Origin of the sequence: Desulforhopalus sp. IMCC35007 (assembly GCF_005116575.1) — a bacterium.
Taxonomy (GTDB): Bacteria; Desulfobacterota; Desulfobulbia; order Desulfobulbales; family Desulfocapsaceae; genus Desulforhopalus_A.
Genome location: NZ_SWCN01000014.1, coordinates 57,672 through 153,211 on the forward strand (window position 1 = coordinate 57,672; position 95,540 = coordinate 153,211).

Annotated in this window: 77 protein-coding genes and 1 tRNA gene (1 of these 78 only partly in view); 27 read left to right on the forward strand and 51 right to left on the reverse strand. The window is 45.7% G+C overall.

Going from position 1 to position 95,540, the window contains the following annotated elements; translation table 11 throughout:
* From FCL48_RS15095 to FCL48_RS15155, 14 genes are all read right to left on the reverse strand, one after another.
* Positions 1-603: the start of a methyl-accepting chemotaxis protein gene (locus tag FCL48_RS15095; protein WP_136873127.1), read on the reverse strand. The gene continues 1,116 nt to the left of window position 1, outside the view; 603 of the gene's 1,719 nt are visible here — the first part of the coding sequence; the start codon lies at positions 601-603; its stop codon lies beyond the left edge, outside the window.
* Between the two features lie 269 nt (positions 604-872).
* Positions 873-1,049 (reverse strand): hypothetical protein, encoded by a 177-nt coding sequence (locus FCL48_RS15100; protein WP_136873128.1) that lies wholly within the window; start codon positions 1,047-1,049, stop codon positions 873-875.
* 135 nt (positions 1,050-1,184) lie between these two features.
* The gene (locus tag FCL48_RS15105) at positions 1,185-1,805 is read right to left on the reverse strand and encodes a DUF3786 domain-containing protein (protein WP_136873129.1); all 621 of its coding nucleotides are present in this window, start codon (positions 1,803-1,805) and stop codon (positions 1,185-1,187) included.
* Positions 1,802-1,975, reverse strand: coding sequence for a hypothetical protein (locus tag FCL48_RS25020; protein ID WP_169309241.1), 174 nt, complete (start codon positions 1,973-1,975; stop codon positions 1,802-1,804). The genes FCL48_RS15105 and FCL48_RS25020 overlap by 4 nt, the downstream gene beginning before the upstream one ends.
* A 28-nt stretch (positions 1,976-2,003) precedes the next feature.
* Positions 2,004-2,447 (reverse strand): hypothetical protein, encoded by a 444-nt coding sequence (locus tag FCL48_RS15110; protein WP_136873130.1) that lies wholly within the window; start codon positions 2,445-2,447, stop codon positions 2,004-2,006.
* Between the two features lie 81 nt (positions 2,448-2,528).
* Positions 2,529-4,490, reverse strand: coding sequence for an anaerobic carbon-monoxide dehydrogenase catalytic subunit (cooS, locus tag FCL48_RS15115; RefSeq protein WP_136873131.1), 1,962 nt, complete (start codon positions 4,488-4,490; stop codon positions 2,529-2,531).
* Positions 4,491-4,802: 312 nt separating this feature from the next.
* Positions 4,803-5,582, reverse strand: a complete 780-nt coding sequence (locus FCL48_RS15120) for an AAA family ATPase (protein WP_136873132.1) — start codon at positions 5,580-5,582, stop codon at positions 4,803-4,805.
* A 75-nt stretch (positions 5,583-5,657) separates the two neighbouring features.
* A complete protein-coding gene (locus FCL48_RS15125; RefSeq protein ID WP_136873133.1) occupies positions 5,658-5,942 on the reverse strand; it encodes a hypothetical protein in 285 nt (94 codons plus the stop codon).
* A 113-nt stretch (positions 5,943-6,055) separates the two neighbouring features.
* Positions 6,056-6,946 (reverse strand): dihydropteroate synthase, encoded by an 891-nt coding sequence (locus tag FCL48_RS15130; protein ID WP_136873134.1) that lies wholly within the window; start codon positions 6,944-6,946, stop codon positions 6,056-6,058.
* 111 nt (positions 6,947-7,057) lie between these two features.
* Complete coding sequence (acsC, locus tag FCL48_RS15135; RefSeq protein WP_136873135.1) at positions 7,058-8,398, reverse strand: acetyl-CoA decarbonylase/synthase complex subunit gamma; 1,341 nt, start codon at positions 8,396-8,398, stop codon at positions 7,058-7,060.
* Between the two features lie 81 nt (positions 8,399-8,479).
* A complete protein-coding gene (acsB, locus tag FCL48_RS15140; RefSeq protein ID WP_136873136.1) occupies positions 8,480-10,693 on the reverse strand; it encodes an acetyl-CoA decarbonylase/synthase complex subunit alpha/beta in 2,214 nt (737 codons plus the stop codon).
* A 50-nt stretch (positions 10,694-10,743) separates the two neighbouring features.
* Positions 10,744-12,771, reverse strand: a complete 2,028-nt coding sequence (gene cooS / locus FCL48_RS15145) for an anaerobic carbon-monoxide dehydrogenase catalytic subunit (protein WP_136873137.1) — start codon at positions 12,769-12,771, stop codon at positions 10,744-10,746.
* Positions 12,772-12,838: 67 nt separating this feature from the next.
* Positions 12,839-14,410, reverse strand: coding sequence for an acetyl-CoA decarbonylase/synthase complex subunit delta (locus FCL48_RS15150; RefSeq protein WP_136873138.1), 1,572 nt, complete (start codon positions 14,408-14,410; stop codon positions 12,839-12,841).
* Positions 14,411-14,578: 168 nt separating this feature from the next.
* Complete coding sequence (locus FCL48_RS15155; RefSeq protein ID WP_136873139.1) at positions 14,579-16,531, reverse strand: ASKHA domain-containing protein; 1,953 nt, start codon at positions 16,529-16,531, stop codon at positions 14,579-14,581.
* Positions 16,532-17,472: 941 nt separating this feature from the next.
* Here FCL48_RS15155 and FCL48_RS15160 point away from each other — a divergent pair.
* From FCL48_RS15160 to FCL48_RS15170, 3 genes are all read left to right on the forward strand, one after another.
* Complete coding sequence (locus FCL48_RS15160) at positions 17,473-18,867, forward strand: FAD-binding oxidoreductase (RefSeq protein ID WP_136873140.1); 1,395 nt, start codon at positions 17,473-17,475, stop codon at positions 18,865-18,867.
* A 15-nt stretch (positions 18,868-18,882) separates the two neighbouring features.
* The gene (locus tag FCL48_RS15165; RefSeq protein WP_136873141.1) at positions 18,883-20,187 is read left to right on the forward strand and encodes a (Fe-S)-binding protein; all 1,305 of its coding nucleotides are present in this window, start codon (positions 18,883-18,885) and stop codon (positions 20,185-20,187) included.
* A gap of 245 nt (positions 20,188-20,432) precedes the next feature.
* Positions 20,433-22,238 carry a YcaO-like family protein gene (locus tag FCL48_RS15170; protein WP_169309242.1) on the forward strand — a complete coding sequence of 602 codons (1,806 nt, stop codon included), beginning with the start codon at positions 20,433-20,435 and terminating at the stop codon, positions 22,236-22,238.
* Between the two features lie 118 nt (positions 22,239-22,356).
* On the opposite strand, the gene FCL48_RS15175 is transcribed toward FCL48_RS15170, so the two are convergent.
* From FCL48_RS15175 to FCL48_RS15190, 4 genes are all read right to left on the reverse strand, one after another.
* Entirely contained in the window at positions 22,357-23,565 is a 1,209-nt protein-coding gene (locus tag FCL48_RS15175; protein ID WP_136873143.1) for an acetate kinase, read from the reverse strand.
* A gap of 471 nt (positions 23,566-24,036) precedes the next feature.
* Complete coding sequence (locus tag FCL48_RS15180; RefSeq protein ID WP_169309243.1) at positions 24,037-26,514, reverse strand: PAS domain S-box protein; 2,478 nt, start codon at positions 26,512-26,514, stop codon at positions 24,037-24,039.
* Between the two features lie 17 nt (positions 26,515-26,531).
* Entirely contained in the window at positions 26,532-28,049 is a 1,518-nt protein-coding gene (locus FCL48_RS15185) for a sensor domain-containing diguanylate cyclase (protein WP_136873145.1), read from the reverse strand.
* A 26-nt stretch (positions 28,050-28,075) separates the two neighbouring features.
* Positions 28,076-28,288: a hypothetical protein gene (locus FCL48_RS15190; RefSeq protein ID WP_136873146.1), complete on the reverse strand. Its 213-nt coding sequence runs from the start codon at positions 28,286-28,288 to the stop codon at positions 28,076-28,078.
* Between the two features lie 564 nt (positions 28,289-28,852).
* On the opposite strand from FCL48_RS15190, the gene FCL48_RS15195 reads away from it, so the two are divergent.
* The gene (locus FCL48_RS15195; protein WP_136873147.1) at positions 28,853-32,494 is read left to right on the forward strand and encodes a DUF3683 domain-containing protein; all 3,642 of its coding nucleotides are present in this window, start codon (positions 28,853-28,855) and stop codon (positions 32,492-32,494) included.
* 60 nt (positions 32,495-32,554) lie between these two features.
* Here FCL48_RS15195 and FCL48_RS15200 read toward each other — a convergent pair whose 3' ends face one another.
* From FCL48_RS15200 to FCL48_RS15245, 10 genes are all read right to left on the reverse strand, one after another.
* Positions 32,555-33,892: a TAXI family TRAP transporter solute-binding subunit gene (locus tag FCL48_RS15200; protein WP_136873149.1), complete on the reverse strand. Its 1,338-nt coding sequence runs from the start codon at positions 33,890-33,892 to the stop codon at positions 32,555-32,557.
* A 101-nt stretch (positions 33,893-33,993) separates the two neighbouring features.
* Positions 33,994-35,340: a dynamin family protein gene (locus FCL48_RS15205; protein ID WP_136873151.1), complete on the reverse strand. Its 1,347-nt coding sequence runs from the start codon at positions 35,338-35,340 to the stop codon at positions 33,994-33,996.
* A 412-nt stretch (positions 35,341-35,752) separates the two neighbouring features.
* On the reverse strand, positions 35,753-36,583 hold the full coding sequence (locus tag FCL48_RS15210) for an MBL fold metallo-hydrolase (protein WP_136873153.1): 831 nt from the start codon (positions 36,581-36,583) through the stop codon (positions 35,753-35,755).
* Positions 36,584-36,695: 112 nt separating this feature from the next.
* Positions 36,696-37,436, reverse strand: a complete 741-nt coding sequence (locus tag FCL48_RS15215; RefSeq protein WP_136873155.1) for a metallophosphoesterase — start codon at positions 37,434-37,436, stop codon at positions 36,696-36,698.
* Between the two features lie 31 nt (positions 37,437-37,467).
* The gene (locus tag FCL48_RS15220; protein WP_136873157.1) at positions 37,468-38,073 is read right to left on the reverse strand and encodes a methyltransferase domain-containing protein; all 606 of its coding nucleotides are present in this window, start codon (positions 38,071-38,073) and stop codon (positions 37,468-37,470) included.
* Positions 38,074-38,189: 116 nt separating this feature from the next.
* Positions 38,190-38,732, reverse strand: coding sequence for a cysteine hydrolase family protein (locus FCL48_RS15225; protein ID WP_136873159.1), 543 nt, complete (start codon positions 38,730-38,732; stop codon positions 38,190-38,192).
* Positions 38,733-38,813: 81 nt separating this feature from the next.
* Positions 38,814-39,629, reverse strand: a complete 816-nt coding sequence (locus FCL48_RS15230) for a ZIP family metal transporter (protein ID WP_136873161.1) — start codon at positions 39,627-39,629, stop codon at positions 38,814-38,816.
* A 99-nt stretch (positions 39,630-39,728) separates the two neighbouring features.
* Positions 39,729-40,313 carry a DUF2284 domain-containing protein gene (locus FCL48_RS15235; protein WP_136873163.1) on the reverse strand — a complete coding sequence of 195 codons (585 nt, stop codon included), beginning with the start codon at positions 40,311-40,313 and terminating at the stop codon, positions 39,729-39,731.
* 46 nt (positions 40,314-40,359) lie between these two features.
* The gene (locus FCL48_RS15240) at positions 40,360-41,082 is read right to left on the reverse strand and encodes an SIMPL domain-containing protein (RefSeq protein WP_136873165.1); all 723 of its coding nucleotides are present in this window, start codon (positions 41,080-41,082) and stop codon (positions 40,360-40,362) included.
* Positions 41,083-41,100: 18 nt separating this feature from the next.
* Positions 41,101-41,460, reverse strand: a complete 360-nt coding sequence (locus FCL48_RS15245) for a VOC family protein (protein ID WP_136873167.1) — start codon at positions 41,458-41,460, stop codon at positions 41,101-41,103.
* A 409-nt stretch (positions 41,461-41,869) separates the two neighbouring features.
* Here FCL48_RS15245 and FCL48_RS15250 point away from each other — a divergent pair, with 409 nt between their 5' ends.
* Positions 41,870-42,877, forward strand: coding sequence for a DctP family TRAP transporter solute-binding subunit (locus tag FCL48_RS15250; RefSeq protein ID WP_136873169.1), 1,008 nt, complete (start codon positions 41,870-41,872; stop codon positions 42,875-42,877).
* Between the two features lie 114 nt (positions 42,878-42,991).
* Here FCL48_RS15250 and FCL48_RS15255 read toward each other — a convergent pair whose 3' ends face one another.
* The 7 genes from FCL48_RS15255 to FCL48_RS15285 all read right to left on the reverse strand — a co-directional run bounded on the left by FCL48_RS15255 (position 42,992) and on the right by FCL48_RS15285 (position 58,594).
* Positions 42,992-43,348, reverse strand: a complete 357-nt coding sequence (locus FCL48_RS15255) for a TusE/DsrC/DsvC family sulfur relay protein (protein WP_136873171.1) — start codon at positions 43,346-43,348, stop codon at positions 42,992-42,994.
* Positions 43,349-43,610: 262 nt separating this feature from the next.
* The gene (locus FCL48_RS15260) at positions 43,611-47,090 is read right to left on the reverse strand and encodes a PAS domain S-box protein (protein ID WP_136873173.1); all 3,480 of its coding nucleotides are present in this window, start codon (positions 47,088-47,090) and stop codon (positions 43,611-43,613) included.
* Positions 47,091-47,250: 160 nt separating this feature from the next.
* Entirely contained in the window at positions 47,251-49,428 is a 2,178-nt protein-coding gene (locus tag FCL48_RS15265; RefSeq protein ID WP_136873175.1) for a PAS domain S-box protein, read from the reverse strand.
* Positions 49,429-49,820: 392 nt separating this feature from the next.
* Positions 49,821-51,479: an exodeoxyribonuclease V subunit alpha gene (gene recD, locus FCL48_RS15270; protein WP_136873177.1), complete on the reverse strand. Its 1,659-nt coding sequence runs from the start codon at positions 51,477-51,479 to the stop codon at positions 49,821-49,823.
* Entirely contained in the window at positions 51,466-55,035 is a 3,570-nt protein-coding gene (gene recB, locus FCL48_RS15275; protein ID WP_169309244.1) for an exodeoxyribonuclease V subunit beta, read from the reverse strand. Before recB ends, recD begins: the two co-directional genes overlap by 14 nt.
* Positions 55,028-58,222 (reverse strand): exodeoxyribonuclease V subunit gamma, encoded by a 3,195-nt coding sequence (gene recC / locus FCL48_RS15280; protein WP_136873181.1) that lies wholly within the window; start codon positions 58,220-58,222, stop codon positions 55,028-55,030. The genes recB and recC overlap by 8 nt, the downstream gene beginning before the upstream one ends.
* A gap of 69 nt (positions 58,223-58,291) precedes the next feature.
* Complete coding sequence (locus tag FCL48_RS15285; protein ID WP_136873183.1) at positions 58,292-58,594, reverse strand: hypothetical protein; 303 nt, start codon at positions 58,592-58,594, stop codon at positions 58,292-58,294.
* Between FCL48_RS15285 and FCL48_RS15290 the strand changes: the two genes are divergently transcribed.
* A complete protein-coding gene (locus tag FCL48_RS15290; RefSeq protein WP_136873184.1) occupies positions 58,595-59,695 on the forward strand; it encodes a hypothetical protein in 1,101 nt (366 codons plus the stop codon). It abuts the gene before it with no gap.
* Between the two features lie 86 nt (positions 59,696-59,781).
* Here the strand turns inward: FCL48_RS15290 and FCL48_RS15295 are convergent, their stop codons facing one another.
* Positions 59,782-60,261, reverse strand: a complete 480-nt coding sequence (locus tag FCL48_RS15295) for a universal stress protein (RefSeq protein WP_136873186.1) — start codon at positions 60,259-60,261, stop codon at positions 59,782-59,784.
* Positions 60,262-60,500: 239 nt separating this feature from the next.
* Between FCL48_RS15295 and FCL48_RS15300 the strand changes: the two genes are divergently transcribed.
* Positions 60,501-61,280 (forward strand): MOSC domain-containing protein, encoded by a 780-nt coding sequence (locus FCL48_RS15300; RefSeq protein ID WP_136873188.1) that lies wholly within the window; start codon positions 60,501-60,503, stop codon positions 61,278-61,280.
* 13 nt (positions 61,281-61,293) lie between these two features.
* Here the strand turns inward: FCL48_RS15300 and FCL48_RS15305 are convergent, their stop codons facing one another.
* The 13 genes from FCL48_RS15305 to hisB form a co-directional block, all read right to left on the reverse strand.
* Positions 61,294-61,683 (reverse strand): response regulator, encoded by a 390-nt coding sequence (locus tag FCL48_RS15305; protein ID WP_136873190.1) that lies wholly within the window; start codon positions 61,681-61,683, stop codon positions 61,294-61,296.
* Positions 61,676-64,282, reverse strand: a complete 2,607-nt coding sequence (locus FCL48_RS15310) for a PEP/pyruvate-binding domain-containing protein (protein ID WP_136873192.1) — start codon at positions 64,280-64,282, stop codon at positions 61,676-61,678. The genes FCL48_RS15305 and FCL48_RS15310 overlap by 8 nt, the downstream gene beginning before the upstream one ends.
* An 86-nt stretch (positions 64,283-64,368) precedes the next feature.
* The gene (locus FCL48_RS15315; RefSeq protein ID WP_136873194.1) at positions 64,369-65,058 is read right to left on the reverse strand and encodes a hypothetical protein; all 690 of its coding nucleotides are present in this window, start codon (positions 65,056-65,058) and stop codon (positions 64,369-64,371) included.
* A gap of 1 nt (position 65,059) precedes the next feature.
* Entirely contained in the window at positions 65,060-66,397 is a 1,338-nt protein-coding gene (locus tag FCL48_RS15320; RefSeq protein ID WP_136873196.1) for a sulfite exporter TauE/SafE family protein, read from the reverse strand.
* 69 nt (positions 66,398-66,466) lie between these two features.
* The gene (locus FCL48_RS15325) at positions 66,467-66,895 is read right to left on the reverse strand and encodes a response regulator (protein WP_136873198.1); all 429 of its coding nucleotides are present in this window, start codon (positions 66,893-66,895) and stop codon (positions 66,467-66,469) included.
* A gap of 51 nt (positions 66,896-66,946) precedes the next feature.
* The gene (locus tag FCL48_RS15330; protein ID WP_169309245.1) at positions 66,947-68,602 is read right to left on the reverse strand and encodes a PAS domain-containing sensor histidine kinase; all 1,656 of its coding nucleotides are present in this window, start codon (positions 68,600-68,602) and stop codon (positions 66,947-66,949) included.
* An 869-nt stretch (positions 68,603-69,471) separates the two neighbouring features.
* On the reverse strand, positions 69,472-71,403 hold the full coding sequence (locus FCL48_RS15335; RefSeq protein ID WP_205747728.1) for a long-chain fatty acid--CoA ligase: 1,932 nt from the start codon (positions 71,401-71,403) through the stop codon (positions 69,472-69,474).
* Positions 71,403-72,059, reverse strand: coding sequence for a bifunctional demethylmenaquinone methyltransferase/2-methoxy-6-polyprenyl-1,4-benzoquinol methylase UbiE (gene ubiE / locus FCL48_RS15340; RefSeq protein ID WP_136873202.1), 657 nt, complete (start codon positions 72,057-72,059; stop codon positions 71,403-71,405). Before ubiE ends, FCL48_RS15335 begins: the two co-directional genes overlap by 1 nt.
* 162 nt (positions 72,060-72,221) lie before the next feature.
* Positions 72,222-73,580: an asparagine--tRNA ligase gene (gene asnS / locus FCL48_RS15345; RefSeq protein WP_136873204.1), complete on the reverse strand. Its 1,359-nt coding sequence runs from the start codon at positions 73,578-73,580 to the stop codon at positions 72,222-72,224.
* Between the two features lie 12 nt (positions 73,581-73,592).
* Positions 73,593-74,498, reverse strand: a complete 906-nt coding sequence (locus FCL48_RS15350; protein WP_136873206.1) for a DUF89 domain-containing protein — start codon at positions 74,496-74,498, stop codon at positions 73,593-73,595.
* The gene (locus FCL48_RS15355) at positions 74,495-75,220 is read right to left on the reverse strand and encodes a tRNA 2-thiocytidine biosynthesis TtcA family protein (RefSeq protein ID WP_136873208.1); all 726 of its coding nucleotides are present in this window, start codon (positions 75,218-75,220) and stop codon (positions 74,495-74,497) included. The genes FCL48_RS15350 and FCL48_RS15355 overlap by 4 nt, the downstream gene beginning before the upstream one ends.
* Before the next feature lie 106 nt (positions 75,221-75,326).
* Positions 75,327-75,953 (reverse strand): hypothetical protein, encoded by a 627-nt coding sequence (locus FCL48_RS15360; protein WP_136873210.1) that lies wholly within the window; start codon positions 75,951-75,953, stop codon positions 75,327-75,329.
* Between the two features lie 51 nt (positions 75,954-76,004).
* Positions 76,005-76,604, reverse strand: a complete 600-nt coding sequence (gene hisB / locus FCL48_RS15365; protein ID WP_136873212.1) for an imidazoleglycerol-phosphate dehydratase HisB — start codon at positions 76,602-76,604, stop codon at positions 76,005-76,007.
* A 241-nt stretch (positions 76,605-76,845) separates the two neighbouring features.
* On the opposite strand from hisB, the gene FCL48_RS15370 reads away from it, so the two are divergent.
* The 5 genes from FCL48_RS15370 (at position 76,846) to truA (ending at position 79,897) form a co-directional block, all read left to right on the forward strand.
* Positions 76,846-76,920 (forward strand) — tRNA-Gly (locus FCL48_RS15370).
* A 71-nt stretch (positions 76,921-76,991) separates the two neighbouring features.
* Positions 76,992-77,420 (forward strand): 50S ribosomal protein L13, encoded by a 429-nt coding sequence (gene rplM, locus FCL48_RS15375; RefSeq protein WP_136873214.1) that lies wholly within the window; start codon positions 76,992-76,994, stop codon positions 77,418-77,420.
* A 17-nt stretch (positions 77,421-77,437) separates the two neighbouring features.
* On the forward strand, positions 77,438-77,830 hold the full coding sequence (rpsI, locus tag FCL48_RS15380; protein WP_136873217.1) for a 30S ribosomal protein S9: 393 nt from the start codon (positions 77,438-77,440) through the stop codon (positions 77,828-77,830).
* A 243-nt stretch (positions 77,831-78,073) separates the two neighbouring features.
* The gene (gene argC / locus FCL48_RS15385; RefSeq protein ID WP_136873220.1) at positions 78,074-79,114 is read left to right on the forward strand and encodes an N-acetyl-gamma-glutamyl-phosphate reductase; all 1,041 of its coding nucleotides are present in this window, start codon (positions 78,074-78,076) and stop codon (positions 79,112-79,114) included.
* A gap of 12 nt (positions 79,115-79,126) precedes the next feature.
* Positions 79,127-79,897 carry a tRNA pseudouridine(38-40) synthase TruA gene (gene truA / locus FCL48_RS15390; RefSeq protein WP_136873222.1) on the forward strand — a complete coding sequence of 257 codons (771 nt, stop codon included), beginning with the start codon at positions 79,127-79,129 and terminating at the stop codon, positions 79,895-79,897.
* A 7-nt stretch (positions 79,898-79,904) separates the two neighbouring features.
* On the opposite strand, the gene FCL48_RS15395 is transcribed toward truA, so the two are convergent.
* Entirely contained in the window at positions 79,905-80,879 is a 975-nt protein-coding gene (locus FCL48_RS15395) for a LysR substrate-binding domain-containing protein (RefSeq protein ID WP_136873224.1), read from the reverse strand.
* A 297-nt stretch (positions 80,880-81,176) separates the two neighbouring features.
* On the opposite strand from FCL48_RS15395, the gene FCL48_RS15400 reads away from it, so the two are divergent.
* From FCL48_RS15400 to FCL48_RS15470, 15 genes are all read left to right on the forward strand, one after another.
* A complete protein-coding gene (locus FCL48_RS15400; protein ID WP_136873226.1) occupies positions 81,177-81,602 on the forward strand; it encodes an NADH-quinone oxidoreductase subunit A in 426 nt (141 codons plus the stop codon).
* Entirely contained in the window at positions 81,572-82,069 is a 498-nt protein-coding gene (locus tag FCL48_RS15405) for an NADH-quinone oxidoreductase subunit B (RefSeq protein ID WP_136873228.1), read from the forward strand. The genes FCL48_RS15400 and FCL48_RS15405 overlap by 31 nt, the downstream gene beginning before the upstream one ends.
* Before the next feature lie 62 nt (positions 82,070-82,131).
* Positions 82,132-82,656 carry an NADH-quinone oxidoreductase subunit C gene (locus tag FCL48_RS15410; protein ID WP_136873230.1) on the forward strand — a complete coding sequence of 175 codons (525 nt, stop codon included), beginning with the start codon at positions 82,132-82,134 and terminating at the stop codon, positions 82,654-82,656.
* Positions 82,653-83,771, forward strand: coding sequence for an NADH-quinone oxidoreductase subunit D (locus tag FCL48_RS15415; protein ID WP_136873232.1), 1,119 nt, complete (start codon positions 82,653-82,655; stop codon positions 83,769-83,771). Before FCL48_RS15410 ends, FCL48_RS15415 begins: the two co-directional genes overlap by 4 nt.
* Before the next feature lie 12 nt (positions 83,772-83,783).
* Complete coding sequence (gene nuoH, locus FCL48_RS15420; protein WP_136873234.1) at positions 83,784-84,779, forward strand: NADH-quinone oxidoreductase subunit NuoH; 996 nt, start codon at positions 83,784-83,786, stop codon at positions 84,777-84,779.
* On the forward strand, positions 84,780-85,220 hold the full coding sequence (locus tag FCL48_RS15425) for an NADH-quinone oxidoreductase subunit I (RefSeq protein ID WP_136873236.1): 441 nt from the start codon (positions 84,780-84,782) through the stop codon (positions 85,218-85,220).
* Complete coding sequence (locus FCL48_RS15430) at positions 85,217-85,753, forward strand: NADH-quinone oxidoreductase subunit J (RefSeq protein WP_240744858.1); 537 nt, start codon at positions 85,217-85,219, stop codon at positions 85,751-85,753. The genes FCL48_RS15425 and FCL48_RS15430 overlap by 4 nt, the downstream gene beginning before the upstream one ends.
* A gap of 6 nt (positions 85,754-85,759) precedes the next feature.
* Complete coding sequence (gene nuoK / locus FCL48_RS15435; protein ID WP_136873238.1) at positions 85,760-86,086, forward strand: NADH-quinone oxidoreductase subunit NuoK; 327 nt, start codon at positions 85,760-85,762, stop codon at positions 86,084-86,086.
* 17 nt (positions 86,087-86,103) lie between these two features.
* Positions 86,104-87,567, forward strand: a complete 1,464-nt coding sequence (locus tag FCL48_RS15440) for a monovalent cation/H+ antiporter subunit D family protein (RefSeq protein WP_136873240.1) — start codon at positions 86,104-86,106, stop codon at positions 87,565-87,567.
* The gene (locus FCL48_RS15445; protein ID WP_136873242.1) at positions 87,564-87,818 is read left to right on the forward strand and encodes a hypothetical protein; all 255 of its coding nucleotides are present in this window, start codon (positions 87,564-87,566) and stop codon (positions 87,816-87,818) included. The genes FCL48_RS15440 and FCL48_RS15445 overlap by 4 nt, the downstream gene beginning before the upstream one ends.
* Entirely contained in the window at positions 87,808-89,601 is a 1,794-nt protein-coding gene (locus FCL48_RS15450) for a Na(+)/H(+) antiporter subunit D (RefSeq protein WP_136873244.1), read from the forward strand. The genes FCL48_RS15445 and FCL48_RS15450 overlap by 11 nt, the downstream gene beginning before the upstream one ends.
* A 26-nt stretch (positions 89,602-89,627) precedes the next feature.
* Complete coding sequence (locus FCL48_RS15455; protein WP_136873246.1) at positions 89,628-91,169, forward strand: NADH-quinone oxidoreductase subunit M; 1,542 nt, start codon at positions 89,628-89,630, stop codon at positions 91,167-91,169.
* 36 nt (positions 91,170-91,205) lie between these two features.
* Positions 91,206-92,618 carry an NADH-quinone oxidoreductase subunit N gene (locus FCL48_RS15460; RefSeq protein ID WP_136873248.1) on the forward strand — a complete coding sequence of 471 codons (1,413 nt, stop codon included), beginning with the start codon at positions 91,206-91,208 and terminating at the stop codon, positions 92,616-92,618.
* Between the two features lie 102 nt (positions 92,619-92,720).
* Positions 92,721-93,962, forward strand: coding sequence for a M48 family metallopeptidase (locus tag FCL48_RS15465; protein WP_136873250.1), 1,242 nt, complete (start codon positions 92,721-92,723; stop codon positions 93,960-93,962).
* 158 nt (positions 93,963-94,120) lie between these two features.
* A complete protein-coding gene (locus tag FCL48_RS15470; protein ID WP_136873252.1) occupies positions 94,121-94,885 on the forward strand; it encodes a hypothetical protein in 765 nt (254 codons plus the stop codon).
* A 22-nt stretch (positions 94,886-94,907) separates the two neighbouring features.
* Here FCL48_RS15470 and FCL48_RS15475 read toward each other — a convergent pair whose 3' ends face one another.
* On the reverse strand, positions 94,908-95,120 hold the full coding sequence (locus FCL48_RS15475) for a hypothetical protein (RefSeq protein ID WP_136873253.1): 213 nt from the start codon (positions 95,118-95,120) through the stop codon (positions 94,908-94,910).
* Positions 95,121-95,540: the final 420 nt, after the last annotated feature.

Below are 95,540 nucleotides of genomic sequence, written 5' to 3' on the forward strand. Positions count from 1 at the left end.
GACCTTTTTGTTCACTGCATCCAGGGAGCTGATGATTTCAAAGGCACCATGAATTTCCCCAACCTTCCATCCTTCCAAAGTTCCTCCTGTTGGATCTATCTGCCCCTTCGGGTCGCCATGACAGAACAAGCACTCCTCTGTCAGTTTGATAGGTTTAAAATACCTGATTTCATCTTTACTTATCACCACTTTGTCTTCGAGGTTATTCTTTTTTATCTCATTTAAGATGGTCAACTCAAAAGGGGTTGGAGTGTTGCTGGAATTGCGGGGATTAACCTTTGGTACCCTAAAGGTATATCCCGATTTTTGTGCGTTGACAGCGGCTGTTTGCATAGCCGTTACAATGGGAACCGCTTCGATAACTTTATCAGGAGCTATTTGATCGAATGGCTTGATGATGCCAATTTGCAATTTTTTCGACATTTGATTGCGCGTGGCCTCTGCCATCAGTACTATTGCTCTGCTCTTATCAATCACAGAATTCTCAGCATTTGTGCGTAGATCCTGAATTCGCAGAACAGCAAATATGACGGCAATGACCACTGGCCCAGACAGCGCCAGGATCATCATTTTCCATTTGATTGATATATTTCCAAACCACATAACCCGTTCTCCTCAAATATATTGATGATGATAGATCAAATATGAAATCACTTGCTCTATCTAATCACGAATGACAGGAGAAGGTCAAATTTCCAAGAGAAAAAAATCTACTTTTCTCTAAACAATAATATGCTGTAAGTCATTATAAAGACAGATATACTACGTTGTAACGCTACTCTGGAAAATTACGGAAAGGAGTGTTAAAAGTGGACAGACATGCGGGTAATATCTTCGCCTGCAATGCGCAGACGAAGATATTTGCAAATTTTTCAGGACTTCATTTTACATTTTTCGGCGTCTACCATAGAACCACAGGAACGGCATTTAACAGTTTTACCAAGTTCATCTGAAAAAACTTCCCACTCGTGACCACAATCAGGGCATTTCAGCTTCACTTCTTTAAGACTCTTGTTACTTTCAAAGCCTGGACAATGAGTATCCGTCATAACACGCCTCCTCTTTGATGTTTTATCTGCACAACATTGCCTAACAAAATAATTATAAGACGTAAGTGTAATGTTTGCCAACAGGATAATCGAGATAGTCCTGTGAAAGAGGTACTAATTCAAAAATAAAAACCGTTAATCAACAATTTTGTGGCACAACAGATCGGCTAACAAAGTGCCCGTCATTGAGAGACACTCCATATCAAGATAACGAGCCGCAGATAAATGAAATAATATTGAACAGTTTGCTGGAAACAGCTCATCACGGTCGTTGTAGTTCAAGAGTAGCGGAATTCTGGGAAGGGCATAAAAAAGACAAGAGAGATCATAGACCTCCGAGTCCTGAATCTCCCCGCCTATATTATGGCATCTTTGTCGCAACTCCTCAACTCTGCCGGAAAAGGTGCATTCCAAAAGCCGAGTGGTAGTATTGGTGAAATGAGACACAAGGGGGGCCGCATTCTTAAAGTCACGAAACGGCTGAAGTTTATGAGGGACAGGTCCAGGGTCGAGAGGACAGGTGAGCAGATATTTGCAGATAATGACCTGTACAGGTATAGAGATTTCCTGACCGTCTCCTCTCTTTAGCTGGCTGTGACTGAAGATATACTCCGAATTATAGACAGGAATAACGAGAGAAGAGTTCCTCCTCTCCAGGCCTAGAATGTCTGCTTTTGCAAATACATCTATCTTTTGGATCTGTTGAAGATACCCTTCATATGTCCGGGCAAAAACTTCGGATCGGGGAGGAATCATTGCAGAACCTTGAGTTGCTTCAATATATTTTCCCTCTCCTCTTCAAGTTGAAACAGATCAATCATAATTGGTTGTTGAACAGAATGCGCTGGCATGCGCCGTTCTGTCTCTTCAATCTTTTTTTCCAGCTCTTCTAATATTGCTTTCAATCGTTGTTTTTCAGGGATCATTGTAAAGTACAGGATCGACAATAACCATTTAGAAACTTGAAAGACATTGCAGTTCATCCTCGAGCTGGCGTATTTCGGACTCCTTTGCCAGCCTTTTAGCTGATTTATACAAAACTGTCTTGCCGATTTTTGCAGTTCTTGAAAACTGTACAATTTCATATCTGTGTTGCCCGTCGAGTAAATCTTCCACCCAGACAACACGCTCAATGTTCAAACCAAAATCATGACAAATATGCTGGGCAAACTTTTCTGGCTGAGCCGAAATAGATTGCCCGATACCTGTTTTGGAATAGACGCAGACATAAGGTTTGAGCAATTCAACTCTGCCTCTGGAAGACGGTCGCTCATAGATTTTAACATCATAGGCCCCTCCCGACCAGGCAATGGGATCCCTGCCGTCTCTCTTTATACCATCCCAGCTGTATCTACCGACATAGATGGCCATATCAGCAAGCAAAAGACAATGAGACATAATAACTATCCATATGCTATTCATATTGCAGAAAGGAGCAATGCTCCTTTCTGCATTACGATTTTATACTACAAAAGAAGTTTACGCCGTAGCATCAAGAGAACGTCGATCGGCCATATCCGTCAACACCCTTTCTCTGGACTTATCTATACCAAGTGCAGCTCTTTTCTTATCAATATGAGCAATCAATAAACGCGCCATTTCTTTTGGATCACTGGCAAAACCCCATTTACCAAACCCTAAGTTTTCCAGATCTTCAAATAGGTGCTTTTCAAAGCGGGTTCCTTTGGTCATTGGAAAGGTGTGACCAAAAACAACATACACACCCGATGCCACAAAATATTGACCGATAGCTATGGCTTTCTCACTCATCCACTCAGGTGCACAGCCCACGGCAGGGAGATCAGCTATACAATCCCCAAGACCACCAACTTTCACCATTTCAGCGGCAGCTATAAGAATTCGACTATTATCTACGCAGGAACCAAGACCAAGAACTGGTGGCATGCCCACGGTTTCGCAAACTTCAGCAAGGCCCGGGCCAGCAAGGGCTGCCGCGCCAGGACCAGTCAGACCAGCCTTGGCCAACGCCATCTGGGAGCAACCTGTTTGCAGTACAAGTACATCATTTTTAATGAGTTCCTTGACCAGTTCCACATGAGAATAATCCTGCTTGGAACGGGGGTTGGTACATCCAACAATTCCCGCTACCCCGCGTATTCTACCATTGATAATATTATCGTTGAGGGGTTTATAACTTCCTCTGAATGAACCTCCCAGCATGTAATTAATATATTCATAGGAGAAGCCATGTACACCCTTTGCAGTAATCTGAGGAATCTGTACAGGCTTTTTCCTGTTTTTGAACCTGGTAATAGCTTTAATTACTATTTCATCTGTACATGATCTTGGATCATTTTCTTCAAGATGAATATGAATTGCCCCTTCAATTTTAGCTCGATAATTTGTAGTTATGAACGGAGTCTCATAAAAATCTGCAACTTTTTTCAATCCCTGTTTAATACATTGAATATCCACAGTCATACAATCGACTGCTCCGGTGACAAGAACAGCCTCGGTGCTTGAAAAATTTCCAGCATGGGGTAATCCGTGACGAGACATGGCTTCCAGCCCTGAACAGCACATCCCTACAAGATTAATACCAGATGCCCCAGCGGCTTTTGCCGCATCTACAAGTACGGGGTCCGCGGCTGACACAACAATAGATTCCAGCAAATTAGGCTCATGTCCGTGAATAATGATGTTAACCTTGTCTTTTTGCAAAACCCCCATATCGACTTCAACTTCCACTGGAGATGGTGTTCCAAACAGGATATCTGAAATATCAGTGGAGACCATTGACCCGCCCCAACCGTCGGCCAGAGCTGTCCTAGAAATCTGTTTGGTGATATTTTCGTAGTCCTGATCTACACCCATTGCTGTACGATGCATCATCTCCATGATTTCCCGCATAGCCCCGCGTGGCACAACACCGGCAGCTCGCCAGTGCTCAAGCGTTTGGCGTGGTACCCGTTTCATCATTGGAATTTCACCATCAACCTGGGTATAGGTTAGTTCCAGTTCATGGTACAGATCCATCGCTACATCTTTAAGTTCCCTGCCTTCAGTGGCAATCTCCAAAGACTCGGCAATCTCCACCAGTTTTATGGGATCTTTAATTGAATACTCTTTCGTCTTTCCTTGAATGACATCGCGAAACAGTTCCAGCATTGCCATACCATGATCAGTATGTGCAGCGGTCCCCGCAGCAACCATACGCCCGAAATTTCTGGCAACAATGGTATCAACAGTGGCTCCGCATACCCCGACCCTGTCGTAAGGGCTATTCACATTCATACGACAAGGCCCCATGGCGCAATGCTTGCAACATGCTGCCTGTTCACCTATTGGGCACGCCTTCATAGAGTTGGCACGATCAAAGAATAACTCCACGCCATCTTGTCTTGCCTTGGTAATCATCTGAGCTGTGCTTTCACAGGTTGTGATATCCTCTACCTTAATGAGCTCGAGTGGTTTTGCCATGGTTCCTCCAAAGAGAGCAATTATTTGAATTGAAAAGAAGAGGTGTATGTCTTTTTGTGAATCAAAAGATGAACCACCACAAAATGACAAGCCCTCACACGATAAAAGAATAATAAACAACCTCAACAGGGAAAGAGAAACATTCTCTTTTGAGATTAATTCCTATTTATTCACAATGCCACTACAATGTGTCATTGTCAAGTGGTTATTGTCTGAAAATTACACTAACTTAAGAGGATAGAAGTTGAAGAAAAAAAGCTAAAAAGAAGCAGCCCGCACAGATTTCATGATCTATGCGAGCAGGTTATGGAATTACTTATTGAGGTTTTCCAACTGTTTGACAATTGCAAAGAGTTCTTTGGGAGCGTCGTTTATATCTTCAAAAGGACGTCGTCCTTCGCGATCCGAGGCAACAACCTCAGGATGCTCTGGCAGAAAACCTAATATTTCAAAGTCTGGAAGTGTCTTTCTGATAAGCTCTTCATCTTCCGGGCCTTTCACCCTGTTACCAAGGACGAGAACTTTCTGGATACCGATATCTTTCCCAAGCTTTCTGATTTTTTCTGCGGCAACTCTACTGCGAGCCCCGGGATTTACCACAATGATCAGTGCATCAACGGACCCGGAAGTTGCCCGGCCGAGATGCTCCACCCCTGCCTCCATATCCATGACCACAATGTCATCACGAAAAAGAACAAGATGGTTCATCAGTGCTTTAAGAATGGTGCTCTCCGGACAGATACAGCCAGAACCACCACTTTGCACTGTTCCCATGACAAGGAGTCGAACATTGTCTCTTGTGAGAGAAAAACGATCTGGAATATCATCGACTTTTGGATTAAGGCTAAAAAAACCACCCATTGTCCCAGCCTTGGCCCCGGTTCTCTCTTCAATCAGTTCGGTGAGCCCAGAAATCGGAACAATGGGCTCTTCTTCTGAAATACCAAGTCCTGCGGCGAGGTTGGCAACAGGATCTGCATCAATTGCAATAACCTTATTCTTTTCATTTGCAGCTAAACAACGAGCAATTAATGAGGTGACCGTCGTCTTCCCAACACCTCCTTTACCGCCAATAGCAATTTTCAGACTCACGTTATTCAGTCTCCTTTAACTGGAACATCTTTATCATCAACAAAAGCATCTTTTTCAAGGGTATCACAGCATGTACTACTCGGTGATAATTTTGCCGTCACTGTCTACAAGAGTAACCACAAATCCATGTTTTGCAGCGGCTTCATTAATTTCTTCGATATGAACCGCCTGACATTCGTGTTTTACACCTTTTTTTCTTGGAAGCTCAAGAAAGCAGTCATTCGCCACATCTCTTGACCTGAATACAGGAATAAAATTAATATCCTTTTCTTCGTTATACAATCCAAAATATGTCTCGCCCGGACCCGGATCGCAGACAAAAACATAGACCCACTCATCTGAGTTTTTAATATCTTCCATGGTTTAACCCTGTTGTTGTAAACTACTATTTGCAAAAGTGTCTGGCAGAAAATACGACAAAAAAAGCCTCACCCTGATTCAGGATGAGGCTTTTTTTAAAAACCATCAAAAAATTAAATTTCCAGATAGGAATCAGAAAAAAGATTCTCGCCGGTAATAACCTTAACGGTCTTGACGTAATCACCTAGCTCCTTGGAAAGAGTAGAAATATCAGGTGCATTGCCGTCCATGGTCTGATGAACAACCTCAACGATGTCTGGTCTTTTTCCTTTTGCAACAGCCGTGAGGTTGGTGTCAAGAGGATCAGAGATAACTGACTTCATTCCATGTCTCTCAAGCATGATCATGTAGGTCGTGTTGAGGATGGGACGAAGATGAACAGGAGGACCATTGGAAATATTGGAAAGTCCACAGGTAGACATTACCCCGGGCGCGATATCTTCTACCATTGCCTGAAAATCCATAAGGGCGACACATTGCGCCTGTTGAATATTTACAGGAGTTACAATGCCGTCTACCCAGATTTTTTCATTTGGGATCCCTGCTTCGTTCGCTGCATAGAGTAACTCAACAGCCAGAGCTGCCCTCTCATTTTCATCACGTGGTAAACCATCTGGTCCCCACATAAGGGCTACAATATCAGCCTCATACTTTGCAGCTATCGGGAGCATCACGGTATATCGCTCTGGGCGAGCCATAATCGAGTTGACAATGTGCGGCTTTGAAGCAGGCTTAATGACTTTCAACCCTTCTTCGATGGCGGCAATATTGGAAGTATCTAAAAGAAGCGGCATATCAGGCACAACTTCCTGAACAACCTGAACGACCCATGGCATCAGTTCGTGACCATCTTTTTTGGCAGGACCAAGATTAATATCTATGTAGTCCATTCCTAGCTTCTGCTGCTCCAGACATTCTTCCTGAATCGGTTTTGGGTCGCGTTCTCTATATGCCTTTCCAATTACATTGGAAATAACATTGAGGCTTTCACCAAAAAGAATCATATTTTTCTCCTTTGTCAAAAAAATAGTAGTAACGAACGCTTCGATAGAACTATGAAATTATGTGATGTCAGAGCAGTAGAGGTGCCGGCACCGGCACCTCTTTCTACACTCTTATCTGTTTTTCAGAAAACCTGCGATATGTGCAGCTTCACGTGGCCCAACGGTAACGGTCCAACCCGGAAGCTCTTCTTCCACATCACCTGCAATTGCTGCTGCATAACCCGGAATAATAACTTCAGTGTGCTTGACCTTATCCATGATACCGGATTTTTTAACAAACATACCGACATCATCCCCACCAAATTTTCCAGCAGCCCATGCAGTCAGAACGGACAGTCCTTCTGCATCTTTAATGAGCAGCCATGAAGACACTTTACTTGCCTCGATCTCACCTGAAACAATAAAATAGGTAAGAGCAAAGTTAGTGGTCACAAGTACTGGAGAGTTCTCATCTGGAGTACCAATCTCAAAAATACCTTCCTCAACGGTCATTGGCCGTTGTGGATCAGTAAAGATATTGAGGCGCTCAAGTAGCAGCGGGAAGATGACTTCAGTGGTCAGATCAGACATAACCACAATCCCACCATATTTTGCAACAAACATACTGGCGATAAGACCCTCTGTCGCAATATTTGATGCCATTTCACATGGAAAAGTGATCGTTGGAAAACCAAGGGACCTGTTACCTTCTTTCAGTGCCGCACGACGAATCGCAACCTGGTCTTGAAGCGCCTGCTTGACTTCTCTTGCGCCGGAATCAATGACGAGATCCTTCAAACCCATTCCCGTCAACTTGTCTGAAAGTGCGATAAGGCCGTCAATACTGTCGGCTTTCATTGCAAGAGGCAGATTGTTGTCAAGAGCCAGCTTACCATAAGTATCGGCATTTTCAGCAGTGGCAGCATAGAGTAGAGGACGCTTAAAACCCGCCGTTTTAATTGCGCCTTCCATTACCTCTGCTTTATCACTCATCAAGATGAGATTAAATTCAGATGTTTCCGCGATAATTTTTGCAAGAGAAGCAAAGGCGACCCCGTCACCATTAACATCTTTTAAGGCAACAAGTTCAGGCCTGAGATTTAAACCTACGCGCTCGTACTGCAGTGCGTTCCAGACCTTTAATTTTGCAGTAACATCAGCTTCCGCCGTGTCAGAGGTTATAATCCCTGCAAACATTGACGGGTTGAAAAATGTTTTTTCATGTCTGTGCAAAACCGTTTCACCACCAGTCTTCGCCGCACGGACACCTTTCCCCAGTAATACAGGTCGAATCGGAGGTGCAGATGCTTCGGCCAACTGGGCTCTTGCGTCATCGGATACGTAAGGACAGGCATCTAATTCAGCTTTACCAGATGCTAAATTCATAGCAAACGCAAGACATGTTGGCACCCCACACTCCTTGCAGTTTGTTTTTGGCAGGAGTTTGAAGATTTGTATTCCTGTTAACGCCATTTTTGTTGTCTCCTTAATAATATTTCACAGCAAGAACTGCGTGGTCGAACCGAGGCAAGACCACGCAACCTGCTTCAACAATCAGCCAATAAGAGGATCCATCTTAAGTGCAGGATGTCCTTTTTCCTCGAGCCATGGCAAGATCTCCTCTTCAGTGACACCAACAGTTTCATCGGCGATCATATCAGCGAAGTTTTCTACACCCATTTCAGCACCACGGATATTGAGTTTATCACGGATTTCATCTTTGACGATCTTCGGCATCCATACCATCCTGAGGAGGCCACCATCACCGAGAATAAACTTCTTCTGGGTGATATTGAACTTGGAGTGACCAACAAATCCAGGTGAAGAAGCACCGCCACCCATGACACCTGCCAGGGTGGTAAACTTCATACCAGAAGGAGTTTCACCGGTATAGTCACGACCAACAGTCATGACTCCATTACAACTTGGAAGCATGGCAGCAATACATTCGCAACAACCACAGGTGGTCATTGGAGCGTTAACCATTGAATAGAAATTATAGGTTTCAATAGCACCTTTTGAGGCGACCTTAATAAACTCATCAACGCCTTCAAAGCGGCCAAGTACCGGATCAAGAACCTTACCTTTCTGGATTGGTTGATTTGGTCCTGTAGGATTGATTTCATAAGCAGCCTTACAATCCATCCAGTTATAGGCACCACAAAGACCGGTTCTCTCTGGGCTTACGGAACAAACATGGCTTGGTGCAAACGATTGACAGAGACTACAGGAGTAAAATACTTCCACATCTTCATCTGTCATATTATCAACACGGGAATCACGAGTCTTGTACTCCTCTCTTGCCTGTGCTGTGATTTTGTCCACATCTTCTTTTTTGGTATACAGTGTGACCTGAACCTTATCCACAATTTTCTGGAAATCCTGATGGAACTTCGCGTGGAGCGCAACACCAATATCCTTCAGAGTGAAACCTTTTTCTACAGCGGCCTTGCTCACACGGACCCAGGAAATATCCCGCTGACCAATATGCATAATACCCTGGATATAGTTGACCAGATGGTGGATCTGGCGCTCCATGATGGGTTCGAAGTCTGTCTGGAACTCTCGGCCGGCTATCTGGACGAAAATGCCTAATGGAAGGACATCACCTTCTTTCATATCAGGAATGTCTGGTCCAACGACGGTAACTTTACCATCTTCAATTTCACTCATCTCTGCCATCTTGACAAGCTCGGTACATTGGGTCTTACCACCACCCATCTGACCGAAAAGATCTCCACCACGTACACGCTCGCCCTCAAACGCAGGACCAAAAGCAAGTGGAATGTCAATTTCAGTAACGTTGATCTTCAGACCGCGAACCTCAACGGACTTCTGACAGATTTCTTTGTGGGGAACATTTGCAACAACATGCTCATAGGTACAGATACCCGTTGGAAGAATCTCAGGAATATCAGTATCAGCAAGTGTTGGAAAGCCCCAGTTAACACAACCGGCCGCTGCAACAGCCCACTCGGTTCCGACATCACCAAGTGCGTTAACAAAGGCAAAGATACGGTTTTTGTTGTACATGAGCATCTTGCGATAATCACCTGGCTGCACACCACCAAAGGCCATGGCAGCACGGTTTGCAAAACCGAGCGCAAATACAGCAGAAGAGATATCTGGACCAAAAGGTACGATACGGGTATTCCAACCGATCTGCATACCGGCCTCAAGACATTGCTCGATAACAGTCTTGCCATAGTGATTCGCTGCACAGAAGATATAGAGATTTTTCTTCTGATAATCTTCGACGATCATTTTGGCAATCTCAGCATTTGGTGCGGCACCAACGATTGCCGCAAAGCCTGGAGCGGACCCATCGACGAATTCGACACCACGCTTTCGAAGAATAATGTCACTGGCGGGACCAACCCAGAGTTTTCCTGCATCGATATCAGGATCTTCTGCATCTATGTAAAAATCTGGCTCTCTGAGGATGCGAAGAGCTTCTTTTACTTCATAGGCAAAGATACCAGCCATACCAGCATCAAGGAGTGGTCCAAGATACGGTAAATGGTTAGCACCTTTTAAGTGAGGTGGTAAAAGACCACGGGCAAATTCCATGGGCTTTTTCAAGTCCTCAAGAGTCTCACATTTCATACCTGTGAGAGAATAAATAACGGGAAGATAATATGCGGTATTAGGAAATCCGATTGGTGTGCTGGCGTCATAGCTTCGAAGAGCTTTTTCCAGTTCACCCTCCACCTGGGACACAACCTTATAACCGCCCTGTATGGCTGCAAATGCTACTAATCGTGACATGCTTAACTCCTTTCTAGAGATTCGTAGTTACGAAGATAGTTTCAGATATATTATTCTATTCCGAGGGCCTGTCTATCAGCCATATCCATAAGAACCCTGTCACGGGCCTTATCAATCCCTAATTCTTTACGCTTCTTATCAATGTGGGCGATCATCTTACGAGCATGCTTTATCGGATCTGGTTCACAATCCCACATACCCCCGTACATCTTCTCCATATCTTTATAGAGATAATCTTTAAAGACAGGAGCACCTTCCAGTGGCAGACTATAACCAAAAACCGTATAGACACCTGAGGCAACAAAGTAATGACCAATAGAAATCGCCTTCTCACTCATCCACTCAGGGGCACTACCGGCAGCAGGTAAATCACAAATATCCTTACCGAGACCACCTGCCTTCACGACTTCAGTTGCAGCGAGAAGGATACGACTGTTGTCAACGCATGAGCCTAGGTGTAATACAGGTGGGATACCTACGGTTTCACAAACTTCGGCAAGGCCTGGTCCACAATGAACAGCAGCTGATTCTGGAGTACAGAGACCATGAATACCTGCAGCTATTGCACTACAACCGGTGGTGAGAACAATTACGTCATTTTTGATCAGTTCCTTCATGATAACGATGTGTTCCTCGTTATGCTTGGTACGGGCGTTGTTACAACCAACAACACCAGCAATACCACGGATACGACCATTGATGATATTGTCATTCAAAGTGAAATAATCGCCACGGAAGCTACCGCCAAGGTGATACTTAATAGACTCAACACCAAAGCCTGCGATCTGCGATGACTTATGGCGTGGGATCATGACTTCAGCTCCACGCTTTTCATAGTTATCAATGGCAATTTTAACGATGCGGATTGCATCTTCCATCGCATGATGTTCATCAAATTCTATATGAAGCACATTGTCCTGCTCCATCTTGGCGATGGGATGAGTGGTGATCAGCTTGGTGTGGAAGCACTTGGCAACGTTGGCAAGGTTCTGGAAAATACATTGAACATCGACAACCATTGCATCACAGGCGCCGGTAATTATAGCAAGCTCCTGCTGCAGGAAGGTTCCTGCTGGTGGAATGCCGTGGCGTTGCAGAACCTCATTGGCGGTACAGCAGATACCGCTGAGCATAATCCCCTTAGCGCCTTTTCCCTTAGCATAATCGACAAGTTCCTGCGACTGGCAGGCTGCAACGATCATCTCGGAAAGCAGGGGCTCATGGCCGTGAACGATGATATTTACATGGTCTTCTTTCATGACACCAAGATTTGCTTCTGCCTGGAGAGGACTCGGAGCCCCAAACAGTACATCCTGAAGATCTGTACCGATCATGGAACCACCCCAGCCATCGGCCAGAGCTGCACGGGTTCCCTGTTTCATCAGATTTTTATAATCCTGATCAACCCCCATGTGGGTGCGGTGCATGATTTCAACAATTTCCCTGTCTACGTTGCGTGGGATAACACCCTGCTCTTCCCATTTATCCTGAAGAGCCTGCGGTGCCCTTTTGATCATGGCCAGGCTGCCCGTTGGCTTACCCCATTCCCGTACGGCAACTTCACCCACAGCAATGGCTATTTCCTGGATATCACGATCTTTGACAACCCCATTTTCTTCGACAGTTGTCGCCACACCGTAATATGGCGCGATCAGGAGAAGTTTCTGCGGATCTTTAATTTTGTAATCATCAACTTCGCCTTTAGCGGCTGCGAGAAAGGTAATGGCAACGTTACGACCATGGTCGGAATGAGCAGCGGCACCACCGGCGATCATACGGATGAAGTTTCTGGCACAGATAGTGTTTGCTGTCGCACCACACAGCCCTTTCCGGGTATCTTCGCCCTGAATGCCATCTTTTGGCAGTGGCAGACGACATGGCCCCATGGCACAGTTTTTACAGCAGATTCCCTGCATACCAATGGCACAGGGTTTCATGGTTACAGCACGGTCGAATACAGTCTCAACACCCAACTGTTGCGCCCGAGCTATCATTTCCTGGGTTGACGGTTCGATAGATGATTCCATCGCATCTGCGAGCTTCACAGTCTTTTGCACTTGTCCTTTTACTTCTGTCATATCAAGGTTCCTCCACCTAGAGTTTATGAGATTATAAAGTATCCCATGAGCCTTACATTACATAGTATTACAGAGCGGTGTCCGATTTTTTCCTTTTATGGAATCTGTCGAGCATGTCCAGAATTTTTTCTTGATCAGTTTTCTGAACAGCGGCAGCAGTCATCGTAACCTTAGCTCCCGGACTTGCGGCTGCAGCTTCATCGTGAGCCTTCTTGGCCTGTGCACGCAAGCGCCTCAGAGCACTTTCTTCTTCCTCTCGCTGCCGAACTTCAGCCTTACGGGCATCCTCTTCAGCTTTTGCTTTAGCTTCTGCATCCGCTTTGGCTTTTGCTTCTGCGTCAGCTTTAGCTTTTGCTTCTGCATCAGCCTTGGCTTTTTGATCCGCTTCGGCTTTTGCCTTGGCGTCTGCTTCAGCTTTGGCTTTTGCTTCCGCTTCAAGTTTTGCCTGCTCGGCAGGATCAACTGCAGGAGCGGCTGCCTGCTTCACAGCTTCCGGCTTAGCCGCAGGGGCGGCAGCAGCTTTTGGAGCAGCGGCTGCCTTAGGGGCCGCAGCAGCAGGGGCTTCTTTCTTTGCAGGTGCTGCTTTCTTTTCCTCTTCAGCGATGGTGAGATCTGGAGCTGGGGCAAGCGAGGCAAAATCAATTTTCGTTTCTTCCAATATTTTTGCTATTGGTTTTGCATCTTTGAGAGAACCACCGTCTGCAAGAACATCAATGAATTCTTTGACCATTCTTATTGCTTCAGGATGACGCATAATGAGAATATTTGAGCCGGCCATCAAATAAGAAACAGCACCAATGGACTCCATCATGATTCCGCGGGTCTCTGGATCGCCAAGAAGAGGATTTCCCTTTACTGTCTCTTTAGCTTCCTTACATTTCCAAACCTCGTTGCCAAGATTATTTATCATTGGAAACTGCAGCTTTTCATCACCCTGTACCATGGCCGCCATATTCAGACGCTCCATAACAGAGTAGGAATACTCCATACCGTACCCCAGACCACCTGTCGTAGGATCAACCAGGAGACGGTCCATTGGCATACCGAGATTTTCAAGGAGAATGTTTACCTGTTTTGCCAGGTTTACATCAATGGGGGAAGAGGCGATTACCGCATGGCCATAGCCCATTGCTGCGGCACCAATGCCTTTATAGTTCTTTTCTTCGACAGGCCCCAGTACGAGATTATAGTCCTGGCATTTTTCAGCGACGACCTTTAACACCGCCTCATCTTTGGCCGGATTTGCACAACCCCAAACAATAACCGGAACAGATACCGCCTCCAAAACTTTCTTCACAGTCTCAGCAGCCGACTCGGGACTGGCGTCCATATCATTTGGGTCAATACTTTTCAGCTGGACAACAATTGCGTCTGCACCATAATCATCAACGCATTTTTTTGCCCAGGCAGCAGGGTCAGAGAGAACATCTTTGAAAGGGGCCACAACAGGCTCAGGCCAGTCTTCAGGTTTGATGTCCCAGATTTCCATTGCAACGACGGGCTTATTGGGCATGTTACCTTCAAAAGTATAGAATGGATAACATGATTCACCTCCAACGGTAATCGCTGAGCTGCCACTACCGATAGAAATTGCCTTAATGCCGCCGCTATAGGATTCCTTCTTCAATTCAAATCCCACGTTTGCCTCCTTACTGGTGAGTAATTATTCTCCTGAAGATTGTCGTCCCAAGAACCGACGGCAACCTTCCCTTATCAACACAAGTACAATGTATAGAGGTACAAATGCCTGCACAACACTTTATGTGACACAGCAACCGGTGCTGTGATAAAAACCCTTACTGTCAATCTATACTGATGTCTGCGCCCTCCTTAGTTCCATGCGGGCTTTGAGCCGTGGAAATTTTTCTATTTCAGTATGGGGAAGAAACATCGCCGCTATATAATTATCCATATAAGACGGGGTCTCTGAGAGCTCAAAATTGGTCATTTTTTGGGTCACTGAAAAAACATCCTGGCGGATCCTATTGGTCAAGGAACTCATCCTTGCGCCCATAAGTGAGCCGTTTCCAATAAAGACCACCTTTTCCGCATCAACCTCCGGAAGAAGACCGATGATCATCGCCTTTTCAAGGTCGATATAACTGCCAAAACCGCCAGCTAAAATTATCTTTTCAACAGAATCAACGGTTAAGCCGACCTCTTCAAGCAGGGTCATACAGCCGCTGTAGATAGCACCTTTGGCCCGGATCAGATTATCAAGGTCCGGTTCGGTGATGGCAATATCACGGCCCAGCTGAGTTTCATCTTTCCAGGCAACAACATATTCCCAGATGTCGTTTCTCATCCGAATTCTGGGAGTATCGAGATCACGATTAAATTTTCCGCGATTGTTAATCACTCCGGTCTCAAATAAAACGGCGGCCATGGTGATAAGACCGGAGCCACAAATCCCCTTTGGCCTCACATCACCTATGGTGAAAATCATCGGTTCAAAGCTATAGGGGTCTATTGAAAAATCTTCAATCGCACCTTTAGCTGCACGCATACCGAATTCTATTCCCCCACCTTCAAACGCGGGTCCGGCCGAACAGGCAGTGCAGGCAAGCCACTCTTTATTCCCAATAACAAGTTCTGCATTGGTGCCAATATCGAGAAAGAGAGTCAACTCCTCATTCTCATACATCCCTGAACCCATCACCCCGGCGACGATGTCGCCACCGACAAAGCTTGAAACCTGGGGGTACAGGAGGGCTGTGGCATGGTCGTTGATGTGAAGTCCGATCTCCTTTGCTGAAAAAGGTGGATAGAGAGACGCTGTGGGTACGTAAGGTGCCCGCCGTATATTGCTGGGATCCACTTTTAAAAACAACTGCGTCATTGTGGTATTTCCTGCAATAGTAATGCTAGAGACGTCTTCCCGGTCCACCTTAGACTTTTTGAATATTTTTTCTAAAACATTGTTGATAGTGTCGAGCACGACCTGCTGAAGTTGCTCAAGCCCTGCTCCTTTTTCGGCATAGACAATACGAGAAATTACATCCTCTCCATAACTGATCTGTCCGTTAAAATCGCCTGCCTCACCGATGCAGGCAGCAGTAGACAGATCTACAAGCTGGCCATAAATAGTCGTCGTCCCGATATCCATAGCTATGGCATAATTGGCGTCGGTGCGATCACCGGACTGAACATTAAGTATTATATTTTTACCGCTTTCTCGCACTGAACGTTCTAGCGTTACGGTGACTTGAAAATTATCTTCTCGTAATACTTTTGAAATTTTACGTATAACGGGAAGAGTAACTTCAAGACGATGTTCGCCCGCATCAAGCTTAAGATGCTCGACGAGACGGGTCACATCGGGAAGATTATTTTGGGCATCGGGGGGAGTGAGCTTGAGAAATATTTTTTCGACAGGAGGGGTGAAATGACCTTCTTCTTTCAACCTTTCGAAATCCATGGCCTGGATTCGGGCGGTCCTCCTCGGAGTGGCCTGAAGATTCATGACACTTTTATCTATGGAAGACTCCACAGGAATGCGAACAACAATGTCGTCAATAACTTTTACAAGACACGCAAGGCGATAGCCTTTTGCGATATCTTCTTTCGATAACCGCTCTGAGATGCCACCTTCCACCGTTCCTTCTTCTATCAGGACACGACATTTACCACAGACACCTTCACCGCCACAGGAAGCATTGATATGCACACCAGCGCTCAAGGCAGCACGAATCAATCGCTCCCCTGAAGGAACGTTAATTTTCTGCTGATACGGGAGAAACGTAACACTACATTCTTTCATGAAAATACCTTGACCGTCGGGATACAGATGGATTTAAGTGTTTTCTTTAATGCGGGGACCAAGAATACTTCACCACACACCGTGTAAGATGAAACACTATCCATACCATGCAAACAAAATTAACACTACTACACTACCCTTGAGCAAGCCTTCATACACCCGCCAAATATATCATATATTTTCACAGTTACAACTTGTAATTACTAATTTTCCCTTAAAAGTCCATGAATTCTGTCACAAGCTAAATCATTTTAAAGTATTGTTTTTATCAATATTATTGATAACAGAGGTCCGCATCTATGTAAGGTATTAATAAAATAGAATATCAGATCTGCCGCATATTCCCTATATCCCGGTATCTTTTGGCCAATACGAATAAAGATCTACTGAACCTTTGGCATAATGGTCATTATTTTTACCAACAGAACACAAGGCCATTGGTATGAAGATTAATTACAACAATTTTGCTTTTGATCTTCTATAATTTTTTTTCACCAGTGAAATAAAGTACCTCTCTACTGTAGAGTATTTTTCTACTCCCCCGTACTCCACCACACCTGCCTCTATTTACTCGGCGGTACTTACTTTATTATTAGGCAAGATTTTGAAATCAATTATAATTATACCCTGATAACATCGACTACCATCAAAACTCTGGATTTAGGACTATTGGTAGGACCAATTTTACAAATCCTCAAAAAAACCACCATATTTTATATATAATACTGTTTTTAATGCTTTTTTTCCGAAAATCTTTTTTCCTTGACAATACCAGTGGTATCCTCCTATATTGGTACTACCTTTAAAAAGGACCAAATCATACGTCTTTAGTACTTATCTGTAGCTGCAATTCAAACTTCCGGCAGAGATAGGCATTAATAGATCAACCCCAGAGGGAGCTGCTCGCGCGCCCTGTTTCTCACTTGACGGAGTAAAACAAAATGAACAAAAGCCAAATCGAGGAATTAAAAGCTATTTTCGGAGAATCAGACGTGTTGACTGATGTCGAAGATATGGTTGCATACAGCTATGACGCTTCCCATGCTGAGATTCGGCCTGAGGCCGTTGTCTTTGCCAGAACTACCGAGCAGGTAAGTCAACTTATGAAATTTGCTTACAGGCAAAAAATCTGCGTCACGCCTAGGGGTCAGGGAAGCGGTCTTTCCGGAGGCTCAGTTCCATTGCAAAAGGGTATTGTTCTCAGCATGGACAAAATGAACAAGGTTTTAGATTTTGACCCAGCCAACCGCCTCATCACCGTTGAAGCAGGCCTTACCACCTCTGAAATTGATCTCGTTGCAGTTGAAGCCAATCTTTTTTACCCACCAGACCCAGGCAGCGTTGCCTTCTCTACCATCGGTGGAAATGTCGCGGAAAATGCAGGTGGTCTCCGAGGACTGAAGTACGGGGTTACCAAAGACTATGTCAAAATGATGAAGGTCGTACTGCCCCAGGGAGATATCGTCACTCTCGGCAATAAATGTGTAAAGCACGTAGCCGGGTTCAACATGGAAGGTATCTTTGTCGGCAGCGAGGGCCTTCTCGGTATCATGACCGAAGTAACTCTTGCACTTTTGCCTATCCCAGAGCACCGCGAGTCAGCACTTGCTATTTTCACCACTCTTGACAGTGCGGCACAGGCTGTTGCTGATATCATTGCAGCGGGCGTCACTCCATCAACCATGGAGTTCATGGACAACGCGACCATTAATGCCATTCAGAATTTCAAGGACTGCGGACTTCCCCGTGATGCTGCAGCTGTACTCCTGATTGAAACCGATGGGGACGAAAACGCAGCAAAAGCGGAAATTGCAAAGGTTGAAATAGAGGTCAAGAAAAATAACTGCCGTGAATTCGCCAGAGCCAAAACCAGTGCCGAACGAGACACTCTTTTTGCCGGACGAAGAGTGGCTCTCAACGCTCTTGCCAGTGTTAAGCCAAACCTTATCTTAGAAGATGCCACCGTCATGCGCTCACGTTTGCCCGAGATGGTTCGAGGAATTACCGATATTGCAACCAAATACGATATTCAGGTGGGAATTTTTGGCCATGCAGGCGATGGTAACCTCCACCCCACATTTCTTATAGACATGCAGGACAAAGATGAAATGGCCCGTACTGAGAAGGCTGTCGCTGCCCTCTTCCAGCTCGCAATCGACCTTGATGGAACCATCTCTGGAGAACATGGAATCGGCCTTGAAAAGAAACCATTTCTGCAAAATCAGATTGGCGGGGAAGGAATTGCTCTCCTGCAGAATATTAAAAGAACGTTTGACCCGCTCAACCTGTTAAATCCCGGGAAAATGTTCGATATGCCCGCAGAACAAGCGGCATAACAGGAGAGTTTATATATGAATACTCAAGTCTCAATTAAAAAACTTGCTGAAACGCATCTCATGGAAGCCGCGCAGGAATTCCAGAAATGCATGCAATGCGGTAAATGCCGGAGTGTCTGTCCTGTTTTTAAGGAAATCGGCAATGAGCTGTATGTTGCCCGCGGTAAAAACAAGCTTGCGGAAAAACTTGTAAGCGGTGATCTGCAGATCACTGAAAAAGTAAAACACGCAATAAACGAATGTCTCAACTGTAAAACCTGTTCGGCGAACTGCCCTGCAGGCGTAAGTCCTGAACATGTTGTGCTGCGATTACGCTGGTATGTCACCACCCAGGAAGGACTCGGCTTTTTCAAGGCACTCATCTTCCGCCAGCTTGTCTGGAGAAAATGGCCTATCACCATCGGCGCCATGCTGATTGGTGTTGCACAGCGGGCGCTCTTTGGCATTGGTCCTAAAAATCCAGTACGATATCTCTTCCCACTCTTTGGCTTCTCCAAGCGCAGGTATTTTCCGACCATGGCTCTTCGAAGCGCCCAGAGCCAGTACCCTGAAGTGATACCCGCCAAAAACGGTCCGACCAAAAAACGTATTGGCTATTTCACTGGTTGCGCAGGTAACCTTATTTACACCAATGTTGCAAAATCGGTCGTCGATATTCTCACCGGCTACGGCTATGAGGTTGTTATCCCTAAAAAGCAGAAGTGTAATGGCACACCTGTTCTGGCTAATGGTGATTACGATGGCGCCAAGATGCTGATGGAACACAACTTCAATCTCTTTCAGCAGTACGATCTCGATGCGATTGTCGTCGCCTGTTCATCCTGCGGAATGGCCTTGAAAAAAGAGATTAAGGTTTTTATTGAAGATAGCCCCGAACTGAAGAAATTCACCGAAAAGGTGTATGACATCCATGAGTTCATAGAAAATAATATCGAGATAAAGCCAGAAGAACTCGGCACCCTGCCCTACAAGGTCTCCTATCATGACCCCTGTCACATGGTTCGCGGTCAAGGCATTGCAGAGCAGCCAAGAAAGCTTTTGAAAATGATCCCAGGAGTTGATTTTCATGAAATGAAAGATTCTGCCGTATGTTGCGGTAGTGCAGGAAGTTATTGCATAACTCACTACGATACCGCCATTAAGATCAACAACCACAAAGTGAAAAACATTCAGGCCGCTGATGTTGACTATGTTGCCACAGGGTGCCCTACCTGCGTAATGCATATACAGGACAACCTGCTTCAGCAGGAATCACCTGAAAAGATGCGTTTTGTCGTCGAGATGCTTGCAGATTCTCTGAGAGCTGCCAAAACCATCTAAATCTGTTGTAATCATATAAAGGGCAGGCCCTCGGTCCTGCCAGTAAAGCCGGTTCCTCCCCTGCTCCTGTTGCCCCACGGTCTCCTCCCCAATTGACCAGATGACAGGAGCAGGTTTTTTTATTCGCTTCTTCCACTCTTCGTAGTTTTTCTCTTTCCCTTCAACTCCACCTGTATTACATGGTAGCTGGTATCTTTGTTACAACGTTAAACTCTCACAGCTCCCCCCTCAGCTCCTTCATACTCATGGAAAACAAAACGACCCTGCCAGGAAAAGACTCACCACTGGAAAATACCATAGATCTTATCCGTACCTCACTTGCTCAACTGGGCATAGAGCTCACTGAAACAAGCTGGTTAAATCCGGTTCCACACTGCTGGTCGGTGCATCTACAGGCGACGGACTGCAAGGCACTCTATACCAACGGAAAAGGCACGAGCACGCTTGCCTGTCTTGCAAGTGGGCTTGGCGAATTTACCGAACGACTGGCCACTGATTTCTTTTTCAGCGAGTACTTTCTCGGGGGAGAGAGTGAAGAAACCAGCATGCAGGCTTTTCAATTTTATCCAGATGAACTATGGTTCAGCGCTGAAGCATCATCGACTGTGATTGGCGACTACATCCATATCCCCTCACAAAAACGCCTCCTGACCCCAGAACTCCTCCATTTTTACGATCAGGAAAATGAACTGCAACCAAAAGATTTACTCGACAACAATTTAGATAGTCCAGGCCGGGGGATCTGTGCCCTCCCCTTCATTAATACCCAGACATCAACTCCCTGCTATTTCCCTGTCAGCCTGCTCAATAACCTCTATGTCAGTAACGGGATGGCGGCGGGAAATTCTCCAAGTGAGTGCACGGCTCAGGCACTTTCGGAGATTCTTGAACGATACGTGAAAAGCAGGGTGATTGGTAAAGGTCTCAGTCTTCCCAAAATTCCTGACCGCTCTTTAACTCCATTCCCACATCTTTTGGCTATCCGTGACAACATCGAAGATCATGGCTTTACTCTAACGCTGCATGACAGTTCCCTAGGAGGTAAATTCCCTGTCATCTGCGCCATGTTAACTGACCGGACAAATGGTGGAGTTTTTGCCGCATTCGGTGCAAATTGCAGATTTGAAATAGCGATTGAACGAACCTTAACCGAATTGCTCCAGGGCAGAAATCTCAAGCAGTTGCATAACTTCAAGCCACCGATTCACAATGTTGATCTTGTGGCTGAGCCGTATAATCTGGAAAACCACTTCATCGACTCCGACGGCCTTCTCTGCTGGACAATGTTTAGAGACCAGCCTGATTTTCCTTTCTCCCCCTGGAGTTTTAATGGATCGACCGAAGATGAAGTCAATCACCTGAAAAACCTTATTGGTCAGCAGGGTTTTGATATCTACCTCAGGGAATACCTCCACTGTGGTTTATACAGCTGCAGAATAATCATACCCGGGATGTCAGAGATCTACCCTGTAGACGATCTTATCTGGAACAACAGAAATAAAGGCGCTGGAATCCGTCCCATCATTCTCGAACTGCCCCAAATGAATCCCGAGCAGCTCAATGATTTCTTGGACATCCTCGATCAACTTGAACAAGACGATCAGCAATTACTCTCCCATCTGATAGGGATAATTTTTGACGAAAACAGCGGCTGGGATACCTTACGCATCGGCGAACTCAGGGCGCACCTCCACCTGGCAGCGGGTAATATTGAGGAGGCGGGACAATGGTGTGACTGGGTTGTGAACTATGTCGATCTCCCGGATAAGCGTCATCGCCTCTTTCGACTCCTGGCAACACTTTGCAATATACAGATCAGTGAAGGAGAGCTTGGTGATCTCACCCTTTACATGGAAGGACTCCATCGTTTCTACACCGACGCAGAAATAAAGACTGCCCTGCCCTTTTACAGGGGAGAACAAACCTTTATGGGACTTCAATTCGATACAAGCTGGACGAGGATCTCCTGCGAACACCAGAAACTTTTATCGATTTACAAAAGTTTGAACGAGGCAAAAGCGAATTCTGCCTCCATGCTTTTAAATTTATAACCCACAGCAGGCAAACAAAAAAGGGGGGAGAGAGCGTGTTACGCTCTCTCCCCCCTATACCTTTAGCTCAAGCCCCCAGAAAAATCAGGAACGGCTAATCTGGGCCGCATTGCTCAGCTTAGGCACAAACAAGCGACTGTGCTTCTCTTGCAATGGCGAGCTCTTCGTTGGTGGGAATTCCCCAGATCTGAACACGACTCTCAGGAGCACTGAGAAGAGTAGGCTTTTTGACCCGCTGACCATTCGCCTGAGCATCCATTACAATGCCAAAAGGCTCAAGTCCTTCAACGGACTTGGCTCGGACGATCTCGTCGTTCTCACCTATTCCTGCGGTGAAAATTATCGCATCCACATGTCCAAGCACAGCCATATAGGCGCCTATATATTTTTTATTACGGTAGGTTTGCACATCAAGCGCCAGTTTGGCCCGTTCGTTCCCTGCTCCAATAGCATCATGGATATCGCGCATATCATTGAGACCACAAAGCCCCTTGAGCCCAGACTCCTTGTTCAGCATTGTATCAATTTCGTCGATGGACATACCGCGATTACGGGCAAGAAAAGCGTGTATCGCAGGATCGACATCTCCACTTCTTGTCCCCATAACCAGTCCTTCAAGAGGGGTCAGACCAAGAGTGGTATCAACACTTTTACCATTTTTAACAGCAGTCATGGAGCAGCCGTTACCAAGGTGAACTGAGATGATATTCAAATCTTCGATTGGTTTACCCATCAGTTTTGCACACTCATTGGCAACAAATTTGTGGGATGTTCCATGAAATCCGTAACGTCTGATACGGTCTTTTTCATACAGTTCATATGGCAATGCATAATGATAGGCGTGTGGGGGGATGCTCTGGTGGAAGGCCGTATCAAATACTGCGACCTGAGGAACCCCAGGAAAGAGCTCCTGAGCCACGCGGATGCCATCAATATTTGCTGGATTGTGTAATGGCGCAAGAGGAATATTCTTCTTGATAGCATCCATTATTTCTGCGGTAATGACAGCGGGCTGATGAAAATCTTCCCCGCCGTGAACCACACGGTGTCCAACAGCCGCAATATCACTTTTATCAGCCAGGACCCCATGTTCAGGATTGGTGAGTAAATTAACCGCAAGCAACATTCCCTTATTATGATCTGCAATAGGCTCTGCAATTTTCACGACATTTTCACTTGCAGTTCCCGGCATGAAGGTACACTTCAGCTGGCCTTCTTCTTCACCTATTCGCTCGACCAATCCAGAAGCCAAAACGGCTTCATTATCCATTTCAAGAAGTTGAAATTTTATCGAAGAACTCCCCGAGTTAATAACGAGTATTTTCATTTTCCCTTCATCCCATCTCAAGCTTTTCTAGTTCACTCAAACATATCGTTTTGATGACTGTTGCGTCCCAACACATTCGAACATTTATATCACACGAGTATAGCTTCATACCCCGTGGAAAAAAAGAGAGCAAGGAATAATTTACTTCCATGCTCCGGCCTTGCATTGGTATTTTTCCGAACCTTTAGAACAGAAACCTGTAACCCGTACATTTTACATTATATCCCCGGCACGCCCCTATTATCTCAACGTAATTACCGGAACATATTCTTTTTAGTGATACAATATGATACTTTTTCTGCATCGGATTTTTCTCACTCGCAATTGGTCCTACCAATAGTGACAATACTGTCAGGTAAATTTATACCATTCACGACAGCTTTCTCAAAAATGGGAATGCAGGCAGACATTTCAGGACCATCTTCATGAAAGAAGACGGCCCGGAAATCTTAAGGGAAAAGAGACTTTTCTTTAATTTTTCAAAGGATTGAGTTTGAGTCGATTCAAGACTTCGACCAGATGCTCAACCTCAACGGGCTTTGAAAGATAATCGTTCATTCCGGCAGCCATAAACTGCTCCCGGTCACCCTTCATTGCATGGGCGGTCAAGGCAACAATCGGTATTGCAACATTACTATTTTCCAGCGAATGTCGGATCTCTCTGGTTGTCTCAACGCCATCCATTTCTGGCATTTGGATATCCATCAACACACAATCAAAGTTTTTTTCCTTCAAAATCTCTATCGCCCTGACACCATCGGCTGCGTGTACGACTTCAAGCCCCAGGGACTTCAGCATGGCAGAGATAACCATGGCGTTTATCTGTTCATCTTCAACCACCAAAACCTTCGCAACTTCTCCTGAAACAATTTCAGGGCATGTGGCGTCCACTCCTTCCTCATCGATAGCTGTCAATTCAGGCTCTAAAACATCAGCCAGAACCGTAAAGCTCACCACGGTACCAACACCTCTTTCACTCTCCAGATGAACCTTACCACCCATCATCTCAACGAGATTCTTCACAATGCTCAGGCCCAGACCAGTCCCACCATATTTCCTGCGAAAACTGCCATCTTCCTGACTAAAGGGCTCAAACAGCTGCTCCTGTAGATTTTTTGTAATACCAATCCCCGTGTCTTTTACAGAAAACTTAAGTAATAACTGCCTTGCGTCCTGTCGGGGAACAAGAGAAATATCAAGGTCGATACTGCCATTTGCCGTAAATTTCACCGCATTGCCGACAAGGTTAAAAAGTATCTGTTTTAACCGTGGACCACAGGCAAATATACAGTCAGGAATAGAAGGATCTATTGCACACCTCAACTTTACCTGTCGAGGATCCAGCATCGTTTCAAAAGAAGCCATGACCGAAGCGACAAGGGGGCGAAGGGAAACCACCCCTTTGGTACATTCAACTTTACCGGCCTCAATCTTGGAAAAATCCAGAATATCACTGATAATTTTTAACAGACTTTTACCTGCCCCAAGAGCCGTATCCACATATTTTTTCTGCAGAGGGGTAAGTTCTGTTCCCTGCAGGAGTTGCAGGAGGCCGAGAACTCCATTCATTGGGGTGCGGATTTCATGACTCATATTGGCAAGAAATTCCGACTTGGTCTGGCTGGCGGCAATCGCTATCTTCTTTGCATGTTTCAGTTCGAGCTGCTCCTGAACACGTTTGGTAGAATCCCTGATCATGCCGGTGAATCCTTGAAGCTGACCGGTCGGACCCCACATGGCGCTGGTGGCAATTTCCACCCAGACAATGGTTCCATTTTTTCGTTTACACTCAAACTCAAAAAAGCTGGAAGAAAGCTCTTCCCGATTGTCTATCGCCAGAAGCATTCTCTTAAAGAGGCCGCCAAAACGCCTTTGATATTTGGGCGTCATGTGCGAGATAAAAGGCATACGAACGAATTCTTCTGCTGTGTAACCGGAAAAAGCCTCGACCGATGGTGTCACATATACAGGTGTGAGATTGGCATCGGCAATCCAGAGCACATCTCTGATATTGTTTGCCAAAAGACGAAACCGCCTCTCACTTTCTTCTAAAGCCTTCTGGATTTTGATATCAGCCGTTACATCCCTTCCAGCACCTACAGTACCAACAAGCTCGCCATTATCATCAAACATAGGAGCCTTATGTACATCAAGCGCGAGATATTGTCCCCGGACCAGCCCATCTTCTAAGAAACGTCCTTTTTTTCTTGTTGCTTTAACTATCTCATCGGAATTAAGGCAAATCTCACCGAAGGTATGACGATGCCCCTCATTTCGCTCCCGTATCGCAAAAAAGAGATCATTTTTTCCTATAAGTGTTTCATCAGGCCTGCATTTTAGCAGTTTTTCTCTGATAGCACTGTTGGCAAAGAGATAGTTATCATCAAGATCCTTGGCCCAGATAAGATCTGGCAAGGTATTTGCCATCAGATTTACCATTCGATACATGCTGTGGTATCGATTCTCACTCTGCGTATATGCTGTCTGCACCCGGACACGTTCGGTAATATCAGAGAAAACAGTATAGATAGCCGCTTTATTCTGGTATTCAATGGTTTTTGATGACAATAGCACATGTTTTTCCTTGCCCTGTGCGGTGAGCAGGACGGCCTGGAATTTATCCACCTGTCCTTTACTGCGTAATTCTTGAAGAAAATTCTGTCGGCATTTGCTATCAACCCAGAATTGATCAGCAGACTTCAACGTCGTTGTCTCTTTTTTTAAGCCAAAATAGCTGTAGGCATTTTTATTGGCGTACAAAATCGCGTCATTTTCAATGGAGACAATAACAACAGGAAAAATTGCCTGATCGATAAGATGTGCAAAGACAGACTCTGTCTCCTTTTGTGCAAAAGAAGCCTGACGCATTGCCTGAAGCTCTGCCTTTAATCGCTGGTTTTCTTCCAGCAGTTCTGTTTTTGACAGGTTATGAGAAGAATTGTTATCCATGGTATCACACATTAAAATTAACACATTCTATTGCGCCCTTCTTCTTTTGCTCGATACAGGGCCTTATCCGCTAAACCGACAAGATCCGTCCAGCTATTTGTATTGTCTGGGCGAAGTGCCGCAATCCCTAGACTCACGGTGACAACAGAGCTGGCCGATGACCTTTCATGGGGGATCTGAAGACCCTCTATTTTGTTGTTCATCATCTGGCCTATTTTGATACAACCCTGGTAATCCGTATAGGGCAATACGATGCCAAACTCTTCTCCACCATACCTGGCAACGAGATCTCCAGGGCGGTGGATCACAGAGCTCAACTCCGTTGCAATTGCCAACAGACAGTCATCACCCGCCTGGTGCCCATACAGGTCATTAAATTGCTTAAAGAAATCCACATCAACCAAAATCAGACCGAGCATCTTCTGTTCACGGTGCATACGGTTCCACTCAGCGTCCAGAACCTTATCAAACTGCCTCCTGTTGGCAACATGGGTCAATCCATCAATATGGGCAAGCCTGTCCAGTACCTTATTGGCCCTTTCGAGAGCCATTTCAGCAACTTTACGTTCCGTGATGTCTCTGTAGAGGAGAATGATCAGGTTATCTCTTAGTTTTTTACCGTTCTCCTCGCAAAGAAGATAAACACCACTCACTGTTTGTACCCTTCGTTCAAGTAAAATAGTCTCCCCTGCGTGGAGTTTGTCGAGTTGGAGGGGCACAGCGCTATAATCTTCCGGGTGGATAAATGTGGAGACATTTTCTCCAAGGAGATCTTTTTCCTCATAACCAAGCATTGATAATATCTGAGGGTTACATTCAACAATTTTTCCAAAATTATCAATGAGCAAAATACCTTCTATTGCCTGAAAATATATGGCTTTATAGCGTAATTCACGATCAACGAGAGAACGCTGGACATGTTCCCTCTCTCTTATTTCTCTTGCAAGCTGCAGATTTTGTTCTTCGAGGTGGGTCTTGTATTGCTCTCGAAATTTTTCATAGGAGAAGGTGGCAATGGATAATATACAGAGGGTGATGAGAAAACGAATAACAAAGATTGAGCTGTAGCCTTTACTGGCCATTGTTTCGTAGGGACCGAAAAAGAAAATGATCAAGCCGAAGATACTTAGCAACGCCCATATGGCACCTTCTCTTTTGCCCAAAAGATGAAAGACAATGAGAGGCAAAAGATACATCCACAAAATCATGGAATTATCCTTACTCCCGAGTATCATCAGGTAGATTAAAAAGACAATAAAAAGAAAACTGTTTACCCGGTAGACAAGACGTGGAAATTTCCCGCAATACAGCAGCCCCCAGCCAACAGCCATTGAGAGACAGAGACTAAAAATGGCTACACTGATCCAGCAATTTCCAGATAACAGATGATAAAGAAAAAAAGGCAGAGTAGTCAGGAGCAACGCTATCAGAAAGACTGTATACTGGAAAAATCTGGTTTCTCCGTCAGCCTCCTTGAACCTGCCCGGTTTTTCTCTGAATATTTGAGATATAAAATTTGGATATTGAATCGCCATCCTCTCCTGCTATCACAAAAAACAATCTACTTAATCCTTTTTTTACGCTCCTGTTCGTATGCCTCATAGGTGCTCTTTACCCTCTCCAGGCACTCCTGCTGTTCGGAATAAGGAAGATGATAGCAAGAATCCACACTCTGAGCCTGAAAGCCATGGTACATTTGAGCACATCCCGTCAGCATAATGGCGGGAAGGGTAAGAGACATTATCCAGACGACTGTCTTCAGATACAGCTTCATCTCAAGTTCTGCTGCTCTACCTGCAAGATACGAATAGCAACACAACAAAATGTGAATGAAAGGTTCCATAGAGCAATCACACCCCGGCTTTCCCATGCAATGATATCCGTAAAAGAAACAGAACCATGACACCTCAATGCTCCCATAAGATCAGTATACAATGAAAACCCGTGAAGGTGAAATTTGAACTGCAAGATATTTATCTTAGCATATATATTTGCTGACCTCACTCATCCGTTTTTTATGGAAAATCCCTGACGGCTTTTTCACAAACACTTTTTTTGTACAAAAAACTCGCAATTATTGTTTTCAGTGGTAAATTTCCGTGCTTGGTTACAAAAAAGAACAATTGGATAGCAGCGCCCGCATACAGGAGTATTACTCTTCACGGATTTTGATTTCTTCCAGGATCAGGGAACTACCTCCCGTCCCCCCTTTGATCATTTCCAGACGCATTTGTCCAACAGGTATTGATACAGATACCTTCAGTGAAACCCAATAATAATTTATCATTTTTTATAATAACCCACTTCACATCCTCGATTTGCAGAGAAGGCTTTGACAATGCATACAAAAGATTACAGAGAGATTCCCTACAATTTCACTTCAGCCGACGACAAACTCATCATCAACCTTCTCTTTGGCCAGGAAGTGTGGGACAGTCTGGAAGAGCTCAGAAGCCAGAGGATAACAGGACGGTCCGCCCGTCTTGTCATGAGATTCATGGGAGATCTTTTTATTCTCAGAAGAAATCCTTTTCTTTTCCAGGAACTTATTGAATTTTCCACCAGACGCCAGCAATTTTTCAAGACCGCAAAAGAAGATCTGGCTATCATTGAGATCGCTGCCAAAAAAGTTGCGAACGGCCCGGAACGGACCAGGAAAGTTCTCCATCTCGTGGGGCTGTGCAGACAACAACTCAAGGAACTCAAAGCTCAACTGAATGAAGTTCCCAGCCAGCGAGCCCTCATGCTCAAGACACTAGGACCGATCATTGGCAAGGAAAATGTCAATTTCGATCCGTTTTCTATCATCAGCCATGCAACGGATGCGACGGACTGGCGATTATTTCTGCCCCTTGCGGTACTGCGTCCTTCAACAGAAGAGCAGGTGCCAGAACTGATGAAAGCTGTCGCTGAACTCGGTCTTCATATCATTCCACGTGGGGGTGGAACAGGTCTGACTGGGGGCAGCGTTCCCCTTACCCGCAATTGCGTCATTATCAATACAGAAAAACTGACAAAGATACATCCAATTGTCTACAAGCCATTTCCCCATTTAGGCCAGGACGTCAAAATCCCCACCCTTAAAGTCGAAGCGGGTGTTGTGACCTCCGATGCGATGAAACATGCCAAAACGAGCCGTCTTGTTTTCGCCACCGACCCTACCAGCTCCTGGGCCTCAACCATTGGTGGAAACATTGCAGAAAACGCAGGGGGCAAGACAGCGGTTCTCTGGGGCACCGCCATCGACAACATTCTCTCGTACTCTATTGCGATGCCAGGACAGGATCTTTTCACCGTACGAAGAACCAACCATCCCATGCGGAAGATTCTTCCTGAAGATCTGCTCCACTTTGAGGTCGTCGACACACGTGAAAAGGTTATAAAAACCATCGAGCTTACCGGTACCGATGTACGTAAAAAAGGATTGTGGAAGGATATTACCAACAAGGCCCTCAAGGGGCTACCCGGCTTTCAGAAGGAAGGTACCGACGGAGTTATTACCTCTGGCGAATTTGTGCTCTACGAGGAATATGAGAAAAAGATTACCTTCTGTCTTGAGTTTTATGGCGAAGACATGGACGAGGCCAGCCGGGTCATCGTCGAGATTTCTGATGAGTTCAAAAATGAGGGGCAGGAGGCGCTCATGGCCCTTGAGCACTTTGATGAAGAATATATCAGTGCGATCAAGTACAAGTTCAAGGCTGCCCGAAGCCAGCATCCGAAAGCGGTTCTCCTCATTGACATGGTAGGTCATGACAGCAAACAGATTCAAAATGGTAAGAAACGTCTGGAACACCTCCTTACTCCCTACCAGAACACAGAGTTGTTCACCGCTCAGGATGCAGATGAAGCGGAACGATTCTGGAGAGACCGAAAACGACTCGGAGCCATCTCAGCTCGAACCAACGCCTTCAAACTGAATGAAGATATTGTACTGCCTCTTTCAGCCCTTGCCGAGTTCACACGTTTTGTCGATGAATACAACATTGAAGAAGACATCATCAATAAAGAAGATTTCATTCGTGAAATTCTCAGATATCTTGAAAAAGCTGAACCCATTGAAGACCCGGACTGGCTTGAGGCGAAAATCCCCAAAGCAAATGAACTTTGCCACAATACGCTTGCGCTGCTCGGCCAGAGAACCAAAGAGTCAATCCGTCACAACGCCTACATTAAACAGTTGATGACTGATCTGCTCGAATTGTTCAGTGGATACAAGAAGGTGACCAACACCATCGAATCGATATTCACTTCTGTTCGATCCAAACGGATCGTTATCGCCACCCATATGCATGCAGGTGACGGGAATAACCACGTTAATATCCCCGTTTTTTCCAATGACATGACGATGATGAAACGGGCGGAAAAAACCGCTGAAGCTGTCATGAGAAAAGCGGTAGAATTGGGCGGTGTGGTCAGTGGTGAACATGGTATCGGCATCACCAAGATGAAATTCCTGGAAGAAGACCGGCTCAACGAACTGCGTACCTACCGGCGGGAGGTCGACCCAAAATCCATCATGAACCCTGGCATGCTCAATGATCCTGAGATTATAGATAAGGTTTTTACACCTTCATTTAATCTTCTGGAACTGGAAGCAAAAATCCTCCAGTATGGGTCGCTTGCCAAGCTCTCGGCCATGATCTCTAAATGTATCCGTTGTGGAAAATGTATGCCGGTCTGTTGTGTCTATTATCCGGGCACCAATATATTTTTCCACCCGAGAAATAAAAACATGGTCATCGGCTCGCTGATCGAGGCGCTGCTCTATGATATGCAGCGATCCCATCTGCCACGGTTTAATCAGCTGAAGAACCTCGAAGAAATTGCAGACCATTGCACTATGTGTCGGAAATGCCTGGCCCCATGTCCTGTTGACATTGACACCGCAGAGGTCTCCATCTTAGAACGGGAAATACTCAGCGATCTCGGATATAAACACACCGCCCCTGCGACCAGACTTTCTCTGATCTACCTGCAAAACCGCAATAAAATTTTCAACACTGTTTTCAGAAAAGGTGTCATGGAATGGGGAAGTTCCATGCAGCGGGTGGGCGCCAAACTATTTAAAAAAGCCCCGCCTAAAATAGCAGAGAATGAATGGCGGCCTCTGAATATGCTCAAGTCTCCAATGGCTGTAGCCTCACCAGTATCCTTAACAGCAGTGTTGCCTGCCTGCTCGGAAAATGAAGCTCTCATTGTTATGCCTGAGAGCGGCGTGGTCAACTCCACCGTCTTTTACTTCCCGGGCTGTGGCTCTGAACGGCTTTTTTCTGATATTGCCGTGGCCGCCATTTACCTGCTTGCCAAAAATAATATCCGGACGGTGCTGCCACCACCGTATCTCTGCTGTGGCTTTCCGGCCAAGGTGAATGCCAAAAAGAAGATGGCCGGTGAAATTTCCCTGCGTGACACCATCATTCTCACCCAGATCAAAGAAATGCTTGGCCATTTTGTCTTCGATAGCTTTCTCATCAGCTGTGGTACCTGTCGTGAATCCCTCCATGAAATCGGTTGTGAAGAGATTTTTGAGTGTGGGATTGACGATGTCTCTCACTATGTCCTGGAAAAAAGTGACTGGCAATATGGGCCCAAACAGAATGTTCAGGCACTTTATCACACCCCCTGTCATGACTCTTTTGAAGGGGAAGGTGCCTCATTATTAAAGCGCTTTTATAACAGTGTAGAAAGTATCCCCAACTGCTGTTCTGAGGCAGGAACCCTTGCCATCTCAAGGCCTGACATTTCTTATGCCATGCTTGAGCGAAAGCGTGAATCCATAGCTGAAAAGATAATTCCAGGCAAAAAAATGCTCATGGCCACGAACTGTCCTTCATGTCTCTCCGGCCTCGGCCGTAACAGCGACCTCAATATTGAGCCAAAGCATATGGCTGTTTTACTTGCGGAAACGCTCGGTGGAAAATACTGGAAAGATGAATTCAGCTCTCTGGTCGCCAGATCAGAAAAAGTGACATTTTAACCCTTTCTCGCCCACGCAGTTCAAAATGCTGCGTGGGCGAACTGTAACTGCCTGTGTTTGTTAACCTCGGCCCCCCTCTACAGCCTGCAGCTTTCTTATGAACTGATTTCTCAGCAGATCAATATGCAGCCTCAGATTGTAGAGTTCCTCTGCATACGATAGCGGTACCTCAACCTCCCGCACCTCCTGCTCCATGTCGTTGACGACCCTCAGTGCTTCTCTCAGATTTTCCTGAGTCTCATCACTTTTTAACTCCACATCGAGTTCATGGAGTTCTTCATACCAACGGTATATGCGTGATCTGATCCGCCACCTGTAGGTTGGCGGCAATACCTTCATGAGCGGTAACAACAGGGCAAGAAGAGGCAACAGCATAAATTTGAGCCTATCAATCAAAGATGCCGCCCAAAACGGCAGGTATCTCTGAAGAAAAGGAGGCCCGTGCTTGAAAAATCGTTCCGCTTCTGTGCTGATTGGAAAATCGAGATTTTCAGGCGAGGGATACTTTTTACCAGTATCGAGTATAGAATTCTCATTATGAACCTTCCCCGCCACCTGCATTAATAAATCGACAAGAGCCGGATGCAGGTCACTGCGAGCAACCAGTGTTGCTGACGGTGCAATGAGGTGGTAGTCTTTATCTGGGATGTTTCTGGCCATATCAAGCACCCCCTCCAGCAAAACGACATGGGAGAGAAAGCGGTGCAAGCGGGTATATGCTTCAGCGCGATTCAGGCTGACCAATACAACCTCAGGATGCACAAACAGTTGCTGCACAATTTCAGCATCTGCACGAATAACCATAAAGAGGACATCAACATTTCCCGCCAGCAGTTCAGCGGCACCTTTTTCTCCACCAATGGCAACAATCTCCGGAGCCTCACTACCATCAAGCCGATTATCCGCCATCAACTGGTCCACAATTTTTCGAGTACCGCTTCCTTCTTTACCCACCGCAAGTCTCAAATCCGCAAAGTCGGCGAATGTGCTGATTTCTAGGCCTTTGCGAACAAAAATAACAAGTGGTTCCAGGTAAAGACTGGCAAGTCCCACCAGATCCGGATAATCCTGACGTCTGCCGACCCCGCCTTGTACAAATGCAACGTCAACCTTGCCCGACTCTAATAATTGCAGGTTCTCAACAGAGCCTGAGGATTCGACCACCTCAAGATTGATGTTTTCTTTGGCAAACAGCTCCTTGTACATCTTAGCATAGGAATAATATGCTCCATTGGGTGAAGCTGTGGCTATACGGACTGTGTCTGGAGGCGCTGGCTCCACAAACTGATAGGCAACAAAGAGAGAGACAAGAACCAGACCAGCTCCAAAGCCATATATCTGTACCACCTCAGCAATAGTTTTGTTTCTTCGTTTTTTTCCTCTCCTGGATTTCTTCATCTCTTTCCCCGTATACAATCAAAGTATCCAATAGCTGATAAACAAAAAAAAGGGCTGGAAAAAATTCCCAGCCCTCATGTAACTCCATTCTATAACTTCGATCAGATCACGATCTTTTCGTAGTACTTCTTCAGGTCGTTGTTTAAGAAGTTCTGAATCTTTGTCAGACTCCGACCGTAACCGCTCCAGAGATCATATGGTCCAAGACCCTCCAGATTCTCTCTGGCCGTTTCAGCCATTTTCTCCCAGAGATTTCTCCGGTAGTCCGTATCAAGATCAAGAAATTCAGCGCCGTTCGCGACAGCCTTCTTCTTGAGCTGCCTGAACGCTATTTTACTATAGGCAAGAGAGCCAATGACCAGGGTGCCAAAGGCGAGAATTACAGGAATAATCATGGTGGAGAGATCAAAAGGGCCAACCCTGATGGAGGTAAGCATCGTCGTTTCTGGATATCCGGACACCGCATTGAGAATAACATCGCCAAAGAAGAAAAGAAGCGCCGCCAGAGCAATAGATACGTTGGCAAACTTCCAGTAGACGGTATTGGCACGTTTGAGAAATGAGGAGACGGCCTCGGCAACTATTTCAACCTCGTTGACCTGGCGATCTATGTCTTCGAGGATGTGATTGATTCTAAAGCCTGAAGCTTTCTTAATTTTTTCAATAAGTTCTTCTCGTTCCTGCGGCCAACCTTCCGCCACATTCCCAACTTTTGCCTGCCCTGGAGCATAGGTCAGATAAATATGAGGAATATCCTTGCGTCCAGTCATCTGAGACATATTCCAGCACAGCGTTCCATAGGATCTGGTGAAGTCACTGAGATTATCACACTCATCAATACGGCTCATAACAAAGACAATCCTGTGTTCCCCGGACTTTTCTGGCAGAGTATTGCGAATTGCATCGTAGGACTCTTTGATGGTTCCGGCCTTGTGGGGATCAAACATTAAAACGATCAGATCTGCCATCTTGGCAAATTCCCCGAGAACCTGCATGTAATCATAGCCTCGGTCTTTTTCACTTGTAGCATCAAGCATCCCCGGGCTGTCGATGATAGCCATGTTGTCCAACAGCGGGCTATTGACCTGTTTCATGCAGATATGAGAAATTAATTTTTCTCCAAATCCTTTGAAGTGCTGAAAAGGCAGGTTGGGGTCATTAACAAGATTCGAGCCCGGAGTTTCAACATTTTCATAACCGGTATCTGAGGTGATAATGGTAAAGGAATCATCGGTGGGGGCTTGTCCAGTACGCTGGACATCCTGTCCGATCAGTTCATTAATCAGTGTGGACTTCCCTGATGAATAGTTACCGATGATGAGGACCAGTGGTTTCCATTTTAGCGTTGAGTCAATGCCACCAAAATCCATTTTATACTTGGCAAATAGTGGCTCGAGCTTTTTCTTCACCTTTGTCTGTAATTGCTTTTGCAGTTCTTTTTCGTTCATTACGTGACCCAGTTGTTGTTTAATCTGACATTGATAATGGTAAAATGATCCCCATATTACCCCAACTCATAAAAACTCTCGAACATTAATTGGGCTCTTTTCCCCAGAAAAGGGCAAGAGAGGTCAAACAAATTTCGATTTTAACGATATTTCAAAATCTTACAAAAAATACGGAGAAGAGTATATTTCGGTAAAGATGTAACATCATTCCCCCTACACTCATCTATTGTACTGATTTTTTAAAAGTGGCTGCGAAAAGCAGTCGTATATCTCAGAAGTGAACCAGTAAGATAGTATATGAATACAAAGATTTTTCCTACCTGTAAACAGTGGGTGCAAACAAATAGTTTTCATCTCTACCAGTCACTTTGATAATTCCACCTTGATTTTACCGGGTATCTGCGGCCGAAGATCAAAAAGATAGGGTCAGGCCCACCCCAACTTCTTCTACTTTCACCCGGCTGGACAGGGCTATCTTGGACTGGAGATCGGTGCAATGGCAGGCATGAATTTTTTCCAGTTCCAGACCACCGAGATAATCCAGAGTCCCTGCCAGCTGGGAGGCATCAGGATTCATCAGGTGAAGCCCACCGATAATATCAAAAATCCGGCTGATCCCCGTGATCTTTCTGGCATGTTCGACAATATTACATATCCCGGCGTGGGAGCATCCCGTAATTATCACCAACCCGTTATCCGAATTATAGGCAAGAGCGCTGTCATCGGGGACATAATCCAGGTGGCTCTCACCCTCTTTTCGGCCAAAATTCTGTTTATTTTCAAAGGAAAACAGACGTGGAATCTCACCCAGCCACATTAGTCTTGGGGTCAGTTGTACAGGGTCACGACGAAGAACAAGATCAAAGTGTTTCGCCAGCTTTTGTTCAGACATCAATGAACCAAATTCATTACTCCCTTCGCCCTCAACGCTGGTAAAAGCCTGGGGATGGGCAATGAGCCGGGGACGCCGAGGTGGCATATGTTCAAATTGAACTTCATTGAGGCGCCGGACAAAGGGTTCCAGCCCCCAGGTATGATCAAGATGACCGTGGGATATGGCAATATCCTTTATCTGCAGAAGATTTATCCCCATCTTTTCGGCGTTTTTCAAAAATATATCCGAATAGCCGAGATCAAAAAGTACCTCATGCCCATCATCGTTGAGATAAAAGGACAGACCGGGTTCTGCCAGAAAATATCTATCAATAAGAGTATTGTTATCGACCAGTACCTTTACTTCCATCTGTGACCTCCACCTTCACAATACATTTCCTGCTCTTTCAACGGCCTGTCTGACAGAAATCAAAACGAAAAATCCAGAAATTTAACTTACGCCCTTTCTTCCAATCTGGATGTCAGCCTCTCCCCGTCTGCAGATAGGCCGCCCAGTCCTGTCTTTCAAGGAGAAGAACTTTTTTACGAGCCGCTTCTACATCATAGGGAATACGAAACTGCTCAACCAGCCAGCCATTCACCTTTTTTTCAAGTAAGGCATATGAGGCGTGGGCTGAGTAATTTTCCATTTTATGCACCACCGGAAGATCATCTTCATAGGCTGGTAAGCCTACGCTGCCGGGATTCACGATAAGCTGTGCTGTGGAAAGCGCTACAGTCCGTGGAATATGGGTATGGCCACAAAGGATGAGGGGGGAACTTTGTCCGTGAAGCAGAGCAATAATTTCTGCATCGGTGCGCACAGCGCCGGGGCCATTTTCAATATCTTCTAAAAAATAGATGCAGTCGTTTCCCGGGGCACCATGACAGAGGTAGACGTCAGCCGTTAATTGCATCTCTTTTGGAAGCAGCTGCAGCCAATCAAGGGGAGCACCATCAAGCTCGGCCAGGACAAACTGCAAGGTTTGATTGTCACGGATTTCATCATCCATCGACTCATATATCTGTCGGTCCTGATTGCCAGCAATGGTAATGATTTCTTCTTCAATCAGCAGTTCGTATGTCGCTCTCGGCGCTATTGGCCCATAAAAAATATCTCCAAGATTAACAATAACATCTGCACCCCGCTTTCTGATATCATCCAAAACGGCTTCAAGGGCAAAGACATTGCTGTGTATATCTGAAATGGCTGCTATTTTCATGGCGATTCCCTTTGTTCTCCTTCAACCCAAATTAGTATTTCTGCAACAAAATAACATCATCTCCAACAAAAGTCACACTGGCGCCAAAGACATTACCCAGATAGGTAAAGGTCTCTCTGCTATAAAAAGAGATATGGGTGACATCCCTGATATAATGCCATGTCGCAAAAGCAGCAATATCTCTTGTCATTTTTGTCATTACGCCAAGCAACCCACCTGGCAAAAGCAGCTCAAACAGTCGAAAGAACTCTTGTTCAGGGTTCCTGAAATGCTCGACAACCTCTGTTGCCGCAATAAAATCATATTTTGCCTCAAGGACACTCCTGTCATTCTGGTAGACAGGATCATACAGGGCTACACGATGGCCACTTTTTTCAATAATAGTGGCAAGTACAGGTGAGGGGCCACAGCCAAAATCAAGGCCCTGTCGCCTGGCAGGCAGGCGAAGGAGAAAAGGTGTGCTAAAACGGCGAAGAAAGCGAACATAGCCTTCATCGACATGGCTGTTTTCATGGAGATCATATTCCGCTTTTTCCCGTTTTAGAGTTACATGAAACCCTCGGGGAACGAAAATGAGAAAACAATGCAGACACCTGTGATAGGGGCGTAGACGATCCTGGTGGATGACCGTGATCATCCCACTTCCACAGAGGGGACAGCTTTCGGTGTTACGATCAATAACGGCAGTTCTCCCTGTACTCTATGGTTGAGAAGGTCCGCCAAACATGGCACCCCCTGTTGAACCTGAACAATTTACAGCGTTGAATAAAAATTGATTTCGGCTGTCTTTTGTGCAGATATGAACACAGCAAAACTTGAAATCTGAGTCAACGTAGCATTATGGTGCTCACGGATTGCAAGCCCACCCAGATGTTGCTTGTCATGGGTTGTATGTGCGTCAGCTGCAATTATTACGGCAAAACCGAGGGCCGCTGCCCTTCGCACTGTTGTGTCCACACAAAACTCACTGGCATAGCCGCAAACAATGAGGCTGTCAATTCGTAATGATCGAAGTTTTACCTCAAGCTCTGTCCCCAGAAAAGCATCAGGCGTGGTCTTTCTCAGCCTCAGGTCCTCATCGGCGCGGATCAGATCTGCGTGCAATCCCCAACCGTGACTACCATACAGCAGCTCACCTTGGGCCTGTTCGTGCTGAACAAAAAACACGGGAACACCTGCATCTCTTGCCTTTTTACTAAGTTCATTGATCCGGTCTATGACCACGTCTGCCTCGGCGGGAGGATTTCCCAGGAATAATCCGTTCTGAACATCTATGATCAGTAGTGCAGCTTTCAAAGCATTCACCTTATTCGTCCAAGGAGTAAAACAGCTCATAGCTCCTGTGTTTTGGGGGTTCTGGATAAAAAAGACCTGCAATTACCCCAGACCAACATCAAGCATCATCATTACAGAAAACCCAACCATGGTGGCCATGGTCACAAAATCGATGTTTTTCGAATTTCTCTGAGACTCAGGGATAAGTTCCTCTACAACAACAAAAATCATAGCCCCTGCAGCAAAACAGAGGGCGTAGGGGAGTATATTCTGCATCTTCAAGACGAAAAGTGCGCCTAAAACGCCTGCAACAGGCTCCACCATTCCAGAGCCCTGCCCCATCATAAAACTTTTCCATTTACTCATACCTTCTCTTCGAAGTGGCATTGAAACGGCTGTTCCTTCGGGGAAATTCTGAATTCCAATTCCAAGAGCAAGGGCGATGGCTCCGCCTATGGTCGCTGAAGGAAGATCTGCCGCCACGGCGCCAAAAGCCACCCCAACGGCAAGACCTTCAGGAATGTTATGCATGGTAATGGCGAGAACAAGCAGTGTTGAGCGCTGCCAGGAGGTCTTTACTCCCTCACTTTCACTTGTTTTGAATCCGGGATGCAGATGCGGCAGGAACCTGTCCGTGAGCCGCATGAAGATACCTCCCCCCATAAAACCGATAACAGCAGTAAGCCAGGCCGTATGACCTAGGGACTCAGCCATCTCAATCCCCGGTGCAAGGAGCGACCAGAAACTCGCTGCTATCATTACCCCTGCAGCAAAGCCGAGCATTCCATCCATGGTTTTCGGTTTAATTTCTTTTGCAAAGAACACAAGTGAAGCACCGGCGGCGGTCAGCGCCCAGGTAAACAGCGTTGCAAAAAAAGCCTGGGTAACTGGATTAAACTGCAATAAAAAATCAACCATTTCAACCTTTTTAAGTTTTCAATCCACTGACCCAAGCTGAATTGTATTACATACTCGTCACAAGCTAAGATACTTATGACCAGAAAAACCGGTTTTTGCCTATCCCAGCAATACAATTCCGGCAATCCAGCTCCTTGGTTCACCGCCTTCCTGTTCCGGTTTCAGATTTGACTCCCAACCGCATATTTTAAGCAGATGGGCAACATTGACGCCAAAGCCCGACATCGACGGCCGGGATCGTTTTGGATTCCGACAACCACCTCCAGAGAGCACGTTACAATCCGCCTCATCAAAACAGAACAGGTCTTTACAGGAGCCGCCGGCAAAGGCTCTGGCCTTGGGGTAGCCTTTTTTAATAGCGGTAAGCTCAAGGGTTGCGACAAGTTCGTGAAGGAAGGCCATCAACTCCCTGCGTTCCTCAGAAAACAACACAGCCGAAGGCACAACGATGCGCACAATGAGGACATGTGATCGCTCTTTGAGCATCTGCCTGAATGTCTCAGGGCCACCCACATGGGGAGGACAACCGGGTGAAAGACCGTAATTTTCACACCTGGGATCTTTGCAGAAATTGACAAGCTTCTCATCGATTTCAATCTCTTCGGTCATTTTCACAGCGACATCACTTGCACCAAGCGAAGTCGCCAGCTGTTGTAACTCTTCAAAACTTGCAGTATTTTTCATCCAGCCACCATACGTCAATATTCCCCGTAAAAGAAATTCATCCACTTCATTTGTTTTTTAGGCCAAACACAAGTTTCATTCTGGCGGCAACCGTCTCCTTACCAGGAGAAACCGGTTGACTTGTCCCCGCCTCGCCTTCCATAGCCATGGCTCGTACAGGGCCAGGCGGGAAATAACGACCATCATCCAACTCTTCAATAAGTAACGGCTCTGTAATCTCAGCACCAAGAGCTGCGGCAAGGCTCTCCGCCTTCTCCCGACCGTTTAGAACAGCCCTGGTTTTCACCTGGTCTTCAATCTCAGCCTTATTGGAAAGGGCAAAACTTACTCCGGAAATTGAAACATTGGGAGAAGATGTGAGTTTGGACCAAAATTCAACGTACCGTGTAAAATCACGGGTGATAAAATTGATTCCCGTCATTCCCCAGAAACCATTTTTTTCCCGGCTATTATTGCGATATACCCAGTTTTCTCTGAGCTGCATATTGGTGGTTTCGATCTCATCTTTGTTTAAACCAAGCTTCGTTAAAAGCGTAAGCACAGAGGACACCTCATTAACATGGGCCTGTGCGGCCTCAACAGCCGTCGGTCTCTCGGTTTTCACGACAAGGACCCAGCGCAATTCATCTGGTACTCTTTCTACTTCAGCGCTGCCAAAAACTATAATATGCGGCTGATCAAATGCGCCAGCAGCACCGGCTGCGCCAAAGACACAACAGGCGTAACTTACTGACAGGAACAGTAGAGTAATCTGTAGAATATATTTCATTTTACCTCCCCTGTGAACCTAAGCGGACACATCAGACCACACAGCATATTCATTGCCATTAGGGTCAGCAAAATGAAATCTTCTGCCCCCCGGAAACGAAAATACCGGGGTAATGATATTCCCCCCTGCTTTTTCTATTTTTTTCTCGGTTTCATTCAGGTCTTTGCTGTAAAAAACCACCAGCACACTGCCTTTAGTGGTAGATGAAACAAGAGGAGAGGTAAAAAATCCACCCTCAAGACCAGCACCTGAAAAAGAGGTATAGTCGGGACCGTAATCCACAAATGTCCAATTAAAGACTTTCGTGAAAAACTCTTTTGTTTTTTTGATGTCTTTTGCCGGAAACTCAAGGTAATTGATTTTCTCATGTTCGTTCATGATCAGCACCTCACAGTATTAAATAACATAGATACAAGACATTGGGTGTAGGTTACCATCTCAGCTATATGCACTGAAATACATATAATGTCTACAATACTCTTCAAAATTACCTAAGCCCAGATATTTCATAAAAAACCTCAGGTATCAAGAATATAATTATGATTTCCGCCTGTTAATTTTAAACTGAGATTGAAGCCAGAAATCTACGGCAGCTACAGCTTGTCCTTACCCATCAAAGAAAGAGAAAATGGTAATGTTGCTCCATTTATTTTTTTTACTGATACATTCCTCTATTGTGAGCAATCCAATCCTCTGCTATTTTGTCAGGTGAACTATAGAGAAGCTTGTAACAGATCCCTGACCAATCTTAACGTACGGCAAAATTTTGCTTTTATGGGAGGATGTCATGAAGAGTAGAGTTCATAACAGTGTTGGTGTCTTGTGTTGTCTTATTTTCTTCACCTCAGTTTCTCTTGGTAATTCCGCCCCTCTCCTTATTCGATTTTCCCATGTGGTCGCAGAAAACACCCCAAAAGGCATTGGTGCGAAAATGTTCAAGGAACGGGTTGAAACAAGATTAAATGGCAGGGTTGCTGTAGAAATCTATCCCGCTTCAGAAAAATTCACAGATGAGCAGGCCATCCTCGCACTCTTATTTGGAGATATTGAGCTTGCAGCACCCAGTTTTCCTAAATTCCATAAATTCAGCAAATCCCTTGAGGTCTTTGACCTGCCTTTCCTTTTTGAAAGTCAGGAAGAAATAAACAATTTCCAGCAAAGCGAGACAGGCCAGACACTTCTTTCATCCATGGAAAACGTCGGAATCAAAGGCCTGCGGTACTGGAATAATGGTATGCGGGTGATTTCAGCAGACAAGCCAATCAGAGAACCAGCTGATCTTGAAGGCCTGCTCATGAGAATTGAATCCTCATGTGTTTTTAGCGAGCAGTATGCCGAGCTTGGAGCAATCCCAATACAAATGCCCTTTGGCCGCTTGAAAGACTCTCTGAGGGATGGTGTCGTTGCAGGCTATGAAAATGCCTGGTCTAATATTGCCGCAGGACAACTACAACTGCTACGCCCGTATTTTATCGAAACTGACCATAGCTACCTTGGCTATATGGTGGTTTCCAGCACAAGTTTCTGGGACAGCCTCCCTGATGACATTCGCATGGAACTTGAAGCCATCCTTGATGAAGTCACTCGCGAAGTTAACAGCCTCGCCGAAAAAAGCGCACAAACAGACAGAGAAGAGATTATGCACAATGAGAACGTTACCATCGTCACTCCCACCGATGAAGAACGACTGCTCTGGAAAAAAGCAATGCTGCCAGTCTGGAAAAAATTTGAAGATGAGATAGGAACCGATATCATTGATGCAGCCCGTGTCGCAAAAGACCAACCCACCAGATAACTCAATTATTGAAACGGACTGTTTCTACTTACTTTCTGCATAACCATAAAAAACAATACTTCGGATCGAACGTTTTCCTCTGATCCGGAGTATTGTTCCTCCACAATGGATGTATTAGCAGTAATCTTCCATGATGAAGTGCTCTCCATCTAATTTCACGAAGTGAACACCATCAAATTTAGGCAATCCTGCTATTTTCCATGCTATTTCTGGGTTATCGAACTCGTTAAACACACAGCGGCTCGATTGACGAACTTCTCTACAAACATAATTTAAAATTGGGAAGCTGTGAAACTTGGCATAATAGGAGCGCATAAATCGTACAATTGCCATTTGTTCAGGTGAGATGTGCTCAATACCTTCCTGCCGTGCTATAGTCTCCGCCACACAATCGTCCCAATCTTCCGGGTGTGACATAAACCCGTCGTTATCCATGGTAATCGTTTTGCCACAACATAATAACTCAGCCATGATATTCCTCCTCTGATACAACACCAACAGACCTGCCTATCTATCTGATATGCAGGCGTAAGGGAGAATCCCCTACATATGGAGATAATGTAATCATTATTGAAAACGAATACAGGCGGGAGGCGGGATAGATCAAAAAATCAACAACAAAGGATGGCTCAGGGGAAAACAACTGTAAAGAACACCATCCCCATTAGGTTACTGGTTTCTTGGTGTTTTTCAACAACAGTAATTGCAGCAAGAAAAAAGCAAAAACAACAGGTCACGACCCAGTCAAAGTGGTCCGAACTTTTGTGGCAAGATCATCAATCGTATACGGTTTTTGGATAAAGCGAATACCTTCATCCAAAATACCGTTGTGGGCAATAACATTTGCCGTATAGCCTGACATGAACAATACCTTCACATCAGGGAAAAGGAGAGTGATAGCAGAGATAAGTTCCTTGCCCGTCATCTCCGGCATAACCACATCGGTTAAAATCATATCTATTTTGCCGTCACATTTCTTTGCTAAACCAATGGCCTCATTTGGCCTGGCCGCAGCCAAAACGATATAACCGAGCCTTTCGAGCATCTGCTGCGCCATCGACAGCAAAACAGGATCATCCTCCACCAGCAACACAGTCTCGCCCTGGCTGCACCTGTTTTTGCTGCTGGTTTTCTTTGCGGGAGTGCGCTCTGCTTCTTGTCTTAAGGGAATATTTACTGTAAAAGTTGTCCCCCTGCCGGGTTCACTGTATACATTGATAAAACCATTATTCTGAGTGACAATACCATAGACCGTTGACAACCCAAGGCCGGTTCCATGGCCGGCATTTTTGGTCGAATAAAATGGTTCAAAGATTCGGCTGAGATGTTCCTTTTCTATCCCGCAACCGTTATCACTGATGGATAACTGGACAAAGTCTCCGGGGTAAAGACCAATATGGCTTGCACAATATTGCTCATCTAACACCACCTGCTTTGTTTCAATGATGATCTTCCCGGCACTGCCACTGCCGATGGCATCCTTTGCATTAACGCAGAGGTTGGCAAGAATCTGATCTATCTGAGTCGGGTCTATCTTTATCATCAAAGGATCAGATCCCACAATCCATGCAAGCTCGATCTGTTCCCCAATCAGACTTTGGAGGATATCATATATTCCCTTCACGGCTTTATTCAGATTGAGCAATTTTGGTGATACCGTTTGCTTACGGGAAAATGCCAGAAGTTGACGGACGATATCAGCCGAACGTTTGGCCGCAGCAAGTATTTTTTTCAGATCACCATGGACCTTCTGCTGAGGCTCAACATCCTGCAGCGCCAACTCCGTGTATCCAATAATTACTCCCAGGATATTATTAAAGTCGTGGGCAACCCCTCCGGTAAGACGCCCGACCGCCTCCATTTTTTGTGCATGTTGTAATTGTGATTCCAGCAAGATCTGCTCTGTGATATCACTTTTAACGGCAACAAAGTTAATAATCTGCCCATCGCCATCAAAAATTGGGGAAATGGTCACCTCTTCGGTAAAAAAGCTACCATCTTTATGCCGGTTAACCAAACGACCTTTAAAAGTCTCGCCGCTATTGAGAGTCTGCCACATTTTCTGGTAAAATGAAGGGGCCTGCTCACCACTTTTCAAAAAAGACAGGTTTTGCTGTAGCACCTCCTCACGACTGTAGCCTGTAACGCTCTCAAAAGATGGGTTTACATACTGTACAATGCCCGCCCTATCGGTAATGACAATGGCATCACGGGTTTGCTCAATAGCTGCGACGAGGCGTTCCCGTTCGACTTCTCTTTCGTGACGTGCTGAGATGTCATGAATAATAACCAGATGCCCGATCCACTTGTTATTTTTATCAAAAAGTTTAGTCCCAAACACTTCACCGGGGAATTGTTTTCCAGACTTATTCCTATACTTAGCAACGGTCACCCGGTCTGAGATCGGTGCTGACGTTCCGCCCTTCGTCCAATACAGCTTCTGATACTGATCTCCATCCGGGTAGAGAAACTCCGTCGTATTGCCAATAAATTCTTCCTGGCAGTAGCCAAACAGACTCTCGGTGCTCTTATTGGCCAGCAGGATCTGCCCCTTGGTATCCGTGAGAAAAACACCATCTTCAATGGCGTTAAACATCGTTTCAAACAACAATTTCTGTTCGAGGATTTCCCGCTCAATTTTTCGGATTTTGCTTATATCCCGGGTCACGGATATAATGTGGGCTTTCCCGCTCAGAGAAATGAGTCGCGCCGACATTAACCCAAGACAAACAGTCCCATCTTTTCTGCGAAACCGAGCCTCAAGGTTCTCGCAATAACCGTTTTCCTTTAAGATGGTGAGCAAACGACCTCTATCAGCAGTATCCCCCCAAATATCGAGGTCCAGGGAGGTCTTTCCAGAGACATCCGCCCTGGTAAATCCTGTCAGGGAAGTAAATCCTTCATTTATATCGATATACAGGCCGTCCTCAAACCGGTTGATATTTATCGCGTCCGGGCTTGAATTAAAGGCGAGGGAAAATTTTTCTTCACTCTCCTGCAGTTTTTTCTCCGCCCTTTTTTGCTCCGTCACGTCGGTTATAAGCGACAACATGAATTCCCGCCCCTGAAGACTGATTTTTTCAGCTGACCAGAGCGCAGAGCGAACCCCACCTGTTTTTGTTATAAATTCAACGGGATAATTACTCAGGGATGATTCGGCCCGGAAGCGGGCGACTGCATGTACCCTCACCTCCGGGTCTTTCCATATACCTACTTCTGTCGAGGTTTTACCGAGAAGTTCATCTCTTGAATACCCAAGCATCTCAAGCCAGCGCTGATTGACATTAATAAAAATTCCAGAATCAATCTCCGCAATAACCATGGGCGCCGGACTAAAATCAAAGGCTTTGACAAAGCGTTCATTGCTCTCGTAAAGACGCTGTTCTTTGAGACGTTCCTCCGTAATATCACGGGCAACATGTAACAGGGTCTCTTCCATGCCATCTGTTGCTGGGATAACTGCAGAATCGACCTTAAAGACTTTATTGAGTAATTCATGGCTGATGACTGCAGAATGCTCATTCTTGTCAAGATGGGTTGACAACAAGGGGCAGTTCGGGCACGGCCTGGACATGCCTGAAAATATTTCATAACAATATTTACCTGTTAGCAGGCCTTTGTCTACCTGGAAAAAGTCATGGGCGGCCTTGTTGGCTCGAATAATTTTAAAATTTTTGTCCTGGATCGTGACAATATCATGGATTGAGTCGAAGCTTAGCCTCCATGAATCATCCGCCGCTGCGGGGGCGGCCTTTTCCCGGCCTTGCAAACCGTCACCTTCCCGGAAAATACAATGAAACAGGATCATACCCGTTGCCACATCCCCTTCTCGCCTACAATCAAGGAGCATGGTAAGCAAAGGACCATTTTTCTTTTGCAGCCGAATCTCAACTGATGTTTTGGATCTGGAACAGGTGGGGTCCATAACCTCAGTGTGAAACAGTTCTCTGTCTCCCGGGCAAAGAAGGTCAGCAAAGAAAGTACCTACCACCTCAGTGTTTCTATAGAGAAAAAGGTCGAGCCACAGCTGATTTGCCTCAAAAATTCTACCTTCCGCATCAAGCACAAGATATGGATGGGTTAAGGAGGTCCCGTCCCTGAGACACTTATCCATTGATGGTAACGGGCCATACAGGTCTTTGTATGCACCTACCTCAATCTCCAGGGCTCGATACTTTTCTTCCAGTTTTTGATAGGACAGCTTTTCTGGCATGCACCACTCTAAGGTGTTGATATACTCTAAAATAACAGACTCAACATATTCGCTTTTTTCCTGCAGGGTAATCAGAATGACAAAGTAGTATATTTACTCGGAGAAGTAGCGAGGACGCAACAGGTTAAAATAGGTCTTTATCGGGACATTCCATGTCCCATTAATCTATACTGAGAAGATGGGCCCTTAAATTCACTTTGGTGTTTTTCAGATTGAGACGCTCACGGATACGTTTTCGGTAGGTTTCCACTGACTTCACAGAAATTCCAAGGATTCTTGCTATTTCCTTATTGGTGAGACCTTTTTTTATCATATCCGCGACCTCTATCAGGGCTGGGGTAAGAGCGGAATGTACGGAAGAAAGCTTTTGGGCAAAAGGAGAACTGATGGTTTCCAGATTACTTTCCAGAATATTCAGCTGGGACTTCTGCTGCAAATCAAGACTTCCAAGTTTTAACCGTTCAATACCGGGTAAAATCAGCTGGCGGATGTTGACCAGAATTCCCCGGTCATGTTCCAGCAGATCCTCCTCCCGGTTCCTGATAAGGATTTTAAGAGCCGCATTCATCTCTTTGAGCTCAGCCTGCTTGATCTTCAACGTTTCCTCGGCAAGGCGCTGAAGAATCGCCACAGATGTGTGCCCTGCAAGTCGCTCCATAAAAAGGATATAATCCCTGCTGAAGTGCGTCTTGTTCTTATGGTACAGCTGAATCAGACCAAGGAAATTGTCTCCTACTCGGAGAGGGACAAGCAGGATGGATTCATAGATCACTTCTCTGCAATGCTTCCTGATATCAAAGGGTATCTGCAGAATATCACGTTGTAAAAAAAGCTGACTGGAACTGTGCGTATAAAAACTTCCTCCTTTTGTAAACAGAGTAAAGGGGATGTCATAGGTAGCATCATTGATATGCTGCTCAATATAGTGTAAAGCCGCCAGCCGGTTCTGATGGGTCTGACTCCCGAGTGCATTTTCCCTGGCAATGAATTCTGCAGGAAATCCTACACTATTATAGGTAGCTTCTACACTGCTTACGCTCAAACGAAGAGCAATGGCGTCTACTCTGGAATAATCCTTTAAAAAACAAACAACACCATCCAACATTTTTTTCAGATCACTTTTTTCACTGATCAAACCAAAGAGTTCAAGTTGAACATCTTTTTCTTCTTCCAATCTTTTTCGATCATCGATTTCAACTATCATCGGCAGAAAATACAAAGGTGTTCCTTCGCTATCCCGGATCAATCGTGCTGACAATCTCACCCATACCACCCTGCCGTCTTTACGAATGTAACGTTTGTCCATCTCATAAAAATCGATCTCCCCCAAAACAAGTCGCTTTGCATACCGCAGATCAAGGGGCAAATCATCGGGGTAAGTGATATCAGTAAACTCAAGTGCAAGGAGTTCTTCTGCCTGATACCCGGTTATTCGACACAGTTCCTGATTGACTTTCAAGAACCGGTAATCGAGCCCAACCATGGCCGCCCCGATGGGGGATTGGTCAAAAGTACGCCTGAACAGTTCTTCGCTGTGACGAATCTGAATTTCAGCCCGCCGTCGCTCCGTAATGTCGGTTACTACAACAGCGACTTGTCGCTCAAAAGGACTGAAGGCGTGAACATCAAAATGGCGGTCAAATTCCGCACTGTAATTTTCAAAACGTACAGCTTGCCGACTGAGAGCGACCTGTCCAAAAGTTTTTATCCAGTAACGTTCGGTGCTGGGTAAAAGTTCCAATAAGGTTTTACCGATGATCTGCTCAACCGTAAAATCAATTATCTTTTCAAAGGCCGGGTTGACCTCCAAAAAACGACAATCCACCGGTTGACCGTCTTTATCAATGACGACCTCATACAAGGCAAAGCCGTTAAGCATCCCCTTCATCAGTTGACGACAGAGATGCTCACTGGCGCTTCGTTCATTTTCAAGCCTGCTTATCTCTGTAACATCAGTCAGAACAGTACACGAACGGATAAGCCGTCCATCTTCATCGCGCTCTGCATTTGCGGACAAGAGAACCTCGAAGATCTCCCCACTTTTTTTAATAAAGGCACAGGGAATATTTTGACAGCTTCCCTTATGGTAAAATTCAGGCAGGCCATTTTCAATTGCGGAGCGGCGAGATACCGGTGACAGGAAATCAATGACTGCTCTACCCAGCACCTCTTCTCTTGTATAGCCCATCTCCAAAAGCCAGACATCACTGACGTCGACAATTTTCCCATCCTTATTGGTGGTGTGGATCATCGCAGGAATGCTCTTCAAAGACGTTTGCTCAACGGTTCGGACATCTTTATCCCGGCGGGGATGCTTTTTGGGTTTATCCTGATTCATGTAATCGTCAACGAAGAGATGTTTTAATCAAAGCCCGGATTTCTCATCAATAAAGTTTTTCACAAGTGGAGACACAAGCCATACCGCTGTAGTCAATTACAGCAAGTGGCCTGTAACGCTGTACCTTTGGAAAAGTCTACCGACCCGAAGGCTGAGCTTTTGATTTGAAACAAAAAACACACTGTTTTCTGTGATAGTCAATCTTATAAAATGAAATCATGTCGTTGAGGTTGTAACCAAAATGCCCATGAGAAATGCGGGATAGAACCATGGCTCATGCATTCGGCTACCAACCTGATTTTCATGAGAAACCGGGCTGTTCATTTCCCCTGGTTCTGCTGCAACCTTGGTCTTGGTTATAAGCCTGAAACGAATCGAAGGTCACAGAAAAACTACGACACCTGCGACAACATTGACCGAAGACCAGAATTTCGCTGGTGTTTTCGAGCCAAGGCGAGGCGAAGAACAGAACGGTCTGTTACAAGCTTCACCTTTTTTTTGGCTCTGGTTACCGCAGTATAGATGAGTTCACGGCTCAACACCCTGTTATCTTCGTTGGGCAGAACAACGACCACTTCGCCAAATTCTGAGCCCTGGCTCTTATGAATCGTCATGGCATAGACTGTCTCAAAGGCAGGCAGCATTGTAATGGCACAATTTTTCAAGCTCCCGTCGGGGCGTTCAAACCAGACTCGAAGGGCGTTTTTTTCCTTATCCCAGAGACAAATACCAATATCGCCATTGTAAAGATCGAGTCCATAATCATTTTGGGTGATCAGGATCGGACGACCGATATACCAATCGTTGTGGCGGCAATGATACCCCCTTGCGGCCAGACTTTGTTCCAGCCGGCGATTAATAGCTGCAACCCCATGATCGGTAAAAGCGAGTCCGCAAAGCACCTGAAATTCATTGAAACGGAGAAAACTTTCCCGTATTTCCTTTTCAGAAAGGCTGTCTATCCCCTGAACAAACTGAAGATACTCGCCATAACGAAGGCTCAAATATCCTTGCAAATCGCTTTCTTTGCAAAGTGAGACCTGCTCGCTGTCGTTTTCCGCCAGCTGCTGCCACACCGCCTCATGATCTGCGGCATTAATATTTGCAGCCAGCCTCTTAATATTATCATCAAAACGGTAGGTCTTTCTCAGTTCAATGCTATTGCCCGGCATGCTGTGGATCAGGTCTCCGAGGACGGCACCCGATTCCACGGAGGCGAGCTGATCCTTGTCACCCAGCAGGATCAGGCGACTGCCCGGTTTTAAAGCATCAACAAGCTTGCTCATCATGGCCAGGTCAACCATTGACGCCTCATCAACCACCACCACGTCCTGTTCAAGAGGGCTGGCATGATTATGCCTGAACTGTGGAGAATGCTTTTGTACCCCCAATAGACGATGCAGGGTCATTGCAGAATCAGGGATCCTCTGCCTCAGCTCGTCCGGTACCTTGAGCCTTTCCAGACTTGCACCAATGGACTCGCTCAATCTCATTGCCGCCTTTCCCGTTGGAGCCGCCAAACCTATACGAAGCGACCTGTGTTCACTTGCCAGAAGCAGGGTCAGCATCTTTATAACGGTGGTCGTTTTACCGGTCCCCGGGCCGCCGCTGACAATAACAAGAGCCTTGTCAAGAGCGGCAAGAGCAGCATCCATCTGATCATTACCGGCTTGAGGTTCTCCGGCAAAAAGCAGCTTGAGTATGGCTTGGTCGGCATCCACCACAAAACGGGTTTTGGCCATTGCCTGTATCTGTGCGGCAAGACGGCTCTCGTACCGGTAATATCTCTCAAGATAGAGACTCGATCCATCAATAATCAATGGCGCGGCGGGGGGACACGTAGCGGCCGCGATATCCAGAGCAAGACCCGTAGTTGAAAGGAGCTTTTTCTCGTGTGCCGTGATCGTCAAACAGCTGTGCCCTTCGCCAAGGGCCATAGAAAGCCGTAAGATCAGTGCATAAAAAGACTCTTTTTCAGCTCCCAGAAGCCCCGAACGCACGGTCAGAAAGCCTGCAAAGCTTTTATCTAAACTGGTTTCATCCGGCCTCATCACAGCGAACCTCCTCACCGAAGAGACGATTTAACTGCTGCAGGGTCTCATAGTCTGGCAGAGTAGAATAGATTCCACTGCCTGGAGCGTCAGGAGACATACCCCGGATAAAGAGGTACATCACACCTCCGAAATCTTGTCTGTAATTATAGTCAGGGAGGAGGTTCTGCAGATGCCGATGCAGGACGAGGGAGTATATCCAATACTGCAGGCCATAGTTGTGCGCCTGCATGGCGGAGACAAGTTGATCAGGTTGATACGCGAGGAGATCTCCTCCGAGATAATTGGTTTTATAGTCCATGATATAATACTTGCCTTCAAAAAGACCAACCAGGTCGACAAAACCGGTGAGATATCCTCTCATTTGCCGGGAACTGACTGGCAGAACCGTGGGATCACCTTGGAGAATGTCATAAATTCCAGCCGTATCAAAGGAGTTGAACCTGAAATAAAACGGCATCTCTTTAAGACACCTATCTATCGGGAGGTCACGGAGTCTAAACCCCCCGGGCAAATAGGATGAGACCACGCATTCGAGCAATTTTGCGATCTCTTCAACAGTTGCATCAACCCCATACTTCTCACATTTACGGCTGATTTGAGAAAGAAGTTCAGGATTGCTGGATGGAGCAGAAAGAGATGAAAAAGAAAACTCCTCAAGCAGATCATGGATCAGATTACCAAAGTGGGCGCCTGCGGGCAGGTTTGGGACCGCAATGGAAACAACAGCTTCAACTTGTATCAGAGAAGTGGTTGCCTTTTCATATTCATAGTCACTGAGCGCTGCAAGGCCTGAAAAACTGGTCATTTGCCAGTCGGTAAAAAGAGACCGGCGAGATGCCTGCAATGGATGAAGTTCTGCTGTTTCGGGCTTTGTCGTAAAGTTTTCAGTCGGTACCTCTGCCGTTATCTGGTGATGCACGCTGCTTCCTTGGCCCTCAATTTCTTCAAAGCGTAGATATTGCTCCTGTGGATCACATGGACCTTCGGGAAAGAGAAGATAGCCAAGGGCTGATCCAAATGAATCCGCCACTGCTGTATGTTTTTTCACATCCCCCCACATGGTGTAACAGCGTACCTTGGCTCGCGTCAAGGCAACATAAAGCAGGCGAAGATCCTCTGCTTTTTCTTCCTGGTCAGCCAGGGCCTTTCGCTCGGAAAAGTGCTCAGAGCCGAGATCAATGACAGTCTTGCCATGTTCATGGACCGCAATCTGGAACTGCTCTTTTTCCAGACGGCTCGACGAATACCAGAGGTAAGGACAAAACACGACGGGGTACTCAAGGCCTTTTGCGCCGTGCATGGTAACGATCTGCACTGCGTCCTCATCACTTTCCAGCAGAAGTTCACCACCGGCTGCTCCATTTTCAAGAAGATGCATGCGCTGCAACCATTGCAGAACCTGACCAATTCCGTAATTCTCTGCACTTTCCTGTTCCTGGATTAGCTCTACCAGCTGATACAGGTTGACGATGGAACGTTCTGCATATCTGCTCCCGGCGATGTTGATGAGGATGTTTTCATTGACGATAAAACGGTTCATCATGGCAAACAGTCCCTGCTCCAGCCAGAGCCCATGATAAAAGATCATCTTTGCCTGCCAGGCGGCCAACCGGTCTTCATCCTGCCAGATTTTCACCAACTCAGTTCCCTGTATATCAAACCAGGAAATGGTCATGGCAGCTTTTAAGCGCACGATTTCAGTGGGAGAGGCAACCGCTTTGAGCAGAACGATAAGCTCTCTTGCTTCGGTGGTGTGAAAGACAGATGTCCGGCTGCTTACAACCGCAGGGATTCCCGCCTCAATTAAACTTTCCAGGTACTGTTGTCCCTGTCTGTGACTACGCACCAGAATAGCGATATCCTTTGGTTCCAGGCTCCGGTGGACCTCCCCACTCTGATATATGGTAGTACTCTCTGGCCCCGTGAGGCGACAGATTTCCCCAACCACATAAGATCGAAAAGCGTCTGCGGCCTTACCCGAAGACCACCTGCCTTTTTTATCCTCAGGATGTGCTGGCAGGGTGCAATATACCATCCCCGCAAGGCTCTTTTCATTGCAGACAATATCATAATTATCAGCAGTCAACCCCGGAATTATTCTATGAAAGCCGAGCCTGTTTTCATCATATAAAAAAGGTTTTGACCTGCTGGCAAAGAGCCTGTTCACCTCAGTTACCAGCCTGGGGTGGGAACGATAGTTTTTTTCAAGAGTGAGCAAATTACGGGCGCTGTTTCTGGCCTTGAAATACGAATGTATATCCGCCCCGCGAAATTTATAGATCGCCTGCTTAGGGTCCCCGATGAGATACAGGTAGTGGCCACCATCACCGAAAATTTCTGAAAAAATCTTGTATTGCAGGCTGTCTGTGTCCTGAAATTCATCTATCAGGGCAATAGAATAGCGCCCCCCGATAACCTCGCACAACTGTTTGCCCTTTTCGCCGTCAAGACCGGCCGCAAGATTGGCGATAAGACCATCAAAGCCCATGGTGCCCTGTTGCAACAGTCGCGTTCTCACCTCATCTTTTAGACCTGCGAGCTTGAGGCGAAAGGCAAGGATCAGCTCGTTTTTACTCCGACAAAATTCCTCCACTTCCGCTGTGGGAACTGGCCAGTCTGCAAGATAGGCCTTCTTTTTCTCTTCTCCCCTGAATTTATTGCCATTCAGACCACTCATAAGCTTTGACTCCGTCAGGAGTTCAAGCTCGCCAGGAAAGACCAGGCTTGAGCCGTCAATAAATAAAGAGACTGCACCAAACCAGGCAGAAAAGTTTTCACTGATGCCTTTGTTGAAATGATTACTGGCAATCCCCTCCACAAGGAACTGGTACAGTCCTGCACTGTGATTTTGCCACCAGACCCGCAAGGCCTCCATCTTTTCAAGTACAGCCATAGTGGCTGTTTCAACGGATATCTCAACCGGTTGAACCTCTCCCACCTTTTTGTAAAACTCAGAGACACTCGCGTAGAGTTTTTCAGGGGTTTCAAAGGTCGCTGTTAAAAGGGCGCAAGGGAGTGCATCAAGGCCATAAACTTCGTTTCGCCAGAAATCGTCGACCACTTCTGAGATAACGTGCTCAACGCTTGTCACCAGCTCAACGTTAAACAGCTGACCACTCTCAAGGGCCTGATCTACCAGCATCCTCTGGCAAAACCCATGGATGGTAAAAACGTTGGCGTTATCGATATCGTACAGGGCAATCTGCAGCCGCTGGATAGCCTGGCTGTAATCGGTCAAAGAATCGAGCCAATCAACAAGCGTCGCGTCGGTCTGTTCTTCCACCCTGTCAGGGCTTACATCCAATCTCTGTACCAACAGCGCTCTCGCCTCCGCCAGCCGATTCCGGATTCTACTTTTCAACTCCTCCGTAGCCGCTTTGGTAAACGTTACAATAAGGATCTTTTCTATCGTAACACCGAGCTCTACAATCCCCCGAAGAACCAGCATGCCAATAGCATAAGTCTTGCCAGTCCCGGCACTTGCCTCTACAAGACTTATGCCTTTGGAAAAAACGGCCCTGGCTGAATCAAACACAACAATCGGCTCAGTCATCTGCATTCTCCAGAAGAGCTGCCATTATCGCTTGGGACAATTCTTCAAACTCTGGGCCCAGCCAGCTCTCTTGACTTCGCCCTTTCAGCAAAAGTTCCATCTCCGGCTCGTAACCCCTATCAATAGCCTCCTGCATGACGCCCCGTGCCTTATCCAGGGGGGGAACAGTGGTGTTTTTCCTCAGCTGCTCTGCGTAGACAAAGGCAGGCTCAACATAGAGTTGAGAGGGCTGACAGTGTCCTGCATGAAACAGATCCAGCAGATAGTCAAGCTCAGGTCCACCCTGGATGCCGGCAAAGGAAAGAGAAATATCCTTTGTGACAATGGAGGTCCGTTTACTCCCAGAGCTTATTGCATTGAGCAGCAGATGATGCAACCAGCCCGAGACAAGATCACGGCCACGGAGTTTCCCGTACCGGATAATAAGTATTCCCTGTTCATAAACATTGCCGAGAGACCCATGCAGGTGGTAGTCGCCAACCATCAGATCCACCGGGTGGTCAGAACACTTCTGACCCAGTGCAGCTGCGTTGACCGTTTCAATAAATTCGCCAATCTCTTTTTTCTTTAGAAGGTAGCTGAGTTTTCCCACCGTGCCCAAAGGCCAGCGTCCGGCAATCTGCGCTTTACGCAAAAACTCCTGACCCGCCTCATCTCTTTTTTCAGGTGCAGCAAGTTCCGCTTCAATAAGTGCCTGTTCTGCGTGGTATCTAGCAAGACCTTCCAGATAAAACGTTTCCCGGTCTTCCGGAAATTCTTCAACTCCAGAGAGAAAGACACCGAGACATTGGCGGACAAAATATTTCTGGGGATTGTTAAAAAAGCTCAACAGTGCATGTACGCTCACCTCTTTTTCCGGAGGCTCAAGGCTTCCCTGCCACCAGGCCTGACCTGCGGGTCGTTCCTGACTGAGTTTATCCGCGACCTGACATGCATAAGCGTCGTAACTTTTCAGTCGGGAGGCCCGGCTGCCTGTAAAATATTTTTTACTGAAACTATGGAGAGGATGGTGAACGATGAGGCCTTTTACCTTGTAATGGTTTTCCAAAAGCTCCAGGAGCTCAGTAATAATAACAGACGGAGGGACCTTTTCATTTGTAAGGACAGACTGACCTATATAACTTAAATAGAGATTATCTCTGGTGGCTATAATTGCTTCTAGAAACTGATAACGATCGTCGGCTCTTGCAGAGCGGTCTCCTAGGCGAAACTTGCCTGAGGTCCCCATAAGATCAAAATTATCGTGGGTGTCCGGTTTAGGGTAAATCCCGTCGTTGAGACCCAGAAGGCAAACCACTCTAAAGGGGATGGAGCGCATGGGCAACATGGAACAAAAGGTAAGCTGGCCCCGCATAAAGCCCGAGCTGGTTCTCTTTTCCTGCGCCGACTGGATAAACCATTCCCGTATCACTTCAAAATCGAGCTCACTTTCAGGGAACTCCTCCATGGTCCTGCCAAGGTCTGCAATGAGGCTGCGAAGTTCGATGAGTTCTGATTCGTTGTCATCACCAAACAATTGACTCACATAGGAAAGCAGTACCTCTGACCAGCCCGCAAGACTACGATGTTCACTCAGGGCAATTCTTGCTTCTTCCACAACATCAATGAACCGGCACAGGCCGCCGAGAGCACTTGCCCCCCTGCCCTCCAGTTCAGTGAAAGGAAGAATCCCACCAACAAAATCCTCGGAGGCCGTCGCATAGCCCATAAGCATTCTATCGAGCCCGGCCCGCCAGCTGTTTTCACTAAACGGCTGAACGCCTGCATCCTGCCGTTGACTGGCAGACAAGCCCCAGCGGATGCCAGCCTCCCTCACCCAGTATTCGATGGTTTCAAAATCTGTCGAGGTAAGATCAAACTGGGGCAAAATTGCAGGCAGGCGGAGAATATCCAGCACCTCACTCCAGCCAAAGCGCCCGGAGAAAAGTTCAAGAAAGGCAAGAAAACCTGCAAAAACTGAATTTCTGCGCCTCACACTGCGATCAGCTACCGAATGCTGGATATCTGAGAAAAGAGCGGGAATAATCGGCGCATATTCCTGAATATCAGGGGCCATAACAACGATATCCCGGAGTTCAAGATCAGGTTTTGTGTGAAGAAGATGGAGAAGCTGGTCACGTAATACCATTAACTCTCTTCGCCTGGAATGACAGGAAACAATCTGGATCGAATGATCGTCCCAAGAGAACTCCGGCGAATTTTCCGGCAGACATCCCTCAAGGATATCCGCCTGAACCCTGTGTAAAAGACATGCCTTCTGATAATCTCCATCTCCTACCGGAGACTGATAACTTGCAAATTCAAGGGCAAAGTCGGCACCTTCAAGCATCATAATCTGAAGATCCTTTCCCTGACGGCCAAGGCTTGCAAGAAGAGGATGATCTTCATCCTCAATGTCCTCTGCACCCTCGCCAACCAGATGCATCTTTTTCTTAAAGAGCTGCTTTTTCGTCTGTACATCTCCCCAGTAATGACGACAGGGAGAGAGAAGAAAAAAGTGAACATCCATATGGATGGCCAGGCTCCCGAGAAATTGAAGGAAAAGCGGTGGCATGGTGTGCAGGCCAATCACGGCAATACGCTTGGGTAACAATCTGGAAAGGTCCGTTTGTGTTTGTAGTTCCTCGATAAGAGATTGGAAGAGCATTCCCCGGTGAACATTACCACCGGGCTGGGCTGTAAGGCGCCTCCAGAGCATCATCTGCCAGGGTTCGGATGCATGGTTTGTGGTCAACACGCCTTTTTCCCAGGACAAAAGCATGTCGGAGCGCATCAACTGGTATTGATCAAAGACATTGGCCAGTCTTCTTGAAAGTTGAAATCTTTTCAGATTACTCTTTTCGCCCTGCAGGTAATATTGCAGCGGTTTATATACCTCATCATCAATTTCAGTAAGCAGTTGTTCAATACGAAAGGTGAGGGTCTGCCGCTGAAAGCCATCAGGGCTAATCCCCATATTGAGGCGGTCCGCAATCGAGCTGAGGAAATCTAAGGGAAGAGAGAAGGCAAAATTACACAAACTTGCAAATTCATCGGCGAGGGTCTGGCAGACCATTCGTTCCATCCCCTGACTCTGAATAAGAAACAACTCACCACTGAAAAGATCGGGCTGTTTGTCGATACGTATAACCTCAGCCAGCTGGTGCAGTAAATTTTCCGTACGGTTTGATACATGGAGGTAAAACATTACGTAACCATGAAAAGAATAGTATCATACAACCATTTCTTACATTTACAGACGAAGGGAGTACAGGTATTATTTACCGCCACTGACATCGACACCTGCATACTCATAGATGCCAAAAAGAAGGCCGGCTATAATGCCGAATGCAAAAAACAGCCGAAGGCGACGGTCCCAGGGAAGCTTTTCGCCATCGGACATATATTGCAGTAGGGCGATAATAACGTAGGTAATACCAGTAACATATGGGACTGTCTGCAAAAGCTGCCAGCCAGTGGCCTGTAAGGTAGTGGTCAGATCTGCTCCTATACGCAGATTAAACAAAATGTAGAGTACAGCAGAAGCTGTAAAAGTAATTTTACTTCGAAGACCTGACATATGAACTCACTTAAAACCCTTATTTTTCCAGCAACCGTAATTCATTCGATTCGCCAGTACCCAATTTTTCTTTTATTTGACAAGATACACATGATCTCCCCGGTTGAAGCAGGCGAGATACCCCCTACAGAAAACTCCACAGATAGTTTCATTAATTCCGGTTTATGTCAAGTAGATACTCCCTGCCCTCTTGGAGAAAACCGCAAACGCTTTCTTCATCTTGTAGCAGATATCAGGAATCGAAAAGATGATTACGCAGCCCAGCTCAGCGCGCTCACCCTCACCGCCATGTCTTCAGCCAAAGACTCAGGAGAGGAATCAGAACGCGCCATCATCAACGGGGTCATTACCCCAAAGAACAAAAATGTCGAGGAAACAGAAAAGCGCCGTGAAGCAAAACTCTGGCAGGCCCGTCTTGTTCTTGCCATAGGAGAGATCCTCGACGCAGAAGAAGAAGAAATCGCCAGGAATCTCGCTGCACTGGAGGACGATACTGCAGACCTGTTTGAGGCGCTCCATGGAGAGATGGACGACCCTGAGGAAAACAGCCATGAAAGCAGTCCCTTTAGTGAGCTTACCGAGCTCACAAGTAAATTCAGTGCTGTCCATGGTGGAAATATGGCAAAACGGTTGACCAGCTGGACACAGCTGTTCGCCGAGAGCAACCTCACCGACGCCGACATCTTTCTCACCACAAGTCCGGACGTCCATGATATCGTTGCTGAATCATATAATAACATCGCAAAACCTGGCAGTACCCCCAGGCATCTTGAAGGTCTGGAGTTGCCAGGACTCATTGGCTGGAACGAAAAAGAAGCCGTGCAGGCCGTCCATCAGTTTCAGGCGGACAATCAGCAGTTCCTCTCTCAGTTCAACAATGTCCTTGGTACATTAAAAGAATACAGCACGACGGGCGCTCATGAATGGGAAGATGTTGTCTCTGCATTAAATGAGGCGCTGGAAAACAGTTTCCCCAAAAAACACTGGGGCAGACTTTCCCTCACAATATCAATCTTTGACCGGTGCAGTATCCGATCGTTGCTGAGTGGAACAACACCCAATGAGCCGGTTAAAAATGGGATTCTTCTGGTGGTTTCATAAGAAACGCACCAACAACAATCTGTTAAAAGAAGAGTCCTTCTCTAAAGGAAATGCCACCCCGTTTAAAAAGACGGGGTGGCCACAAACTACTCACAACATGTGTAAGGATTAATGGTAGTGACAGGGCAGCTCGCGGCCCGGACGACCTTATCGGCAACACTGCCGAACATTATTTTTTCCAGCCCTTTATAACCATGGGTTCCCATAACAATGAGATCTGCCTCAACGTCGTTGGCGTACTCAACTATTTTTTCCCCCACATCCCCCATCAACACCTTGTATTTAAGTTCTTTGACGCCAGCAGATTCACAAAATTCTTTCATCTCAGCGCTAAAAGAGGCCATCTTGGTTTCTGCACTTTCTGCCAACTCACCTTCCAGACTCGGTAAAGTCATTTGCGGTACAAAAAAGCCTGAGTAGTCCTCAAAATTCTGCACCACAAAAATAAGATGCATGGAAGCCCCAAATTTTCCGGCCAGATAGGCTGCGGATTCAGCAATCAACTTTGAATTGTCAGAAAAATCAACCGGAGTTACAACGTTATGAATCTCATGAATTATACTCATAGCTCCCCCTTCACTGGTTAAATGAAACAACCCTTATCTACACCTTAATATTCTCATACACTAATGTTGAAGTCAATATAATGCTAGGAATTGACACGTAATTCTGTGAAAAATTATTCCACCAGAAATGTTTTTTTCGCCTTGCACAATTCGGCGTTTGACAAATAAATATTTTAGGATATTCTCCAGTGATACATTGTGGTATATGATGATATTTTTTGAGCACAGAGGAGTGGGATTTGAAGACAATTACAGCAATTTCAATCAGCGATCGCAAAGGAATGCGAAAAAAAAACATTGAGGCGACTACGCTTATTGCAGGGTTTGGCCTACAACATGATGCCCACGGCGGTGACTGGCATCGTCAGGTAAGTTTTCTGGCTGAAGAAAGCATAGAATCCATGCGTCAGAAGGGTTTGAGCGTCGTTGCTGGAAATTTTGCAGAAAACATCACAACAACAGGACTTCATCTCACAGGGCTTGAGGTGGGTACCCATGTCACTATTGGAGAGACTGAACTTATCATCTCCCAGCTTGGAAAAATCTGCCACAAACCCTGCGCCATTTATCATCAGGCCGGAGACTGTGTCATGCCAAGGGAAGGTATCTTCGCGGTGGTTATTCAAGGAGGAGAAATCAAGGTAGGAGATGCTATCAAAGTCAGTGACAGACACTCAGCTTCAGCTGCTATTGTTGGCAATGATTCCATCGAAAAAGAAGCGGTGAAAAATGTTGTTAGAAAAACATTTCAACCCGCCTTCGTCCGCTTTGATACGGTAAACAATAAAAAAGGTGGTACTCTTGGTGCAATAATTGATGATCTCACCTTAACCCAAAAAACAAAAGACATCGTGATTGTTGATCCTACAGGAGAGCTTGGGCTGAGCCTTTCCGGTCTTCCTCTGCAAGAGAACGGTCCGAACAGATACACCTGCAGACAAAGCACCGTCTATTATTGCCGGTCTTGTAACCCTTCTCTTGACGCACCTACTGATTCATTTTTCATCAAAAGTCTTTAAATGATGAAAGAGTCTACCAGTCACTTTTTTTAGAAAATTTTTCTTTAGCCAGAACGATTTTTTCCAGTAGTTCGTCAAAAGACACAGGTTTCATGCAATAGTCAAAGGCACCCTTTTTCATGCCGCTGATACCAACATTGAGCGAGGCATGACCGGTAAGAACGATAACCTCCAGTTCCGGCTGGACCTTTTTCATTTCAGCCATGCACTCAAGACCATCAAGGCCCGGCATGCAGACATCCATAATCACCACATCAAATTTCCCCTGTCCCAACCGATCCAGGGCCTCCATGCAGCCACCTGCCGTTTCGAAGTCGATGTTTCGTCGCTTGAAAAATTTAGCCATAAGTTCGAGAAAATCTGCCTCGTCGTCCACCATCATTATTTTTCTTTTTTCATTCATGAACAGATTCCCCGATGGTTGATTCTTTTAGAGAAAGCATCTCTTCAATATCTTTTAAAAATTTTTCTCTGTATTGTTCAACCGCATGTGGTTGAGTCATGACCATGTCCAATTGTCGTGAATGGGTTATGAGATAACCCAGAATTTCTAAACGCTGTTCAAGGTACTCTACTGGCTGTTTTTTGACCCGGGCGAGAAGTGCATCTGAACGTAATTCAACACGAAAGTCATAACGTTTTAGGATGTCGGCAAGAAGTCTGGCCCGCACAGCTTTGCGCCTCATATCGGCAGCACCACCTTTAAACCTGAACGTCACATAACTCTCGGTCAAAAGATCACTGAGGTAGGCCTCAATCATTGCGTAATGATAGCCAAGTCGAACACTGAGATTACAAAAGTTTTTAGAAATCAGAAAATAATTTTTAGTCGCCATGTTTGAGGCGACCGAAGGATCTAGGTCAGGCCGCATGGTTGATTGAAAAATAATCTCACCGAAACCTCTGGCACTGATCGGCGGTGGTCCTTCCCAGGGAAACGCGGAGATACCTCTCCAGATCGCCTGCATGGGAAGAGAGACAATATCTTCGATACGAACCATTTTACTACCACTGTCCAGCCCCTGCCGAAAGCCATCAGCCAGATCGATAACCCACCACTCCAGAGGGACTTCACCGACCAGTCTTTTGGCTGTTCCCTTATCGAAACGATGTTCCTTGCCATAATTGAACATCTCTGAAACAGATTTTTCATGACAGAACCGGGTAATGTCATGCAGAGTTTCACACCAGTTTGACCTGAAATGGGACGATGTCGGATCGTTGAGATTAAGGGGCGTTATATACTGCAAGGCCTCGGTGACAATCCTCTGCACCGGACTTCCCGCCATAATATCCCTTTTGGCAACATTTTGACGAAGCAGCTCTTCCCTTCGCCCCTGATAAATCGCTCGACCTGAACTGTTTACCGTTATTGTTTGACCGCTGGTAAGCACAGACATCGCGCCTGGCAGGCTAAACAACGCTGGGATTCCGAACTCTCTGGCTACAGTTGCCAGATGCCCGGCTTCTGTACCATTTTCAGCAATCACCGCCGTGGCTCTGCCCAAAAGTGGTGCCCATTCCGGTAGTGGATGCCGAAGCACCAAAACCGCACCTCTTGGAAACTCGCGCATATCTTTGTCTGAATCAACCAGAAAAACCTCTCCGGAGGCGATTCCACCACTGGCGGATATCCCGCCGAAAAGCAAGGGCTTTTCCACGGATTCACCCGGTACAGCCACTTTTTGCATACTCCGGGACTTTTCTTTTGTACCGGCAGGTGTTGCTGCAATTGGTCTACTCTGGAGAATATAGAGAACCCCCTGGTGATCATAGGACCATTCAACATCCTGAGGTTGACCAAAATGGATTTCAAGCTGAAGTGCTGTCTCGGCAAGCTTTCTGATCTGGCTATACGTCAATGATGCGCTCCCCGACAACTGCTCCTTGCCACTGTCTTGACTTTGGCGGATTTCACTGAACACAACCGGAAAGGGTTTTTCACGGCCAACCAGGAATAGATCAGTGACAGTCGTCCCGTCGACCACTCCCCTGGCGATGCCTGCTGTCGCATTGATACGCATCACCTCACTCTCTTGCTCACCAGGGTCCCTGGAATAGATGACGCCACTGACCAGTGCATCAACCATGACCAGGCAGCCAACACACATTTCTATATCTTCATGGCGATACCCTCTCATTCGACGATAGGCAATCGCCCTTGGTCCATACTTACTGGCAATAACCTTCTTGTACAGATCACCAATCTCATGTTTTTCAACGTTAAGAAACGTGCTGTACAGGCCGGCAAAAGAAACCCCTGCAGTGTCTTCTCCCAAGGCGCTTGAGCGCATGGCCACCCTGGAGGCAGAATGACTCTCTGTTTCAAGACGATTGAAATGAGCGTGAAGCAATTCTTCAAGATCAGGAGGCAGAGGGGCATCCATGACGATCTTTTGCATTTCTTCACAGGTCTTGTAGAGATCATCGAGATCCTCCGAGTCAAAGACCTGCAGGAGCCGGTTGATTTCGGCAATATGCTCTGTCGTCAAAAAATGTCTGGTCGCTGAGGCGGTGATTACAAAACCTAGAGGCACGACAATACCTTGAAGGGCATTAATCTCTCCAAGGTTGGCCATTTTCTCCCCAGCCTGATCTCTGTCAGACCTTCTGACCTTATCCAAAGTCAGGATTAAAGGTCCCTGAACAAAATCGTGTTTCCTGGCAACGATCTTATCCAATTCATTGCTGATTTTTTCAAATGTTGTTTCGAGATCGGCATACTTTCCATCGGACATTGCAAGGATGTCGCTGATCATTTTATAGACGTTGATGAGAATGGTGGAAATCTTCGACCGGACAAAAGCCATCCGGTAACTCCCACCACCATAGTAGACCTTTTCCAGTTCTGCCATGGCTTGCAAAGCATTGTTGTTGGCCGTCAGTAGATTTCTGAAATGAGCATATCGTCTGGTAAAATCTGTACGAAGCTCTTCAGAACTCATACTCGGCCTGGACTGGCCGAACAAACGCTGTTTTAAAAGGGTGAAGATCCTCTGCATAGTTTACAATCCTTGTCTACCCATAAAAGCGTATGACGGGATTACTCCCGCCACACGCCGCTAAGGTTGGCCGATTTTCGCCACGATCAATGGCCGATCTTCAAACCTAATCCTTCAAAAAGGTACATGATTCCAAAGCCATACCAAAGTGTATAGCAAACATAAAAGCCCAATGCCGCGAAAATCAACAAAAAGCTGTCCTTGTAACTGCCAGCCTGGACACCGTAGTAGTTATATGCAGGTTCCAACGCTTTTGACTGGATTGAAGTAATGGTCTTTGCCTGTTTAAAACTCTCCTGTTTCGTCAAATCCTTGCCCATTGATTTAAATGCCGTCCACCAGTTGAACAGCACCTGTTTTTCGCCGTAACCGTACTTGTCAGCAAGTACTGAGCCATTGTTGTGAAACATTTGATCAGCATCTTCAAGACTGGCTTTCATGATTCCTGCCATATCACCTTTAACCGCCAATTCATTGCCGGAAACAGTTACCTCTGCACCGCTTGCCTGAAATAGCTTTGCCGTATCCGTAGCCTGCTGGTCATTTTCCATTTTAATGTTAACATCTATCATCTTACCTGCATATTGTTCAGTGGCTTTGATCGACTCAGGGATAAAGTACGACGAACCCTTGGAAATCATATTGAACATATTATCCATGTAATCGAGCCCATTTACCTTACCGGGAAAAATGGGGCTGAATATTGCCAACAGTAAGGCAAAAAAGGCCAATAACATTATAATACCTCTCATTTTCAACTTTTTCTGCATGCTCATATCAGTTGCCCTCCGATCTTACTTCTTTCAGGTTGGAATCATTGAAATCCGATTTTTCATAGTTTGGGGCAGGATGTTCGGATCGTAATTCATTGAGATGTGTAAAAAATACATAGAATACCCAAACCGCGAATGCACCAATGGTCAGGAAAAACAGCACATTGCCTACGGTATTAATCATTGCGCCCATACTTTTGGTGATCTGAATGTAACCAAGGCCTTGTAATTTTGCAGGCATTGCGAAAAAACGGTTAATAAAACCGGCAGTAACCGCCAGGGCAAAAAAACCACGGATCATAATACCTGGGACCACTTTAGTTATGAGAGATCCCACCTGAACACCGATCAAAGAACCAAGCAACATGCCCATTGCCAGGGTATAGAAAACAAAACCATAGAAGGCATACTGACTCAGTGAACTATAGCCAGCGGTAAAAACTATCTGGAAAATATCGGTACCGACAGTGGTCATGGAGGAGACACCAAGACCATAGACAAAGATTGGGAAGGTGAGAAAACCACCACCAACACCCATGATGGAGGCTGCAAGGCCAACGAGCAGACCACTGATCACGAGAAATATCGCCGAAATTTTACGGCCACCAGGAGTAACACCCTCATCAAAGGTCAGCATTGGTGGAATGTGAATGGATTGCAGACGCTTACCCATTGGTGGAACCGCTTCCGCACGCCCGGAACTCTTCTCTGTCCCGGCCTCACCTTTTCTCGCTTTAAAATAATCCATCAAGGCATAAAAGGAGAGAAAACCAAGGATGAAAACATAGACCGTAGTAATGAACAGATCACTCAGTACAGGGTTCAAATCATAGAGATACCTGTTCAGCATACCACCTAGGGTCGCGCCGGCAATAGAACCAACCAAAAAGGTTCCTGCAAGGGAAACAGAGATGTTGCCGAGTTTTCTATGGAGGACACTGCCCATGATCGCCTTGGCAAAAATGTGAAAAAGATCGGTTCCCACCGCCAGGATACCTTTGACGCCGGCACTCATCAATGCCGGAGCAATAATAAATCCACCACCCGCACCGATACAGCCGGTAATCAACCCTGCACAAACCCCTACAAAAATTGAGGCGAAGAAAATAAGGTTAGTGTAATGCGAAGGCATATACGCAGTCTTGCCGCCAAGAAAATTCGGCAAGGTTCCGTCTCCTGAAGCGAGGGCAATTCCGCCAAGAATGATTGGTAGGAGCAGCAGAAAGAGCACAGTCATTCGTTTTCGGCTGCGTAAAATATTGGTTGACGCTTCCAGATCCCAGCGCGCATAAGCCTCGGACCCTCTGACCATCATCTGGTAAAAATCTCTACCGTAGCTCATAGAATTTTCCTTTTTCCAAAATTTATCTTTGCAAACTGTTAATATTCCGTCATGCCCCTTTGCATCGCATCAAAGAGGCATGGACATATGTTTTTTCAAAAGGGCCTGGTCAATCTTCTCCTGGTGCAAACGTTTCTTTTCATAGGCCTCTTCAAGCTTTTCAAGAAGCGGATCTGTTTCAATGGGCTTCATCAGATAATCAAAGGCTCCAAGTTTCATTCCTTCAATACCTGACTCCACTGAAGCATGCCCCGTAAGCAGCAGCACCTCGACCAGCGGCTTCAGACTGCGAATCTGACGCAGGGTTTCGATACCATCCATTCCCGGCATTTTTACATCCAGCAGCACCACGTCTATACGCTTATGCTCCAGAATCTCTAAAGCCTTCTCGCCACTTTCTGCACTCATCACGATCAGGCCACGCTTCGTCAGAATTTTCGAGGTCATCTCTCTGAATTCATCTTCATCGTCAACAACCAGTACACAGAACTCATTCATGGTTTATTCTCCTTCAACGTTATAATATTTGGCAGGAGGTCACTGTTTCCGTCATTTCGATTCACCAAAGCTGATGACCGGCAAAACAATGGTAAAAATGGCCCCTCCACCCTTTCTGTTTGCAACCGTTATCGATCCTCCAAGTTTCTGGATGATGTCGTAGCTTATATAGAGCCCCAGGCCTGTTCCCTTACCTGGATCTTTGGTTGTGAAGAAGGGATCAAAGATCTGTTTTATATTCTCTGGTTTTATCCCCGGACCGCTATCGGCAAACTCCAACACCAGCTTGCCATCACGGCTCGTTTTTGAACTCAGCTCGATCTTCCCACCATGACCGACCGCATCAATTGCGTTATTGATGAGGTTGAGAAATACCTGCTGCAACTGTGGGCCGTCGGTCATAGTTCCGGGCAGGTTGTTGTCCAGATTTTTAACTATGGTGATATTGTCGTATCCGGCCTGACGTTCTACAAAGGAGACCGTTTCCAAGAGGAGTTCGTTAACCTGCACCTTTTCCTGTTGGCTGGACATTTTTCTCGAAAAGCCAAGCAGCCTGTGGGTAATAGTGCCTGCCCGTTGAACGTGGTGTTTGATCTGTTGCACAGCCTTCTGGTATTCACCCAGATTTTTTACCAGAGTCGGATCCTCATCTGGCAGAAGCTCACTTATCCACCCCGCCTGGTTGGTGATCATTTGCAGGGGGTTATTAATTTCATGGGCAATACCCGCAGCTAATCGGCCCACTGTTGCCATTTTTTCCACCTGAACAAACTGCAGGCCTAATGTTGCATATTCCTTGTCAGCCCTCTCAATATTTTTTGACAGAACAAGGCTGACAAAGGTTGCTGCGATCATCGAGATGAGTGAAATGGCAATGACAATGGAAATTATCTTGTCCCGAAGGCGCAGATAGTAGTGAAGGGAATCGGCTATGTTGGCTGTAACCACCAACTGCCAGTGCCCATTGTCTATTGAGCGCGTCGCGGAAATATCGGTTGATGTGATGATTGATGATGAGTTATTTTCAAAGGCAAGCAGTGTTTTGTCAGTTTCTGAAAGATCTGTTTTACCGAGTAAACTCGGAGTTTGCAGTTCTCCCACGCGGTTGACAATAAAGGCATCCCCATGAGGACCAAGCTGGGCTGAATGAAGCAATGAATTGAAAATACTTGAATTAATGGTTGCCCTGAGTACATAATTCTTCAGCGGATCAGTAACCGCTACCACAAAATGAGGAGTGTTGCGAAACCCCATGAAAACATCACTGACATGCACTCCACTGATCAAAGTCTCTCTGAACCAGGGTGCATCATCATATTTCTTCCCTTCTATTTTTGCCCGGTAAGGGCCAACATACGCATGCTGAAAGCCCGTAACATCTATGACCTGCAGGTCTACAATATCCCCCTTACTATTCATGGCTAGAAAGACCTTTTCGACATTTTCCTTATTAAAAAAATAGTCTTCAGAGTACAGTGTAACCAGCATGCTCAGCGTATTGATTTTGTCTTTTAAAAACTGCGTAATTACCTCTGCCCGATGTTCAATGGTACTGGTGGCAAGCTCATTTAATTTGATAATATTGGTTTCTTCCACAGACCCCTTCATTATCCAGGCAAAACAGGCAATTGGTACAACACTCAGACAAAAGAAGGCCACGAGCAGCCTTTTGGTGATTGTTGTGTAATAATTCCGTTTTCTTTCCATGGCTGCCTCTGTCAGTGAGCAAAGTTTGCAAAATGAAGTGAGTAGCAACGTGCTTGATTCCGAACGTAAATCTGTGTGTAAACCAACAAAGACAGGGGAGAGGAGTTTGCGCTGTGATACCATCTTTTCATCATGATTAAAGACCCCGCTTACACCTGAATAAATAATTACACCGTTATACTCTCATGAATGGATACGCAACCGCCGTGCCACGAGGAGACCACTCCATAATATTATTTTTTTATATGTAAAATCAGGATATTAAGAGTTAAAGATAGAAGGAAGGGAAGATAGAGATAGCAGATACTGTTTTATTTCAAATGATCGTTTAGTCCAAATCCTTAACAGCATGTAAAGAGGATTGACACTTGCCTTATCTATGACAGGTATCTTTTGCTCTCTTAGCTTCATCGACATATTGAAAAACCGAAAATAATACAGATATCCATTTATATTTATTGTATTTTTTAGAACAACCAGGGGGGCTATTATAATGACTGAGGTATCAGCTACCTGCAACAGTTATTTAAAAGAAATAATACGTTAGGGAAAGAGGCGATTAGAGTACAGACATTGCATCTGTAAACTCGATTCTCAGAGGCTTAAGGGACAGGAGATCCGCCAAAGTTTCGGTATTACAAAACAAACGTAGAAAGACATGGCGTGCACCGCTAAAACTGGCGGCTTGATGATTGGTTCTTGAAAACAATTTTTAAACGATAGCGAAGATTTTTTGTAGGTGGTCAGCCTGAAGACAAAAACCACCTGCAATCAGAGCAATAGAATATAATGCTCTCTGTTTTTAGGTACACTAAGACAACGGCTCCACATCAAAAGCTACATAAATACACGAAACCGTTAAGGTGCTCTTAATGAAGTAGGTCGTTTATCAGCTGTTTATATTTTTTCTCAATGACGTGACGCTTCTTTTTTAAGGTGTTGGTTAATTCGTCCCCGAGTTTAAACTCTTTATCGAGAAACATGATCCCATGCAGCTTTTCATAGGGCTTAAAACCTTGCTTTGGTTTGAGAATACGGTTCATATCATTACGAATAAAATCCAGGACCCTGCCATCGGTGATAAGCTCACCCTTTTCTTTAAAATCGCTCATCTTCGTGGCAACATACTCTTTCAACTCTTCAATGTTTGGCACCAGAAGGGCCCCAAGACCTTTCTTGTCCTGGCCCACCAGAATAGCATCCTGAATAAAGGGGAACATGGTCAGTACATTCTCGATCTTCGTCGGATCGATGTTTTCTCCACTGGAAAGAACAATTATCTCTTTTGCCCGCCCGGTTATAACAAGTTCACCATTGAGTGTCATCTTGCCCAGATCACCAGTCTTGAAAAATCCATCCGCTGTGAAAGATTTCTGGTTTTCCAGTTCGTCATTATAGTAACCCTTGGTAACCTGCGCTCCACGAACCTCAATTGCCCCTTCGCTCCCAGGAGGAAGAGTCGTCCCCTCTTCGCTCACCACCCGTAGCTCGGTCATGGGTACAGGTGGCCCTACGGTACCATAGGTTCGGCAGGTCACCCCCCTTCCGGCTATTGCCGGCGAACATTCTGTCATTCCGTAGGCGTTGACAATACGGATTCCAACCGCATCTATCCATTCCTCAAGATAGGTTGCCAGGGTTCCACCACCACTGATTGCAAGACGCAGTCTCCCGCCAAAACGATTCCGTACCATGGCCAATTTTTTATCTGCCAACTTATAAATTGGATACAGGATAACCATTTTCAGAGATGCGATACTTTTTCCAAAATAATTCACCAGAAACTGCTTTCGTTCAAATACCGGAAGCCGTCCTAGTGCTTTTCTTTTATTGCGTCGATAGGCGGCAGATGCCCAGACCAGGGCATCAAATATTTTTTGTGCCGTGGCCCCTTTCTGCTTCACAGCCCCCTGCACCTTACTGTACAGGGACTCCCAGACTCTCGGGACAGTTGCGACAAGTGTCGGTTTGTATTTCTCCAGATCCTTTGCAAAATTCTTGATCGACGAATACACCAGAGTCGTTCCCCGGGCGAGGGCAACATACTCCGCCGTCCGCTCGAAGATATGCCAGCTGGGAAGTATGGAGAGCCAGTTATCATGTTCAGTGAGCTGAATCACCACCGGTACCACCTTGACATTGTGCATGATGTTACCGTGGGTGAGCTGCACACCCTTTGGCATGCCGGTCGTACCGGAGGTATAAATGATGGTCAGGAGATTATCCTCGGTTATCTGCTGGCCAAGCTCAAGAAATTGTTCGATATCCTTGGGGGTGTATGAACGATCTTTAAGGAGATCCAGATAGGAGAAAAGATGATTGAAAAGTGTGTGCCTCGCGCCACCGGTCATGACAAAGACAGACTTGAGCTGCCTGCAACCACGGATAAATTCGCCATGCCGCTCTAAAAGTGCATCCGTTTCCACAATGAGGAAATTGCTCTGCGAATGTTCAATGATAAATTCAAGTTCCTGAGTTGGGGTGTCGGAACCTCTAGGAACATTGACCGCCCCAAAGGACATAAGGGCAAGGTCAGTGACAATCCATGCGTATCTGTTGTCGGAGAGAACCATGACCTTATCGCCGTTACCTATCCCCCGCCGCCTGAAAGATTTCGCCAGCAAGAGAACATCTTCAAACAATTTAGCATAGCTGACACGGTGCTCTTCATCACCCACGTTATAAATGTACGCAGTGTTTTCGCTGTATTTTCGAACACTGTTTACAAAAAAGGTAAAGAGCGTTTCCTGAGTACTGTAGACAGGGAGATGCGAGATTTGGAACATACTATTTTCAGTCATTATTTTGCCCCCCAATGAACACCGATGGTACCAAACATAAACTTCTTGAACTGCACATCTTGAAAACCGGCCAAGGTAAAAAGCTCAGCCAGATCAGTTGCAGAGTAAAAATCCATCGTGGAGCCTGTGAGGTATGCATAAGCCGCCTCATCATCGGCGATCATTTTGCCAAGAACAGGTATCCCAAAACGAAAATATAATCGAACAAACGGGTACAGTAGATTTTTTTCAGGAGGTGTCGTATCGAGGCAGACAACCTTACCTCCGGGTTTTAACACCCGGTGTACTTCACGCAAGACTACCAGGGCGTCGTCCACATTTCTTAAAAGATAACCAAAGGTGACCGCGTCAAAGGTGTCCGATGCAAAGGGCAACGTATTGGCATCACATGCGAGCCAGTTGATATTACGGCCTGTAAACCGACGCTTGGCCTCAGCCAGCATATTAAGAGAAAAATCTGCTCCTAATACCTTGGCTCCCGGGTAGGTTTGCTCCATTAAATCGGCAATATCTCCGGTACCGGAGGCGAGGTCAAGCGTCGTTCCATTTTCAGGATTACCCGACCGGGCAACGACAAACCTTCGCCATTTCTGATCCTGACCAAGGGTCATGACCCGGTTCATCAGATCATAACGTCCGGCTATATCATCAAACATCTTCTGAACTCCAGGCCCTTTACCCACGCGCCCCCCACATAAAACAATCACAAACCATCATGTCTGATTCCTTTTAGAAATAACCAGCTCCCCACACCCCTGGTAAAGCTGAAAAATGCTCCCCATTACAAACATGCATCATTTGTCAAGTTGTCGCCCGATTCAACATGGAGCAGATCCCGGCGTTCTTGGAAATGGTATAACTTCACGAATATTGGTCATACCTGTCACAAACTGAACGAGACGTTCAAAGCCTAAACCATAACCGGAATGTGGAACAGAGCCGTAGCGTCTTAAATCCGTGTACCAACTATAATCATCGAGATTAATTCCCGCCTCAACCATCCGGGACAGAAGAACTTCCAGGCGTTCCTCCCGCTGGCTGCCTCCAATAATCTCGCCGATGCCGGGCACCAGAATATCCATTGCTGCTACCGTTTTTCTGTCGTCGCTCAGACGCATATAAAAAGGTTTTATGTTTGCCGGGTAGTCTGTAACAATCAGCGGACGCTGAAAGACCTCCTCAGTGAGATACCTCTCATGCTCTGACTGTAAGTCAATTCCCCATCTCACAGGATATTCAAATTGTTTCCCGCAGCTGCACAACCGGTCAACGGCCTCAGTATAGGTGATATGGGCAAAGTCTTTATCCACAACTGTCTGCAATTTTTTCAGCAGTCCCTTTTCGATAAAATTATTGAAAAGCTGCATATCCTCGGGACAATTATCCATAGCGTCCTGCAGAAGATATTTCAACATCTCTTCTGCCATCTTCATGTTCCCCTGCAGATCACAAAAGGCCATTTCAGGCTCAATCATCCAGAATTCTGCCAGGTGGCGTGAGGTGTTGGAGTTTTCGGCCCGAAACGTGGGCCCAAAGGTATAAACGTCTCCAAGGGCCAGGGCATACACTTCCGCCTGTAACTGTCCACTGACCGTAAGGCCTGCAGACCTGCCAAAGAAATGGTCATTCGTCCCTTTTTCCTGGCCTGTTACAACCTGAAACATTTCTCCGGCACCTTCACAATCACTGGTTGTGATTATCGGAGTGTGTACCTGAACAAAGCGTCGCTCCTGAAAAAACTGGTGAACTGCATAGGAGAGTCGCGAGCGAACCCGGGCAACAGCCCCCAACGCATTGGTGCGAGGTCTCAGGTGACTAATCTCACGTAAAAACTCAAAAGTATGCCGCTTTTTCTGTAAAGGATAGACCTCAGCGTCAGCCTCTCCTACAACATCAAGACTTTCCGCATGGAGTTCAACGGCCTGACCTTTGGCTGGTGAAGCCTTGAGAATACCGTGAACGACGACGCTTGACCCAGTACTGATATTTTTAATATCTGCTGCATAGTTGGGAAGTGATTGGTCTGCAATGATCTGAAGATTACTCAGGCAAGACCCATCGTTGACCTCAACAAAGGAAAAACTTCCTGTATCTCTTTTCGTACGCACCCAGCCGCAAACGGTAAATGCCTGATCTGCGGGCTCCGTTTTCAAAATGTTTTTAACGCGTGATTTCATAAGATTCCCTTTTTATCTCTTTGCTGGAGAATAGAGTAAAGCAAATTCGCCCTTACCGATTAAGCCCGCTCCCTGATAACCTGAAATGTCCTGCATATGCTTTGCAGCGGCAGGACACTTTACGGTGAGCAAAAAATAAAGTTCTTCATCCGACTCCGATAAACTTTCAAAGTTTCCCTGACCTTTTGCAATAATCAGGTCAGCACTCCGATATTTTTCTAAAAAAGACTCCGATCCATCGGCCAGACTGGTTCCCGGATAACGCCCACCATTGCTGATTATTTCCGCATAGTTGTTGAGACCGGCATAATAGGCGTCAGAAACAAGCGCATCATTAATAATCGGACCATCTTTTACTGCAACTGTAATTTTAGCCCCCGTTGCAAAAAGCTGCTCAATGAGCAGAGAATCAAAGACAATCTCGCCACAGTTATCGGCAAGATAAAGAATTTTCGATTCCTCGTTTAGGTTGGCAACCGCAGCATAAAAGGACTTGCCATGATCAATGACAAAAACTGTTTCCCTGCTCTTTTTAAGGGTCCTGAGAATATCAAAATCCGCATTGGCACCATAGTCTATGATGTTACCGGCAATGGAAAATCGTATGGCAAGATCAAGACGCTCTCTCGGAGGCTTCCCCTCAAGTTCCTCGCGTAACTGTGGCATTAGAGCACGCGCCAGTCTGTTGCTTTCCTGTTTCTTTTCTTTATAGGGATCATCTACTCCGGTGAGCTGCCTGATTGTATCATAGACCTTGGCGGCAATAACAGGTGGACTTGTATCTATTTTCATTGTAGCAATCTGCAAGGAGACCGCTCTGACAACCTGCTCATGCATCTCCTCAGAAGAAGAACACAATCTTACCGCCTGGAGTGTTTGCCGCAGGAGACAGGGAAGGCAATCTATACTCGTTTTCATAAGAGGTAATTTGTCCTCACATTAGAGAGTGCCGCAAAAAGAGAGCTTTTGGCGCCGTCTTCTGTGGCGTAGAGATTTGCAAGCAGACTGCGTACTTTTTCTCTACGGGTATTTGCGGAAAGCGGACAATTATTTTCAACCGGATAAAGATCAAAAATTCCGGCTATCTCGACAACATCTATTTTTTCCAGATAGCACATTGGCCGAACAAGAGAAAGAGTTTGTTTGAAAAGTTCCTGCTTGGGAAGCATGGTTGAAATGTTTCCGCTGTATATGGCATTGATCATAAAAGTTTCTATCAGGTCATCTTTGTGGTGTCCAAAGGCAATTTTATTGTAACCATGGTCCTTTGCAAAATCAAAAAGCTGACTACGTCTATTTCTGGAACAGAGATAACAGCTCCTTTCCTGCTCTTCCTGCCATTCATCCTCCACCAGCAACTCAATTGAATATCTGCCCAGTTGTGTACCAATAGTTATTGCAGGAGACCGACCTTCATTCTGATTTTTCCAGAAGCCATGATCGATGTGAAGAGCCTGTAATTCAAATGTTATCGGCGCTTTTTTCTGCCACAACTTGAGCAGGCAAACAAGGACAAGACTATCAACCCCACCGGACAGGGCCACAAGAACACGATCTCCGTCTTCAAACATTGAATAATCGTGCATTGCCTGGCCAATTTTTTTATTTAACCGGGCTGGTATTTGTGGAATTTTTTTCATCAGAACAGGCTCATCAGCTAAAAATGTACTGCAGTGTCCTAAGACGACAAAACCCGCAGACCTCATAGAAAAGGACTGCGGGTGGGCACGGAGAAAAACGTACAGTTTATTTCAGGTACGGACATTCATCCAAACGCTGCTTTATTCCCTGCTCCAGCAACTCTTCTGCCGTGACCCAGTGAAATCCACGTTTTTGCATCTTGCTGTATGAGAAAATATTGCTCAGCAGATCTTCTTGGGTCTCCTGAAAATCAGCAGACCAGAGCATTGCACCGGTGGGTGCATGGCGCAAGACCATATGAAAGTCGGCAGATGCCGGGGCATCCACGGCAAGCTCCGTTCCATCTCTTTGGACAAAACGTCTCACCATGGTGATAAGCACACCATCACAGTTCACCTTTTTCCCCAGGGCTGTGATAGTGCCGGAAAAACCTCCGGAGACCTCTTCGACAGCAGCCGACATCTGGGCAGAGTTGATCATGCGCACTTTGGGGTTCTGCGAAAGTTCCGCTCCCATATATGCCGTTGCATGAGCCGCGCCTCGTTCAAGCATGCGGGCCGCTTCGTAAGTGATGCTTTCATCCTTGTCAACGGAAGTGACCGCTGGAATTACGGCGATGCACGAAAGTGGTTGAAGCGGTTCCTGTACTTCTTTACCCTTCATGGTAGAGCAAGATGAGAGGGAGGACACCAGAAAGCAAAGACACAGGGAGATTTTTAATGTGTTTATCACGTATTCACCTTTTTTATATTCAGATCTGTGTATTAAAACTGTTTTTCCTTGTTAAAGGGAGCCTTTTGAAGAGAGAGCACCCTCAATATCAATTTTCTGACAAGCACCTCTCAAGGTCCGTCCAAATCCTTTGAACACGGCCTCAATAATATGATGACCATTTTCACCGTGCAACAGATCAATGTGCAGAGTCAGCCCAGCATGTTGTACTACAGCACGAAAGAATTCTTTTGCCAGAGCCGTATCAAACGTTCCAAGTTTTTGTTCCACTACTCCAGCTTCATAATGGAGGTATGGTCGATTTGAGATATCGACGACAACCCTGACTAAAGTCTCATCCATTGGAAGATAACAACTCCCGTAACGGGCGATACCGCCTTTCTCTCCCAGTGCGTCTCCAATAGCCTTACCTAAACAGATGCCTATATCTTCAACGGTATGGTGATCATCCACAGCTGTATCACCTGTTGCATGTAGCGTCAGATCAAAAAAACCGTGAACCGTAAAAAGTGTCAGCATATGATCAAGAAACGGTACACCGCTCTCTATTTTATACACTCCGTTTCCATCAAGATCAAGCTCAAGGCTGATATCCGTCTCTGCGGTTTTTCTCTGAATTTTGCTTTTTCGTGCTTTGTTGTTCTCTGCCATATTGGTATCAGTTATAGATTTTGTGAGGAAAAAGTAGTAAAAATATATTTAAGAAATCCATACCATTAAATGAACCTTATAACAATATCATACTTTAAAGTTATATCTCATTCCCTATTTTTCGTGACAGTTTTAAAGAAAAAAACTATAATAAGAAACTTAACTCAATTAACTTTTTAATTGACACGCAGTTGTAGACCTAGTATATACACCGCAGTTTTGACACACAAAAACAAAATGAGCGGGAATAACTCAGTGGTAGAGTGCAACCTTGCCAAGGTTGACGTCGCGAGTTCGAATCTCGTTTCCCGCTCCACTATAAATTATAAAAGGTTCGACGACGTTCGGACCTTTTTTTATTAATTGTTTGACCAGTTGAGGGATATAATGAAAACCTATCTTGCCCCAGTCAACGAGATTGAGAAGAAATGGTATATTGTTGACGCAGAGAACAAGGTTCTGGGCCGTTTGGCGACAGAAATTGCTAACCGACTTCGCGGAAAACATAAGCCTACCTTTTCATCCTTTATCGACAATGGTGATTTTGTAGTTGTTACGAACGCAGAAAAAATTGCACTTACCGGAAACAAATTAGATGACAAGAAGTACTATCGTCATACCGGTTACATGGGTGGAATTAGAGAGATCTCTGCCAAAGACCTATTGGTGAAACATCCAGAAGATCTTCTCATCAAAGCGGTAAGAGGTATGCTTCCTAAAAACAAACTGGGACGTGCTCAACTGAAAAAGCTCAAAGTATACGCCGGCACAAAGCATCCTCACGCGGCACAACAGCCAGCTGAACTAGATATTTAATCTTGGAGAATAAAAAAATGGCTCAAGATCGTTTTTATGCCACAGGTAAGAGAAAAAATGCCATTGCCAGAGTTTGGCTTACCCCAGGTACCGGCAAAGTAATTGTAAACAAAATGGAAGCTGACGACTACTTTGGTCAGATTTTCAAAAGTCAAAAAATTGTTAAGCCTTTTAAGGTTACCGAGACACTCGATCAATACGATGTCATGGCAACCCTGAAAGGTGGTGGTAAATCTGCTCAGGTTGATGCGCTATCCCATGGTATTTCACGCGCTCTGCTGGAAAGTAACCCTGATACCAGGCTACCACTCAAACAATCCGGTCTGCTGACTCGTGACCCACGCCAGAAAGAAAGAAAGAAATACGGTCAAAAAGGCGCTCGGGCAAAGTTCCAGTTCTCCAAACGTTAATATCCAGCGTTTTTTATACGGAACAGACAGCACATCTTGGACAATCAAGATGTACATTGTTGTTAAAAAGGGGAATGACAGTTTTGCTGTCATTCCCCTTTTTTCTTTTTTTGCACATAGTAACAACGCCCATGCCCTTTCAGCGCTGTCGCATTAGATCGGGATCAGGCATAAATATTTTCACGGGTTACCTTTCAACGAAGAGTTTCTACTCCTTTCCCCTCACTACAGGAACTATAGATCATGATTAAAGTTGGAATAATTGGAGCGTCAGGCTATGCAGGCGCAGAGCTTACCCGAATCCTCTGCAACCACCCTCAGGTAGAACTGGCTATGGCCACCTCAAGACAATATGAAGGAATAGCCTTATCTGAGGTTTTCCCCCATCTGAGGGGCAAGGTTGATCTTATCTGTGAAAATATTAAAGCAGAAGATCTTGCGAAAAAAGCTGATCTTTTCTTTACTGCAGTTCCGCACAAAACAGCAATGGACCTGGTTCCCGTACTACTGGACGCTGGGAAAAAGGTCATCGACCTGTCAGCAGACTTCCGACTTCGTGATCTCGCAACCTATGAAAACTGGTATCAGCCACATTCTTCTAGCCAATTTCTGGCAGAAGCTGTTTATGGCCTTCCCGAACTTTACCGACAATCCATAAAAAACTGCCGGATTCTTGCAAATCCAGGTTGCTACCCGACCTCCATTATTTTAGGCCTTGCCCCACTTCTTAAAGCAGGTGCTATTGTGCCTGAAACCATCATCGCCGATTCTAAATCAGGTACATCTGGTGCGGGAAGGGTTGCACAGACCGGAACCCTGTTTTGCGAAGTGCATGATGGTTTCCGCCCATACAAAGTCGGCAGGGCTCACAGACACACACCTGAAATTGAGCAGGAACTCTCTCTTCTTGCAAAAACTGACGTTTTTCTAACCTTCACCCCACATCTTCTACCTATTTCAAGGGGCATTCTCAGTACAATCTACGCAACACTTACCCCTGGCCAGAAACCGGAGAGTATCAGAGAACTGTTTGAGGCCCAATACAGGGATGAACCATTTATACGTCTTCTCAAGGAAGACAGCTTTCCGGCAACCCAATATGTCAAGGGCTCGAATTTTTGTGATATCAGCTGTAAAATTGACCAAAAGACCAACAGGATTATCGTGATGTCGGCAATTGACAACGTCGTGAAAGGAGCCGCCGGCCAGGCTGTGCAGAATATGAACATCATGTGTGGGATCCAGGAAGAAACCGGTCTCCTGTCAGCACCTTTATTTCCTTGATTTTTTTGCAAGATGTCAACACCACTTAGAACCATCAAGCTCACCATCAGTTACGATGGCACCGACTATTGTGGCTGGCAAAAACAAAAGAATGGAAAGACGATACAGGGCGAGATCGAGCAGTGTCTCGCCACTATGACAACAGAGGAGATCCCCCTGCATGGTGCAGGCAGAACCGATGCCGGTGTCCATGCACTCGCTATGGTCGCACATTTTAATTGCCGCTCACAAATCTCCAGCACGGCTCTTCAGAGCGGAGCAAACTCAATGCTTCCCGGTGCAATACGAATAATGGAGGCAACGGAGGTCGATCAGCATTTTCATGCAAGATTTTCCGCCGTCGGCAAAAAATATCGTTATTCTATCTTCACTGGAAAAATTCAACCTCCCTTTTCCAGATTTACAAGCCTCCACGTCACGGCCCCCCTCAACCTTGGTCTCATGCAGGATTGCCTGAATGTAATCATCGGGACCCATGACTTTTCTTCGTTTGAAAATACCGGATCAAGGGATAAGTCGAAAACCACAGGGCGCGGTGCAATCCGGACAATCTACAGTGCGGTGTTGATTCAACCAGAAAAAGACCTGCTCATCATCGAATTTACAGGTGATGGTTTTTTAAAAAATATGGTGAGAAATCTTATTGGAACACTGCTGGATGCAGGCAAAGGCAAGCTTTCTCCAATTACCTTCAAGAAAATACTTGAGGCAAAGGACAGGACAAAAGCCATGGCGACAGCTCCAGCCCACGGCCTCACCCTTGTGGAAGTCTACTACAGGTGACTTCCAACTATTTTTTTTGTGCTGAATGCCGTGCTAAAAGGGACTGTAGTTTCCACGGAGAAGAAAGGCACACTCTGGAATCATCGCAAATACTCATAACATCACAGAAAGAGAGGAACTCGGCCATGGCATCGGATATTTCCAGGTCTGTCCTCTGAATAATTTTCAGCTGCCTCTTCATATCAAGACCGTCAATTTTCAACCCCTTCAGCCAACCATTCTCAGCTTCTCTACAGATACTCAAAGAAGAAAGACAGGTGATACCAACGCCAGACTCCACCCCTCGTTTTACCGCTTCTGGGTGCCCCATCTCCATGACAATATTCACATCATCCATGTACTTTCCAAACTTCTCCCGAATGGTCGCAACCGTTCCGGAACCAGTTTCTCTCATAATCCACTTTTTCCCTTTGAGGTCACGCGTGATATCAAAGGTCTCATTGTGAGCTAGAGGATCCGTAGGACCACAGAGGACGATGAGTTCATCTTCAAACCACGGCCGCCATTGCATCTCATCGTTTTTTGTCAATGGTCCTTCGACAAATCCGACCTCGGATTGTTTCTCTAAAACCAGTTGTTCAGCATACCGGGTATTATAAACCAGAAGATTGACGTGCACATTTGGGTGAACACGCTCAAACGCCCCGATCAGATACGGCAGGATATAATTCCCGAGTGTGGTGCTCGCCACGATATTGATTGTTCCATCAAGCGTGTCATTTCTTTCAGACATAATGGTTTCAATATTGGTCACCTGGCAGGTTATATCTTTGGCCAAAGGCAGAAGAAAACGCCCACGGGCATTTAAGAGCAGGCTTCGACCATGCCTGTCAAACAGGGAGCCACCCAACTGATTCTCAAGTTCCGCTAGGGCCATACTGACAGCAGATTGAGTGACAAATAATTTCTTGCTCGCTTTGGTTACTTGTGCAGTTTCAGCAACTGCAATGAATATTTCGAGCTGTCTTAGAGTTATAGACATTAAACTTCTCCACCTCTATGTTCATTTTTAATGATATCTATTCGTCGCACCCCGTGTTAATACTGAAGGACCATTCATAAATATCATCAATCAGAGACCCAATTAAACCGCAACTATTTCAAGCAGGTACAGGTTCACCAAAATTCCATGCCTGAAATAATTACACATCAATTTATCGTTGACACGCATATAACAATTATTTAATATAAGTCGCGATTAAATAAAAGATAATTATTATAGATTAGCCATTTTGTCTGAGCGTCATACCACTCACTCATTAGCTTGAAAGGAATCAAAATGGAGCCTCAGATCACCGCATTTCTTTACCAGGAGCATGTTCTCTGGATTGCTGCTTTCATCATTGGCGGCCTTTCATTTGCCCTCGGTCCAATCGCCATTGTCTACCTCTTTATGCCGTTGAAAACGCGACAGCTTTCTGACAAAGCTGATCAGTTTATCGAATGCGGAATGGATCCCATTGGAGATAGCTGGATCCGCTACGGAGTTGTTTTTTATCTTTACGCTCTCATTTTCTTAGCCTTTGATGTCGATGTACTGTTTCTTTTTCCCGTTGCCCTGGCATATGACGATGTTATGTTTGCCTCCTCAATTCGGGACTTTATCGAAATAATTCTATTTGTTGGAATATTATCACTCGCAGTAGTCTATGCATGGATTAAGGGAGTATTTAAGTGGGAACGGAAAACGTACCTTCGTCGGTAATTCAATTCGCCCTCGCAGACAAACTCATCAACATCGGCAGGGCCAATTCTCTTTGGCCCCTGACGTTTGGTATAGCCTGCTGTGCTATCGAAATGATGGCTACCGGCTGTGCCAGGTTTGATATGTCCCGATTTGGGGCAGAAGTGTTTCGGCCTTCAGCCAGACAGAGCGATGTCATGATTGTCGCGGGAACCATCACCAAAAAGATGATGCCTGGAATTAAGACTCTCTACGATCAGATGCCTGAACCCAAATGGGTTATGGCCCTTGGCAACTGTGCTATTTCAGGAGGACCATTTGCTTTTGAAGGGCAATACAGTATTGTTCTTGGGGCCGATGAGTTTCTCCCCGTTGATATATATGTTCCAGGCTGCCCTCCTCGTCCTGAAGCCCTGCTGCAGGGAATAATCGAACTTGAACACCTTGTCTCTGACTGGAAAAGATGGAAAAATCCTGAGGCTGCATAACTACAGGAATTGTCTGACCCGCCTTTCCCGTTTTTTGTTAAGGAATTTTGGAGCAATTACAGATGATTTGTGAAGAAACAAAACGTGCCCTGCAAAAACTTTTTCCTGCAGATGAGGTCATCGCTGAAACACCAGAGGAAGCAGTAGATGACTCTGAGAAAAAAGCGAAAAAACCTGTGCCCCGCGCAAACGGCCTGCTTGAACGGGATTATGCCGTCCATGGCTATCACCTTGACGCACAGGTTGCAGCAGATCAGGTCGTTGAAGCTGTAGGAATCCTTGATAAGGCTGATTTTTTCATAGAAAGCATAACTGGAGTTGACTGGATAAAAGACAATCAGCTTGAGGTTATCTACGATTTTTCCAGATATGATTTCGACCTCTGCCGTGTTGTCATTCGTACACGTGTGGACCGCAACAATCCCGAGGTGCCCACCATCACCGAAATATACGCGGGGGCCAACTGGCATGAGCGTGAAACCCATGATTTTTTTGGCATCAAATTCATCGGACATCCCCATCTCATCCCTCTCCTCCTTCCTGAAGATGCGGATTTTCATCCCTTATTAAAGGATTACAAAGCATGAGTTCTCCTATACAACTGAAACCTGACGAGACATTTATTCTCAACGTCGGTCCACAGCATCCTGCGACCCACGGAGTCCTTAGGGTCAAGATGGAAATGAATGGTGAGTACATAGTCAATGCAGAAACCGTTATCGGCTATATCCACAGGATGCATGAAAAAATGGGGGAACTCAAGACATATCCCCAGTTTCTCATGAACCTCAGCCGTATGGATTATCTCGGTGCACTCGGTTACTCCCATGGCCACGTCCTGGTTGTTGAAAAAGCCTCTGGTATCGAAGTGCCCGAGCGCGCGGAATATATCCGTGCAATTATGGTGGAGCTCAACCGTATTGCCTCACATCTTTTCTGGTTTGGTGCCTTTGTCATGGACCTCGGTGGCTTCTCTCCTCTTATGTACGCCCTGCAGGACCGTGAACACATCCTCGACATGCTCGAAGCTGTCACTGGCTCTCGCCTCACCTACTGTTATTTTCGTTACGGCGGGTTGTACAACGATGTGGACGACCAATTTGTAGCATCAGCCCGAAAATTCATCCCCAGGATGCGAAAATCCCTCAAAAAATATCACAAACTTGTAACTGGTAATGTGATTTTCCGCAAAAGACTTGAAGGCATAGCTCCTCTCAGCAAGGAGACCTGTCGTAAATACGGAGCTTCCAGTGCCGTTGCCAGAGGGTCCGGAATTAATTTTGACGTAAGGAAAAACGAACCATACTCGGTGTACCCCGAATTTGATTTTGATATCCCGGTCTATCACGAGTGTGACTCACTTGCCCGCTACAACGTGAGAATGGATGAGATTGAACAGTCTCTTCGCATCATAGAGCAGGGTCTGGACAAGCTCCCGGGTGGTCCGATCATGCCTGAGAAAAAGCCGAAGATAATCAAGCCTCCTGAAGGAGACTACTACCAGGCTGTTGAGACGGCCAGGGGAAGCTTTGGTGTCCGGCTGGTAAGCGACGGAGGAAAAACACCCTACCGCTTAAAACTTCGTTCGCCAACCTACTCCAACATGCACCTTTTTGATGAATCCTGCAGAGGGATGTTGATTATGGATGCGCTTGCATTCATGGGAAGTCTCGATCTGGTTATTCCTGAGATAGACAGGTAAAAGGATAATTTTATGCGCTTAACACTTTTTAATGTCGTTGTTGCCGTCATAATTGCCATTGCATTTGCTGCTGTGAATGCGGCCTACCTTGTCTGGGCAGAACGAAGAGGTGCTGCTCGTATCCAAAGGCGCCCGGGACCCAACATCAACGGTCCCTTTGGCCTCTTGCAACCGCCCCTTGACGGCATAAAGTTAATGGCCAAGCAACTGACCATCCCTGGAGGAGCCGATAAAATCCTGTTCATAGCAGCACCTGTTCTTGCTATGTTTCCAGCGATCATGAGTTTCGTGACGATCCCTTTTAGTGAGAACATTGTCGCTAAAAACATGAACGTCGGTGTCCTGATGATATTTGCCTTTGCCGCCCTCGGTTCCACCTCACTTTTATTTGCAGGATGGAGTTCCAGAAACAAGTATGCAATGATGGCCTCAATCCGGGCTGTCTCCCAGACGGTTGCCTATGAAATCCCTATGTTGATCACGACCATTACAGTTGTCATGATCGCAGGCTCCATGGATCTCATGGAAATTGTCCATCAGCAGAGTGGGTCCATTTTGAGCTGGAATATCTTTCCTTTATTTGGACGGTCCCACAATATTCTGATGCCCATGTCATTTTTGATCTTTTTCACCTGCACCCTTGCTGAAACCAACCGCGCACCTTTTGACCTCGGTGAAGCGGAAAGTGAGCTTGTCGCAGGTTTTCACACAGAATATGGCTCAATGGGCTTTGGCTTATTTTTCATGGGAGAATATGCCAATATCGTCATCGGCTCCTGCATGACAACCATTCTTTTCTTGGGTGGTTGGGGGTGCCCTTTCGGCCTGTTTCCAGGGGTATGGTGGTTTATTATTAAACTCTACCTCCTTATTGCGACCTTTATCTGGATCCGCTGGACCTTCCCACGCACAACGATATACGGCCTTTTGAACCTAAGTTGGAAAATCCTGATTCCACTTTCTCTTTTCAACCTGCTCTTTACCGCAGGACTATTAAAGGTGTTCTAGATGGTGGCTTATTTTAGTGAAATTTATTACGGCCTGATCAGTCTTCTTGAAGGGATGGTTATCACATTTAAGGAATTTTTCAAGCCCACCGTCACGGTCTCGTACCCCTACGAGACGCTCCCTATGTGCGACAGGTTCAGAGGACATGTCGAACTCATCGAAAATGAAGAGGGGCAACCTAATTGCGTTGTTTGCGGCTTGTGCGAGCGCGCCTGCCCTTCGGGCTGCATCTCACTTGCAGGTGAAAAAGCCGAAGGTGAAAAGAAAAAGGTGCTCACAAAATATGTTCTTGATTTCACCAGGTGTTCTCTTTGTGGGTCCTGCGTTGAGGCATGTAACTTCAATGCCCTGACCTTTTCAAAAGAATACAACCTCGCAAGCAGGAGAAAAGAAGATTTTATTTTTGACCTTCTGGGCAGACTGGAGGAACGAAACAGATGAATCAAAGTATGCTCACCCACCCCAATTTATTTACGGTTGAAGGAATGGCTGGTGTTGTCTTTCTCATCCTCATATTTGTCACCCTTACAGGTGGCTTCATTGCCTGCACTTCAAGAAGGGTAGTCCGGGCAATCGCAGGCCTTATCGTCTGCTTTGTCGGAGTAGCCGGGCTCTATTTCTTTCTCAACTCTCCTTTTGTCTCGATGATGCAGCTTCTCATCTACGTTGGAGCGATCGCGGTTGCAATTTCATTTGCCGTGATGCTCGCCGCCCCTGAAGAGAAAAAGAAACTCGGCCCTACCGGGCCCCTTGAAGGTCCCCTTGCTTTTGGCTCAGCGGCCCTTCTTGCCGGTGGATTTTCTGTACTTGTACTTAAAACCAAGTGGCCTGCCATGGCAAAAACCAATGACGGCTCCATAAAAGAAATAGGTATCAGATTACTCACTGAACATTCCATGGTTTTTGAACTTATTTCCATAGTTTTACTCATTGCAATTTTAGGAGCGCTTGTCTTGGCTCGCCGGGAGGATTAACAACAGATGGCAATTCTTGGACTGTATAATAATCTCAGCACCTATCTTATTATAGCGGCATTTCTCTTTGCCATGGGAATTTATGGCATTATCGCCAGGAGAACCTTTATTGCAATGCTTATCGCAGCAGAGATGATCCTGGCAGGAGCAGCGCTGAACTTTATGGCCTTTAACAGATTCACCTCACCGGACCCGGTAACAGGCCAGATATTTACTCTTTTTATAATGGCAATAGCCGCAGCAGAAGCGGCCATTGGGCTCAGTATCGTCATCGCCATCTACCGTCAATACGATTCCATTGACGCAGAAGACGTTGTTCAACTTAAAGGTTAGTCGAGGAGCCAATTTACATGGAATACAAACTTCTGATAGCCCTGCTCATTCCACTTCTTGGAACCATTGGGGTCATGTACAAAGGTGACAACGAAAACCTGAGAGAGGGTATCTCCTGTGTATCTTCTCTTCTCTTGTTGTGTGTTGTCGGCTCCATCGTCCCTCAAGTTCTCGGTGGAAAGACACTCACCCTGCAGATGTTCACCATACTACCTGGGGTTACGGTCACACTAAGGGCAGATGCAATGTCAATGATCTTTGCCCTCGTTGCCTCCTCCCTCTGGACCATAGCAGTTTTCTACTCTATGGGCTATATGCGTGGCCTGAATGAACATGCCCAGACCCGCTTTAATGCCTGTTTCGCTCTTGCCATTTTTGGTGCCATCGGGGTAGCATTTTCAGATAACCTCTTCACCATGTACCTCTTCTATGAAATCGTCTCGATCTGCACCTATCCACTCGTTGCCCATCATCAGGATGAAGAAGGATACAACGGGGCGAGGAAATACATAGTTTACCTGACAACCACGGCAAAGGCCTTCCTGCTTCCCGCGATGATTCTCATCTATGTGCTCACAGGCACCCTTGATTTTGCTTCAAACGCCCATTCAGGAATCTTTCCAGCAGGGGTAAGTAACGTCCTGGTGACTATGCTCTATATTTTTTGTCTGTTCGGTTTTGCCAAAAACGGTGTTATGCCGTTTCATCACTGGCTGCCGGGAGCCATGGTTGCTCCCACACCCGTATCAGCGCTATTACATGCAGTGGCCGTTGTTAAGGTCGGCGTTTTCTGTACCACCCGGGTGATGCTCTACACCTTCGGCACCGATACAATGCATGCTCTCAACCTTGGTATTCCTACTGCATATTTTGTGAGTTTTACTGTACTGGTAGCCTCCATCATTGCTCTATCCAAGGACAACCTTAAAGCACGGCTTGCCTACTCTACGGTGAGTCAACTCTCTTATATTATCCTGGGTGTCGCACTTCTCACCGATCCCGGGATACAGGGTGGTCTCATTCACATTGTCAACCACGCCTTTTCCAAGATCACCCTGTTTTTCTGTGCCGGTGCCATCTACGTTGCCACGCACAAAAAATATATTTCTGAAATGGAGGGCCTTGGAAAAACTATGCCCTTTACCTTTGCAGCTTTTGGCATAGCCTCTCTTTCTATGATTGGAGCACCTCCAGTTGCGGGCTTTATCACCAAGTGGAACCTGCTTATTGGTTCAGTCGAAGCGCACCAACTTGGGATTCTGCTCATCCTCATCGCCAGCACCATGCTCAATGCGGCCTACTTTGCGCCGATTACCTATAAGGCTTTTTTTGGTAAACGCCCGGAGGGTGAACCCTTTACCGGCATAAAAGAAGCACCCTTGTCCATGCTTATTCCAATACTGATAGCTTGTACAATATCGGTACTTCTTGGCATTTTCCCTAACTTCATGTTGCAATTTGTAAAGGCGGTGACAGGATGATAGTAGATCTCATCGATTTCCTGAAAAAACATCAGCAGGCAGTGCAAGTCTATTGCATTATAGCAATCGCCATAATGCTTGTGTGGTCTTTTCTCGGAGTGGATACCCACCATGCGCACACTTGGATGGAGGTACATATTCCAGGATTCTGGTCTCTGTTCACCCTCATATCCTGTGTTGTCCTTATCTACTTTTCCCGGTGGCTCGGTAAAAGTGGTATAGAGACAAGGGAGGATTACTATGACAAATAGTTTTATCCACCCATCTCTCATCCTCATTTTTGGAGCTTTCATCCTCCCTTTCATCAGGGAGCCTTTTAGAAAACTGTATCTGACCATGGTACCGTCTCTGGCACTACTGGCCGTTGTCTTCATCAACATGAATCCCGGCGTCCACGGTGTTGTGAGCTTTATGGGCGGAGACTGGACGCTGACTTTTGGCAGGGTTGACAGTCTCTCCATAATATTTGGTTTTATTATGGCCCTGATGGCGGTCATCGGCACCTTTTATGGATTACACGTAAAAGACAACTGGCAACATATCGCAGCCTGGTTCTATGTTTCAGGTAGTCTTGGTGCAATTTATTGCGGAGACTACCTCGTCCTCTTTCTCTTCTGGGAAATGATGGCCTTCGCCTCGACCTTTCTTATCTGGTTCAACAAGGAAAAAGGGGCTCTGGCTGCAGGATACAGGTATCTTCTAGTTCACACCTTTGGGGGAGTCATCCTGCTACTTGGATTTGTTTTGCGTTACCAGGCTGTGGGCGATCTCTCTTTTGTCCAGCTTGACGAACAGAACACCCATCTTTATACCTGGCTTATTATGGCGGGTCTCATGCTCAATGCGGCTGTCCCGCCATTGCATTCCTGGCTCCCTGATGCCTACAGCAAAGCAACGGTCACCGGTGCTGTTTTTATGTGCGCCTTTACCACTAAAACTGCAATTTACACCTTAGCCAGAGCCTTTGCAGGCTTTGATATTCTGATAGTGCTCGGTGTTGTAATGGCGGTCTACGGTATTGTCTACGCTCTGAGAGAAAACGATATCAGGCGACTGCTGGCATGGGAGATTGTAAGCCAGGTAGGCTACATGGTCTGCGGGGTTGGCATCGGAACAGCTCTTGCAATCAACGGTACCTGTGCCCATGCCTTTGCCCACATACTCTACAAGGGTCTTCTGTTCATGGCCGCAGGTGCAGTGGTTCATGCCACCGGAAAAACGAAATTCACCGAACTGGGTGGCTTATACAAAAAAATGCCAAACACCCTGTTCTTTATGGTTATTGGTGGTATATCCGTCTCGGCATTTCCATTTTTTTCAGGCTTTGTCTCCAAATCCATGATCATCAGTGCAAGTTTTGAATCTCATCTTCTCTGGGTTGGCTTCTTGCTCACTCTGGTGTCCGTGGGCACCTTTCTCGTGGCCGGACTACGACTTCCTTACCTGATCTTTTTTGGAGAAAGCAGATGCAGCGATGAAACACTTGCAAAAGCTGAAGATCCACCATGGAACATGCATATGGCTATGTTAGCTGCGGCCTTTCTCTGTTTTTTTGTTGGCACCTATCTACCATTTCTCTATAACATGTTGCCAAACCCTGAGGTAACCTACAACCCTTATGGAGGGTACCATCTGAGTGAAACATTCCAGATTATCGCCTTCACAGCAATTGCCTTTTATTTTCTTAAAGAAAAAATCGGTGCAAAAGCCACGATCAGTCTCGATCTTGACTGGTTTTACCGGCTCGGCGGACGCGGATTTCTCTGGCTTGCCAAAAATCCTATTCAGTGGCTGGATACTATGTGGGGCATGGCTTACCGGGTTGTTGGCCTCTACACACTTATGACAACCGCTAAGTTCTGGTCATGGTTTGACTGGCATGCAATAGATGGTGTGGTGGACGGCAGTGCCCGTTGCGTTCGAGCGATTGGCCAAAGAGTAACGGTGGTTTTACAAAGGGGTCAGATTCAACAGACAATTTATATCTCTATCACCTTTGCAGCCATACTTTTAATTTCCTTTGTCTGGTTATAATTTTTTGAACTCAAGGACTACTGGTAATGGATCAACTATTGATTAACTCCGGCTTCCCAATTTTGAGTGTGCTTATTTTTCTCCCGCTCATAGGTGCCATCGTACTATTGTTCATAAAGAGTGAATCTCTTTGCCGCAATATTGCATTGGCTACAACTTCTGTAGTCGGCCTATTGTCCATTCGTCTACTTTTCGGTTTTGATACGACTACAGCAAAGTTCCAGTTTGTGGAGCACAAGAGCTGGATAGAGGCATTTAATATTAACTACACTCTAGGGGTTGATGGTATATCCATTCTCCTCATTTTGCTAACAACGTTTATTATGCCTTTTTGTGTCCTCGCCTCCTGGTCATACATAAAAACGAGGGTTCAGGCCTTTATGATCTGTCTGCTCATTATGGAAACCGCGATGCTTGGTGTCTTTGTAGCCCTTGATTTCGTTCTCTTCTATGTTCTCTGGGAAGCCATGCTCATCCCAATGTACATGCTCATTGGCATTTGGGGCGGGCCGCGGAAAATATACGCTTCCATTAAATTTTTCCTTTATACACTTGCCGGATCGATCCTTTTACTGGTCGGAATAATCTGGCTCTACACCGTCAACGATCATAGCTTTTTTATCCCGGACATGATGTGGAAAGATTATGCCCTGTCCTCACAGGTATATCTCTTTATTGCTTTTTTTCTCGCTTTTGCCATCAAAGTACCCATGTTCCCCTTCCACACCTGGTTGCCGGCAGCCCACGTAGAGGCACCAACTGCAGGATCTGTCATTCTTGCAAGTGTGCTGCTGAAAATGGGAACCTATGGTTTTCTTCGTTTTGCCCTGCCTATTACCCCTGAGGCGACCGTTCTGCTCATGCCCTATGTTCTCTGGCTATCCATTGCCGGAATCATTTATGGTGGTTTTACCGCACTTGCCCAGTCTGATATGAAAAAGCTAATCGCCTATTCTTCTGTCGGTCATATGGGCTTTGTTACTCTAGGTATCTTCGTTCTGAACATAGACGGTGTGAAGGGTGCCATCCTGCAGATGATCAACCACGGCATTACAACGGGTGCACTTTTTCTCTGTGTTGGTATGATTTATGAGAGAACACACAGTAGAGAATTACGATCTGCCACTGGGATTGGCAAGTATATGCCAATTTACATTACCTTTCTTGCCTTTTTCTCTTTGTCATCATTTGGTTTTCCCGGGACAAACAGTTTTGTCGGAGAATTCATGATTCTAGCCGGAGCGTTTGAATTTTCCACTTCACAAAACAACTTTCCGTATCTTGCCCTTGCGGCAATCCCCGGAGCTGTCCTTGCCGCAGCTTACATGCTGCGGATGCTCCAGAAAATTATCTGGGGTGGTACTGACAATCCTGACCAATCATGGTTAAGCGATATCAATACGAGAGAAATTGTAACCCTTGCACCATTCCTTTTTTTCGTCTTCTGGATAGGTCTTGGACCACAACCGTTTTTAGACCTTATCCATACAAGTGTATATGAGCTTCTCCAACATTTTGATATCCACCACGGACAGGCAGTGGCGGCAGCTGGGTCAATATTACATTGAGATTCTAATTAAATAAGAACTCGTAAAGGTAACACGATGCTATTTCTACCTGAATTAACTCTTTTAGGCGCTGGGCTGGTTCTCTTTTTTCTCAGCTTAGGACAACCCAGCAGTAGTAGAGTCAAAACAGTGGCAACAACACTTGCCGCTATAACTCTCATTGCTTCGCTGCTTTGCCTGAAAAGTGAAGGAACTCTTTTCTACTCGGCTTATAAAGTGGATCTGTATTCCCAGATATTTAAGGTGCTGATAGCACTTGGTACTTGTGTTATTCTAATTTTCAGCGCAGGAGACAGTGGCGTCAAACAAAAGACCCAGTCAGAGTACTATCTCTTTTTGTTCATGTCCGTCCTCGGGCTCATGATGCTGGTATCCAGTGTTGAATTACTTGCAATTTTTATATCACTGGAACTTTCATCATTTGCTGTATACATCATGGTACCCATGCGTAAGGATGCTCAAAATAACGGTACCCACATAGAAGCCGGTATCAAATACCTTTTGTTTGGAGTCATGGCCACAGGGCTTATGCTCTTTGGCATGAGTTACATCTACGGCCTGACTGGCACAACCCAGCTTCCTCTTATTGCTGAGCGTCTCGCACCTCTTTACACTCAACCCGCTGCAATTATTGCGATTGCTTTGACCCTTGCAGGATTCTTTTATAAACTCGCCCTTTTCCCTCTGCACTTCTGGGTGCCAGACGTGTATGAAGGAGCGTCCAACGAAACCACAGCTTTCATTGCAGCCATACCAAAACTTGCAGCGGTTGCAATACTCATCAGAGTTGTCAATCTGATCAGCGTGGACGGTCAGGTTATTGTCAATCTCCTAATGGTCTGTGCTCTTGCATCTATGTTTTATGGCAATCTTTCTGCTCTCGTACAAAAAGACGTCAAAAGACTTCTCGGATTTTCAGGTATCTCCCATGCAGGATTTGTCCTCGTTGGTCTTCTTACCTTTGACTCCATCGGCTTTGCCACAGCAATATATTATATAACAGGCTATCTTTTTATGAATCTTGCCTGCTTTCTCGTCATCTGCAGAGTTTCAGAAAATGGTAAGAATGTGGTAATTGAAGATTTTACAGGACTCTACAATCGGGCTCCACTTCTCTCTTTAACCCTCGTGATAGGTTTATTTGGCCTTGGTGGTATTCCTCCTTTCGTCGGCTTTACAGGAAAGTTTATGCTTCTGCTCGGAGCCTTCAACAAGGGCTATTACATCCTTGTTATTCTTGCAGCCTTTAATACAGCAATTGCTATTTACTACTATCTCTCGATTGTACGTTTAACCTTTTGTACCGATCCATTGACAAAAGACAAGATGACAACCTCTCTACCAACAAGAGGTCTCGCCATATTTCTCATGGTCGTTATAGTAGTTATGGGTATTTTCCCGTCAACTTTCATCTCTATGGCTTCTCAGTCCGTCAAGCTTCTGATGTAATAGTGTGATTTACAATCCACATCAAACAAGGCTCGTGAGATGTTTTTCAGCGAGCCTTCTTTGTTTCCCACTCAATCCTTTATATTTTTTCTGCAACCCGACATGAATATCTGGCTTATCATTGTTTTAGCTATAATAATATTCTCATTTATATTTGAGACCAGCCTTTCATTGCTCAACATAAAAGCATTATCTCCTGACCTGCCAAAAGAATTTGAGACTGTCTATAATCATGCCGAATACCAGAAATCTCAACAATATACAAAAAATCTGACTATTTTTAGCATTATCGAGAATACCTGGTCGACTCTATTAATCGTCACTTTTATCCTCTGTGGGGGATTTAACTGGATAGACAAGCTTGCACGTCAATGTGGATACGGTGAAATCATAACAGGACTGATCTTCACAGCTATTCTGATCTTCCTCTCTTTTTTGAGCACACTTCCTTTTTCAATATATTCTACATTTGTTATCGAAACAAAATTTGGTTTTAATACAACAACACCAAAGACTTTTGTTCTGGACATACTAAAAGGGGCTTTGCTGGCAATTATCCTTGGAGGTCCTCTGCTCGCCCTCATTTTCTGGTTCTTTCAGGCAACTGGCGTCTATGCCTGGGTCTATTGCTGGATTGGTGTTGTTGCTTTTTCAATTGGAATTCAATTTATTGCACCAGTCGTCATCATGCCCCTATTCAATACATTCACCCCCCTTGAACCGGGAGAATTAAAAGACAAGATATTAGGATACAGTGAACAGGAAAAGTTCAAACTCAATGGCATTTTCACAATGGATGGATCAAAGCGATCTACTAAGCTCAATGCCTTTTTCACAGGTTTTGGAAAGTTTAGAAAGATAGTCTTTTTTGATACTTTGACAAAAGAACTCAGCCCAGACGAAATTGTAGCCGTGCTAGCCCATGAGATGGGTCATTTCAAACTGAAGCATATCATCAAAATGATGGGTCTTTCCATCATTCAGACAGGGTTTATGTTTTTTCTTCTTTCCCTGTTTTTAACAATGCCTGAGGTGTCACAGGCCTTCAGGCTCGAACAACCCAGTATCTACGCCAGCCTTGTATTTTTTGGTTTTCTTTACAGTCCGATAAATCTTTTCATTTCAATCGCCGCCAACATCCTCTCCAGAAAACATGAATTTGAAGCTGATGCATATGCATCTGCCACAACGGGACAAAGCTCCCAACTCATAACCAGTCTTAAAAAACTCAGTCGTGCCAATCTCAGCAATTTAACGCCTCATCCTTTGTACGTGTTTTTTCATTACAGCCATCCTCCATTGCTGCAGAGAATTAATAGACTCTCACCGGGGGTGACAAGCTAACCAGTCCAGATAACGAATTTCAACATTGTACATGAAATAGTGGGTTGATTTTATTGTGCTCACTATGGCATTCTGTTATTATGATTGATAATTTAGCGTAATGACCATTAACTTAACTATTCCAGTTAAAATTATTTTCCATACTTCAGGAGAAAACAATGCAAAACAACAAGTTCAAAACCCCTCTCCTCCAATCAGCAGCGGTTCTTGGGGCTGTTATCGCACTGGTCCTTATTGTCGGATCGTCTGGGTCAAGTTCCGCTGGAGGCAGTATCGTCGCTCTTTTTAGTGGTATAGGTAACGGCATATTGTTTGCTATCGGAATGGCTATCGCTCTGGCGCTTTCCATAGCGATCCTCATAGGCATTTTCCTTGCTGCAGTGGCTATGGTTGACTCCGCTGAGGCTGCAAAAATGTATGCTGGGTTAAAAAAAAACTTCGCAGCCAGCCTGTTAGCGCTTAGTTGCTCATCTTGTAATGAAAACAATGCGACAACCGGCGTATCTGAGGAGGAATATGCAGCAATGAAAGAAGAACTTTTCCAACTACAAGCAAAGAACAAGCAGCTCCACGCTTCGCTGGATTCAATGATGGTTGGTAATGCTGAAATGCAAACCAACGTCAATTCGTTGGATGCAGACAATACTACCCTTAAAGCAAAAGTAGACGAATTAATGGCTACTGTTGGTACTTTGCAGGAATCTGAAGCAAAAATCAATGAAGTCGTAGCTCAACTTTCAAGCAAATTAGAAGACAACAGTGATCAAGAGTTAAAAGATCAGATCAGTGCTCTTGAACAACTGCAAACGTCTACTAAAAAAGAACTTGAAACAATTGGCGCTCGACTGACTGAGGTTGAAACCAATATGAAAAAGGCAGCTACTCCTGCCAAAACAACCAGATCTCGAGCAAAGAAGAAATAGATGCAACGAGAACAGATCATAATCATTCCAGGATATCCTTGTTTGATTTAATTTTACTGCTCCAATAATCAGAGATGAAGAGGCGGTTCACGTCAATCAAGCTCACCACATAATGTGCATAGAAAGGCCACCGGATCTCAGATTCAGTGGCCATTTCTATTTTAGCAAAACTTGTTCCATACCTTTCCTGTGAAATTGCCTTACAGAAGAACTTTTCTGCATTATTGTTTTCCACCAGCTATTCACCAAAGAACAGCGACATAGAAATGAGAATGGTAGATATTAAGAAGAACGGCGGCAAAAAAGATAGCGGTGAGGTGATTTTATTGTTGACCTAATGCGAGTGATCAGCTATTTTGCCGCTCCTTCGTGAGCAACGGGAAAAAGCAACCAGCCTGAACGGCTTGAGAGTTTAAATCTGTTTCTCACAAACGAAAATAAGATAAACTTTTTATTGACATAAGGTTTTAAGTTTATTAGAGTTAGCCGCTCGCCGCGACATAAAGCGCGGGACACTTCGGGAGTTTGGGAGTGTTAAACGATCCTTGAAAACTAAATAACAACACATAAGCAAACGGGCCCAACGTAGTTTTAGCGAACTACAATGGAGCAAGTTTTCGTAATTCGAAAATAGAGCTCTTATATACATAAGCAC

What these genes read in the sequence shown, in the direction of transcription:
- FCL48_RS15250 (WP_136873169.1), top strand. Translation starts at nt 41,870, where the DNA reads ATGAAGAGTAGAGTTCATAACAGTGTTGGTGTCTTGTGTTGTCTTATT.
- FCL48_RS15335 (WP_205747728.1), bottom strand. Translation starts at nt 71,403, where the DNA reads ATGACTGAAAATAGTATGTTCCAAATCTCGCATCTCCCTGTCTACAGT.
- FCL48_RS15295 (WP_136873186.1), bottom strand. Translation starts at nt 60,261, where the DNA reads ATGAGTATAATTCATGAGATTCATAACGTTGTAACTCCGGTTGATTTT.
- cooS (WP_136873137.1), bottom strand. Translation starts at nt 12,771, where the DNA reads ATGACAGAAGTAAAAGGACAAGTGCAAAAGACTGTGAAGCTCGCAGAT.
- FCL48_RS15425 (WP_136873236.1), top strand. Translation starts at nt 84,780, where the DNA reads ATGGTGGCTTATTTTAGTGAAATTTATTACGGCCTGATCAGTCTTCTT.
- FCL48_RS25020 (WP_169309241.1), bottom strand. Translation starts at nt 1,975, where the DNA reads ATGATCCCTGAAAAACAACGATTGAAAGCAATATTAGAAGAGCTGGAA.
- FCL48_RS15325 (WP_136873198.1), bottom strand. Translation starts at nt 66,895, where the DNA reads ATGAATGAGTTCTGTGTACTGGTTGTTGACGATGAAGATGAATTCAGA.
- ubiE (WP_136873202.1), bottom strand. Translation starts at nt 72,059, where the DNA reads ATGTTTGATGATATAGCCGGACGTTATGATCTGATGAACCGGGTCATG.
- FCL48_RS15125 (WP_136873133.1), bottom strand. Translation starts at nt 5,942, where the DNA reads ATGGAAGATATTAAAAACTCAGATGAGTGGGTCTATGTTTTTGTCTGC.
- FCL48_RS15260 (WP_136873173.1), bottom strand. Translation starts at nt 47,090, where the DNA reads ATGCCAGAAAAGCTGTCCTATCAAAAACTGGAAGAAAAGTATCGAGCC.
- nuoK (WP_136873238.1), top strand. Translation starts at nt 85,760, where the DNA reads ATGGCAATTCTTGGACTGTATAATAATCTCAGCACCTATCTTATTATA.
- FCL48_RS15330 (WP_169309245.1), bottom strand. Translation starts at nt 68,602, where the DNA reads ATGGAAAGAAAACGGAATTATTACACAACAATCACCAAAAGGCTGCTC.
- rpsI (WP_136873217.1), top strand. Translation starts at nt 77,438, where the DNA reads ATGGCTCAAGATCGTTTTTATGCCACAGGTAAGAGAAAAAATGCCATT.
- FCL48_RS15355 (WP_136873208.1), bottom strand. Translation starts at nt 75,220, where the DNA reads ATGAAAAAAATTCCACAAATACCAGCCCGGTTAAATAAAAAAATTGGC.
- FCL48_RS15165 (WP_136873141.1), top strand. Translation starts at nt 18,883, where the DNA reads ATGAATACTCAAGTCTCAATTAAAAAACTTGCTGAAACGCATCTCATG.
- FCL48_RS15310 (WP_136873192.1), bottom strand. Translation starts at nt 64,282, where the DNA reads ATGCAGAGGATCTTCACCCTTTTAAAACAGCGTTTGTTCGGCCAGTCC.
- FCL48_RS15185 (WP_136873145.1), bottom strand. Translation starts at nt 28,049, where the DNA reads ATGGCGATTCAATATCCAAATTTTATATCTCAAATATTCAGAGAAAAA.
- FCL48_RS15155 (WP_136873139.1), bottom strand. Translation starts at nt 16,531, where the DNA reads ATGAAAGAATGTAGTGTTACGTTTCTCCCGTATCAGCAGAAAATTAAC.
- FCL48_RS15350 (WP_136873206.1), bottom strand. Translation starts at nt 74,498, where the DNA reads ATGAAAACGAGTATAGATTGCCTTCCCTGTCTCCTGCGGCAAACACTC.
- argC (WP_136873220.1), top strand. Translation starts at nt 78,074, where the DNA reads ATGATTAAAGTTGGAATAATTGGAGCGTCAGGCTATGCAGGCGCAGAG.
- FCL48_RS15465 (WP_136873250.1), top strand. Translation starts at nt 92,721, where the DNA reads ATGAATATCTGGCTTATCATTGTTTTAGCTATAATAATATTCTCATTT.
- nuoH (WP_136873234.1), top strand. Translation starts at nt 83,784, where the DNA reads ATGCGCTTAACACTTTTTAATGTCGTTGTTGCCGTCATAATTGCCATT.
- cooS (WP_136873131.1), bottom strand. Translation starts at nt 4,490, where the DNA reads ATGGCAAAACCACTCGAGCTCATTAAGGTAGAGGATATCACAACCTGT.
- acsB (WP_136873136.1), bottom strand. Translation starts at nt 10,693, where the DNA reads ATGTCACGATTAGTAGCATTTGCAGCCATACAGGGCGGTTATAAGGTT.
- FCL48_RS15305 (WP_136873190.1), bottom strand. Translation starts at nt 61,683, where the DNA reads ATGAATGAAAAAAGAAAAATAATGATGGTGGACGACGAGGCAGATTTT.
- recD (WP_136873177.1), bottom strand. Translation starts at nt 51,479, where the DNA reads ATGAGGCCGGATGAAACCAGTTTAGATAAAAGCTTTGCAGGCTTTCTG.
- FCL48_RS15160 (WP_136873140.1), top strand. Translation starts at nt 17,473, where the DNA reads ATGAACAAAAGCCAAATCGAGGAATTAAAAGCTATTTTCGGAGAATCA.
- FCL48_RS15290 (WP_136873184.1), top strand. Translation starts at nt 58,595, where the DNA reads ATGAACTCACTTAAAACCCTTATTTTTCCAGCAACCGTAATTCATTCG.
- FCL48_RS15455 (WP_136873246.1), top strand. Translation starts at nt 89,628, where the DNA reads ATGGATCAACTATTGATTAACTCCGGCTTCCCAATTTTGAGTGTGCTT.
- FCL48_RS15245 (WP_136873167.1), bottom strand. Translation starts at nt 41,460, where the DNA reads ATGAACGAACATGAGAAAATCAATTACCTTGAGTTTCCGGCAAAAGAC.
- FCL48_RS15415 (WP_136873232.1), top strand. Translation starts at nt 82,653, where the DNA reads ATGAGTTCTCCTATACAACTGAAACCTGACGAGACATTTATTCTCAAC.
- FCL48_RS15400 (WP_136873226.1), top strand. Translation starts at nt 81,177, where the DNA reads ATGGAGCCTCAGATCACCGCATTTCTTTACCAGGAGCATGTTCTCTGG.
- FCL48_RS15430 (WP_240744858.1), top strand. Translation starts at nt 85,217, where the DNA reads ATGAATCAAAGTATGCTCACCCACCCCAATTTATTTACGGTTGAAGGA.
- FCL48_RS15105 (WP_136873129.1), bottom strand. Translation starts at nt 1,805, where the DNA reads ATGATTCCTCCCCGATCCGAAGTTTTTGCCCGGACATATGAAGGGTAT.
- FCL48_RS15205 (WP_136873151.1), bottom strand. Translation starts at nt 35,340, where the DNA reads ATGAACGAAAAAGAACTGCAAAAGCAATTACAGACAAAGGTGAAGAAA.
- acsC (WP_136873135.1), bottom strand. Translation starts at nt 8,398, where the DNA reads ATGGCGTTAACAGGAATACAAATCTTCAAACTCCTGCCAAAAACAAAC.
- FCL48_RS15180 (WP_169309243.1), bottom strand. Translation starts at nt 26,514, where the DNA reads ATGGATAACAATTCTTCTCATAACCTGTCAAAAACAGAACTGCTGGAA.
- hisB (WP_136873212.1), bottom strand. Translation starts at nt 76,604, where the DNA reads ATGGCAGAGAACAACAAAGCACGAAAAAGCAAAATTCAGAGAAAAACC.
- FCL48_RS15460 (WP_136873248.1), top strand. Translation starts at nt 91,206, where the DNA reads ATGCTATTTCTACCTGAATTAACTCTTTTAGGCGCTGGGCTGGTTCTC.
- FCL48_RS15395 (WP_136873224.1), bottom strand. Translation starts at nt 80,879, where the DNA reads ATGTCTATAACTCTAAGACAGCTCGAAATATTCATTGCAGTTGCTGAA.
- recC (WP_136873181.1), bottom strand. Translation starts at nt 58,222, where the DNA reads ATGTTTTACCTCCATGTATCAAACCGTACGGAAAATTTACTGCACCAG.
- FCL48_RS15445 (WP_136873242.1), top strand. Translation starts at nt 87,564, where the DNA reads ATGATAGTAGATCTCATCGATTTCCTGAAAAAACATCAGCAGGCAGTG.
- FCL48_RS15130 (WP_136873134.1), bottom strand. Translation starts at nt 6,946, where the DNA reads ATGATTCTTTTTGGTGAAAGCCTCAATGTTATTTCCAATGTAATTGGA.
- FCL48_RS15195 (WP_136873147.1), top strand. Translation starts at nt 28,853, where the DNA reads ATGCATACAAAAGATTACAGAGAGATTCCCTACAATTTCACTTCAGCC.
- FCL48_RS15410 (WP_136873230.1), top strand. Translation starts at nt 82,132, where the DNA reads ATGATTTGTGAAGAAACAAAACGTGCCCTGCAAAAACTTTTTCCTGCA.
- FCL48_RS15215 (WP_136873155.1), bottom strand. Translation starts at nt 37,436, where the DNA reads ATGAAAATAGCAGCCATTTCAGATATACACAGCAATGTCTTTGCCCTT.
- FCL48_RS15230 (WP_136873161.1), bottom strand. Translation starts at nt 39,629, where the DNA reads ATGGTTGATTTTTTATTGCAGTTTAATCCAGTTACCCAGGCTTTTTTT.
- FCL48_RS15170 (WP_169309242.1), top strand. Translation starts at nt 20,433, where the DNA reads ATGGAAAACAAAACGACCCTGCCAGGAAAAGACTCACCACTGGAAAAT.
- FCL48_RS15255 (WP_136873171.1), bottom strand. Translation starts at nt 43,348, where the DNA reads ATGGCTGAGTTATTATGTTGTGGCAAAACGATTACCATGGATAACGAC.
- recB (WP_169309244.1), bottom strand. Translation starts at nt 55,035, where the DNA reads ATGACTGAGCCGATTGTTGTGTTTGATTCAGCCAGGGCCGTTTTTTCC.
- FCL48_RS15220 (WP_136873157.1), bottom strand. Translation starts at nt 38,073, where the DNA reads ATGATCACGGTCATCCACCAGGATCGTCTACGCCCCTATCACAGGTGT.
- FCL48_RS15235 (WP_136873163.1), bottom strand. Translation starts at nt 40,313, where the DNA reads ATGAAAAATACTGCAAGTTTTGAAGAGTTACAACAGCTGGCGACTTCG.
- FCL48_RS15100 (WP_136873128.1), bottom strand. Translation starts at nt 1,049, where the DNA reads ATGACGGATACTCATTGTCCAGGCTTTGAAAGTAACAAGAGTCTTAAA.
- FCL48_RS15470 (WP_136873252.1), top strand. Translation starts at nt 94,121, where the DNA reads ATGCAAAACAACAAGTTCAAAACCCCTCTCCTCCAATCAGCAGCGGTT.
- FCL48_RS15240 (WP_136873165.1), bottom strand. Translation starts at nt 41,082, where the DNA reads ATGAAATATATTCTACAGATTACTCTACTGTTCCTGTCAGTAAGTTAC.
- FCL48_RS15175 (WP_136873143.1), bottom strand. Translation starts at nt 23,565, where the DNA reads ATGAAAATACTCGTTATTAACTCGGGGAGTTCTTCGATAAAATTTCAA.
- FCL48_RS15110 (WP_136873130.1), bottom strand. Translation starts at nt 2,447, where the DNA reads ATGTCTCATTGTCTTTTGCTTGCTGATATGGCCATCTATGTCGGTAGA.
- truA (WP_136873222.1), top strand. Translation starts at nt 79,127, where the DNA reads ATGTCAACACCACTTAGAACCATCAAGCTCACCATCAGTTACGATGGC.
- FCL48_RS15285 (WP_136873183.1), bottom strand. Translation starts at nt 58,594, where the DNA reads ATGTCAGGTCTTCGAAGTAAAATTACTTTTACAGCTTCTGCTGTACTC.
- FCL48_RS15265 (WP_136873175.1), bottom strand. Translation starts at nt 49,428, where the DNA reads ATGAATCAGGATAAACCCAAAAAGCATCCCCGCCGGGATAAAGATGTC.
- FCL48_RS15210 (WP_136873153.1), bottom strand. Translation starts at nt 36,583, where the DNA reads ATGGAAGTAAAGGTACTGGTCGATAACAATACTCTTATTGATAGATAT.
- FCL48_RS15200 (WP_136873149.1), bottom strand. Translation starts at nt 33,892, where the DNA reads ATGAAGAAATCCAGGAGAGGAAAAAAACGAAGAAACAAAACTATTGCT.
- asnS (WP_136873204.1), bottom strand. Translation starts at nt 73,580, where the DNA reads ATGAAATCACGCGTTAAAAACATTTTGAAAACGGAGCCCGCAGATCAG.
- FCL48_RS15450 (WP_136873244.1), top strand. Translation starts at nt 87,808, where the DNA reads ATGACAAATAGTTTTATCCACCCATCTCTCATCCTCATTTTTGGAGCT.
- FCL48_RS15440 (WP_136873240.1), top strand. Translation starts at nt 86,104, where the DNA reads ATGGAATACAAACTTCTGATAGCCCTGCTCATTCCACTTCTTGGAACC.
- FCL48_RS15320 (WP_136873196.1), bottom strand. Translation starts at nt 66,397, where the DNA reads ATGAGCTACGGTAGAGATTTTTACCAGATGATGGTCAGAGGGTCCGAG.
- rplM (WP_136873214.1), top strand. Translation starts at nt 76,992, where the DNA reads ATGAAAACCTATCTTGCCCCAGTCAACGAGATTGAGAAGAAATGGTAT.
- FCL48_RS15315 (WP_136873194.1), bottom strand. Translation starts at nt 65,058, where the DNA reads ATGAGCATGCAGAAAAAGTTGAAAATGAGAGGTATTATAATGTTATTG.
- FCL48_RS15190 (WP_136873146.1), bottom strand. Translation starts at nt 28,288, where the DNA reads ATGAAGCTGTATCTGAAGACAGTCGTCTGGATAATGTCTCTTACCCTT.